Consider the following 113,301-nt stretch of genomic DNA (forward strand, 5'->3'; position numbering starts at 1 on the left):
AGATGGTCCCGTACGCCGGCGTGTCCGGCTGGTAGCGCCAGCTCTCGGCGAGCGTCCCGGCGTCGACCGCGTCGTAGCCGATCCGGTCGAGGAAGGCCGTGGCGTCGGCCTTCGCGCCCGCGTCGTCGCCGGCGATCGGCAGCGCGCTGCGGTCGGCGGCGCCGGCGGGTCGGGCCAGCGCGTGCAGGTGCTTGAAGAAGATGTTGTTGAAGACCTTCACCACCCGCGACCGTGGCAGGTGCCGCTGGAGCAGCTCGCTGCTGGTGGCCGTGCCCGCGTCGAGCTCGGGGATGGTGCCGTCCCGCTCCGGGTAGTAGTTGTTCGTGTCGAGCACGACCTTGCCGGCCAGCGGCTCGACCGGCACGTCGCGGTACGCCCTTAGCGGGATGGTGACGACCACCAGGTCGCCGGCCTCCGCCGCCTCCGCCGGGGTGGCGGCCCGGGCGCGGGGGCCCAGGTCGTCGACGAGGTCCTTGAGCGTCTCGGGGCCCCGCGAGTTGCTCAGCACCACGTCGTAGCCGGCGGCCACCGCCAGTCGGGCCACCGTGCCGCCGATGTGTCCACTACCGATCAGTCCCACAGTCGTCATGTCCGTCCCCAACTCCGTTCGTCGTGGCCGTATTCCCTACCGGCATGGTCGGCAATTCGTGCCGGTGGACCCGCACCGGCCGGTCCCGGCGCGGACGGGCGCGGGCGTCAGGGCCGCCGGGGCGCGGGCACGACCCGGTCGGGGTCGTCGCCGCGCCGGACCGCCACGACCACCCGCTCGACCCGCTCGCCGGTCTCCGGGTCGGCCCAGACGAACACGACCGGCTGCTCCGCCGCGAAGAGTTCCCAGACGAACGGCGGCAGGTCCTCCGGCGGCATCCGGATGTACCCGCTGGCGGCCGCGATCTGACCGAGCAGGTGGTCCAGCACGAAGCGGCGCCGGCCGGCGCCGTCGAGGTGCGTGGGGACCGGCGGCAGGTGCCGCAGCCGGCCGTGGTCGCGCAGCACGTCGTCGGGCACCGCCGCGTCGAGCACGACCCGGCCGGCGTCGAGGGACCGCTGGATGCTGACGTGGTGGCCGGGCGGAACGAGACCCGGCGGAAGCATCCCCTGCACCGCGAAGAACATCGCGCCCCCTCGCCGTAGGCCCACCGCCGGTGTCGCCGATCGTAGTCCGGGGGACACGCAGCGGCACCGGTTCTCGGCGGAGGAGCCTCGCCCCGCGCCGGTGGCGGGTGCGGGGCGGGGCGGCGGTCAGGCCGCCGGGGGCAGCACCTTCTCGATCGCGGCGCGCAGGTCGGCCGAGTCGGGCTGGACGGTCGGCGCGAACCGGGCGGCGACCGTGCCGTCCGGGGCGACCAGGAACTTCTCGAAGTTCCACCGCACGTCGCCGGTGTGGCCCTCGGCGTCGGCGGTGCCGACCAGCGCGGCGTAGAGGGGGTGGCGGCCGGGGCCGTTGACGTCGACCTTCTCCGTCAGCGGGAAGGTCACCCCGTAGTTGACCTGGCAGAAGTCGCTGATCTCGGCGGCGGTGCCCGGCTCCTGGCCGGCGAACTGGTTGCAGGGCACGCCGAGCACCACCAGGCCGCGGTCGGCGTACTCGTCGTGCAGCGCCTGGAGGCCGGCGTACTGCGGGGTGAGGCCGCAGCGGGAGGCCACGTTCACGACCAGCAGCGCGCGTCCCCGGTGCTGCGCGAGGTCCGCCGGGCCGCCGCCCAGGGCGTCGATCTGGATGTCGAAGACGGTCATGGGGCGAGGTTACGCGCCGTCCGCCGGGCGCCCTGCGAGGTCCGGCGGGCGGCCGGCGACGCTCCCGGGAGAAATCGATAGATGCACATCTTGACTAAGTGATGACGGCGTGAGTAGCGTCTCACCATCCTTTTGGAAAGTTTCCTAACTGTTTGGGGAGACGCCACATGAAGAGATCGCTCCGCCGGGCCCTCTGGGTCGGCGCCGTCATGGCCGTGACGGCCGCCACGGTCCCGATGGCCAGCGCGTTCGGCGACGGCAGCGTGACCGCCGCGTTCGCCAAGGCGCAGGACTGGGGGACCGGTCACGAGACGCGGGTCACCATCACCAACGGGTCGAGCGCGTCGGTGAGCACCTGGCGCATCGAGTTCGACCTGCCGTCGGGCACCAGCATCAGCAGCTCGTGGGACGCCGACGTCACGCGCACCGGCGACCACTACGTCGCGGTCAAGAAGAGTTGGGCCGGCCCGCTCGCGCCGGGCGCCACCTTCAGCTGGGGCTACAACGGCACCGGCGCGTACAGGGCGCCGCTGAACTGCACGATCAACGGCGCGCCGTGCGGCGGCGGCAGCACCCCGCCGCCCACCACCACCGCGCCGCCCACCACCACCCCGCCGACCACGGCGCCGCCCACCACGCCGCCGCCGACCACCCCGCCGCCCACCACCAACCCGCCGGACCCGGGCGGCAAGAAGGTCGTCGGCTACTTCGCCCAGTGGGGCGTCTACGCCCGCAACTACCACGTCAAGAACATCCACACCAGTGGCTCGGCCGCGAAGCTGACCCACATCCTGTACGCCTTCGGCAACACCACCGGCGGCCGCTGCACGATCGGTGACAGCTACGCCGACTACGAGAAGGCGTACACCGCGGCGGACAGCGTCGACGGCGTCGCCGACACCTGGGACCAGCCGCTGCGCGGCAGCTTCAACCAGCTGCGCAAGCTCAAGAAGATGTACCCGCACCTGAAGGTGATCTGGTCCTTCGGCGGCTGGACCTGGTCCGGCGGCTTCACCCAGGCCGCGCAGAACCCGGCCGCCTTCGCCGAGAGCTGCCACAACCTGGTCGAGGACCCGCGCTGGGCGGACGTCTTCGACGGCATCGACGTCGACTGGGAGTACCCGAACGCCTGCGGCCTCACCTGCGACTCCAGCGGCCCGAACGCCTTCAAGAACGTGGTGGGCGCGCTGCGCACGAAGTTCGGCTCGTCGGCGCTGGTGACCGCGGCGATCACCGCGGACGGCAGCAACGGCGGCAAGATCGACGCCACGGACTACGCGGGCGCCGCGCCGCACCTCAACTGGATCATGCCGATGACGTACGACTACTTCGGCGCCTTCAACGCGCAGGGCCCCACCGCCCCGCACTCCCCGCTCTACTCCTACCCCGGCATCCCGCAGCAGGGCTTCTGGTCCGACGCGGCGATCCAGAAGCTCAAGAGCAAGGGCATCCCGGCCAACAAGCTGCTGCTCGGCATCGGCTTCTACGGCCGGGGCTGGACCGGGGTGACCCAGGACGCCCCGGGCGGCACCGCCACCGGCGCGGCCCCGGGCACCTACGAGGCGGGCATCGAGGACTACAAGGTCCTCAAGAACACCTGCCCGGCCACCAGCACGGTCGCGGGCACCGCGTACGCCAGGTGCGGCAGCAACTGGTGGAGCTACGACACCCCGTCGACCATCAACGGAAAGATGACGTACGCGAAGAACCAGGGCCTCGGTGGCGCGTTCTTCTGGGAGCTCTCCGGTGACACCGGCAACGGCGAGCTCATCGGCGCCATCAAGGGCGGTCTCGGCTAGGCCGTGGGCCGACGCACCACCCACACGGCGGGGAGGGACCACGCACCGGTCCCTCCCCGCCCGGCCGTGTGCCCGGGCGGCGAGCGTCTTCCTCACCGGCGAAGGCGGGGTGGCCCGGCCCCGGCGGCGGCCCGGCCCGGCGTGGCGGCCCGGCCCGGCGGCGGCCCGGCCCGGCGCGGCGCGGCGGGCCGCCAGGCACATCCGTCGATGTGACAGACTCGCCGCTCAACGGGCTCGATGTCCACGGCGACGGAGGTGTCGATGCGCACGACGCACGCGAGGCTGGCGGTGGGTGCCGGGCTGCTCGGGGCGCTGCCCCTCGCCCTGCTGGGCTGCGGCATCGGCGGGGACGACGACCCGGCGACCAAGCCCGGGCGGGCACCCGCCGAGGAGGCCGCCGCGAAGTCGCGGGAGCGGGTGCAGGCATACCTCGACGCGATGACCGCCAAGGACGTCGCGGCCGGCCGCAGCCAGCTCTGCGCGGTTCTCCAGGAGAGCTTCGACGCCGCCGCCACCGGCCCGAACGGCGACTTCGCCGACCACTTCAAGGTCCCGCAGGCGGAGATCACCGACGTCCGCCCCGGCCCGCGCGGCCAGGAGGTGAGCGCCAGGGTCTCGGTCACCGCCGGCTCCCGCACGACCACCCGGCCGCTGCTGTTCACGGTCACCCGCGACGGCGCCGACTGGTGCATCGCCGCCGAGGCGCCGGGCGGCAACACCCCGGCGCCGACCGCCACGCCCTGACCTGGGCTCCGGTGAGTCATCTCTCACCTGCCGGAACCCGCCCCCTCGCCGGTCGGCCGCCCCGACGGTCGCCGTACGCTTTCTGTCATGCGCCATGAGTGGCATCAGCTGAGCCATCCCGCGGTGGGCAGCCCGGGGCTGCAGACCAGCCGTCCGACCGTCGACTCCGCCGAGGACGCGGCCCTCGGCCTCGACCGCTGGCGGGAGCTGCCGCGCGCGCAGACCCCGCCGTGGCCGGACCCGGCCGGGGTCGCCGAGGTCTGCAAGGTGCTCGACACCGTGCCCTCGGTGGTGGCGCCCTACGAGGTCGACCAGCTCCGCCAGCGGCTGGCGCTGGTCTGCGAGGGCAAGGCATTCCTGCTCCAGGGCGGCGACTGCGCGGAGACCTTCGCCGACAACACCGAGAGCCACCTGCTGGCCAACGCCCGCACGCTGCTCCAGATGGCGATCGTGCTCACCTACGGCGCCTCGCTGCCGGTGGTCAAGGTCGCCCGCGTCGCCGGGCAGTACACCAAGCCCCGGTCGCTGCCCACCGACGCGCGCGGCCTGCCGGCCTATCGCGGCGACATGATCAACTCGCTGGAGGCCACGCCGGAGGCCCGCGCCGCCGACCCGCAGCGCATGATCCGGGCGTACGCGAACTCGGCCGCCGCCATGAACATGCTCCGCGCGTACCTGGCCGGCGGGCTGGCCGACCTGCACGCGGTGCACGACTGGAACAAGGGGTTCGTCAAGAACTCCCCGGCCGGCGAGCGCTACGAGGCGATCGCCCGGGAGATCGACCGGGCGCTGGCCTTCATCCGGGCCTGCGGGATGACCGACGACGAGGCCCTGCGCACCGTCACCCTCTACTGCTCCCACGAGGCCCTCGCCCTCGAGTACGACCGGGCGCTCACCCGGGTCTCCGACAACCGGGCGTACGGGCTGTCCGGGCACTTCCTGTGGATCGGCGAGCGCACCCGCCAGATCGACGGCGCGCACATCGACTTCATCTCCCGCATCGCCAACCCGATCGGCGTCAAGCTCGGCCCCACCACCACGCCGGACGAGGCGATCGAGCTCTGCGAGAAGCTCAACCCGGACAACATCCCCGGCCGGCTCACCCTGATCAGCCGGATGGGCAACCACCGGGTCCGCGACGCCCTGCCGCCCATCGTGGCGAAGGTGACCGCCGCCGGCGCCAAGGTGGTCTGGCAGTGCGACCCGATGCACGGCAACACGCACGAGTCGTCCAACGGCTACAAGACCCGGCACTTCGACCGCATCGTCGACGAGGTGCTCGGCTACTTCGAGGTGCACCGGGCCCTGGAGACCCACCCCGGCGGCCTGCACGTCGAGCTGACCGGCGAGGACGTCACCGAGTGCCTCGGCGGCGCCCAGGGCATCGAGGACCTCGACCTGCCCGACCGGTACGAGACCGCCTGCGACCCGCGACTGAACACCCAGCAGTCGCTGGAGCTGGCCTTCCTGGTGGCGGAGATGCTTCGTGGCTGACCTCCCCGCGAGCGCGGGGAGCGAGCCTGCCGGCCCCGCAGCCGCGAGCGACGACATGATCGTCGACCTGCGTTCGGACACCGTCACCCGGCCGACCCCCGGGATGCGGGAGGCGATGGCCGCCGCCGAGGTCGGCGACGACGTCTACGGCGAGGACCCGACCGTCAACGCGCTGGAGGCCGAGGTCGCCGCGCTGTTCGGGCACGAGGCGGCGCTGTTCGCCCCGACCGGCTCGATGGCCAACCAGATCGCCCTGCAACTGGTGGTGCCGCCGGGCAACGAGCTGCTCTGCGACGCCGACGCGCACGTGGTCACGTACGAGATCGGGGCCGCCGCCGCGTACGGCGGCATCTCCTCGCGGACCTGGCCGGCGGTGGGCGCGGACATCGACCCGGACGCGGTCGCCGCCATGATCCGCCCGGACGGCTACTGGGCGGTGCCCACCCGGGCGATCGCCGTGGAGCAGACCCACAACCGGGGCGGCGGCGGGGTGATCCCGCTGGCCACCCTGCGGGAGCTGCGCCGGGTCGCCGACGACGCGGGGGTCGCGCTGCACTGCGACGGCGCCCGGATCTGGCACGCGCACGTCGCCGACGGCGTGCCGCTGGCCGAGTACGGTGCGCTCTTCGACACCCTGTCGGTCTGCCTCTCCAAGGGGCTCGGCGCGCCGGTCGGCTCGCTGGTCGTCGGCAGCGCCGACCAGATCGAGCGGGCCCGGTTCATCCGCAAGCGGATGGGCGGCGGGATGCGGCAGGCCGGCATCCTCGCCGCGGCCGGCCGCTACGCGCTGGCCCACCACGTCGACCGGCTCGCCGCCGACCACGCGAAGGCCGCCCGGCTCGCCGAGGCGATCGCCCCGTTCGGGGTGCTGGCCAACCCGGTCCGGACCAACCTCGTGCCGCTGGATCTCACCAAGGCGCCGCTGGACGCGCACGCCCTGGCCGCCGCCGCCCGCGCCGAGGGCGTCCTGGTGTCGGTGCTCGGCCCGCGCGTCGCCCGCCTGGTCACCCACATGGACGTCGACGACGCCGCCATCGACCGGGCCATCGAGGTCGTCACCCGCATCCTCCGGGACTGACCGCCCCGTCGCGTCGCCCGTCCGTCGGCGAACCGCCGGACGGGCGACGGCTCAGGGGTGCAGGCGCTTGAGGGTGGCGATGTCGGCGGCGTGGCCGACGTGCTTCTCGGTCGGGGTCTCCACCACGACCGGGATGCCGGCCGTGGCCGGGTGGGCCATCAGCTCGGCGAACGCCGGCTCGCCGATGGTGCCCTTGCCGATGTTCTCGTGCCGGTCCCGGGTGGAGCCGCACAGGTCCTTCGAGTCGTTCGCGTGCACCAGCCGCAACCGGCCGGCCCCGACCGTCGCCACCAGCGTGTCCAGCGTCGCCGTCATGCCGCCCTCGGCGGCCAGGTCGTGGCCGGCGGCCCAGGCGTGGCAGGTGTCGAAGCAGACCCCGAGCCAGGGGTGCCGGTCCACCGCGTCGAGGTACGGCCCGAGCTGTTCCACCCGGGAGGCGAGCGACCGGCCGCCGCCCGCGCTGGGCTCGACCAGCAGCCGCGGGCCGTCCGACGCCGCCGCCTCGTCGAGCAGCGGCAGCAGCGTCTCGCGTACCTGTCGCAGCGCGGCCTCGGCGTGGCCCGCGTCGACCGCGCTGCCGGCGTGGAAGACCACGCCCTCGGCCCCGATCGCCCGCCCCCGGCGCAGCGCGTGGGCCAGCGTCTCCGCGGAGCGTTCCACCGTGTTCGCCGTGGGGGAGCCGAGGTTGACCAGCAGCGACGCGTGGATGAAGACGGGCAGGCCCCGCTCGCCGCAGCCGTCGCGGAACCGCGTGTCCTGGGCCGGGTCGCCGGCCGGCAGCGCCCAGCCCCGCGAGTTGGAGACGTAGACCTGCACGACCTGCGAGCCGGCCGCGTCGGCGTACGGCAGCGCCGCCTTGGCCAGGCCGCCCGAGGTGGGCGTGTGCGAGCCGACCGGCCGGTGCTGCGCCGTCGTCCCGTGCGCGGTCGTGACCGCGTGGTGCCCCGTGATCTCGCGTGCCGTCATCCCTACAGACATCCGATGGTGACCTGGGTGCCCGGCGGCACCTGCGTGTTCTCCGGCGGGTTCTGGAACCGGGCGATGCCGTTCGGGTTGAACTGGATCACCACGGGGAAGCGCTGGCTCTCCAGCACCTGCTTGGCCTGCTGGCACGGCAGGTCGACGACCCGCGGCACGGGGACCAGCGGCGGGCCCTTGCTGAGCTCCAGCGTGACCTTGGCGCCCCGCTCCACCCCGGTGCCGTCCGTCGGGCTCTGCCCGAGGATCTCGTCCCTGGGCTTGTCGGAGTCCTTGTAGGTGGGCGGCTCCACCAGCACCAGGCCCAGCTGGGCGAGGATCGTCCGGGCCTCGGCCAGGCTCTTGCCGACCAGGTTCGGCACGGAGATCGGGGCCTTGCCCTTGCTCAGGACGACGGTGACCTTGTCGCCCGGCTTGACCTCGGTGCCGACCTTCGGGTTCGTGTCCACCACCACGCCCGCGGGCAGGTTGTCGTCGTAGCGGGGGGTGCCCTTCGCCACCACCAGCTTCGCGTCGAGCAGGTCCACCTCGGCCAGCTCGAACTCCTTGCCGACCACGTCGGGCACCGGGAAACGCTCCGGCCCCAGCGAGAGGGTCAGCGTGATCGTGCCGCCCTTGACGATCCGGGTGGCGGAGACCGGATCCTGCGCCAGGACGGCGTCCTTCGGGACCTTCTCGTCGTAGCGCGGCTCGGCGTAGGCGAGGGTGAAGCCGGCGCGGGCGGCCTGCGCCTCCGCGTCGGCCTTGCTCAGGGTCACCAGTTGCGGCGCCACCGTGTAGCGGCCGACCCCGAACCACCAGCCGCCCCCGGCAGCCACCAGGCCCAGCACCACCACGGCGGCGATCACCGCCATCCGGCCCCGCGGATCGCCCATCACCCGGGCGCGCAGCGCGGACAGCCGCGACCAGAGGCTCTCGTCCTCCTCGGGCTCGGCCCGGCGCCGGCCGCCCCGGGGGGCGCCGCCGTCGGGCAGCCGGGCCCACGCCGGCCGCTCGGCCGGCCGGACCGCCGCGACCACCATCGTCGGCTGGGCCACCGCCGGCTCGTCGGTCACCCGGCGCAACACGGCGGTACGCGTGTTCGCGTCGCCGAGGTCGTCCCGGGCGACCTGCACCTCGGCCAGCAGCGCGCCGGCGTCGGTCGGCCGGGCGCCCGGATCGCGTCGGGTGGCCCGGGCGACCAGGTCGTCCAGCGACCTGGGCAGCCCGGGCACCAGCGTCGAGGGCGCCGGGACGTCCCGGTCGACGTGCTGCCAGGCGACGTCGACCGGCCGGTCCCCGTCGTAGGGCACCCGGCCGGTGAGCATCTCGAACAGCACGATGCCGGCGGAGTAGACGTCGGTGCGGGGGTCGGCGTGCCCCTCGGTGACCAGCTCCGGGGCCACGTACGCGACCGTGGCCATCAGCTGGTTGCCGTTCTCGTCGTCGGCGCTCGCCTCGACCGCCCGGGCCAGCCCGAAGTCGGCCACCTTGACCACGCTGTCGACGAGGTTGGCGGCGCCGCCGGTGGGCGCCTCGGCGACCAGCACGTTCTCCGGCTTCACGTCGCGGTGCACGAGGCCGGCCCGGTGCGCGGCGGCGATGGCGGCGAGCATCTGCTCGGCGATGGCCAGCGCCTCGTCCGGGTTGAGTCGGCGCCGCTCGGCGAGCACGTCGCGCAGGGTGCGGCCGCGGACGTACTCCATCACCAGGTAGGGCAGGCCGGCGTGGGTGCCCTGGTCGTAGACCGCGACCACGTTCGGATGGGTCAGTCGGGCGATCGTCTTGGCCTCGTCGGTGAACCGCTCCACGAAGCCCGCCGTCCGGGCCCGGGCCTCGGGCGCCTGGGACGGATGAATGATCTTGACCGCCACGGTGCGCTCGAGGCGCTCGTCGGTGGCGGTGTACACGGTCGCCATGCCGCCACGGGCCACGCGACCGCGGATGCGGTAGCGCCCGTCGATCAGCGAGCCCAGCAACGTGTCGGCGACCTGTGTGTCCATCGGCAGGGAGTCTATGTGTCCGGAGGGTGAAGGTTGAACAGGATGCTACAGCTGGGCTGCGACGACGACCGTCCCGCCGCGCTCGCGCCGCCTGTCCGCCCTGCTCACCCGGCTCATCGGGGTGCCGTTGGCCGGGGTCGGCCGGGGCATGGCAGGGTGGTCGGGTGACCGACTCCGTACCCGCCGACCGGGCCGTGCCCGACCCCGGGGCCGCCGGCCCCGCCGACCCCGCCGACTGGCTGACCCTGCCGGACGTGGCCGAGCGCCTCGACGTGTCGATCAGCAAGGTCCACCAGATGATCCGGGACCGGGAGCTGATCGCGGTGCGCCGCGAGGGCGTCCGCCGGATCCCGACCGATCTGGTGGCCAACAAGACCGTGCTCAAGCACCTGCCCGGCGTGCTGAACCTGCTGGCCGACGCCGGCTACGACGACGAGGCCGCGCTGCGCTGGCTCTACGAGCCGGACGACACCCTCCCCGGCGCCACGCCGGCGAAGGCGCTCGCCGGCGACCAGGCCCGCGAGGTCAAGCGCCGCGCCCAGGCCCTGGGCTTCTGACTTACCCCACCCCCGCCCCCGCGGCCCCCGCCCTCGTCGTCCCCGCGATCTTGCACTTTGTGCCCTGACATACCGGGACACATGTGGCGAAGCGCGGGCCGGAAGTGCAAGATCGCGTGGGCGTGGGCGTGGGCGTGGGCGTGGGCGTGGGCGTGGGCGGGGTCAGTCGGCGCGACGGGTGGCGGCGATGGCCAGGTCGACCAGGGCCTGCCGGGCCTCGGTGTCCAGGTCGACCGTGGCCAGCGCGGCCAGCGCGGTGTCGGTCAGCGTGACGATCCGCTGCTCGGTACGCGCCAGCGCGCCGCTGTCGCTGATCATGTCCCGCAGCCGGGCGACCCCGGCCTCGTCCAGCCCGGGGTCGCCGAGCCCGCCGAGCAGCAGCTCGCGCCCGGCCTCGTCGGTCGCCTCCAGGGCCGCCGCCACCAGGTAGGTCCGCTTGCCCTCGCGCAGGTCGTCGCCGGCCGGCTTGCCGGTCTGCGCCGGGTCGCCGAACACCCCCAGCACGTCGTCGCGGAGCTGGAACGCCTCGCCCAACGGCAGCCCGTACGCGGAGTACGCCGCCCGGACCTCGGCCGGCGCGTCGGCCAGCGCGGCGCCGAGCAGCACCGGCCGCTCGACCGTGTACTTCGCCGACTTGTAGCGGGCGACCTTGCCGGCCCGCTCCAGCGAGGTGTCGCCGGTGGCCTGGGTCAGCACGTCGAGGTACTGGCCGACGGTGACCTCGGTGCGCATCTCGTCGAAGACCGGCCGGGCCCGGGCGACCGTCCGCGGGTCCAGCCCGCAGGAGTGCAGCAACTCGTCCGACCAGACCAGGCAGAGATCGCCCAGCAGGATCGCGGCGGCGTCGCCGAAGCCGTTCGCGTCGCCGCCCCAGCCGGCCGCCCGGTGCCGGGCCGCGAACCGGCGGTGCACCGCCGGCTCCCCGCGCCGGGTGTCGGAGCGGTCCATCAGGTCGTCGTGGATCAGCGCGCTGGCCTGCACGAACTCCAGCGACGCCAGGGCGGTCACCACCTGGTCGGAGTCGACGCCGCCGGCGCCCCGGAAGCCCCAGTAGGCGAACGCCGGCCGCAGCCGTTTGCCGCCGCCCAGCACGAACGCCTCGATCGCCTCGGCGACCGGCACCAGGGCGTCGTCGACACGGGTCATCCAGGTGCGCTGGGTGGCCAGGAACTCGACCAGGGCCTTGTCGATCCGTTGACGCAGCCCGGCACGGTCGACCGGGGAAACGGGAGCAGCGTGGGTCACGCCACGACGCTAGCCGGTCGGGGGTGACCCCGCCGCAGCACCGGGGGCCCGACGCGCCGCGCGGGCCCCCGGAGCCCGTCGGCCGCCCGGGGCGGGCCCCGGGCGGGGCAGGTACGGGCCGGCGGCCGCGACCAGCGCCCGGTACCGCCGGACGGCCGGCCGGTCGCCGTGCCCGGCCAGCCGCCGGCGCACCTCGGCCAGGTGCTCCAGCGCCCGGGGCGACCCGGCGCGGACGGCGTCGAGCAGCGCCTCGCCGGCCACCGCGCAGGCCCGCTCCACCTCGCCGAGCTGGAGGTAGCACCGGGCCAGCCAGCCGCCGTAGATCGCCGAGGTGCGGGGACGGCCGCGCTGCCGGACGGCGTGCAGCGGCGCCTCGGCCGGGCGTGGCCGGCCCAGCGCGACCAGCGCGCGCCCGGTCATCGCCGCCAGCTCCGGCCCGTCGAGCCAGTAGAGCCACGGCGGCTCCCGGCCGGGGTCCGGCACGCCGGTCGCGTGGCGAGCCGCACCGAGCGCCTGCCGGGCCGCCCCGGCCCGACCACCGAGCGCCGCGGCCAGCGCCACCCGGTGCAGCAGCAGGGCGCGCAGGCCGGGGGTGGCCCATCGCCGGGCCCCGGCGTACGCCGTGCGGGCCAGCACCAGCGCGCCCTCCGGGTCGCCGGCACCGGCGAGCAGGTGGCTGGCCGAGCCGAGCACGTGCCCGGCGAACGCCGGGTCACCGGCGGTCGCGGCGGCGCGCAGCGCCAACCGGTAGGCGTCGAGCGCGCCGGCCGCGTCCCCCGCGTCGGCGGCGAGCCAGCCGGCGAGCTGGGCCGACTCGGCCAGCTCGGGCAGCAGCCGGCGGCGCGCGGCCGGCCCGCACCCGGCCAGCGCCCGCACCGCCCGCCCCAGCCGGTACGCCCCCAGCCCGGCCAGGTCGGCCCCGCCGGCGAGGTCGTCCAGCCGGCGCAGCTCCGCCAGCCGCACCGGCCCGGCGGGGTGGGACCCGGGTCGCCCGGCCGCCGGCGCGTCGGCATGCTCGTCGGCCGGTCGGGTGGGCGTGCCCGGCAGCAGCGCGGCGCGCGGGTCGACCAGCCAGCGCTGGGCCAGGGCGAGCAGCGCCGCCCGGGACCGGGATCCGCCGAAGGACGGCGGTGGGCCGAGGCGCCGGGTGCGGGCCGCCGCGTCGGCCAGCAGGTCGGCCGGCACCGCGAGGACGACGGCGAGCCAGCCGAGCCAGAACTCGCCGGGAACGCGCAGCTGTCGCTCCCACCGGGAGACTTCGTGCCGGCTCAGCGTCGGCACCCCGGAGACGTGGCAGAGCTCGGCCGCGAGCCGCAGCTGGCTCCAGCCGCGGACCAGCCGGAGCTGGGCGAGCAGCGGCCCGAGCAGCTGCGGGCCGGGCGGGGGCGGCGTCATCGGTCCTCCGGCGGGCGTCGGCGTGGACGGCGGCGCAGGCCCCGGACGGACCGGTGCGCCACCGTGGATGCTGACCCCCGCGCGTGCCCCCGCCGGGGCCGACCTCCGGCCGGCCCGCCCCGCGCTGCACCATGACTACCCCGGGGGTACGACGCTTTCCGGCCCCGGCCGGCCGGCCCGGCGTACGCCTGGGGCCGGCGACCCGCCCGCGAGCCGGCGCGGGGCCGCCGGGGGGCGCCGTGGGGCGGACGCCGACCGGCGGGCCGGTCGAGTCCCGGCGACCGGCGCGCGGGCCGGCCGCGCGGCCCGTGTCCCCTGCTGTGGGAAGGTCTCCGGCGCGGGGCGCCCCGCCCGCTAGAGTCGTGGGGTGGCGCTCGGTCTTCCCTCGGTCCTCCCCAACCCGCAGCCGGCGATCGGGGAGCTGATCCGTGACCACCAGCCGACCTTCTCGTTCGAGTTCTTCCCGCCCAAGACGGAGCAGGGCGAGCGGCTGCTGTGGCAGGCGATCCGCGAGCTGGAGTCGCTGCGGCCCTCGTTCGTCTCGATCACCTACGGCGCGGGCGGGTCGACCCGCGACACCACGGTCGCGGTCACCGAGCGGATCGCCACCGAGACCACCCTGCTGCCGATGGCCCACCTGACCGCGGTCGACCACTCCGTCGCCGAGCTGCGCCACGTCATCGGCCGGCTCGCCGGGGTCGGGGTGCGCAACGTGCTCGCCGTACGGGGCGACCCGCCGGGCAACCCGGGCGGCGAGTGGGTCCGCCACCCCGAGGGCGTGCTCTACGCGGAGGACCTGGTCCGGCTGGTCCGCGACGCCGGCGACTTCAGCGTCGGGGTGGCGGCGTTTCCGTACAAGCACCCGCGCTCGCCCGACGTGGCCAGCGACACGGAGCACTTCGTGCGCAAGTGCCGGGCCGGCGCCGAGTTCGCGATCACCCAGATGTTCTTCGACGCCGACGACTACCTGCGGCTGCGCGACCGGGTCGCCGCCGCCGGCTGCGACACCCCGATCCTGGCCGGCGTCATGCCGGTGACCCAGATCGGCACGATCGAGCGCTCCGTGCAGCTTTCCGGGGCGCCCTTCCCGCCGGCCCTGGCCGAGCGGTTCTCGAAGATCGCCGACGACCCCGAGGCGGTGCGCCGGCTCGGCGTCGAGCAGGCCAGCGAGATGTGCCGGCGGCTGCTCGACGAGGGCGTGCCCGGCATCCACTTCATCACCCTCAACCGCTCCACCGCCACCCGCGAGGTCTGGCAGAACCTCCAGGTCGGTGCGCGGGTGTGACCGCACGTGCCGCGACACCTGAGCGCCGCCGCAACGGTTGATCCGTGGTGGGCACACAGCTGAACTGGGACGAGTACGCCACGGCGTGGGCGCGCCTGCACGGGGGCTTCGACCCCCGGGCGGCGGCCCCGGTCGTCCGCGCCTGGCTGCGGTTCGCCTACCACGTCGGGTTCGTGCTGGGCCGGCTGCGGGTCGGCCCGACCCCGGTCACCGTGGTCGGCGTGCTGCTCTGCGCCTGCGTGCCGCTGCTCGCCGTACGGCCGCAGGACGGCCCTTTCCTCGGGGCGCTGTTCGTGCTGCTCGCCGCGGTGGCGGACAGCGTCGACGGCGCGGTGGCGGTGGCCACGAACCGGACCACCCGGCTCGGCTACGTCTACGACTCGCTCGCCGACCGGCTCGGCGAGGCCGCCTGGCTGGTCGCGTTCTGGCTGGTCGGGGCGCCCGGGGCGCTCGTCGCGACCGCCGGCGCGCTGTCCTGGCTGCACGAGTACGTCCGCGCCCGGGCGGTCTCGGCCGGCATGCGGGAGATCGGCGCGGTGACCGTGGGGGAGCGCCCCACCCGGGTCTCGGTCGCCCTGGTCGGGCTGCTGCTGGCGGGGCTGACCGGGCTGATCGAGCCGGACCTGGCCGCCGGCACCATCACCATGGCGACCGCCGTCTGGGTGCTGCTGGCCGGCTTCGGGCTGGGCCAGCTCCTCTCCGCCGTCCGCCGCGCCCTGATCGACGCCGGCTGACCGGCCGGCGGGTGTCGCGAAGGCCCCACCCGAGGCGCTGACCGGGTGCCGCACGTCCTACCAGGCGGGGCCGATCTCGTCGGCGACGATCTGGGCGGAGAGCGTCACCATCGGCAGGCCGCCGCCCGGGTGGCTGGAGCCGCCGACCAGCCACAGCCCGTGCGCCGGGCCCCGGTTCGCGGGGCGGAGCAGGCCGCCGGCGGTGCCGTAGATCGACCCGCCGGGCGCGCCGGTCGCGGCGTCCAGGTCGGCGGGGGTGCGGACCTCCCGGAACACCAGCCGGTCCCGCACGTCGACGCCGCGCTCGGCCAGCACGTCGAGGACCCGGTCCGCGTACGCCCCGGCGAGGCCCGGCCGGCGCCAGTCGACCGCGCCGGTGGCGGTGCCGTGCCGGGGGGCGTTGACCAGCACGAACCACGCCTCGTGGCCGGCCGGCCGGACCACCGGGTCGTCGGCCACGGTGACGAAGACGGTGGGGTCCGCCGCCGGGCGGGCCCGCACGCCGCGCCCCGGGCGGCCGAAGACCGCGTCGAACTCGGCGTCGTAGTCGCGGGGGAAGAACACGTTGTGGTGGGCCAACCCGGAGCTCCCGGTGACGCCGAGCAGCAGCACGAAGCCGGCCAGGCTGCGGTCGGTCAGCCCGGTCAGCCGGCGCGGGTCGGGCAGCAGGTCCCGGTAGAGGGTGAGCGCGTCGACGTTGGCCACCACCACGTCGGCGGGGACCGGCGCGGTGACGCCGCGCAGGCGTACGCCGTGCACCCGGCCGCCCGCGGCGTCGATGCGGGTGACCGTGGCGCCGGTCTGCACCACCACGCCGAGGTCCAGGCAGCGGGTCAGCAGCGCGTCGGCGAGCGTGCCCAGCCCGCCGCGCAGGTACCAGCCGCCGAAGGCCAGCTCGGCGTACGGCACGGCGACCAGCGCGGCCGGCGCCCGGCGCGGGTCGGCCCCGGTGTAGGTGGCGTACCGCTCCAGCAGCATCCGCAGCCGGGGGTCGGACAGGTGCCGCCGGCCCAGCCCGCGCAGCGTCCGGCCGGGGCCGATCGCGGCCAGGTCGCCCAGCCGCCAGGCCAGCGCGGCCAGGTCCAGCGGGGAGTCGATCGGGCGGCGCAGGATGTCCCGGTGCGAGGCCTGCCACACCCGCGCGGCCCGGCGCCACAGCCGCTGCCAGTCCGCCGCGGCCCGGTCGCCGAAGGCCGCGCCGATCCGGGCGGCGAACTCGGCCGGGTCGGCGCACGAGTCGAGGGCCGGGCCGCCGCCGGGGAAGACGTGCCGCACGATCGGGTCCACCGGCGCCAGGTCCAGGTACTCGTCGAGCTTCGCGCCGGTCGCCTCGAACAGGTCGTGGAAGACGTCGGGCAGGGTGAGCAGGCTCGGCCCGGTGTCGAAGTGGAACGGGCCGTCGGGGGTGTCGTGGACGTACCGGCCGAGCTTGCCGCCCACCGTGTCCGCCCGTTCGAGCACGGTGACCTGGTGCCCGGTGGCGGCCAGCCGGGCGGCGGTGGCCAGCCCGCCCACCCCGGCGCCGACGACCACGATCCGCGCCATGCCGCGCCTCCCTAGCTGACGGGGCGGCCGCGCCAGGAGAGGCGACGCCGCTTCCGCAGATGGTACGACCGGAGGGTCAGCCAACCGAGGACCACGACCGACACGGGGTGTGCCAGCGCGTCGGGCCACCACCGGCCGCCGGTCGCCCGGGCGCTGACCACCCGTCCGGCGACGCCGAGCAGGTAGGCGGCGAGAGCCGCGGCGGCCACCGGCGGCGCGCCGGCGGCCAGGGCGACGACCGCCAGCAGCGGGGGAGCGGTGTAGAGCACGAGCAACAGGGTCACCACCGCGGCCGCGGCTGCGGGGTGGCCGAAGGTCGCCCAGAGCGACTTCGAGTAGCCGTCGCGCAGCTGCGGCCAGTCCTCGTACATCCGGCAGGCGGCCAGCCGCGAGCCGTCGGCGAGGGCGATCCGGCCGCCGGCCCGCTTGACCGCGCGGGCCAGCTCGATGTCCTCCAGGACCTTCCCGGCCACCGCGGCGTGCCCGCCGGCGGCGTCGTAGCCAACCCGGTCCACCACCAGGAACTGCCCGCCGGCGGCGGCCAGCGACGGCCGCGGCGAGCGCTCCATCGCCCGCAGCGGCAGGAAGGTCAGCCACAGCCACTGCAACAGCGGTTGGACCAGCCGGTCGGCCGCCGTCGCGACCACGATCCGGGGGTACGGCGACAGCAGCGTCACCCGCGCGGCGCGCAGCTCGGTGACCGCCGCCGCGACCGCGTCCGGGGCGAGCACCACGTCGGCGTCGACGAAGACCAGCGCGGTCGCCGCGGGGTCGGCCCGGGTGGCCAACTGCCAGCAGGCGTGCGGCTTGCCCAGCCAGCCCGGCGGCGGGGCGACCCCGTCGAGCAGGGTGACCCGGGGGTCGTCGCCGGCGACCGCGCGGACCACGTCGGCCGTGCCGTCGGTCGACCCGTCGTCGAGCACCACGACCCGCAGCCCCGGCACGCCCCGCTGGGCGAGCAGCGCGCGCAGGCAGGGGGTGACCCGGGTGGCCTCGTCGCGCAGCGGCAGCAGCACCGCCACGGTCTCGGTGACCGGCGCCGGCCGGTCCGCCGGGCGGCGCAGCCGGCGGCCGGCGTTGACCAGGGTGTGCGCGGTCAGCACGGCCACGCCGGCCAGCAGCGCGAGGACGGCGGTCATGCCGCCGCGTCGACGCCGGGGCGCTGCGGCCGGCGCGGCTCGTGCCCCTCGTCGCGGCGGGCGCGGACCAGCGTGACCGCCAGCGGCACGGCGGCCACCGACATGCCGGCGGCCCCCCACAGCGCCGAGGCGGGCAGGTCGAGGAAGACCGCGTGGGCCAGCACGCTGGAGAAGTACGTCCACAGCCAGAGCGCGAACATCGGGCCGTCCCGCTCGTCGGTGCCGCCGACGGCGGGCCCGGCCAGCGGGCGCAGCGCGCCCATCATCAGCACCGCGAAGAGCAGCCAACCCAGGTAGTTGCTCACCGGGATGCCGGGCAGCCCCGGCAGGGCGGGGGTGGCGTCCCGCCAGACCCAGTAGCCCTCGGCGACCATCTGGGGGTCGAGGAAGAGGTCCCAGGCGGCCAGCCCGACGGCGGCCAGCGCGACCCGCCGGCCGGGGAACCGGGTCCCCCGCCGACCACCGGCGTCGCTGCCGACGCCCGGCGCGCTGTCGGGGGTGCCGCCGGCCCCCAGCGGAGCGCCGCCGGTCAGCCGGGTGGCGGCCAGCCAGGCCGGCCAGGCCATCCAGGTCCAGGCCAGCGGGATGATCAGCGGCACCCCGGCCAGCTTCGGTCCCAGTTCGCCCGAGTAGTCGTAGCTGCCGAAGGGGAAGCCGGTGGCCACGCCGAGCGCCTCGATGGCGAACCCGCCGACCGTGGCCACCGCGACCAGCGCCGCCGCCGTACGCGGGCCCCGGCTGAGCAGCGCGTGGCTCACCGAGAGCAGGTAGCCGAGCACGACGGTGGCGACGGTCAGCCGGGCCCGGGTCTGCCCGGTGCTCAGCGGGTAGCAGATCTGCGCCAGCACCAGCACGGCCAGCAGCGTCCAGGACAGCCGTCGGGTCACGGCGCGGCGGCCCGGCCGCGCGGGGCGGACGTCGGCGGCTCCAGCGGCAGGTCCCGGCCGAGCACGCCGAACGGGCGCTCGTCGCCGGGGAAGTGGAAGTGGCGCAGGACGTCGACGAAGCCGAACCGGCGGTACAGCCGCCAGGCCCGGGACCGTTGCTCGTCGGCCTCCGGGGTGGACAGCAGGGTGGTCGTCCCCTCCGCCATGGTGAGCAGGGCCCGTAGCTGCCCCGCGCCCAGGCCGTGCCCCTGCGCGGGCGGCCGGACGTGCAGCTCGACCACCTCGAAGCAGTGGGTCAGCCAGCGCTGCCGGGCGGGCGTGTCCAGCGCCCGCCACACCTGGTCGTGCCACCACTGCCCCGGGGCGCCGAGGTAGCCGTAGCCGAAGCCGGCCAGGTGGCCCTCGCTGGTCAGGCTGGCGACGGCGCGGAAGCCGGGCCGGCGTACGTGGGTGGCGATGTAGCCGCGCCGCGCCTCCAGCAGGTCGGTGCGGTACCCCATCGCCTCGCCGTAGACGGCCACCACGTCGTCCAGCCGTCGGACGAGATCGTCCGGCGTCCACCGCACCAACCTCATGCCCGTGCACCCTCCGCCGTTCCCGGGCCGCCGTCCGCGACCCACCCCAGCACCGCCCGGTCACCGACCACGTCGCGCACCTCGAACCGCGCGAAGAGCTCCTCCGCGTACCACCCCTCCGTGGGGGTCCGCATGATCGCGGCGCGGTGCTCCGGGTGACGGTACGCGAACGCCACGAGGTCCGCCGGGTCACGCCACACGCTCACCGTGCCCTGCCAGCCCAGCGGGGCCTCGCCGACGCCGAACCGGGCCAGCAGACCGGGCGCGGCGCGCAGCGCGGCGGCGACCGGGGGGACCGCCCGCCAGAAGGTGACCGCCCGCCGGGGGCGCAGCCGGGCCCGGGTCAGGGCCAGCACCGGGCCGGTGACCCGGCCGCCGGGCGGCTCGCCGAACGGCCGGCGGCCCGACCACTCGCCCCGGCTGCTCAGCGGGCGCAGGTCGACCCGGACGGCCGCGCGGGCGATCCGCGCCCAGCCGCGCCCCACCGGCGAGTCGTCGAAGCCGGCGGCCGCGGCGGGGGAGTCCCACACGGTCAGCGCCGCCCACCGGGTCAGGTCGGCGTCGCCCGGCCCGAAGCCGGTGCCGGTCCCGGTGCCGAGCAGCTTGCCGAACCGTACGCCGGGCAGCGCCCGCAGCCGGCGGGGGTCGGCCGCCATCCGGGTCAGCGCCCGGGGCAGCGCGGCGCGGGACGTGCGCCACACGTGCAGGGTGACCAGCCCCGGGACGCCGTCGGTCCCGCTCACGCCGCCGCCCCGCCGCCGAGCCCGACGGTCCGCCCGCTCAGCCCGCTCACGCCACGTCGGCCGGGGTGCCGCCGGTGACCCGCAGCAGTTCCCGGTACGTGGTGGGGAAGACCGCCTGCGGCACGCCGCCGGCCGCCCAGATCTCGTCGTACCGCTCGAGGGCGGTGTCGACCAGGGTGCGCAGCGGGCGCGGGTGGCCGACCGGGGCGACCCCGCCGATCACCTGCCCGGTGTGTGCGCGGACGAAGTCGGGGGTGGCCCGGCGCAGCCGGGTGACCCCGATGGACGCGGCCAGGCCGGCGGTGTCCACCCGGTGCGCGCCGGAGGTGAGCACCAGCAGCGGCGCGCCGTCCGCCTCGAAGACGAGCGAGTTGGCGATCTGGCCGACCCCGACGCCGAGCGACTCGGCGGCGGCCGCGGCGGTGTGGACCGCGTCGGGCAGCAGGCGGACGGCGCTCGGCGCGCCGGACCCGTCCCGCGCGCCCGCGGCGTCGAGCACGTCCTGCACCGCCCGTACGTTCGGGTGTGGCTGCATGCCGCCATTCTTCCCGGTGCGCCCGCCGCCGGCCCGCCCGGCCACGCCGACCCCGCCCCGGCCACGTCGACGCCCGCCGACCACGCCGGGCCGCCCGAGGTGCGACCGCTCCGGGTCGGGCCCGGCGCGGCCGGTCGGTTCGGTGCGGGACGGCGACGGCGTGAGCAGGCCGGTGACGGGGCGGGCACCGGGGGCGACGTCCCGCGCGCCACACGTTGCATTTTCGTCGGAGGGAGGGTGTACTGTCAGCAGTGGTTAGAACGAGTGTTCGATTGCGTCGAACGCCCGTTCCAACATCCCGGGCGGTGTTTCGCGGCGCCGGCCCCGGGCGGTGCGGCTCCGCGGGCCGCACCTGGGTCACGGGCAGTCGCGAGCCCGGGCCCGTCAGGCAGGAGCGTCGCCCGCCGCCCACGACCCCCGGGCGGCGGGCGACGAACCCGCCGGTTGTGCCGGCCGGGTGTGGTGTGGGGAAGCGTCCACACCCGGCCGGCCCCCACCCGGTGCGTCTTCCTCCGCACCACTCGACCCGGCGTCCCGCCGGCGGACCAGGTCCGCCCCGGGGGCGGCGCCTCGGCCACGTGGAGGAGACAGTCCCATGCCGACCAACCCGGCTCAGGCACCGACGGTGCCGGCGCACGTGCTGCCGCACCGCACCCCCGCCCAGCTTCTCGCGGTGGCCCGCCACGGCCTGGCCGAGGCCGCCCAGACCCGCCCCGACGGCCTCCGCTACGCGGCCGCCCACCTGGCCGCGCTGCGCGCGGCGGCGGCCCTGCTCGCCGCCCGGGCGCGTCCCGCTCCCGCCCGGCGCAACCGGATCACCAGCGTCTGGGTCCTGCTCTCGGGTGCCGCCCCCGAGCTCGACGAGTGGGCCCGGTTCTTCGCCCTCGGCGCCGGCAAGCGCGCCGCCGCCGAGGCCGGCATCCCGCGGGTCGTGACCGCCCGCGAGGCCGACGACCTGCTGCGCGCCGCCGAACAGTTCGTCACGGTGGTGGAGACCGCGCTCGGCGTGACCCACCAACCGGCGCTCGACGGCCTCGCCGCCTGACCCGTGACGCCCCCGGCCGCCCAGCGGGGGGAGCCGGGCGGCCGGGGCGTCACGCGCACATCCGATCGACAGCACGACGGGGGGTAGGTCCGATGGCGGGCCGGATGGTGGTCGGTTCCGCCGCACTGGCCGCGCTGGTGCGTCCGGCGAGCGCACCGGACCCGGCAGGCGGTCACCGGGTGCTGCCGGTGGCTCCGGAGCTGACCGGGCTGCTGCCCAACCGAGGGTTGCGGCGTGGCAGCACGATCGCGGTCGCCACCGGTCAACCCCGCCGCAGTGGCGGCACGTCGCTGGTCCTGGCGCTGCTCGCCGAGGCGTCCCGGGCCGGCTCGTGGTGCGCCGTGGTGGGGGTGCCGACGTTCGGGGCGGGCGCGGCCGCCGAGCTCGGTATCGCCCTGGACCGGCTCGCCCTGGTGCCCCACCCGGGTCCGGAGTGGGCCACCGTCATCGCCGCGCTGATCGACGGGGTGGACGTCGTGGTCACCGCCGTGCCGGCGACGGTCTCCGCCTCGGTCGCCAACCGGCTGGCGGCCCGCGCCCGGCAGCGGGGCAGCGTCCTCGTCCCGTACGGGCGGTGGGACGGCGCGGACGTGACCCTCCAGGTGGTCCGGGGCGCCTGGGAGGGACTCGGGCCGGGACGGGGCCGGCTGCGCCGCCGCGAGGTCACCGTCTCGGCGCGCGGGCGCGGGGCCGCCGCCCGCCCCAAGGAGATCAAGGTCTGGCTCCCCGGGGACGGGCTCACCCGGGTCATTCCCCGTCCGGCCCCCGGAGCTGTCGCCGGCTCCGTCACCGGCCGGTCGGTCGCCGGCCGGCCCCGCCCGGTTTCCGTGGCCGCCTCCGCGTCCGCCGGCACCTCCCGTCGCGGCGCGCTCACCCTGGTCGGTCCGGCATGACCGGTGCGCCGGTGCGGACCCTGCTGCTCTGGTGCCCGGACTGGCCGGTGCTCGCCGCCGAGATCGTCGACGGGGTGCCCGCCACCGGCCCGGTCGCCGTGCTGCACGCCAACCGGGTGGTCGCCTGTTCGGAGCGGGCCCGCGCCGAGGGGGTGCGCCGGGGGCTGCGCAAGCGGGAGGCGCAGGGGCGCTGCCCGCAGCTCACCGTCGTCGAGTACGACCCGGGACGGGACACCCGGGCGTTCGAGCCGGTGGTCGCCGCGGTCGAGGAACTGGTCGCGGGCGTCGAGGTGGTGCGTCCCGGCGCGTGCGCGGTGGCGGCCCGGGGCCCGAGCCGCTATCTCGGGGGCGAGGAGGCGGCGGCCGAGCGGATCGTCGAGCACGTCGCGCAGGCATGCGCGGTGGAGAGCCAGGTCGGCATCGCCGACGGGGTGTTCGCCGCCGGGTTGGCCGCCCGCGCCGGGCAGGTCGTTCCGCCCGGGGAGACCCCGCGGTTCCTGGCCGACCTGCCGGTCGAGGCGCTCGGCCGGCCGGCCCTGACCGACCTGCTGCGCCGGCTCGGCGTACGCACCCTGGGTGACTTCGCCGCGCTGCCCGCCGGCGACGTGCTGGCCCGGTTCGGGTTCGACGGCGCGCTGGCCCACCGGCTGGCGGCCGGGCGGGACCACCGCCCGCTCGCCGTCCGGCAGCCCCCGGCCGACCTCGCGGTCACCGCCGACCACGACGAGCCGCTCGACCGGGTCGACGCGGCTGCCTTCGCCGCCCGGGCGCTGGCCGAGCGGCTGCACGAGCGGCTCGCGGCGCACGGGCTGGCCTGCACCCGCCTCGGCATCGAGGCGGTCACCGCGCACGGCCAGGAGCTGCACCGGGTCTGGCGGCACGACGGGCTGCTCACCGCGGCAGCCATCGCCGACCGGGTGCGCTGGCAGCTCGACGGCTGGCTGTCCGGCGGCGGCCGGGGTGGCGCCCGCCCGGCCCGCCCGACGGCGGGCATCATCCGGCTGCGGCTGGTGCCCGACGGGGTGCTCGCCCAGGCCGGCCTGCAACCCGGCCTGTGGGGGGAGGCCGGCGAGGAGCGGGAGCGGGCGCACCGGGCGCTGAGCCGGGTGCAGGGCATCCTCGGCCCCGAGGCGGTGGTCACCGCGGTGCTCGGCGGCGGGCGTTCGCCGGCCGACCAGGTGCGCCTGGTGCCGTGGGGGGACGAACGCCTGCCGGCCCGCCCGGGTGAGCCGCCGTGGCCGGGCCGGCTGCCGCCACCGGCGCCGGCCGTGGTGCTGCCCGACCCGCTCGCCGCGACCGTGCACGACGCGGCCGGCGAGCCGGTCGTGGTCAGCGCGCGGCTCCAGGTCAGCGCCGCGCCGGCCCGGCTGACCGTGGGCACCGCCCGGCCGGCCGAGATCGTCGGCTGGGCCGGTCCGTGGCCGGTGGACGAGCGCTGGTGGGCGCCGGCCGAGGCCCGCCGCCGGGCCCGGTTCCAGGTCTGCCTGGCCGACGGCGCGGCCCTGCTGCTCGCGGTCGAGGGCGGCCGGTGGCTGGTGGAGGCGATCTATGACTGACCGCCGCCGGGTGGTGGGCCGGTGAGCTTCCACAACCCGAAGATGCCCTGGTCGGAGCTGGAGCAGGTGCTCTCCGGGCGGTCCGCCGCGGGGCGCCCCAGGGGCGAGCGGCACCTGCACGTGGTGGACCCGCTCGCGGTCGACGCCGACGGCGGCGACTCCCCGGCGTGGAGCCGCAAGCGGCAGGAGTACGCGCCGCCGGAGCTGGCCCGTCCCGACGACGCGGTGCCCTACGCCGAGCTGCACGCGCACACCAACTTCAGCTTCCTCGACGGCGCCAGCCACCCCGAGGAACTGGCGGAGGAGGCCGCCCGGCTGGGCCTGACCGCGCTCGCCGTCACCGACCACGACGGCTTCTACGGGGTGGTGCGCTTCGCCGAGGCGGCCCGCGCGCTGCGCCTGCCGACGATCTTCGGCGCCGAGCTGTCGCTGGGCCTGCCCGGCCCGCAGAACGGCGAGCCCGACCCGCTCGGGCGGCACCTGCTGCTGCTCGCCCACGGCCACGAGGGGTACGCCCGGCTCGCCTCGACCATCGCCCGCGCCCAGTTGCGCGGCGGGGAGAAGGGCCGCCCGGTCTACGGCGAGCTGGAGGAGGTCGCCGCCGAGCTGCGCGACCACGTGCTGGTGCTCACCGGCTGCCGCAAGGGGCACGTGCCGGCGGCGCTGCTCACCGAGGGGGTGGCCGCAGCGGCCCGCGAGCTGGACCGGCTGACCGCCCTGTTCGGCGCGGAGACGGTGGCGGTGGAGCTGACCGACCACGGTCATCCGGTCGACGCCGACCGCAACGACGCGCTCGCCGAGCTGGCCGCGTCCGCCGGGCTGCCCACGGTGGCCACCAACAACGTGCACTACGCCACCCCCGGCCGGCGCCGGCTGGCCACCACGGTCGCCGCCGTACGGGCCCGGCGCAGCCTGGACGAGATCGACGGGTGGCTGCCCGCGGCCGGCACCGCCCACCTGCGCAGCGGTGCCGAGATGGCGGCCCGGTTCGCCGCGTACCCGGGCGCGGTGGCGCGGGCCGCCGAGTTCGGCGCCGAGCTCGCCTTCGACCTCCAGCTCGTCGCGCCGCGGCTGCCGGCGTACCCGGTGCCGCCGGGGCACACCGAGATGAGCTGGCTGCGCCACCTGACCGAGCGGGGCGCGCGGGAGCGCTACGGCCCCCGCGAGGCGCACCCGAGGGCGTACGCGCAGCTCGACCACGAGCTGAACATGATCGAGGAGCTGGGTTTCCCCGGCTACTTCCTGGTGGTCTACGACATCGTCGCGTTCTGCCGCGAGCAGGACATCTACTGCCAGGGCCGGGGCTCGGCGGCCAACTCGGCGGTCTGCTACGCGCTGCGGATCACCAACGTGGACGCGGTCCGGCACCGGCTGCTCTTCGAGCGTTTCCTCGCCCCCGAGCGCGACGGCCCGCCGGACATCGACGTGGACATCGAGTCCGACCGCCGCGAGGAGGTCATCCAGCACGTCTACGCCCGCTACGGCCGGGAGCACACCGCCCAGGTCGCCAACGTCATCTCGTACCGGCCCCGTTCGGCGGTGCGGGACGTGGCCAAGGCGTTCGGGTTCTCGCCCGGCCAGCAGGACGCCTGGAGCAAGCAGATCGACCGCTGGGGCTCGGTCGCCGCGGTCGACGTCGAGGACATCCCCGAGCAGGTGGTCGCGTACGCCGACGAGTTGCAGACCTTCCCCCGGCACCTGGGCATCCACTCCGGCGGCATGGTGATCTGCGACCGGCCGGTGATCGAGGTCTGCCCGGTGGAGTGGGGGCGGATGCCGGGCCGCAGCGTGCTCCAGTGGGACAAGGACGACTGCGCCGCCGTCGGCCTGGTCAAGTTCGACCTGCTCGGGCTCGGCATGCTCTCCGCGCTGCACTACGGCTACGACATGATCGGGATGAGCCTGGACCTCGGCGGCATGACGCTGGACGACCCCGAGGTCTACGACATGCTCTGCCGGGCCGACTCGGTGGGGGTGTTCCAGGTGGAGAGCCGCGCCCAGATGGCGACCCTGCCCCGGCTGAGGCCCCGCGAGTTCTACGACCTGGTGGTCGAGGTGGCGCTGATCCGGCCCGGCCCGATCCAGGGCGGCTCGGTGCACCCGTACATCCGGCGCAAGAACGGCCAGGAGCCGGTGGAGTACGCCCACCCGCTGATGCGCAACGCGCTGGAGAAGACCCTCGGCGTGCCGCTGTTCCAGGAGCAGCTGATGCAGCTCGCCATCGACCTGGCCGGTTTCGACGCCGCGGAGGCCGACCAGCTGCGCCGGGCGATGGGCGCCAAGCGCTCCGCCGAGCGGATGGCCCGCATCGCCGACCGGCTCTACGCCGGGATGGCCGAACGGGGCATCACCGGCGAGCTGGCCGACGACGTCTACCGCAAGCTCTCCGCGTTCGCCAGCTACGGCTTCCCGGAGAGCCACGCGATGAGCTTCGCCTACCTGGTCTACGCCAGCTCCTGGCTCAAGCGCTACCACCCGGGGCCGTTCCTGGCCGCGCTGCTCAACGCCCAGCCGATGGGCTTCTACTCGCCGCAGACGCTGGTCGACGACGCCCGCCGGCACGGGGTGCGGGTGCGCCGGCCGGACGTCAACGCCAGCGGCGCCAAGGCGGTGCTGGAGTCCACCCCGCAGACCCGGTGGGGCAGCGCGCCGGGGGAGCCGCCGCACGCCTGGGGGCTGGGCGGCCCGGCCGTCCGGCTCGGGCTGGCCAGCGTGCGTACCCTCGGCGACGAGGTGGCCGAGCGGATCGAGGCGGAGCGGGCGGCGCACGGGCCGTACCGCGACATGCCGGACCTGGCCCGGCGCGTGGGTCTCACCGCCGCGCAGCTGGAGGCGCTGGCCACCGCGGACGCCTTCGCCTGTTTCGGGCTGTCCCGGCGGCAGGCCCTCTGGGCGGCCGGCGCGGCGGCCCAGGACCGGCCGGGCCGGCTGCCCGGCACGGTGACCGGCACGGCCGCGCCCACCCTGCCCGGCATGGAGGCGGTGGACCGGCTGGTCGCCGACGTGTGGGCGACCGGGCTGTCGCCGGAGAGCCACCCGGCCCGCTTCATCCGCCCGCAGCTCGACGCCCTCGGGGCGGTGCCGATCGCCCGGCTCGGCCGGGTGGAGCCGGGCCGGCGGATCCGGGTCGGCGGGATCGTCACCCACCGGCAGCGCCCCGCGACCGCCGGCGGGGTCACCTTCCTCAACCTGGAGGACGAGACGGGCATGCTCAATGTCACGTGCTCCCCGGGGCTCTGGCAGCGCTACCGTCGAATCGCCCGCACCAGCGCGGCGCTGGTGGTGCGCGGCCGGTTGCAGCGGCACGAGGGAGTCACCAGTCTCACCGCCGACCGGCTGGACGCCATCGACCCGCCGGTCAGCCCGGCATCGCGCGATTTCCGTTGACGGTAGTGATCCACATTACGGTTTTCCGCGCCCGATGGCGGGAGACTCCTGCTCGCGCGGGCAGAGCGGCCCGCGTCAGCACGAGGGGGCGAACCGATGACGGGGAATCACGAGTACAGCGGCGGGGTGGCCAACTCCCGGCGGACCCGGCTCAGCGCCGGATGGACCCCGACGCACCACACCGAGCCTCGCGAGTACGAGATCACCGAGGGCCCGGTGGCCAACGCCCTGCGGTCGCGGGCCGAGGAGGACGGCGCCACCGGCGAGTCCTGAGCGCCGCACCGGACGGTCCCCGTCGGGGGCTGGACCGGGTGACTAGGCTCGACCGGGTGGAGCAGACCCCAGGCCGGCTCGCCGGGCCGCCGCTGACCCCCCGTACCGCCGTGATCTGGTCGGTGCTGCGCGCCGAGCTGGAACGCCGCGGCGACACCGCGCTGACCGTGCTCGACGTCGGCGGCGGCACCGGCGGCTTCGCCGTCCCGCTCGCCCAGGCCGGGCACCGGGTCACCGTGGTCGACGCCAGTCCCGACGCGCTCGCCGCGCTGACCCGCCGGGCCGCGGAGGCCGGGGTCGCCGAGCGGGTCCGGGCCGTGCAGGGCGACGGCGACGCGCTCGCCGGGCTGGTCGAGCCGGGCGACGCGGACCTGGTGCTCTGCCACGCCGTGCTGGAGGTGGTCGACGATCCGGCGCCCGTGGTGGCCGCGCTGGCCGCCGCGCTGCGCCCGGGCGGCGCCGCGAGCGTGCTGGTCGCCGGCCGGGCCGCCGCGGTGCTCGGCCGGGCGATGAACGGGCACCTGGACGTCGCCGCCGCGCTGGCCGCCGACCCGGCGGGCAGCGCGGGGGCCCGGGACACGCTGCGCCGACGCTACGACGCCGAGGGCGCCGCCGCGCTGCTCGGCGCCGCCGGGCTCGTGGTCGAGGAGATCCACGGCGTACGCGTGCTCGCCGACCTCCTTCCCGCGGCCGTGGCCGACGGCCAGCCGGCCGCCCTGGTGGAGCTGGAACGGGCGCTCGCGGCGCGAAGCCCCTGGCGGGACCTCGCGGCCCAGTTGCACCTGTTCGCCCGTCGCCCGTGACCGACCCGCTGGCGGTCGTCGCGCCGCGCTACGGCGACGGCAGCCTCGCCGACGTCCTGCCCAGCGCGCTCGCCGTGCTCGGCGTGCCCGGCGCCACCGACCCGCTCGGGCTGGGCCCCGCGCTGGCCGGGGTGCGCCGGGTGGCGGTGCTGCTCGTGGACGGCCTCGGCTGGCACCAGATCCCGACCGCCGCGCCGCACGCGCCGACCCTGGCGGGGCTCGCCGCGACCGTCGGCCGGCCGCTGACCTGCGGTTTCCCGTCCACCACGCCGACCAGCCTGGTGACGCTGGGCACCGGTGCCGCGTCCGGGGCGCACGGCGTGCTCGGCTTCACCGTGCGGGTGCCCGGAACCGACCGGGTGCTCAACCACATCGAGTGGGCGGCCGACCCGGCGCCGCTGCGCTGGCAGCCGGTCCGTACCCAGTTCGAACGTGCCCGGGCCGCCGGGGTCGCGGTGACGGTGGTGAGCCGACCCGAGTTCGGCGGCAGCGGGCTGACGGTGGCCGCCAACCGGGGCGGCGACTACCGCGGCGCGGCCGGCGTCGACGCGCTCGCCGTACGGATGCTCACCGCCCTGGCCGCCGGGCCGGGGCCCACCCTGGTCTCCGGCTACCACCCCGACCTGGACCGCCACGGCCACCTCACGGGCGTCGACTCGGCGCCCTGGCGGGTCGCCGCGGCCGAGGTGGACCGGCTGCTCACCCGGCTCGTCGACGGGTTGCCGCCCGACGCCGCGCTGCTGGTCACCGCCGACCACGGGCAGCTCGACGTGCCGGCCGCGCACCGCGTCGACCTGGACACCGATCCCCGGCTGCGCGCCGGGGTGGCGGTGGTCGCCGGGGAGCCGCGGGTCCGCTACCTGCACGTCACGCCCGGCGCCCGGGACGACGTGGTGGCCGCCTGGTCGGCGGTGCTCGGCCCCGCGGCCCGGGTCCGCACCCGCGAGGAGGTGGTGGCCTCCGGCTGGTTCGGCCCGGTGCCGGAGGAGCACCTGCTCCGCATCGGCGACGTGGTGGTCGTCTGCAACGCCACGTACGCGGTGACGGCCTCCCGCTCCGAGCCGCCGATCGTGTCGCGGCTGGTCGCGTACCACGGGGCGGACACCGCGGCCGAGATGACCATCCCGCTGCTGGTCGTACGCGGCTGACGACCGGGCGACCGTCCCGCCGGTGTACGCCGCGTCGCGGCGCGGATCGCCTGTCCGGCCGGCGCGGTCAGGCGCGGACCGGCGGTGCCGCCGTCACCGTTCCCGCCCGGCGAGCCCTTCGAGCGCCCGCACGAGGTCGTCGGCGGTGGGCGCGGCCCCGGGGTCGAGCAGCCACTGGAGCATCACACCGTTGATGAGCGCCAGGGCGAGCGAACCGTAGCGGCGGGCCTGCTCCGCCGAGACCTCCGTCGGAGCGATGTCGAGCGTCAGGGCGGCGAGGTCGCGCCGGCTGGCGGCGTAGCCGGCCGCGAGTTGGTCGCGCACCTCGGGCGCGAACTCCGCCTGGGCGTACGCCTGCACGCTCGCCACCAGGACGGCCCGCTGCTCGTGCGCCAGCTCGAACACGCCCTGGAGGAACTGCCGGAGACGTTCCAGCGGCGCTCCGCCGGGCTCGGTCGTGACGGCCGCGGCGATCGCGTCCCCCCAGTCGTCGAAGATCTCCAGGACGGCGGCGTTCAGCAGGGCGTCCTTGCTGCCGAAGTGGTAGCCGATGGAGCCGAGGTGGGCGTTGGTCGCCGCCACGATGTCGCGGGCCGTGGTGTGGGCGTAGCCCTTCTCCACCAGGCATCGCTTCGCCCCCGCCAGGAGTTCCTCTCGCTGTCCCATGACGGCAGTGTAGCCAGGTCTTGAACGTCCGTCTTGTACGTCCGTATTGAACACCCGTATTGTACGCCTGTACAGTCCGGCGCGTGACCACCTCTGTTCCTCCCCGTGCCCGCAGTCGCGAGTGGTTCGGCCTCGCCGCTCTCGTCATTCCCGCCCTCCTCACCTCCATGGACCTCTCGGTCCTGTTCATGGCCGCGCCCTGGATCAGCGCCGAACTCGAACCGAGCACCGGCCAGTACTTGTGGATCATGGACATCTACGGCTTCGTGATGGCCGGTCTGCTGGTGACCATGGGCAGCCTCGGCGACCGCGTCGGACGCCGCCGACTCCTGCTCGTCGGTGCCGCCGCGTTCGGCGCGGCATCCCTCCTGGCCGCGTTCGCCACCAGCCCGGAGCTGCTCATCGCCGCCCGGGCCCTGCTCGGCCTGGGCGGGGCGACCCTCGCGCCGTCGACGCTCTCCCTGATCCGCGGCATGTTCGCCGACGACAACCAGCGGCGCACCGCGGTCGGGATCTGGACGGCCGGCTTCACCGGTGGCATCGCAATCGGCCCCATCGTCGGCGGCTTCCTGCTGGAGCGGTTCTGGTGGGGATCGGTGTTCGTCATCAACGTCCCCGTCATGCTCCTGCTGCTCGCCGTCGGGCCGTTCCTGCTGCGCGAGTCGAGGGATCCGGCCCCGAACCGGTTCGACCCGTTCAGCTCCCTGCTGTCCCTCGCCGCCGTCCTGCCGGTCATCTACGCCGTCAAGCACTTCGCCGAGGAGGGCCCGAACCCGGCGTCGCTGGTGACCCTCCTCGTCGGCCTCGCCGTCGGCGCCCTCTTCGTCCGCCGGCAGCGCCGCAGCGACCGCCCGATGATCGACGTGCGACTCTTCTCGGCGAGTTCCTTCTCCGCCGCCATCGGCGCGAACACGGCGATCGCCTTCGCCAGCGCCGGCATGGGTCTGCTCGCGGTCACGTTCCTGCAGACGGTGCTCGGCCTCAGCCCCTTCGACGCCGCGCTCTGGATGCTCCCGACCATCCTGGGCAGCGTCGTCGGCGTCGCCCTCGCGTCCGCGCTCGCGCCGCGCACCCGGCCCGCGGTACTGGTGGCCGCGGGACTCGTCGTCGCCGCCGTCGGCTTCCTGCTCGTCAGCGCCATGCGGGTCGACGCGCCGGTCTGGTGGCTGATCGCGAGCTACGGGCTGCTCACCGTCGGCGTCGGGATGACCAGCACCCTGGCGACCTCGCTCGTGCTCACCACGGCGCCACCCGAGCGGGCGGGGGCCGCCTCGGCCATCTCCGAGACGAGCACCGAGTTCGGCGGCGCGCTCGGCATCGCCGTGCTGGGCAGCATCTCCGCGGGCATCTACCGGGCCCGGATGGACACCGAGGTGCCGGCGGGGCTCGGCGACGACCTCGCCCACACCGCGACCGACACCGTCGGCGGCGCCCTCGCCGTGGCGGGCCAGGTCCCGGCCGAGGTGGCGGGCGTGCTGCTCGACCGGGCGTTCGCCGCGTTCACCGAGGGCTTCACGGTCACCGCCGTCATCGGGGCGGCGACCCTGCTCGTCGGGGCGCTCGTCAGCGCCGTCGCGCTGCGACGCGTACCCCCGGGAGCGCCGTCCGTCGACCGGGGCTGACGGCGCGCGCCGCCCGGGCGGGACCAGGCGACGCAGCGCGCCGCCGGCCGCCCGGGCGGCATGTCGGGGGTGCCCGCTAACCTGCGGGGATGGGCCGCAGCCAGTCGTTGCCCCGGGGCGGCGATCCCCGGTTCGGGCCGGACGCCGACGACTCCGGCTGCCCGATCCTGCACGTCGACATGGACGCGTTCTTCGCCTCGGTCGAGGTCCGCCACCGCCCGGAGTTGCGCGGCCGGGCCGTCGTGGTCGGCGGGGTCGGTCCGCGTGGAGTGGTGAGCTCCGCCAGCTACGAGGCCCGACGCTACGGCGTGCGCAGCGCCATGCCCACCGCGCGGGCCAGGGCGCTCTGCCCGCACGCGGTCTACCTCCCGCCGGACTTCGCGCGGTATTCGGCGGCCTCCCGCGCGGTCATGCAGATCTTCCGGGACGTCACCCCGCTGGTGGAGCCGCTCTCCCTGGACGAGGCGTTCCTCGACGTGGCGGGCGCCCGGCGGCTCTTCGGCCCTCCGGCCGCCATCGCCCGGCGCATCCGGGAGCGGGTCGCCGCCGAGCAGGGGCTCACCTGTTCGGTCGGGGTCGCGCCGAGCAAGTTCGTGGCGAAGCTCGGCTCGACTCGCGCCAAGCCCGACGGGCTGCTGGTCGTCCCGGCAACCCAGGTGCTCGACTTCCTGCACCCGCTGCCGGTGTCGGCGCTGTGGGGGGTGGGGGAGCGGTCCACCGAGACGCTGCGCCGGCTCGGCCTGGCCACCATCGGCGACCTCGCCGAGGCGCCGGTCGGCATGCTGCGCAAGGCGCTCGGCGAGGCGTCCGCGACCCACCTGCACGAGCTGGCCTGGGGGCGCGACCCGCGCCGGGTCAGCCCCGAGCACGTCGAGAAGTCGATCGGCGCGGAGGTGACCTTCGACGCCGACGTGGCCGATCCGCTGGAGATCCGCCGGGCCCTGCTCGCCCTCTCCGACAAGGTGGGCGCCCGGCTGCGCCGGGCCGGACAGGTCGGGCGGACGGTGTCGCTCAAGGTGCGGCTGGCCGACTTCCGCACCGTCAGCCGGTCGCGCACGTCGGGCGTGCCGACCGACGTCGCCCGGGAGATCTTCGACACCGTCTGGGCGCTCTACACCGCGCTCGACCCGGGAGAGCGCATCCGCCTGGTCGGCGTCCGCGTCGAGGGTCTCGCCGCGGCGCAGGACACCCCGCGGCAGCTCACCCTCGGCGCGCCCGAGCGGGGCTGGCGGGAGGCGGAAGCCGCCGCCGACGCCGCGGCTGCCCGATTCGGGCGGTCCGTCATAGGTCCGGCCAGTCTGCTCGGGGGCCGGGACGGGCGACGAAATGAAAATCCTCCCCGGCCGTAGGTCGTCCCGCTTTCCGACGCGCGAGGGCCCTCGTAGACTTGCGGGTAAGCAGCCGGTTGGCTGCCACGGTCTGTCGGCCCGCCCGGGCCGACCCACGTGACCGGGGAGGAGTGCCGTGCCGCTCTCGGAGCACGAGCAGCGGCTGTTCGAGCAGATCGAGCGGTCGCTTGCCGAGGACCCCAAATTCGCCTCGGCCGTGCGCGCCAGCGATCCGCGTTTCCACGCGCGGCGTCGCCTGCTCGTCGCTGCCGGCGTGATCATCGCTGGGCTGGCCCTGTTGGTCTACGGCGCGGTGATCAAGACTCCGCCGCTGGCAGTGGCGGGTTTTGTCGTCATGCTGGCCTCGGCCGCGTTCGCGGTGCAGTCGCACCGTCGGGCCCAGTCACCCGACCTGCACGTCGTGGGAGGGACGACGAGTCGTCGCCGCCCCCGCGGCCGGACAGGTCGCCGGCCCTCGATCCTCGACCGGATGGAGGACCGGTGGCGGCAGCGCCCGGAGGGACACCGCTGAGCCCGACCCGCCGCTGAGGCGGGCCGCGCCACCGCGACGAACCGCGTCGCCGGAACTGTCCGGCGGCCCCCGACGTTTCCGCGCGCCCCGGGCGCGCCGCACACACTTCTTCTGCGACAGGAGCGCGCGGCATGGCCGCGCGCTCCTGTCGCGTCTGCGGAGTCGGGGCGGGGATGCCCCAGCGACGGAACGGGCCGGGAGCGGCGAGGTCGCCGCTCCCGGCCCGTGGCCGTGGCCGTGCGGTCAGCGGGCCATCCGGTTGGCCAGCAGACGACGCGGGTTCCAGCGCAGCAGCCGGGAGCGGCTGCGCCCCCGCGCCGCCAGCAGCCGGGACGACGCGTCGGCGGTGGCGGTCCGCCAGCGCAGCAGCACCGACGGCGGGAGCGCCGCCGCCACCAGGCGGGTCCGGCGGTCGGCCCGCGCGGCGAGGGCGCCGCGGACGAGGCGCAGGGCCGGCAGGAGTTGCTCGCCGGTGAGCGGATCGCGCGCGTAGCGGGCGCGTTCCTCGGCGCGGCCCAGCAGCCGTACCGCCGTGGTCGCCTCGGCGTCGGCCGTGAGCGTCTCCCGGGACAGCCGGTCGGCGGTGGCCCGCGGCGTCTCCGTCCGGTCCACCCGCACCCGGTAGTCCACCAGCGTGTCGAGCAGCTCGTCCCAGGCGGCGTGCGCGTCCGCCCGGGCTCGGTCGGCGTCCGCGAGGACCACCATGCGCCGCCCGTCGGCCGGCGCGTCGCCGCCCGCACCCACCCGCGCGGCCGCCGGCGCCGGTGCCGCCGCACCGCTGCGCCGCCGGCGCAGGGCCAGTCGGCGCAACGCCGGCAGGGCGAGCAGGCCCAGCAGGAGAAGCACCGCGCCGGCCGCGTACCAGGGCCAGACGGGAGCCTGCTCGGCCGGGGCCGCCGCCCCGACGGCCAGCCCGGAGTCGGGGTCCTCCTCCGGACCCTCCGGACCCGCCGGGCCGGCCGACGGGTCGATGTCGTCGGCCGGGGTCGACGGGCCGGGCGCCGGCGTGTCGTCCTCCGGTGCGTCGACGTCGGGCGCCCAGGCCGACTGGGACCGGGTCGAGCCCTGCACGCCGTACGCCGGGGTGGCGTCGAACGGCACCCAACCGATCTTGTCGAAGTAGACCTCGGTCCAGGCGTGCAGGTTCCGGTTGCTCAGCGTGTACGTGTCACCGCTGGAGTTGCTGCCGTTGGCGAACCCGAACGCCACCCGGGCCGGAATGCCGGCGGCCCGGACCAGCCACGTCATCGCGGCGGCGTACTGCTGGCAGAAGCCGACCTTGTTGTTGAGGAAGTTGACGATCTCCTGCCCGCTGGTGCCACCCTTGGTGCTCAGCGAATAGGTGAAGCCGTTGTCGGCGGAGAAGTGGTCGTAGATCCCGCGGACCTTGTCGTACTCGGTGTTCTTGCCCGCCACCAGCGTGCGGACCAGCGCCTCCACCTCGGGGATCGGCGGCGGCGCGGGATGCCCACGCCGCACCGGGTGGTCCGACGGCAGCGGCCGCGCCTGCCGCAGCGCCTCCGGCGTGTACGTCGAGCGCACGTAGTCGAACGAGTAGCGCTTGCCGCGCGAGTTGTCGCGGTTGGAGAAGATGACCTGGAGGTTCGGGTCGTACGACCAACTGCCGTTGAGGTCCTCCGTGCGCACCGGCTCCGGGTAGACCGGAAGCAGTGGCATGGTGAGGTTCTTCGTCACCTCGACCGTGGCCCGGTACGTCCGCTGCTCGACGCCCCCGCCCGCCGGCGCCGGCAGGTTCCCGACCGACCGCCCGGTGGGGTTGCGCACCGAGAAGCCGTCCTGCTCCAGCCGGTCGGCGACCCCGAAACGCAGGTAGAACGGGTTGGGCTCGTTGGTGGTGACCTTGACCAGGTCGGCGACGTCGGACTGGTTGAGCTGCCCGCTCAGCGCGGCGAACAGGTCGATCCGGCCCGGCGTGCCGCCCTGCCCGGGGCGCCCGGTGCCGTTCCCGGCGCCGGAGCCGGAGGTCAGGCTGTCGAGCAGACCGCCGGTCATGCCCGGCACGGCCAGGGGCAGCACCACGGCCAGCGCCACGCCCACCACGGCGAGCCGTCGGCCGGCGGCGGCCAGCGGCGAGGCCTCCCAGACGTCGACGTCCCGGCCGTCCCCGGTGAAGCGCCGGCCGAACCGGCGGACCCGGTCGACGTTGTCGGTGACCAGCAGCCAGAGGTAGCCGGCGGCGCCGACGACGAACGGCACCGCCGGAACGCTGTCGACGTAGACCGCGACCGGCACCGAGTAGATGGCCAGCATCGGCAGGCCGGCCAGCGCCGGTCGGCGCAGCCCGACGGCGAGCACGTCAACGATCACCGCCACCGCGCCGATCCCGAACACGGTGACGAACAGCAGCGGGTTGGTGTCGGGCACCTTGACGCCGTAGGAGCGCATGTCCTCCAGCGACCCGCCGAACAGCTCGCCGAAGTGCGCGAAGGTCGCGGGGGTGGGCAGGACGGCGAGCAGTTCGCTACCGCTGGGGAAGAGCCAGGTCAGGGCCAGCGTCAGGCCGGCCAGCATGCCGAGCACCTGGCCCCACAGCGGCACCCGCGCCAGCCGGGCGAGCGCGGCCACGGCGGCGACCGCGGCGACCGCGATCGTCGCCTCGATCAGCCACGTCCAGCGTTCGAAGATGGCCGACAGCGGGGCCGCGGCGAGCAGCGTCGCCGCGGCGGCCACGAAGCCCAGGTTCCGGTGGGCGATCATGAGGGGACCCTTCCGTTCATCGCACGCCGCCGGCCACCGTCTCGGCCATCGCCGCCCGCAGGGCGAAGCCCTGCGAACCGCGGGCCGCCTGTGGCCACAACGCCGGCAACCGGGCGCCGTGGTCGACCCCGATGACCCGCCAGCCGCTCTGCAACAGGGCCAGTGCGGCGGCGCCGTGCGCGTGGTCGGCCTCGGCCCGCGCCCTGTCGGGCAGGTTGAGCCAGGTGGAGCTGTCCAGCAGGAAGCCGACGCAGGTCGAGCCGTTGGCCCGCAGCCCGGCCAGCAGCTCGGCCTCGGCGGTGCCCAACGACCCGAACAGGCCGATGACCAGCCCGCCGTCCCCCCGCTGCCGGACCCGCTGGACCAGGGTGGTGAGCTCGACGTTCTTGTCGAGCCGGACCTCGGCGAGGTGGTCGAGGAGCAGCCCGTCGCCGGCCGCCTCGGAGGCGTCGACGTCGGCCCCGGAGCCGGTGACCAGGCGCAGCTTGTAGCCGGCCTGCCGCAGGTGCACCGCGATGCTCGCGGTGGCCGAGACCGCCCACTCGAAGGAGGCGGTCGGCCCGTCGCCCCGGTGACCGTACGCCCGGGTGTCCAGCACGACGGTCGCCCGGCTCTCCCAGGGCTGCTCCTCCCGGCGCACCATCAGCTCGCCGGTGCGCGCGGTCGACTTCCAGTGCACCCGGCGCAGGTCGTCGCCCATCCGGTACTCCCGGGTGGCGGCGTCGTCCTCGCCGTGCACGGCGACCGACCGCGCCCGGCTGTCGCCGCTGCCGGCGTACTCGCCGGGCAGGCGCACCGAGGGCAGCGGGGCGACCTGCGGGATGACGGTCAGGTGGTCGGTGCTCGGGAAGGCGCGGCTGAGCTCGCACAGCCCGAACGGGTCGGTCATCCGGACCACCAGCGGGCCCACCTCGTAGCGCCCGCGCACGTCGGCCCGCACCGTGTAGGCCACCGAGCTGGCCTGGTGCGCGCCGAGCCGCTCCAGCACCACCCGGGGGCGGCTGCCCAGCGCGTACGGCAGCCGGTCCTCCAGCAGCAGGGTGCCGGTGGGCAGCCGGGACAGGTTCTGCAGCCGCAGCACCACCCGGGAACTGGCCCCGACGGGCACCCGGTGCGGATCCAGCGACCGGTTGCAGGCCAGCTTGTAGCGGCTGCGCCCGACGTAGGCCGCGGCCAGCAGCGGCAGGATGGCCAGCAGCACGGCGACCCGGAGCAGGTCCTTCTCGCCGAGTATGCCGGCCGAGACCGCGGCCGCGACCGCCGCCGCGAGGAACGAGCGACCGCGGGTGGTCAGCCCCCGCAGCCCGTCGCGCACGTCACCGCCTCCGCGGCTCGTAGGCGGCTCGACCGTTGCCCTCACCCGTGGGCCGGGTGTCGTACGGGGAGCGCGTGCGGTCGTGCGGCAGCGGCAGCCGGTGCACCAGCTCGGAGACGATGGCGTCGGTGGTGCGCCGGGCCAGCTGGGCGTCGGCCGTCGGGATGATCCGGTGCGCGAGCACCGGCACGGCCAGCGCCTGCAGGTCGTCGGGGAGGACGTAGTCGCGCCCCTCCAGGGCGGCGACCGCGCGGGCGGTGCGCAGCAACTGGAGGGTGGCCCGCGGGCTGGCGCCGAGACGCAGGTCGGGGGCCTCGCGGGTGGCGGTGACCAGGTCGATCGCGTACTGCTTGACGGCGTCGGCGACGTGCACCTGCCGGACGTGGCCGATGAGCTGGCGCACGGTGTTGGCGTCGGAGACCGGCCGCAGCTCGTCGAGCGGGTCGGTGGCGCCGTGCCCGTCGAGCATGGCCAGCTCCGCGTTCGGGTCCGGGTAGCCCATCGCGATGCGGGCGGTGAACCGGTCGCGCTGCGCCTCGGGGAGGGGGTAGGTGCCCTCCATCTCGATCGGGTTCTGGGTGGCGATGACCATGAACGGCGTCTGGAGCTGGTAGGTGACGCCGTCGACGGTCACCTGCCGCTCCTCCATGCACTCCAGCAGCGCGGACTGGGTCTTCGGCGAGGCGCGGTTGATCTCGTCGCCGACGACCAGGTTGGCGAAGACCGCGCCGGGGCGGAACTCGAAGTCGTGCGTCTCCTGGTTGTAGACGCTGACCCCGGTGACGTCGCTGGGCAGCAGGTCCGGCGTGAACTGGATGCGGCGCACCGAGCAGTCGATCGAGCGGGCCATGGCCTTGGCGAGCTTGGTCTTGCCGACGCCCGGCACGTCCTCGATGAGCAGGTGCCCCTCGGCGAGCAGGACCGCCAGGGCGAGCCGCACGGTGGCGGTCTTACCCTCGATGACCTGCTCGATGTTCGAGACGATGGCTTCGCTGGCGGCGCGGAACTCGTCGTGCGGCAGCAGGCCGCCCACCTCGTCCCAGGTCTGTTGTGTCACGGGCCTCCTCCTCGTCGCCGGACGGCAGCTCTGTACAGAGCAGCTGGACCCGCCGTTGGGTTCGCGACGTCGAGCCTCGTCTGCCGCAGGAATCTCACTGGTCTCTCAGGCTAACCATGTTTCTCGCTGTCGCCGACCCCCGCAGGTGGACCGCCGGTTACGCCCCGAATATTCGCCGGGTCGGGGGATCCGCCTGTCGCTCCTGGTGTCAGCCATGATCACGAAGGGGCGACGGGGCGTCCGCCGGGCGGGGCCCGCGTCCCGACCGGTGGTGGCGGGCGAGATGCGGGACCGGACGGCGGGGTACACTCCCGGTCATGGCCGGATTCTTCCTGCTTCTTACCGGGCCGTGCTGATGCGCTGACGCGCGACAGCACGGCGGCCCCTCCTGCGCGAGGGGCTTTTTTGTGCCCTCCGCCGGGCGTCCCGGCGGTCGGCACCGGCGCCGGCGGCACGGCGCCGGCGGCGAGCAGACCCGACCCGTACCGACATGACCGCGCCGAGCGAGGTCAGCATCCAGCCCGGCCGTGGCGCGGCCGGCGGCGACGAGCGAAGCGAGGAGACGCCATGAGTGAGGCAGCACCGGCGGGCGACATTCCCCCGTTCCGGTACACCGCGGCCCTGGCCGAGGAGATCGAGCAGCGCTGGCAGGACACCTGGGAGCGGGAGGGCACCTTCCACGCCCCCAACCCGACCGGTCCGCTGGCCGACCCCGACCACCCCCGCGCCGGCGCCGAGAAGCTGTACGTGATGGACATGTTCCCGTACCCGTCGGGCGCCGGCCTGCACGTCGGGCACCCGCTGGGCTACATCGGCACCGACTGCTTCGCCCGCTACCAGCGGATGGCGGGGCGTAACGTGCTGCACGCGATGGGCTTCGACGCGTTCGGCCTGCCGGCCGAGCAGTACGCGGTGCAGACCGGCACGCACCCGCGGACCACCACCCTGGCCAACATCGAGCGCTACAAGGCGCAGCTGCGCCGGCTGGGCCTGGCCCACGACGGGCGCCGCTCGGTGGCCACCATCGACACGGACTTCTACCGCTGGACCCAGTGGATCTTCCTGCAAATCTTCAACTCCTGGTACGACGCCGAGGCGAAGCGGGCCCGCCCGATCGCCGAGCTGATCGCCGAGTTCGAGGGCGGTAACCGGCCGACCCCCGACGGCCGCCCGTGGGCCGAGCTGTCCGTCGCCGAGCGCCGGGCCGTCGTCGACGACCACCGGCTGGCGTACGTGTCGCAGGCGCCGGTCAACTGGTGCCCCGGGCTGGGCACCGTGCTGGCCAACGAGGAGGTCACCGCCGACGGGCGCTCCGAGCGGGGCAACTTCCCGGTCTTCAAGCGCAACCTGAAGCAGTGGATGATGCGGATCACCGCGTACGGCGACCGGCTGCTGGACGACCTGGACACGCTGGACTGGCCCGAGCCGATCAAGCTGATGCAGCGCAACTGGATCGGCCGCTCGCAGGGCGCGCACATCGACTTCCCCACGGAGCGTGAGCCGATCCGGGTGTTCACGACCCGGCCCGACACGATCTTCGGCGCCACCTACATGGTGCTGGCCCCCGAGCACGAGCTGGTCGACGCGCTGGTGCCGGCCGCCTGGCCGGAGGGGACGCGGGACGCGTGGACCGGCGGGCACGCCAACCCGCGCGCGGCCGTGGAGGCGTACCGCAAGGCGGCGGCGGCCAAGACCGACGTCGAGCGGCAGGCCGACACCAAGGAGAAGACCGGCGTCTTCGTCGGGGCGTACGCCACCAACCCGGTCACCGGCGCGCAGATCCCGATCTTCATCGCCGACTACGTGCTGGCGGGCTACGGCACCGGCGCGATCATGGCGGTCCCCGCCCAGGACGAGCGGGACTGGGCGTTCGCCGAGGTCTTCGAGCTGCCCATCGTGCGCACCGTGCAGCCGCCGGAGGGCTTCGCCGGCAAGGCGTACACCGGGGACGGGCCGGCGGTCAACAGCGCCGCGCCCGAGCGCGGCCTGGACCTGGACGGCCTGGGGGTCGCCGACGCCAAGGCCCGGATCATCGAGTGGCTGGAGGCCAACGGGCACGGCGCCGGCGCGGTGACCTACCGCCTGCGCGACTGGCTGTTCTCCCGGCAGCGTTACTGGGGCGAGCCGTTCCCGATCGTGTACGACGAGACCGGCGCCGCCATCGCGCTGCCGGAGGAGATGCTGCCGGTCGAGCTGCCCGAGGTGGACGACTTCTCGCCGCGCACCTTCGACCCGGAGGACGCCGACAGCGACCCGGAGACCCCGCTGTCGCGCCGGCGCGACTGGGTCGAGGTGGAGCTGGACCTGGGCGACGGCCCGAAGCGCTACACCCGCGAGACCAACGTGATGCCGCAGTGGGCCGGCTCCTGCTGGTACGAGCTGCGCTACCTGGACCCGACCAACCGGGAGCGGTTCGTCGACGCCGAGAACGAGCGCTACTGGATGGGGCCGCGCGGCGAGGGCGACTGCGGGGGCACCGACCTGTACGTCGGCGGCGCCGAGCACGCCGTGCTGCACCTGCTGTACGCCCGGTTCTGGCACAAGGTGCTGTACGACCTGGGCCACGTCTCGTCGTTCGAGCCGTTCCGCAAGCTGTTCAACCAGGGCTACATCCAGGCGTACGCGTACACCGACGCCCGGGGCGCGTACGTGCCCGCCGAGGAGGTGACCGAGCGCGACGGCGGCTTCTACCTGGGCGACACGGCCGTCAAGCGCGAGTACGGCAAGATGGGCAAGTCCCTGAAGAACGTGGTCACCCCGGACGAGATGTGTGCCGCGTACGGCGCCGACACGTTCCGGGTCTACGAGATGTCGATGGGTCCGCTGGAGGTGTCCCGTCCGTGGGAGACCCGGGCGGTCGTCGGGTCGTATCGGTTCCTGCAGCGGGTCTGGCGGGCGGTCGTCGACGAGCAGACCGGCGCGCTGCGGGTCACCGACGCGCCGGCCGACGACGCGACCCGGCGGCTGCTGCACAAGGTGGTCGACGGGGTCCGCGGCGACATGGAGGCGATCCGGTTCAACACCGCGATCGCCAAGCTGATCGAGCTGACCAACGGGCTGACCCGGCTGTCGGAGACCCCGCGCGAGGTGGCCGAGCCGCTGGTGCTGATGCTGGCGCCGTTCGCCCCGCACGTGGCCGAGGAGCTGTGGCGGCGGCTGGGCCACGACACCTCCCTGACGTACGTGGACTTCCCGACCGCCGACCCGGCGCTGCTGGTGGCGGAGACCGTGACCTACCCGGTGCAGATCAACGGCAAGGTGCGGGGCCGGATCGAGGTCCCCGCCGACGCGTCCGAGGAGACCGTCCGCGCGGCGGCCCTGGAGGCGGTCGCGTCGTCCCTGGCCGGCAAGGAGCCCCGCAAGGTCATCGTCGTCAAGGGCCGCATGGTCTCCGTCGTCGCCTGACCAGCGCCGGGCGCGGCGAGCCCCCTCCTGTCGCCCTGCGCGCAGGAGGGGGCACTCTCCCCACACCCGAGCGGGCGGCAGGGCCTGCCGGGCCGGGCGACGCGCGACGTCGCCCGGCCCGGCGGTGCCGACGTCGCCCCGGCCCGGCGGTGCCGGCTACGGGTCGCGGCGGTGGACGACGGTCACGGCGGTCAGCGTCGCGGCGACGGACCAACCGGCGAGGACCAGCCACGAGCCGGCCACCGTGGCCGGGAACGGGTCCGGGTTGATGACGTCCGGATGCACCTCGATCAGCCGCAGCCAGGCGGCCAGCGGCAGGGCGTTGTACAGCTCGGCGATCCACCGGTGCTCGTCGCTGTCCACCACCATCGGCGCCAGCACGAGCACCGACGTGGCCGTGGCCACGGCCCCGGCGGCGTGCCGGGTGAGCGCGCCCAGACCCATCCCGACCAGCGCGCACACGGGCACGAGCACGGCGCTCGCCACGGTGGCGCGCAGCACCCCCGGCTCGCCGATCGACCAGCCGGCGTTCCGGTCGGCGAGGATCGCCTGGGACACCCAGAACGAGGTCGCCGCCGTGACCGTGCCGAGGACGAGCATGACCCCGGCCAGCACGGCGGCCTTCGCCACGACCACCGCCCGGCGGGCGGGGACGGCGGCGAACGTGGCCCGGATCAGCCCGCTCTGGTACTCGCCGACGACGGTCAGGGCGCCGAGGGTGGCCGAGGTGAGGATCAGCAGCAGGTAGCCGGCCTCCGGGAAGGCGTCCCGCACCGGGCCGTACAGGCGGAACATCTCCCGTCGCCCCTCGGGATACGTCGGCCAGTTCCGGTGGTCGGCGAGGCTGGCGTTGACGCTGACCCCCACCACGAACAGGAAGACCAGCGGCAGCGTCCAGCGGGTCGAGCGCAGCGACCACAGCTTGATCCACTCGGCGGCCAGCAGGTCGCGGAACCGGGCCGGCGTCCCGGTCACGGTCGGTCTGCGGGTCGGCTCGGTCACGGCGGTCATCGGGTTCCCTCCCCGGCGAGGTACTCCACGCTGTCGGCGGTGAGTTCCATGAACGCCTCCTCCAGCGAGGCGGCGCGGGTGGTCAGTTCGTGCAGTGCGATGCCGTGGGCGAGCGCGACGTCGCCGATCCGGGCGGCCGGCAGGCCGGTCACGGCGAGCGCCCCGGCGTCGGCCGGTCGCACGTCGGCGCCCTCGGCCGCCAGCGCGGCGGCCAGCCCCGCCGCGTCGGGCGTACGGACGGTCACGCTGGCCCGGGTGCTGCCGGCGGCGAACTCGGCGAGGCTCTGCTCGGCGATCAGCCGACCCCGGCCGATCACCACGAGCCGGTCGACGCAGTTCTGCATCTCGCTCATCAGGTGGCTGGAGACGAAGACCGTGCGCCCCTCCGCCGCCAGCCGCCGGAACAGGTCCCGTACCCAACGCACCCCCTCCGGGTCGAGGCCGTTGAACGGCTCGTCGAACAGGAGCACGGGCGGGTCCCCGAGCAGCGCGGCGGCGATCCCGAGCCGCTGGCGCATGCCGAGCGAGAAGCCGCCGATGCGCCGCCGCGCGACGGCCGACAGCCCCACCTCCCGCAACACCTCGTCGACCCGGGCGCGGGCGGTGCCGTTGCTGCGGGCCAGCGCCGACAGGTGGGCCACGGCGCTGCGCCCACTGTGCACGTCGCCGGCGTCGAGCAGCGCGCCGGCGTGCCGCAGGCCCCGCGGCCGGCCCGCGAACCGGACCCCGTCCACGGTGACGGTGCCGCTGGTCGGCGCGGTGAGCCCGATGATCATCCGCAGCGTGGTGGACTTGCCGGCCCCGTTGGGGCCGAGGAACCCGGTCACGTGACCGGGGCGCACGGTCAGGGTGAGGTCGTCGACGGCCGTCGTGCGGCCGTACCGTCTCGTCAGGGCGTTCAGTTCGATCACGTGGTTCACGGTGCCGGGCGGCGGCCGGCGCGACGTCGCCCCGACGGCCACAACCGGCGGCCGGCGATCGGCCCCGGGGCGTACGCCCGTGGGCCGATGCCGGGACGACGGTGCGCCGGATAGCTTGTCCGCATGGATGCCACCGCGCCGCGCCCGCGTCGCGTCCCGTCGCTGGCGCGGGCGGTGCTGCCCTGGGCCGGCGTCGCGCTGCTGCCGGTCGCCGTGGTTCTGGCGCCGCGGGCGGCGTCGAGCCGCAGCGGCGTGGGGTTCGGCGACTGGTGGCTCCCGGAGCGCTACCTGGTGCCGCTGCTGGCCGTGGGACTGCCCGCCGGGCTGCTGCGGCGCCGGCCGGTGCTGGCCCTGACGCTGATGCTGGTCGCGGCGTGCGCGGTCACCGTGACCGTCCACGCCCCGGATGGCGGCTACCTGACCGACATCTGGTACGCGCAGTTCCTGACGATCGACCTGGTGGTGGGGTTGATCGCGGCGAACCGGCCGCGCCGCGTCTCGGTGCCGGTGGCCGTCGGGACGCTCGCCGTGCAGATCGCCGCGGGCTTCACGCTCATCTCCAGCGACCCCGTCAACCGGGCCACGCTCTCCGTGCTGGCGGTCGTCACCGCGTGGACGGTCGGCAACTCGGTGCGGGCCCGACGCGGCTACGCCGAGGCGCTCCGGTCGCACGCCGCCGCCGAGGCGGTCACCGCCGAGCGACTGCGCATCGCCCGCGAGCTGCACGACATGGTCGCCCACAGCATCGGGGTGATCGCCATCCAGGCCGGCGTGGGGGCCCGGGTCATCGACACCCAACCGGCGCAGGCGCGCGCCGCGCTGGCCACCATCGAGGCGACCAGCCGCGACACCCTGGCCGGCCTGCGGCGTACGCTCGGCGCGCTGCGCCGCCCGGAGTCGGCGCCGGCGTCGCTGGATCCGACGCCCGGACTGGACGACCTCGACCGGCTGGTCACGGCCGCCGCCGACGCCGGGGTCCGGGTGGACCTGCGGCGCGGCGGCGAGCGGCGGCCGGTCCCGGCCGAGGTCGACCTCGCCGCGTTCCGGATCGTGCAGGAGGCGCTCACCAACGTGGTACGACACGCGGGCAGCGACCGCTGCCGGGTCACCGTCACGCACGGCCCCGACGAGGTCGCGGTGGAGGTCGTCGACGACGGCCGGGGCGGCACGGTCGGCGGCGAGGGGCACGGCATCGTCGGCATGCGGGAACGGGTCGCGCTGGCCGGCGGCCGGTTCCACGCCGGGCCGCGCCCCGAGGGCGGCTTCCGGGTCGCGGCGTGGCTGCCGGCGCCACCGACGGCGCGGGAGCCGGTCGGATCGCGGAGCGGGACGGGGGAGCGGTGACCGTCCGGGTGCTGCTCGTCGACGACCAGCCACTGGTCCGCGCCGGCCTGCGGGTGCTCATCGCCGACGCCCCCGACATCGACGTCGTCGGCGAGGCGGGCACCGGCGCCGAGGCGGTGCGGCTGGCCCGCGACCTCGCGCCCGACGTGGTCCTGATGGACCTGCGGATGCCCGGCACGGACGGCATCCAGGCCACCCGCGCGATCACCGCGCACGGCGGGCCGACCCGGGTCCTCGTGCTCACCACCTTCGACGACGACGAGCACGTGCACGCCGCGCTGCGCGCCGGCGCGAGCGGGTTCCTCGTCAAGGACATGGCGCTGGACGACATCCTCGGCGCGGTCCGGGTGGTCGCCGCCGGGGACGCGCTGATCGCCCCGGGCGTCACCCGCCGGCTTATCGCCGAGTTCGCCCGCCGGCCGACCCCCGCCGCCCCGACCAGGGCCCTGGACGGCGTCACCGAGCGGGAGCGCGAGGTGCTTACCCTCGTCGGCCGGGGCCTGTCCAACGGCGAGATCGCCACCGAGCTGACGATCAGCGCCGCCACCGCCAAGGCACACGTGGCCCGGCTGTTCAGCAAGCTGAACGCCCGCGACCGCGTGCACCTCGTCATCGCCGCCTACGAGGCCGGTCTGGTGTCCCCGACGCGGTGACGCGTCGCACCCGACGGGCGCGGGCCGCCGCCGGCGGTGGCCCCGGCCGGTCAGCGCAGGGCGACCGCCACCGCGGCGCGGTGGTCGGTGAGCCAGTCGTGCCAGCCGCGGATCATCGGTGGCACCCCGGCGTCGCGCAGCCGGCGCATGCTCTCCTCGCCCCGCTCGGCGCCGGCCACGATGCCCCGCCAGGTGCCGTCGAGCTGGCCGAGCACGACGTCGACCAGTTCGGCGCGGGGCAGCGCCAGCGGTTCCCCGCCGCCCGCCTCGTAGGCGTCGCAGAGCAGCCGGGCGCGCCGGCCCAGCTCCGCCGGGTCGGCACCCGGCCCCAGCTCCGCCCAGTGCCAGGCGGCGAAGGCCACGTCCTCGACCCGCCGCCCCGGCCCGGCCAGGTCCCAGTCGAGGAACGCCACCGGCAGCAGGCCGGCGGGGGAGTCGCGGTACACCGTGTTCTTCGGGGACAGGTCGCGGTGGCAGACCGTCTCGGCGCCCCCGGCCAGGGCGCTGCCGGCGCACGCGTCGTGCAGTCGCCGGATGAGCTCGGCCAGCTTGGTCAACGCCGGGTCGGCGAAGAACGCCGGGTCCTCCCGGTCGCGCCACGGCACCCGGCCGTCGACGTGGCTGAGCACCTGCCGGCCGTGCCCGTCCGTGCCGAGGTGGCGTGGCGCGACCTCCGCGCCCGCCCGCTCCAGGTGCCGCAGCAGCGCGGCGACGAAGTCGGCGTTCGCCGGCGGGGTACGCCGGACGGTGTCGCCCACCCGGACCACCTCGGCGATGAAACCCCCGGCCAGCCGCTCCTCGGCGATCGCCGGGTCGACGCGGCCGGTGGCCCCGGTCGGCTGCCGCCTGTCGTGACCCGGACCGCTGTCCCCGCCCGGTCCGGGCGACCCGCTGTCCCCGCCCGGTCCGGGCGGCCCGCCGCGCACCGCCGGCCTCAGCTCGGCCCGAGCCGGCGCTGCCGCTCGGCGCGCCACCAGCGGCGGATCAGCACCACGCTGGCGACCAGGCCGAGCGCGGCGGGGGCGGCGGCGAACCAGTTGACGTCCCCCGGGGAGGTGGCCGCCGCGCCCACCGCCGCGTAGCCGAAGGCGGTGGGGGCCGAGGCGAGCACGCTGCCCGCCAGGAACGGCAGCACCCGCGCGCCGGTGGTCCCGTAGCCGTAGCTGACCAGGCCGAAGCCCGCGATCGGCAGCAGCCGTACGGTCACCACGCCGAGGACGCTCTGCCGGGCGAACCAGCCGTCGAGCCGGGCCAGTCGGCCGCGCACCCGCTCGGCGACGAACTCCCGCCCGAGGAGGCGGCCGACCGTGAAGCCCAGCGCCGCCGCCAGCAGCGCGGCGCCCAGCGCGTACGCGGCGCCCTCCAGCGCGCCGAAGATCGCCCCCGAGGCGAGCGTGACGAAGGTCCGGGGGACGAGCGCCACCAGCAGCAGCGCCCCGCCGACGACCGCCGCCACGGGGGCGAGGTCGCCCAGCCGGTCGGCCAGCCGGGGCAACTCCCCGGCCTCGGGCACGGGTACGACGAGCAGCGCCGCCCCGAACGTGGCGAGCAGGAGCAGCAGCAGCCCGAACCGGACGGCCGACGGCTTCCCCAGCCGCCGGACGGCGGGGGTCATGCCCGGGCGGCGGCGGCCACCGCGGCGCGGCGCTCGGCGCGGAGCCGGTCCGACCAGGTGTCGTCCAGCGGCGGGAGCTGGTGCACGCCGGTGGCCCAGCGCAGCAGCAGGTCGGCCAGGGCGGGGTTGCGGGCCAGGGCGGGACCGTGCGAATACGTGCCGAGCAGCTTGCCCCGCCAGGCTCCCTCGGTGGCGCCGTCGTTGCCGACCCCGGCGGTGACCCGGGCCAGCGGGGAGACGCCGGGGCCGAGGTGGGTGCGGCCGCCGTGGTTCTCGAACCCGGTCAGCGCCGGCACGCCCAGCCGCGGGTCGACGTCGCCGGCCAGTTCGCCCACCGCTCGGGTCGGCCCCCGGTCGGAGGAGAGGTCGAGCAGCTCCAGCCCGGCGCACCGGGTGCCCTTGGCGAAGAAGGAGGTGCCGAGGAGCTGGTAGCCGGCGCAGACGCCGAACACCACCGAGCCCTGGGCGACCGCGCGGTGCAGGCCGCCGTCGGCGAGCAGCCGCTGCGCGCCGAGCGCCTGCGGGCCGTCCTCGCCGCCGCCGATGAGGTAGATGTCGGCGGTGGAGGGGAGGCGCTGGTCGGAGCGGACCTCCAGCACCTCGACCGGGAACCCGCGCTGGCGCGCCCGGCGGGCGAGGATCAGGGCGTTGCCCCGGTCGCCGTAGGTGGAGAGCAGGTCGGGGTAGATCCAGACGATGCGCAGGCTCTCAGTTGACACGGTCCAACTCCGCTCGGATGTCCTGGAACGCGGTGTAGTTCGCGATGACCTCCAGGCGGCCCGGAGGCACCGCCCGGACGGCGTCGTGGAACGTCCGCACGTGCTGGAACGGCACGTCGTTGACCTCCAGCCGGACCGCCAGGTCGTACGCGCGGTCGCCGGTGATCAGCACCTGCCGCCCGCGCAGCGGGGCGAAGTCGACGTCGAACAGCCAGGAGGTGTCCAGCCCGTCGGGGTCGCGGGCGTTGATGGAGAGCAGGGTCGGCGCCTCGTCGGCCATGTCGAACGCCTCCAGCCAGCTGGCCGGGTTCTTGGCCAGCAACAGCCGGATGTTGCGCCCGTCCCGGTCGACCTGCGCGTAGCGGCCCGCGACGGAGGTGACGGTGCCGAGCTGGAGCACCGCGTCCACCGGCCGGACGCCGAACTCGGCGGCCACGGCCAGCGCGGTTGCCGCGTTGCCGAGGTTCACCTTGCCGGGGAGCTGGAGCTTGACCTTGTGCCAGGCGCCGGTCGGGTCGACCACGCCGTCGTCCTCCACCGTCCACTGCGGCTCGGGCCGACGCAGCGGGCAGCCGCTGCACCACCACTGGTCGCCGGAGCGCTGGATGGTCGAGCCGCACTCGGGGCAGACCCACGAGTCGTCGTGCCAGCGCTGCCCGGCGCTGAACCAGGTGACCTGCGGCGGGGCGATGCGGTGGTCGTGGTTGGGCGGCGGCGTGGCGGCCCACACCACCATCGGGTCGTCGGCGTTGGCGACGATGCGGACGTCGGTGTGCCGGACCAGCGCGGCGCGCCAGAGCTGCGCCATCATGGCGACCTCCTTGGCGCGGTCGAGCTGGTCGCGGGAGAGGTTGAGCAGCGCCACCACGTGCGGTTCGGTGGCCTCCAGCACCTGGGCGAGGTAGTGCTCGTCCACCTCCAGCACCGCGTAGGGAGTGCTGCCGGCCTTGGCCAGCGCGGAGGTGTGCCCGGTCGGCATGTTGGCGCCGAAGGAGTTGGTGGCGACCCGGCCGAGCACCCCGACGGCGGCGGCGGTGAGCCGGGTGGTGGTCGTCTTGCCGTTGGTGCCGGAAACCAGGGCGATGGCGCGCCCGGCCGACAGGTGGGCCAGCAGGTCGGGATCGATCTTCAGGCCGATCCAGCCGCCGATCACCGAGCCGTCGCCGCGGCCCGCGGCCCGCGACAGCGCCGCGGCGGTCCGCGACACCGAGCTGGCCACCTTTGCCCGCAGGGGCATCTTCGCGTCCGTCACCCGAGCGAGGTTACCGGACCGGCGGCCCCACCAGATCGCCGCCGACGGCGAACCGTTCGGCCGGGGCGTCCCGGCGGGGTGGCCGGATCGCGCTCAGCCGGACGGAGTCGATCTATGTCGGAAAGCGGACGGGCCCTCCGGGGCCCCGCGGCCCTCCACTCCGCTCCACCCCCTCTGACGTGCGGTTTCGCGCGCCGAAAGGACGCGCCACGCGGGCGTTTCTGGTTGCGGGTGGAGGGAAGTGGAGTAGAGTGGGGCGCAATGGTGAGGCCGGGAGGGCCCACCGGCCCGGGGGGTCAGCGGCGCCGCGAACGCCGCTCAAGGGCGAGGGGGTTGGGCCGTGTTCCTCGGCACCCACACCCCGCGCCTGGACGACAAAGGCCGGTTGATCCTTCCGGCGAAGTTCCGGGACGAGCTGGCGGGGGGTGTCGTGATCACCAAAGGGCAGGAGCGCTGCCTCTACGTCTTCCCGATGCCCGAGTTCCAGCGGATCGCGGAGCAGTTGCGCGCGCAGCCGATGACGCACAAGGCGGCCCGGGCCTACAGCCGGGTCTTCTTCGCCAGCGCGCACGACGAGGTGCCCGACAAGCAGGGCCGGGTGACGATCCCGGCCCACCTGCGGGCGTACGCCGCTCTCGACCGGGATCTGGTCGTGATCGGCGCGAGCACCCGGGTGGAGATCTGGGACAAGCTCGCCTGGGAGTCCTACCTCGCGGAGAGCGAAGACGACTTCGCCGACATCGAGGAGGGGGTGCTGCCCGGCGGTCTGTAGGGCGTGACGACGCCCGACGTACTGCGAGATCTCCACCCGCTTTCGAGTTCCTGGCACCCCTTCCCCGGTGCCAGGCGCACGATCCGATGGGAGGGCCGCGGCCTCCGGCGGGCGGGAGCGGATGGGGATCTGGCGGTACGACGGGCACGGCGTCGTCCGACGACAGGCGCAGAAGGACTGAGGTTTCAACCAGTGGGGGTCGACATGGGGGAGCTACGCGGCACGCACGTGCCCGTACTGCTCGAGCGGTGTCTCGAGTTGCTGGCCCCCGCGCTGGGCCGGGGCGGGCGGACGGTCCATGTCGACGCGACGCTGGGCCTGGCCGGGCACGCCGAGGCGGTGCTGGAGGCGCACCCGGAGACGGTGCTCGTCGGGCTGGACCGGGACACCGAGGCGCTCGCCCACGCGCGCGTCCGGTTGGCCCGTTTCGCCGACCGGATCCACCTGGAGCACGCCGTCTACGACGAGTTGCCCGAGGTGCTCGACCGGCTCGGCTACCCGGCGATCGACGGGATCCTGTTCGACCTGGGGGTCTCGTCGCTGCAACTCGACGCACCCGACCGCGGGTTCGCCTACGCGCAGGACGCCCCACTGGACATGCGGATGGACCAGACCCGGGGGGTGACCGCCGAGGAGGTGGTCAACACCTACTCCCACCCGGACCTGGCCCGGGTGCTGCGGGTCTACGGCGAGGAGAAGTTCGCCGGCCGGATCGCCTCGGCGATCATCCGGGAGCGCGAGCGGGCCCGGATCACCTCGTCGGCGCGGCTGGCCGAGCTGGTTCGGGAGTCCATCCCGGCACCAGCCAGACGAACCGGGGGACACCCGGCAAAGAGAACGTTTCAGGCTTTACGGATCGAGGTAAACAAGGAGCTGGCAGCGCTGGAGACGGCGCTGCCGGCCGCGCTCGACAAGCTCAACGTGGGCGGCCGCATGGTGGTCCTGTCCTACCACTCGTTGGAGGACCGGCTCACCAAGGCGGCGCTCGCCGACCGGGTCCGCAGCAAGGGCCCGGTCGACCTCCCGGTCGAGCTGCCCGGGTCGGGTCCGACGTTCCGGCTACTCAGCCGGGGCGCCGAACTGCCCGGGGAGAGGGAGGTCGCCGCGAACCCGCGGGCCGCCTCCGTGCGGCTGCGGGCCGCGGAGCGGCTCGACCCGGACGCGGCGCAGCAGGGGCGTACCGACCGCGAACGGTACCGCCGGCGGGTCAAGGCGATGCACCAACCGGGGGCGGGGTCCACCGGATCCACGACGGATCCGACGGACCCCGGGGGACGGGACAGGGACGGACGTGGAGGGGGAGGGACATGACTAATGACAAGCGCGACCGCCGGAACGTGACCGGCGGCGGGCAGCGCACACCGCGGTCGGGGGGCCGGACCGCGGCGGAGCGGGCCACGCGCACCGGGACCGGCACGCCGCGGGCGGACCGGACGAGCCGGCTGGGGGAGACTCGCGCCCGGGGGGCGCGCGAGTTCCCGACGCAGGGCAGCGCCGCGCTGCGGCCGGCCGAGCGGGGCGACGCCACCGCGGCGCGCCCGCCGCGGCTCCGGGTGGCGCCGCCGCCGCCGGTGAAGGTGCCGCGGGCGCCGTTCGCCGCGCTGGTGGTGGTGCTGGTGGTCGGCGGGGTGCTCGGCATCCTGCTGGTCAACACGAAGATCAACGAGAACGCGTTCCGGCTGGAGAAGCTCCAGGAGCAGCAGGCCAAGCTCGACCTGGAGCAGCAGCAGCTGAACAAGCAGATCGCCGACGCGGAGGCCCCCGGCAACCTGGAGGCCCACGCCCGCCGTCTGGGCCTGGTGGAGGCCGGCGAGCCGGCCTACATCCGGCTGCCCGACGGCAAGGTGATCGGTGTGCCGCAGCCGGCCGACGGCCAGCCGTCGATCACCAGCCAGCAGGGCGCGGGAGGCTGACGACCGTGCCGCCGAGATCGGAGGAACCGCGCCGGGACGCCACGGGCTCCCGGCGCGGTTCGTCCCGCGACGTCGGTGGTCGGGGCGGCGAGCGGCGCTCCGGCGAGCCGGGAACCGGTGGCATCTCCGACGCCCGCGCGTACACCCCGCGAGGGCGCACCGTCCGTGAGCAGCGCGCCGGCGGGCGGGGTGAACGCGACGACGACACCGGCCGCGCCGAGCAGCGCCGGACCCCCCGCAGCACCCGCTCCGGCGACCCGTTCCGTCCCGCCCTCCAGGTGCTCGACGGCGGGCGCGCGGGCGCCGGCCGGACCGGCCGGCGCGAGGCGGCGGGCCGCTCCGGCGTCGTCCGCACCGTCACCCCGCGCACGCCGCGCGGCCCGCGCCACGACGACGAGCCGTCGGCGCCCCGCCGCCGCGCGCCACGCCGGCCGGACCGTCCGGCCGCCCGGCGACCGTCCCGCAAGCCACCGAAGCCGCCGCGGCTGGCCGATCCCCGCCGCCGGCTGCGGCTCGGCACCGTGCTGACCCTGGCGCTGTTCGCCGTCATCGGCATCCGGCTGGTCGTCCTGCAGGCCGTGGAGACCCCGGCGTACGCCGGGGGCGGCGTGGCCGACCGGCTGCGCACCGTCACCCTGCCGGCGGCCCGGGGGGCGATCTACGACCGGTCCGGCGCCCCGCTGGCGCACAGCGTCGAGGCGCGCTACGTCTACGCCGACCCGACGCAGGTGAAGGACATCCAGGCCACCGCGAAGGCGCTCTCCCCGCTGCTCGGCATACCGGCCTCCGAACTGGCCGAGAAGATGAAGCCGCGCAAGCGGGTCAACGGGGTCGACTCGCAGTTCGAATACCTCGCCCGGGGGGTGGACATCGACCGGGCCCGGCAGATCACCGCCCTGGAACTGCCCGGCATCTACACCCACCGCGACGAGCGGCGCGAGGTGCCCGGCGGCGACCTCGCGGCCAACCTGCTCGGCTTCACCAGCCAGGACATGGTCGGCCTGGAGGGGTTGGAGGCCCGCTACGACGACGTGCTGCGCGGTGAGGACGGCAAACGGGTCTACGAGGTCGGCCTCGGTGACCTGGCCGCCCCGATCCCCGGCGGCTACAGCGAGACGACGAAGGCCAAGCCGGGCAGCTCCCTGACGCTCACCATCGACCGCGACCTCCAGTTCATGGTGCAGCGGCTGCTGGCCCGGCACATGGCGCAGAGCAGGGGCAGCACCGGCGCGGCCGTCGTCCTCGAAGTCGGCACCGGCGAGGTGCTGGCCCAGGCCAGCCACCCCACCTACAACGCGGCGAAGCCCGTACCGAGCAACCCGGCCGACCGCGAGGACGCGGCCACCAGTTTCGTGGTCGACCCCGGCTCGGTGCACAAGGCGATCACCTTCGGCGCCGCGCTGCAGGAGCGGGTGATCACGCCGGACACCACGCTGCCGATCGCCAACGCGATCCGCAAGGGCGACACCTGGTTCGCCGACACCCACCCGGCCGACGGCCGGCGGATGAGCCTGCCGGGGATGATGGCGTACTCGTCGAACGTGGGCACCATCGAGATCGCCGACAAGCTCGGCCGGGAACGCCTGATCGACTACCAGAAGCGGTTCGGCCTCGGCCAGCCGACCGGGGTCGGCATGCCCGGCGAGGCCAGTGGCCGGCTGCTGCCGGCCGACGAGTGGAGCGGGTCGTCGTACGGGTCCGTGCCGATCGGGCACAGCGTCGACGCCACGCCGCTGCAGATGGCCGCCGCGTACGCGGCGATCGCCAACGACGGCACGTACGTCCAGCCGCGCCTGGTCAAGGAGGTGATCGGGCCGGACGGGAAGCGCACGCCGACCGACCCCCCGGTCACCCGGTCGGTGCTCAGTCCGGAGAACGCGGCCGCCCTGCGCACCATCCTGGAGGCGGTGACCACCGTCGAGGGGGCCACCGGCAGGGCCGCGGCGATCCCCGAGTGGCGGGTGGCCGGCAAGACCGGCACCGGCTGGCGGCTGGTCGACGGGCGCAAGCAGCCCGGCGAGGTGGCCTCGTTCATCGGCATGGCCCCGGCCGAGAACCCCCGCTACGTGATCGCGGTCTTCGCGCACACGCCCGCCGGCGGCGGCGGCGACATCGCGGCCCCCGCGTTCCGGGACATGATGCAGTTCACGCTGCGTCACCACGGCGTGCCGCCGAGTGGGGAGAAGGCCCCGAAGTTCACGGTCTATCCGCGCTGAGCGGTCACGCCGGGACATCATCGGTGAGTGCGGACGAACCACCGGGGCGGCTGTGCGGCCGGAACCGGACGACCGGGTAGGGTCTGACGCCGTGCCCGGCAATCCTCGTCCCCGTACCGTGATCGGCGCCCGGCTCGGCGACCTCGCCGCCCGGCTCGCCGTCGACCCCCCGGATGGGGCCGCCGAGCTGGTGGCGACGGGGGTGACCCACGCCAGCCAGGAGGTCCGCCCCGGCGACCTGTACGCGGCGCTGCCGGGCGCCCGCCGGCACGGCGCGGAGTTCGCCGCCGGCGCGGCGGCGGCCGGCGCCGTGGCCGTGCTGACCGATCCGGCGGGCGCCCCGGCCGCGGCCGAGGCGGGCCTGCCGGCGCTGGTCGTCGCCGATCCGCGCGCGGTGCTGGGCACCCTCGCCTCGGCCGTCTACGGCGACCCGACCGAGGGGCTGACGGTGATCGGGGTGACCGGCACGGCCGGCAAGACCTCCACCGCCTACCTGGTCGAGTCCGGCCTGCGCGCCGCCGGGCACACCACGGGCCTGATCGGCACCGTGGAGACCCGCCTCGGCGACCTGGTGGTCGACAGCGTGCGCACCACGCCCGAGGCGACCGACCTGCACGCCATGCTGGCCGCCGCCCGCGAGCGCGGCGTCACCGCCGTGGTCATGGAGGTATCCAGCCACGCGCTGGCGATGGGCCGGGTCGGCGGCGTCCGGTTCACCGTCGGCGGCTACACCAACTTCGGCTCCGACCACCTGGACTTCCACGCCGACTCGGCGGACTACTTCGCGGCCAAGGCCCAGCTGTTCGACGGGCGCTGCGCGGTGGAGGTGCTCAACCACGACGACCCGGCGCTGAAGCCGCTGTACAAGCCGGCGACGGTGACCTACTCGGCGGCCGGCGACCAGACGGCCACCTGGTGGGCCGACGAGGTCGGCGGCGAGGGGTACGCGCAGCGCTTCACGGTGCGCGGTCCGGACGGGCTGGCGCTGCCGGCCGGGGTGGCGCTGCCGGGGCGGCACAACGTCGCCAACGCCCTGCTGGCCATCGCCGTGCTGGTCGCCGCCGGGGTGGACCCGAAGACCGCCGCCGCCGGGGTGGCCGCCTGCGGCGGGGTGCCCGGCCGGCTGGAGCTGGTCAGCGCACCGGGGCCGGTGCGTGGCGTCGTCGACTACGCGCACAAGGCGGACGCGATCGTCGCCGCGCTGGCCGCGCTGCGGGAGTACGGCGCCGGTCGACTCATCTGTGTGATCGGTGCCGGTGGCGACCGCGACCGGGGCAAGCGGCCGGTGATGGGCGCCGCCGCGGCGGAGGGAGCGGACGTGGTGCTGGTGACCGACGACAACCCGCGCACGGAGGACCCGGCGGCGATCCGGGCCGAGGTGCTCGCCGGCGCCCGGGGGGCCGGTACGACGGCGCGGATCGAGGAGGTGGCCGGCCGCCGGGCGGCCATCGACGCGGCGGTCCGGCTGGCCGCGCCGGGCGACGTGGTCGCGGTGCTCGGCAAGGGCCACGAACGCGGGCAGGAGATCGGCGGCGAGGTGCACCCGTTCGACGACCGCACCGAGCTGGCCGACGCGCTGCGCGCCCGGTTCGGCGACCCGGCGGGTCAGCGGTGATCGCGCTCAGCCTGGCCGAGGTCGCCTCGGCGGTCGACGGGCGACTCGCCGCCGCCGACCCGGACGCCCGGGTCACCGGCCCCGTCGAGTTCGACTCCCGCAAGGTGCGCGCGGGCGCGCTCTTCGTGGCCTTCCCCGGCGAGAAGGTGGACGGGCACGACTACGCCGCGGCCGCGGTGGAGGCCGGCGCGGTGGCGGTGCTCGGCACGCGGCAGGTGCCCGGCGTGCCGATGGTGCTGGTCGAGGACGCGCTGGCCGCGATGGGCCGGCTGGCCCGCGCGGTGGTCGACCGGCTGCCGGGGCTCACCGTGATCGGACTGACCGGGTCGTCGGGCAAGACCACCACCAAGGACCTGATCGCCCAGCTCGCCGCGCGGCTCGGCCCGACGGTCGCCCCGCCCGGCTCGTTCAACAACGAGCTGGGGCACCCGTACACGGCGTTGCAGGCCGGCCCGGAGACCCGCTACCTGGTGATGGAGAAGGGCGCCCGCGGGGTGGGGCACGTGCGTTACCTGTGCGACGTGGTGCCGCCGCGGATCTCCGTGGTGCTCAACGTCGGGGTCGCGCACATCGGCGAGTTCGGCTCGGTGGAGACCATCGCGCTGGCGAAGGGCGAGCTGGTCGAGGCGCTGCCCGCCGACGGCCTGGCCGTGCTGAACGCCGACGACCCGCTGGTCGACGCGATGGCCTCGCGTACCGTCGCCCGGGTGATCCGCTACGGCGAGGCGGCGCACGCCGACGTGCGGGCCGAGGACGTGACGCTGGACGACCGGGGTCGGGCCGCGTACACCCTCATCACCCCGGAGGGGTCCGCGCCGGTGCGGCTCGGGCTGACCGGCCGACACCAGGTCGGCAACACCCTCGCCGCCGCGGCGGTGGCCCGCGAGCTGGGCATGCCGCTGGCCGAGCTGGCCACCGCGCTGGGCGCGCTGGGGCTGGTCTCGACCCGTCGGATGGACGTCTTCGAACGCGCCGACGGGGTGACCGTGATCGACGACTCGTACAACGCCAACCCCGCGTCGATGGCGGTCGCGCTGCGCGCGCTGGCCGGCATCGGGCGGGAGCGGCGCACCGTCGCGGTGCTCGGCTACATGGCCGAGCTGGGCCCGTTCGAACGCGACGGGCACGCCGAGGTCGGCCGGCTCGCGGCCGAGCTGGGCGTCGACCGGCTGCTCGTGGTGGGCGAGCCGGCCGCGCCGATCCACGAAGGCGCGACATCGGTAGGTGACTGGGGAGGAGAGTCGGTGCTGCTCACCGATCAGGCGGCGGCCGTCGAGGTGCTGCGGAGCGAGTTACGGCCGGGCGACGTCGTCCTGGTGAAGGGCTCCCGGTACCGCACGTGGGAGGTGGCCGACGCGCTGCGCGCCGACGCCGCCGGCAGCGGGGCCAACGGGACGGCGACGGGGGGCGGCACCGCATGAGGGCGGTCATCGTCGCCGTCGGGGTGGCCTTCCTGATCTCGCTCTTCTGCACCCCGATCGCGATCAAGGTGTTCGCCCGGCTGAAGGCCGGCCAGCCGATCCGATCAAACCTCGGGCTCGCCAGCAACGAGGGCAAGAAGGGCACGCCGACGATGGGCGGCGTGGTGTTCATCCTCGCCACGGTCATCGCGTACGTCGCCGGGCACCTGGCCCTGACCACCCTGCCGGACGCGCAGATCGCCCAGGTCGAGCCGACGATCACCGCGCTGGTGCTGCTGGGGCTGATGGTCTTCTCCGGCGCCGTCGGCTTCATCGACGACTTCCTGAAGGTGCGCAAGCGGCACAGCGGCGGGCTCAACAAGCGCGGCAAGCTGCTCGGCCAGATCCTGGTCGGCGCGGTCTTCGGGGTGGTGGCGCTCTACTTCCCGAGCACCATGACCGACGCCTCGGGGGCCGAAACCAACACCGAGACAGTGGGCAGCACGACGCTCAGCTTCATCCGAGACATCCCGGCGCTGGACATCACCAAGGTCGGCGCGGTGGTTCTCTTCATCTTCGTGGTGATGGCCGCGACCAACGGCGTCAACCTCACCGACGGCCTCGACGGCCTGGCCACCGGCGCCTCGGTGATGGTCCTCGCGGCGTACGCGCTGATCGCGTTCTGGCAGTACCGGCACTGGTGCGCCGACCCGGACTACACCCAGGACTACTGCTACACCGTCCGGGACCCGCTGGAGATCGCCCTGATCGCCGGCGCCGCGGCCGGGGCCTGCGTCGGCTTCCTGTGGTGGAACACCTCGCCGGCGCGGATCTTCATGGGGGACACGGGAGCGCTGGGCCTCGGCGGCCTGATCGCCGGCATGGCGATGTCCACCCGGACGATCCTGCTGCTGCCGATCATCGGCGGCCTCTTCGTGATCATCACGATGTCCGTGGTGATCCAGATCATCTCGTTCCGGACCACCGGCAAGCGGGTGTTCCGGATGTCGCCGCTGCAGCACCACTTCGAGCTCGCCGGCTGGAGCGAGGTCAACATCGTGGTCCGGTTCTGGATCATCGCCGGCATCGGCGTGGCCATCGCGCTCGGCCTCTTCTACAGCGAGTTCCTCGCGAACATGACCTGAGCCGACCGGTCCGCCCCGCCGCGGGGCCCGGGCGCGCGCCGCCCGGGCCCCGCGGCGCGTCCGGCGGCGGGACGGAGAACGGCGCCGCGCGCAAGCCCGACACGCCGACCGGCCGGTTGCGCCGGTGGCGACCCCGGGAAACCGCGATGATGGTCCGGTGGGGGAGGCAAGAGGCATCGAGGTCACGACAGAGGCGACGCCCCGGCGGTCGGCCGGGGCCACGCGTACGCGCGACGCGCCCGCCGCCACGCGAGGGCCGGACGAGGCCGGCGGCCGGGCGCCGCGCGGGGTGGACGCCGTGGGCGGGCTGGCCGCGCTGCGCGGCCTGCTGGACCGCCCGCTGGCCTCCTACTACCTGCTGCTGTCCAGCGCCGGGCTGCTGCTGCTGATCGGCCTGACGATGGTCTTCTCCGCGACCAGCGTCCGCGAGTACGCCGAGGGCGGCAACGCCTTCGCCGCGCTCACCAAGCAGGCGATCTTCGCGGTGATCGGCATCGTCGCGTTCTGGGCCTGCCAGCGGCTGCCGGCCAAGACCTACCGGGTGCTGGGCCGGCCGCTGCTGTTCACCGCCGTCGGCCTGCTGCTGGTGCTCAACCTGCTGCTGGCGTACGCCCGGCTGACCGGCCAGGAGTCGGCCCGGATCGGCCCGATCGAGGCCCGGCTGCTGTGGCTCTTCGTCGGCGGCATCCAGCTGCAGCCCTCCGAGCTGGCGAAGTTCGCCCTGGTGCTCTGGGGGGCGCACGTGATCGCCCGCAAGGGCGCCGCGCTGGGCTGGTGGCGCGAGCTGGCCACCCCGCTCTTCCCCGTCGTCGGCCTGCTCTTCGTCCTGGTCGGCTACAACGACCTCGGCACGATGCTCTGCCTGCTCGCGGTGGTGGTGGGGCTGCTCTGGGCGGCCGGGGTGCGGATGCGCGTCTTCGGCACCCTCACCGTGCTCGGGCTGATCGGCGTCGGCCTGCTGATCGCCGTCGCCTCGCTGGGCGCGGGCTCCGGGGAGCGCGGCGAGGAGAACTACCGCTTCGCCCGGCTGATGTCGTTCTTCAACCCGCCGGCGCCGGACGAGTGCAAGCTCGACGGCTGCTTCCAGATCTACCAGGGGCGACTCGCGATCGAGCACGGCGGCTGGTTCGGCGTCGGGCTCGGCAAGTCCAGCCTGAAGTTCGGCTGGCTGCCGGAGGCGCACAACGACTTCATCTTCGCGATCATCGCCGAGGAACTGGGCGTGGTCGGCTGCGTGGTGGTGCTCAGCCTGTTCGCCGTGCTGGCCTACACCGGGCTGCGGATCGCCCGGCGGGTCGAGGACCCGTTCCGCCGGCTCGCCGCCGCGGCGGTGACCACCTGGCTGGTCAGCCAGGCCGTGATCAACATCGGCGGCGTGGTCGGGCTGCTGCCGATCACCGGCCTGCCGCTGCCGTTCATCTCCGACGGCGGCAGCGCCCTGGTCGTCACGCTCGCCGCGATCGGGATGCTGGCCTCGTTCGCCCGCGCGGAACCCGACGCCGCCAGAGCGCTGCATGCCCGTCCGCCGGCCCGATGGGTCCGACTACTCTGGGCCCCGTTGCCGCCGCTTCCCGGGCGGCGTCGCCGCCCGGCGTCGCCCCCGGCTGCCCGTGGGTCCGTGCCCCGGGCGCGGGAGCGGCGGCCCGACGACCAGGCCGCACCGCGCGGGGTCCGGCTCGCCCGGACCCGCCGCGGGTCGGCGGACGAGAGGAGACGTTGATGGGTCCGCTGCGTTCGGTGGTGCTCGCGGGAGGTGGCACCGGGGGGCACATCTACCCGCTGCTCGCCTTCGCCGACTGCCTGCGCCGACACGACCCCGGCGTCCGGATCACCTGCCTGGGCACACCGAAGGGCCTGGAGAACGAGCTGATCCCGCCGCAGGGCTACGACCTGCGGCAGATCCCGGCCTACCAGCTGCCCCGGTCGGTCAACATGAACCTGGTCAAGACCCCGGGCCGGATGTGGACCGCGGCCCGCGCCGCGGGCAAGGTGATCGACGAGGTGCGCGCCGACGTGGTCGTGGGCTTCGGCGGGTACGTCTCGGTGCCGGCCTACCTGGCCGCCTGGCGGCGCGAGCTGCCGATCGTGATCCACGAGGTGAACGTGCCGCCGGGCGTGGCCAACCGACTCGGGATGAAGTTCACCCGGCACGTGGCGGTCGGCTTCCCGCACCAGCCGGCCCAGGCGGAGGCGCTGCGCGACGCCCGGGTGGTCGGCGTGCCGCTGCGCCGGGGCATCGCCGGGCTGGACCGGGTCGCCATGCGCAACGCGGCGCGGGCCCACTTCGGGCTCCGCCCCGACCTGCCGGTGCTCTTCGTCGCCGGGGGCTCGCAGGGCGCCCGCTCGATCAACCTGGCGGTGGCCGGGGCGGCGAAGGAACTCGCCCGCAACGGGGTGCAGGTGCTGCACGTCATCGGCGCCCGCAACGAGCCGGTGCCGGTCCCCACCGACCTGCCGGTCCCGTACGTGACGCTGCCGTACCTGTCCGAGATGGAGGCCGGCTACGCCGCCGCCGACCTGATGCTGGGCCGCGGCGGGGCGATGACCTGCGCCGAGGTGGCCGCGATCGGGCTGCCCACCATCTACGTGCCCTACCCGCACAGCAACCAGGAGCAGAAGCGCAACGCGCTGCCCGTGGTGGAGGCCGGCGGCGGGCTGCTCGTCGACGACGCCGAGCTGACCCCCGACTGGGTCGAGCGGACCGTCATCCCGCTGATCCGCGACCCGCACCGGCTCGCCGCGATGGGCGCCGCCGCGGCCGCGTACGGGCGCCGCGACGGCGACGAGGCCCTGCTCAACTTCGTCTACGAGGCGGTGGCCCGATGAGTGGGCGCACCGCGACGGGAAGGTACTCGGCATGAACACCGCACAGTTCACCCCGGCAGGCACGCTCACCGCGGAGGACCTGGGCACGATCCACCTGATCGGCGTCGGCGGGGTCGGCATGAGCGGGCTGGCCCGGCTCTTCCTGACCCGGGGCCTCCGGGTCTCCGGCAGCGAGCTGCGGGAGTGGCCCTCCCTGGCCGGCATGCGCGCCCTCGGCGGCACGATCCACATGAGCCACGACGCGTCCAACCTCGACGGCGTCGACACGGTCGTCTACTCCTCGGCGATCCCGCAGGACCACCTGGAGATGGTGGAGGCGCGCCGGCGCGGCCTGCGCGTGCTGCACCGCTCGGAGGCCCTGGCCGCGGCGATGACGGGCCGCCGGACGGTCGCGGTCGCCGGCACCCACGGCAAGACCACCACCACCTCGATGGTCACCATGGTGCTCCAGCAGGCCGGGCAGGACCCGTCCTTCGTGATCGGCGGGGAGATCTCCGAGGTCGGCTCGGGCGCCCACCACGGCACGGGCGAGTACTTCGTGGTCGAGGCGGACGAGAGCGACCGCTCCTTCCTCATCTACCGCCCGTACGTCTCGATCATCACCAACGTCGAGGCCGACCACCTCAACACCTACGGCGACCTCGCCAACCTGGAGGCGGCCTTCGCCGAGTTCGCCCGGCTCACCGACCCGGACGGCTTCATCATCACCTGCGCCGACGACGCCGGCGGTCGGCGGCTGGCCGAGACGCTGCGCGCGGAGGGCCGGCGCGTGCACACGTACGGCGAGGCCGCCGACGCCGACCTGCGGCTGACCGAGATCGCGTCCTCGGCCCGCGGGGTCCGCTACCTGGCGAGCATCGACGGCCGGTCGCTGGGCGAGTTCCGCCTCCCCGTGCCGGGGCGGCACATGGGGCTCAACAGCGCCTCGGCGGTGCTCGCCGCGTACCTGCTGGAGCTGCCGCTGGAGGCGGCCGAGGCCGCGCTCGCGGCGTTTCCCGGCGTGCGGCGGCGCTTCGAGCGCAAGGGTGTCGCGGACGACGTGCTCGTCTACGACGAGTACGCCTACCACCCGACCTCGATGACGCTGGCGTTGCAGACGCTGCGCGAGGTGGCCGGCGACGGCCGGCTGATCGTGGTGTTCCAGCCCTACCGGCTCTACCGCACCCGCGACCTGCAGGCGGAGATCGCCGAGGCGCTGGGCATCGCCGACGAGCTGGTGCTGCTGGAGGTCTTCGGCCCGGGTGAGCTGCGCCAGCCCGGCGAGGGCTCGGCGGCGCTCGTCGAGGCGGTGCCGCTGCCGGCGGAGCGCAAGGTCTTCGTGGACTCGTGGGAGGCCGCGCCGGCCGAGGTCGCCCGGCGGGCCCGGCCCGGTGACGTCGTGGTGACCATGGGCGCCCCGCCGATCTCCCTGATGGGGGACCAGCTGCTGGACGCGCTGTCGGCGCGTACCGCCGATCCGGCGGCGCCGGCGGGCACGACGCCCGGCGGTGAGGCCGGCGGGGCGACCACCATCGGCGGCACCGTTCCCGGCGTCGGGACCGTCGGCGGCGCGGTTCCGGACGGCGCGGCGCCCGCGGCCGGATGAGCCCCGGTCCGGCGCGCGGGCGCACCACCGGCGCGGACGGGGCCGGCCGGCGTGGACCGGTGCGCCGATGGCAGCTCGTCCGGGCCGGCAGCGACGCCGTCCCCGCCTCGACCCGGCGGTTCATGGCCCGGGCCCGGCAGCGTCGGATGCGCGCCGCGCTGCCGTGGGCGGTCGCCGCGGGCGTGCTCGGCCTGGCCGGGCTGGTCGCCTGGACGCTGCTCGGCACCGGCCTGTTCGGGGTGCGCGAGGTCCGGGTCGAGGGTGCCGAGCTGGTCAGCGCGGTACAGGTGCGCGACGCGGCCGCGGTGCCCGACGGCGCCCCGCTGGCCCGGGTGGACCTGGCCGCCACGGCGCGGCGGGTCGGCGGGCTGCCGGCGGTGGAGCGGGCGGTGGTGACCCGGGACTGGCCGGACGCGCTGGTGGTCCGGGTGACCGAGCGCACCGGCGTGGCGGCGGTGCCGCGCGGGGAGCAGTTCGTGGTGATCGACCGGGCGGGCGTGGTGTTCCGGACCCTGCCCCGGCAGCCGGACGGCCTGCCGGTGGTCCGGCTCGCCGAGCCGGGGCCGGACGACGGGGCGACGCGGGCCGCCCTGGAGGTCCTCGCCGTGCTCACCCCGCAGTTGCGCGCCGAGCTGGTGGACGTGACCGTCGAGGGGCTGGCCCGGATCAAGCTCCGGCTGCGCGACGACCGGGTGGTGGTCTGGGGCGACGCGACCCGGGGCGCGGACAAGGCGCGGGTCGCCAGCGCCCTGCTCGACCGCGAGGCCGACACCATCGACGTGAGCGCGCCGGACGTCGTGACCCTGCGGTGATCGGTGACCTGGTCCCACCCGCGCGACGTGACCCGTCCCGCTCCGCGGGCGACACGCCGGGCGGGTCCTTGGCCTACGGCGTGGGGGCGCTTACGTTGCCCCGAAGGGGATCAGTGGTTGACATAACTGTAAGCCTCTAGTAGAGGGTGAGGGTTTGATCCTGATCCTCGCTGGTGACAGCTGTCGTCGGCCGCTGGTCTGGCCAAGCCGTACCCGGTCGGCCCATGCCAATCTCGAAGGGAAAGGACCGAGGATGACACCTCCGCACAACTACCTGGCGGTCATCAAGGTCGTCGGCATCGGTGGCGGCGGCGTCAACGCCGTCAACCGGATGATCGAGGTTGGGCTCAAGGGCGTCGAGTTCATCGCGATCAACACCGACGCGCAGGCGCTGCTGATGAGCGACGCCGACGTCAAGCTCGACGTCGGCCGCGAGCTGACCCGCGGGCTCGGCGCGGGCGCCAACCCCGACGTCGGCAAGAACGCCGCCGAGGACCACCGCGACGAGATCGAGGAGGTGCTCAAGGGCGCCGACATGGTCTTCGTGACCTGCGGCGAGGGCGGCGGCACCGGCACCGGCGGCGCGCCCGTGGTGGCGAACATCGCGCGCAAGCTCGGCGCGCTGACCATCGGCGTGGTGACCCGACCGTTCTCCTTCGAGGGCAAGCGCCGTCAGGTGCAGGCCGAGTCCGGGATAGACGAGCTGCGCAACCAGTGCGACACGCTGATCGTCATCCCCAACGACCGGCTGCTGGCGCTGGGCGACCGCAACATCAGCATGATGGACGCGTTCCGCACCGCCGACCAGGTGCTCCTCTCCGGTGTCCAGGGCATCACCGACCTGATCACCACGCCGGGTCTGATCAACCTGGACTTCGCCGACGTCAAGAGCGTCATGAGCGGGGCGGGCAGCGCGCTGATGGGCATCGGCAGCGCCCGGGGCGAGAACCGGGCCGTCGAGGCGGCCGAGGCGGCCATCTCCAGCCCGCTGCTGGAGCAGAGCATGGACGGCGCGCGCGGCGTGCTGCTCTCCATCGCCGGCGGGTCGGACCTGGGCCTGTTCGAGATCAACGACGCGGCCCAGCTCGTCACCGACGCGGCCCACCCGGACGCCAACATCATCTTCGGCGCGGTCATCGACGACGCCCTCGGCGACGAGGTGCGGGTCACCGTCATCGCGGCGGGCTTCGACGGCGGCGCGCCGGCGTACAAGGCGGCCGAGCCGGCGGCCCGCAAGACCAACCAGAACCAGCCGGCGCAGCCCAACCCGCCGGTCGCGCCGCCGGCCACCATGCCGGCCCCGCAGCAGTCGCCCCGCCGGGTGCTCTTCGACGACGTCGACGTGCCCGACTTCCTCAAGAACGGTTCCTGAGCCCCGCCGATGACCGACAGCCCAGCCACGGTACGCCCCGACCGGCGTGCCGAACTCGCGGCCGGCCTGGCCCGCGTACGGTCCCGGATCGCGCAGGCGTGCGCCGACGCCGGACGGGACACCTCCGAGGTCACCATGGTCGCGGTGACCAAGACCTATCCGGCCGGGGACGTGGTGGCCCTGGCCGGGCTCGGCGTGACCGACGTGGGGGAGAACCGCGACCAGGAGGCGGCGCCCAAGGCGGCCGAGGTGGCCGCGGCCGGGGCGACGCCCCGGTGGCACTTCATCGGGCAGTTGCAGCGCAACAAGGCCCGGTCGGTGGTCCGCTACGCCGACGTGGTCCACTCCGTCGACAGCGTACGGCTGGCGCGGGCGCTGGACACGGCGTCGGCCGCCGCGCGGGAGCGGCCGCTGGACGTGCTGGTCCAGGTCAGTATCGACGGCGACGCGGCCCGGGGCGGAGCGCTGCCGGGCTCGGCCGACCCGGACGCCGGGCTCGACCCGGTGGCCGAGGTGGTCGCCGGCGCGGACGCCCTGCGGCTGGTCGGCCTGATGGCGGTGGCGCCGTTGGGCTGGGAGCCGGAGCGGGCGTTCGCCCGGCTGGCCGAGGTGGCCGCCGGGTTCCGGACGGTCCACCCGGGAGCCGTCGCGCTCTCCGCCGGCATGAGCGGCGACCTCGAGATCGCCATCCGGTACGGCGCGACACATGTCCGCGTGGGCAGCGCGTTGCTCGGAATGCGTCCCACGCTGCGGTAGCCTGACCGCGAGAGAAGCAAATTACATCTGTGTTGTTTGGTAGGTGCGGCATCCCGTTGTCGGGGGTCGTGGCGCGCGACGCGAATCGCGCGCCAGGGGATTGCCGTACCGGTCCGGTGGGCAGAAGTGGTCCACTCGCGACAAGCGACACGGCACGGGGGCGCGTGCCGCACGGCGGACGGGAAGGGCGCGGGATGGGTGCACTGCGCAAGGCGGGGGTCTGGCTCGGTCTGGTCGAAGAGGACGACGAGCGGGCCTACGACGACGGTGGCTACGACAAGGGTGGCTACCGCGATTCGCGTTACCGGCAGAGCCGGTACTCGGAGGAGTTCGCGGACGACGACGAGGACGACTCCGAGGAGCCGCCGGCGCCCCGGTCCCGGCTCGGCGACCGTGGTCGGCTCTCCGAGCGGGCCGCCTCCCGCGCGGCGGAGGCCGAGCGGGCCGACGCCGACCGCGCGGAGCGGGCGGAGCGGTCCAGCGTCCGCTCCATCACCCGGCCGACCGCCGGCGAGACCTCCGGGGCGCTGACCTACCACACCCGCGACAACCTGGCCCTGGCGCCGCAGACGCAGCCGCGGGAGCGGGCGGTGGTCGCCGAGGAGGAACAGCGTTACCAGATCACCACGCTGCACCCGACCACCTACCGCGAGGCGCGCACCATCGGCGAGCACTTCCGCGACGGCGTCCCGGTGATCATCAACCTCACCGAGATGGACGAGGCGGACGCGCGTCGACTTGTCGACTTCGCCGCCGGCCTCGCGTTCGGCCTGCGCGGTACGATCGAGCGCGTGACCAATCGGGTGTTCCTGCTCTCACCGGCCAACGTCCAGGTCACCGCGGAGGACAAGGCCAAGATCGCCGAGGGCGGCTTCTTCAGCCTGAGCTAGCCCCGCCCGACCCGAGGGACGTCGCCTGTCGTGTTGTCGATCGTGCTGCAAGTGCTGTATCTGGTGCTCTATGTCTTCCTCATCACCCTGCTCGCCCGCTTCGTCCTGAGCGCCGTCCTGCAGTACGGCCGACGCTGGCAGCCGGGGCGCGGTGCATCGGTGGGGCTGGAAATCGTGTGGAGCGTCACTGATCCCCCCCTCAACGCGTTGAGGCGTGTGATCCCTCCGTTGCGAATTGGTACCGTGAGCATCGACCTGGCCTCACTTGTGCTCCTGGTTATCCTGTTCGTGCTGATGGAGTTCGTGTTGAGGCGGTCGATCATGAGCCTTGTCTGATGACCGACGCGCTTTCGCGGCCGCAACTGACCCGAGGAGTTTCGATGCCGCTGACCCCGGCCGACGTCCACAACGTCGCCTTCAAAAAGCCGCCGATCGGCAAGCGGGGGTATGACGAGGAGGAGGTCGACGCCTTCCTGGACGAGGTCGAGCGCGAGCTTGCCCGTCTCATCGAGGAGAACAACGAGCTGCGCGCCCAGGTGGAGCGCGGCGGCCGTGGTGGCGCCCCCGCCGGCCCCGGCGGCGACGCCCGTCTCGCGGCGGAGCTCAACGACGTCAAGGCCCAGCTCGACCGGGTGCAGCGCGACAAGGCGGCGGCCGAGCAGGCCGCCCGGGCGATGCAGGCGGAGCTGGAGCAGGTCCGTTCGGCCGGTGGGCCGGCGGTCGCCGGTGACGGCGAGCAGCAGGCGCTGCGGGTGCTGATGATGGCCCAGCGGACCGCCGACGACCACGTCTCCGACGCCCGTCGCGAGGCCGACCAGCTGCTCTCCGAGGCCCGTTCCAAGGCCGAGGAGGTCACCCGCGAGGCCCGTGCCAAGGCCGACGCCCTCGAGCGTGACGCGCGCCAGCGGCACCAGGAGGCCATGGGCGGCCTCGACGCCAAGCGCACCGCGCTGCAGAAGCACATCGAGGAGCTCAAGCAGTTCGAGCGCGAGTACCGCACCCGCCTCAAGGCCTACCTGGAGAGCCAGCTGCGCGACCTCGACGGCCGCGGCCAGGGCCTGGAGGCGGAGATCACCCGCGGCGAGGGCAGCCGGGCAACCGGCGGCAACGGCCTCGCCACCGCCGGTCTCGCCGGCTCCTACGGCAGCGGTCGCTCCGGCGCCCTCGAATCCGGTCGCTGATCACCGGTCGGCGGCCGTCCGCACCGTGACGGCCGCCGACCTCCCCTCATCGGTTCGACGCGGCGGGGGTGAGCCGTGATAGTCGCGAGTCTCCTGCTCATCCTCGTCGCGGTGGTGCTGTTGGTGGCCGGCCTTGCCGGCGGCTCCAGCGTTCTTCTCGTCGTGTCCATCGCGGCCAGCCTGCTGGCCGCCGTCGCGTTGGTCGTGGGCGCCCGCCAGGCGGCCGCCGACCGGGTGGCGGCGGAGCAGCCACGGCGGCCGTCGCGCACGGCGGCCCGACCGGCCGACCCGGCCTTCGCGTACGGGTCGCCGGTGGAGCCGGAGATCCCCGTTCAGCACGTTCCTCCGACTGTCGACGCCGGCGGTCCCGGGTGGCGGCAACCACCCGAGCCGCCGGTGGCCGACGTCGGAGCCCGAACCGCCGGGCCCGGGATGGTCGGGGTGCCGGGCGAAGACGAACCGGCCGCGCAGGACGTCACGCCGGCCGAGGCCGCCCGGGTGGCCCGCCTCGACGCGGAGGTGTGGGTGGTGGACGGGCGCCCCCGCTACCACCTCGCCGACTGCGCCCACCTCGTGGGCCGCGAGCACGAGCCGCTGCCGGTCGCCGAGGCCGTCGAGCTGGGCTTCACTCCGTGCGCCCACTGCGCGCCCGACACCGCCCTGCTCGCCGACGCCGGCCGGATCTGAGCGGCCGGTCCCGATGGACGACTCGCTGACCGTGGCGGTGCGGGTGAAGCCCGGCTCCGCCCGCGCCCGCGTCGGGGGCTGCTTCGACGGCCCGCACGGGCCCGCCCTGGTCGTCGCGGTGAACGCGCCGGCCGTCGACGGCCGGGCCACCGAGGCGGCCCGGCGGGCGTTGGCCGGAGCGTTGGGCGTACGACCCGCCGCGGTGTCGCTGCGGGCCGGCGCGGCCAGCCGCGACAAGCTCTTCGCGGTAGACGGTTCCGCCCCGGAGCTGACCGAGGCGCTGCGCCGGCTGCGCGACGGGGCCGCCGGGTGACGCACGCCCGGGCCAGGCGGCCGTGACGCCGGGGCTCGATCTCGCGCTACTGCTCGGCGCGGCGGTACTGCTGGTGGCGGTCGGGGCGGTGCGGCTCTCCACGCGGCTCGGCGTGCCGAGCCTCTTGGTCTACCTGGCGCTCGGGGTGGCGATCGGCGAGGCCGGGCTGGGCATCCGCTTCGACGACGCCGAGCTGACCCGCACCCTCGGCTTCTGCGCGCTCATCGTGATCATCGCCGAGGGCGGGCTGACCGCCCGGTGGAGCACGCTGCGCCCGGTGCTCGGGCTCGCCGCCCTGCTCTCCACGGTCGGCGTGGTGGTCAGCATCCTGGTCGTCGGCCTCGCCGTGCACCTGCTGCTCGGGCTGGACTGGCGGCTGGCCCTGCTCTACGGCGCGGTGCTCTCCTCCACCGACGCCGCGGCGGTCTTCGCCACGCTGCGCCGGCTGCGCCTGCCGCCCCGCCTGGTGGCCACCCTGGAGGCCGAGTCGGGGATGAACGACGCCCCGGTCGTGCTGCTGGTGGTGCTGCTGTCCCGGGAGGGGGTCACCCACCCGTGGTGGTACGAGACCGCCCTGGTCAGCTACGAGCTGGGCGTCGGCGCGGCCGTCGGGTTCGCGGCCGGCGTCGGCGGGCGGTGGGCGCTGCGGCACGCCGCCCTGCCGTCGGCGGGGCTCTACCCGATCGCGGCGGTCGGGCTGACCGTGCTCGCCTACGCCGCGGGCGCGGTGCTGCACGCCTCGGGTTTCCTCGCCGTCTACGTGGCGGGGGTGATCCTCGGCAACGCCCGGCTGCCGCACCGGCAGGCGATCCTGGGCTTCGCCGACGGGCTGGCCTGGCTGGCGCAGATCGGGCTGTTCGTGCTGCTCGGATTGCTCGTCACGCCGAGCCGGCTGGGCTCGGCGGTGCTGCCGGCGGTGGTCGCCGGGCTGGCGCTGGTGCTGCTGGCCCGGCCGCTGTCGGTGGCGGCCTCCGCGCTGCCGTTCCGGTTCGGCCTGCGCGAGCAGGCGTTCCTGTCCTGGGCGGGGCTGCGCGGGGCGGTGCCGATCGTGCTCGCCACCATCCCGCTGTCGGAGCGGGTGCCCGGTGCCGACCGCCTCTTCGACTCGGTCTTCGTCCTTGTGGTGATCTTCACGCTGTTGCAGGCGGGCACCCTCGACCCGGTGGCCCGCTGGCTGCGGGTCACCGCCCCGGCCGAGGCGGCGGAGATCCGGGTGGAGACCGCCCCGCTGGAGCGGATGCGCGCCGACCTGCTCCAGGTCGAGGTGCCGCCCGGTTCGCGGCTGGCCGGGGTGCACGTCGACGAGCTGCGGCTGCCGCTGGGGGCGTCGGTGACGCTGGTGCTGCGGGACGGGGTGGGCGTCGTGCCCGGCCCGGACTTCCGGCTGAAGACCGGCGACAGTTTCCTGATCGTGGCGACCGCCGGGGTGCGCGACGAGGCGGAGCGGCGGCTGCGGGCGGTGAGCCGGCGCGGCCGGCTGGCCCGCTGGTTTGGCGAGTACGGCGAGGATCGCACCGCTTGATCTGCTAGCGTTCCCTTTGTCCCGGTAAGTCATAACTCGGGGCCGAGCGGCGGTGCGTCGGTGCGGCACGTTGTCGGACGCCTGTACGTTCCGTATTCTTGCGAATCTCCGGAGTGCGCGGCCACGTCGCCGCGCGCCCCTTTCGTACCTGGGGTGCCGCCGATGCCGGCGGCCCCTGTCCAGGCGCCGCGGACCCCGCGGCTCCGCGGCCGAGGGAGCGACGATGGCGAAGCCAGCCGAGACCAGGACCGCCGGCCGCAAGCCGGTGGCGAAGGCCACCCGCAGCGCGGCGGAGACCGAGAAGATCCGGGCGGCCCTGGCGGCGCGGCGCGACGAGTTGCGCGCCGAGTACGATCAGACGCTGAGCGAGATCACCGAGCTGCAGCGCGACCGGCTGACCGACTCGGCCGGGGACGACCAGGCCGACACCGGGACCAAGACGTTCGAGCGGGAGCAGGAGATCTCCCTCGCCAACAACATCCTGGAACGGATCACGCAGGTCGAGCGGGCGTTGGAGCGGCTCGACGAGGGTGGATACGGTTGGTGCGCGCGGTGCGGCAACCCGATTCCGGTGGAGCGGCTCGCCGCCTTCCCGTCGGCCACCCTCTGCGTGACGTGCAAGCAGCTGGAGGAGCGGCGCTGAGGCCCACTCCCCGGCGGCCATGGGAGGCGACGCGCCAGCGCCGCCGCGAGCGTCGATGGGGAGCAGATGTCCGAAGCACCGTCCGCCGGGTCCGGCGACGCTGAGCCGGGAGGCGGCACACCGCGCCGCCGGGCCGTCACCATCCTGCTCGGGGTCGCGCTGACCGCCCTGGCGGCCGACCTGGTCACCAAGCACCTCGCCCTGGCCGCCCTGGAGGACCGGGAACCGGTCGAGCTGCTCGGCGGCGCGGTCTACCTCAGCCTCACCCGCAACAGCGGCGCGGCCTGGAGCATCGGCGCCGACCACACCTGGGTCTTCCCGCTGATCACCATCGGCGTGGTCGGCTGGATCCTCTGGATGGCCCTGCGGCTGCGCTCGCTGCCGTGGGCGGTCTCGTTGGGGCTGGTGCTGGGCGGGGCGCTGGGCAACCTCACCGACCGGATCTTCCGCGCCCCGGGCTGGTTCGTCGGGCACGTGGTGGACATGGTCAGCCTCTTCGACCCGTACGGGCGGGTCTGGCCGGTGTTCAACCTGGCCGACAGCGCCCTGGTGTGCGGCGTGGTGCTCGCCGTCGCGCTCGAGCTGACGGGCCGCCAGCGCGACGGCAGCCGGATCGGCAGGGACGAGGCGGCGAAGTCGGCGGCGCAGGCCGGCGCGGGGCAGCGGGGGCGGGCATGACCTCCGCCTTCGCCGCCGGCGACCACCGCTCCCTGCCCGTGCCCGACGGCCTCGACGGCACCCGGCTCGACCAGGCCGTGTCGCGGCTGTTCGGGCTCTCCCGCACCGCCGCCGCGGCTCTGGTCGACGCCGGCGACGCGCTGGTCGACGGGGTCGCCCGGGCCAACTCCTACAAGGTCAAGGCGGGTTCCTGGCTGGAGGTGACCCTGCCCGCGCCGGCCGCCCCGCCCGCGGTGGTGCCGCAGGCGGTGCCCGGGCTGCGGGTGGTGTACGCCGACGACGACATCGTGGTGGTGGACAAGCCGGTCGGGGTCGCCGCCCACCCGAGCCCCGGCTGGACCGGCCCCACCGTGATCGGCGCGCTGGCCGCCGTCGGGCACCGCATCTCCACCAGCGGCGCCGCCGAGCGGCAGGGCGTGGTGCACCGGCTCGACGTGGGCACCACCGGCATCATGGTGGTGGCCAAGAGCGAGCAGGCGTACACCTCGCTGAAGCGGGCGTTCAAGTACCGCGAGGTGGAGAAGCGCTACCACGCCGTGGTGCAGGGGCACCTAGATCCGCTGCGCGGCACCATCGACGCCCCGATCGACCGGCACCCGACCCACGACTACCGCTGGGCGGTGGTCTCCGGTGGCAAGCCGAGCATCACCCACTACGACACGGTGGAGGCGTTCCCGGCGGCGAGCCTGGTCGACGTCCGGCTGGAGACCGGCCGCACCCACCAGATCCGGGTGCACTTCTCCACGCTGCGGCACCCGTGCGTCGGCGACCTGACGTACGGGGCGGACCCCACCCTCTCCGCCCGCCTGGGCCTGACCAGACAGTGGCTGCACGCCCGCTCGTTGAGCTTCCTGCACCCCCGGACGGGGGACGAGGTGCGCTTCGTCAGCGACTACCCTGACGACCTGGGCCGGGCGCTCGAGATCCTCCGCGACTGAGCGTCGTCCCGGCAAGACGATTCGACGAGGAGGGCCGCACCCGTGCGCGCCGGTGACCTGCTGCGGCGGTGGGACGAGCGACTGCCGCCCCGGCTGGCCGGCACCGTGACCCGGCTCGGCGACGGCCCCAGCCGGCCGCGGGTGCTCACCACGGCCGCGCTGCTCTCCTGCGCCGCCGTGCTGCTCGCCGCCGGCTGGGCCGCCGACGACCGGCCGACCGGCGACCGGACGGTCGGCGAGGTGACCCGGGTCGGGGTCGCCGACGGCGACTCGATCCCCGGCTACGTGCGCGCCGCCGCCGTCGACCTGGCCGCGCTGCGGCCCGCCGCCCCGGCCGGCGACGGGACGTACGCCCTGGTGTCCCTCTCGTCCTACCTGACCCCGCAGCGGGCGGCGGCGGTCTTCGGCGACGTGCCGCTCGCCGCCGTGTTCGGGCGGGTGCCGCTCGCCGACCGGCAGACCGAGATCGTCCGCATTCCGGCGCAGCGGGTCCCCGACGACGTCGTCGCCGGGATGGCCGAGCTCGCCGCCCGCAAGGACGGGGAGGCCGCCGACTACCGCGCCCGGGCCGCCGCGCTGGCCGGCGGCGGGCAGGCCGACCGCGAGCTGCGGCGGGTGTACGACAGCGGCGCCGAGGTGGCGGCGGCGGAGGCGGCCGCGTACCGCACCGGCTGCGCCTGCCTCTACGCCGCGGTGGTCCGCGCCGAGCCGGTGGCGCTGCGCGGCGTGGCCGCCCGGCCCGAGGTGCGGGCGGTCGACCCGGCACCCGAGGTCAGCCGGCTCGACCGGACCGTCTTCACGCCGCCACTGCCCGAGCAGCGGGAGGTCGCGCACCCGCCCGCCGACGCCGGTCTCGCCCCGGAACCGACGGCCGGGGGCCCGGACCACGGCACGCCGGGCGCCGCGACGCCGGCCCCGACGGTGGGCGAAACGTCGGAACCCGCACCCCAGGTGACGGATTCGTCACCCGCTCCCGTCCGCCCGGCACCTGGGCGAGTCCCGTCGCAAACCCCGCCGACCTCGGCAGACGCCACCGCCGGCGGTACCGGGGCGCCCGCCGGGTGACGGTGGGCAGGACCGGAGGTGCGCGGACGGGTGTGGTCCGAATAGGGTTTCGTTCGTAGCCTGTCAGGCGGACGTCGATGGCGCTGGGAGGGCGAGCCGTGGAGGGCAGCGAGACCGGCTGGGCACGGCCGGCCGAACCGGCACCGCGGTGGCGGGCGCTGCTCGACCGTGCCCGGCACGGCGGCCGCCCCGCCGAGCCGGCCGAGGCCGACCGGCACGCCCCGCCGCCGCCGGCCCCGCCCGAGCCGCTGCCCCGTCGTTCGTCGGGCAACGGCTACGCCGCGCGGGTGCCGGCCATCGGCCGGGCCCCCGAGCCGCCGTACGCCGCGGAGCCCCGTGGATACGCCGCCGATCCCGGGGGATACCCCCCGGAGCCCGGCCCGCCGAGTTACGGCGCGGAGTACGGCCGCCCGGTCGACCCGGGCTACCGGGCCGAGGCCACCTACCGGGTCGAGCCGGCCTACCGCGCCGACCCTGCCGAGCCGGTCTACCGCGCCGACCCCGCCGAGCCGGTCTACCGCGCCGACCCCGCCGAGCCGGCCTACCGCGCCGACCCCGCCGAGCCGGCCTACCGGTCCGAACCCGCCTACCGGGCCGACCCGGGCTATCCGGCCGAGCCGGACCACCACGCGCCGGCCCACCAGGCCGGGCCCTCCCAGGTCGTGCCGACGCAGCGGCGCGGGCACGAGCCGGTCGAGTCGCGCTACGCGCTGCTGGACAACGGCTACCGGCACGAGCCGCCACCGGTCGAGTCCCGGTACGCCCCCCTGCTAGACGGCGGCTACCGTCCCGAGACCTCCTACCAGCCGCCGCCCCCGACGGCGCCGCCCGCCCCGCCCGTGGTCGCCGAGCCGGGCTACCCGGCCCGGGTCGAGTGGCGCCCGCGGAGCGCGGAGAGCGAGCAGGAGCGCGCCGCCGGCGTGCTCCGCCGCGACCTGGGCACCCCTCGGGTGCTCGCGTTCGCCAATCCCAAGGGCGGCGTGCACAAGACCACCGCCACCGTGCTGGCCGCGGCGACCGTCGGCAGCGTGCGCGGGCGGGGCGTGCTGGCCTGGGACGACAACGAGCTGCGTGGCACCCTCGGGCTGCGCGCCGGCAGCGCCCGGCACGCCCGCACCATCCGGCACCTCGTCAGCGATCTCGCGCACATCGAGATCAAGGAGGGGCCGGAGCTGCTGGAGCACCTGGACGACTACCTGCGGCACGCCTCCGACGGCTCGTACGACGTGCTGGCCGGCGAGGAGAGCCCCCGGTTCGCCCAGCGGCTCGACCAGTTCACCGTCCGGCGGGTGCTGGAGCTGCTGCGCCGCACCCACGACGTGGTCTGCGTGGACACCGGCAACAACGTGGAGAGCGCCAACTGGCGCACGGTCATGCAGGCGGCCGACCAGCTCGTGGTGACCACGGTGCCGCGCGAGGACGCCGCGTTCAGCGCCGACTGGATGCTGGACCTGCTGCACGAGGTGGGCATGGGTGAGCTGGCCGACAACGCGGTCACCCTGATCTCCTGCCCCACGCCGGGCCGCTCGCCGTTGCAGGACGACCTGGAGCGGCACTTCGCCACCCGCACCCGCGCCGTCGCCGTGGTGCCGTACGACCCGGCGCTGGAGACGGGCTCCTCGATCGAGTACCACCAGCTCCAGCCGGAGACCCGACAGGCGTGGCTGAAGGCCGCCGCGGTGATGCTGGAGCCGTTCGCCCGGTGAGCGGGTGTGCCGCCACCGGCCACCCGCGCCGCCGCCCGGCCTGAGAGGATCACCGGGTGAGCGCGGACACCCCCGAACCCGACCGGACCGGCCGCCGACCCGACGAGCCGGGTGCCCCCGCGCCGGCGGCCCCGGCGGAGCCCGTCGCGCCGTCCCCGAGCGCAGCACCCGCCGGCCGGTACGCCACCCCCGAGGCCGGCTCCTACGCCACCCCCGAGGCCGGCCCCGGCGTGCCGTGGCAGGCCGGCGCCGTCAGCCCGTACGGCGAGCCCGGTGGGGTCCCGCACGACCGCCCTGGCCCGGCCTACGGGGTCGGTTACCCGGTCCCGCCGGCCGAGCCGGAGCTGCCCCGCGGCTGGGTGGCGCGGCTGGCGGCGGGCGGGGTGCTCGCGCTGACCGTGCTGGGGGTGCCGCTCGGGCTGCTCTGGGCCGCGCTCGCCCCGGACACCCCCGTGCTCAAGGTCCCCGACGGCGCGATCTACGCCGAGCCGCAGCCGGAGCAGCCGGTCGCCGCCGACGGCTGGTTCAGCCTGCTCGGGCTGGGCTTCGGGGTGCTCGCCGCGCTCGCGCTGTGGTTCCTGCTGCGCCGCGTGCGGGGGCCCGTCGGCCTGCTCACCGCCGTGCTCGGCGCGTTCGGCGCGGCGCTGGTCGCCTGGCAGGTCGGCCGGCGCATCGGGCTGGCCGGATACCAGCGGCTGCTGGAGACCGCCCCGGACGGCCGGGCCTTCGGCAAGCCCGCGGACCTGCGCGCCGGCGGGATCGACATGGTGCTCGGCGTGCTGCCGGTACCGCACGGCACCCTGCTGCTGCCCGCGTTCGGCGCGGCCGTGGCGTACACCCTGCTGGCGGGCTGGTCCCGCTGGCCGTCGCTGCGCCCGGAGCCGGCGCCCGGCGCGGCCGGGCTCAGTTGGGAGTCGGCGGGGACGCCAGCTCCGCCAGCGGCACCGGAACCGCCCGCACCTGGCGAAGCAGCGCCGCCTCGCGGTTGAGCAGCCGCAGCTCGGCCCGGAGCCGGGCGGCGGTGTCGTCGATGGCGAGCAGCCGCTGCCGGTCGGCCACGGTGAGCGCCGCCGTCGCGGCCACCAGGTGCGAGAGCACCGTCGGGTCCTCCGGCAACTGCTCGGACAGCTCCTCCTGGTCGGCCCGGATCAGCCCCAGGTACTGCCGGAACACCGAGATGACCCGGGCGGCGAGCAGGTCGGCGACCTCGTCCGGCCCGCCGGGCTCGGGCAGCCACTCCACCGCCGCGGTGAGGTAGGGGGCCGCGTCGCGGTCGACGTCGGCGATGCGGAACCTGCGCCGGCCGACGGTGACGATGTCGAAGCCGCCGTCGGGACGCTCGGTGACCTGGCGCAGCTCGGCGGTGCAGCCGACCTCGTGCAGGGTGACGTCGCCGCCGCCCGGCAGCGGCCGGCCGTCGGGCGCGGTCGGGGCGACCTCCCAGCCCGCCTGGATGGCCACCACCCCGAACTCGCGCGGCGCGCCCTCGGGGAGCCCGACCAGGTGCCGGACCAGGGCGCGGTAGCGCTCCTCGAATATGTGCAACGGCAGCACCAGACCGGGGAAGAGGACCGTCCCGAGCGGAAACACCGGCAGCCGCGCAGTCACGCGTCGAGCGTAGCCCGATCCCGGCGCGGCGGCGTGTCCCGGCTCACCGTCCCGGCGTACGGGCGGTGGCGGCCGGCGTCCGGGCGGGCCGCCTAGACTCGCAAGGGTGTTGAACCGGATCGACCTGCGCGGCGGTGTCCGTGACCCGCGCCGCCTGCTGCCCCGTGCCCAGCTCGACGTCTCCGTGGCCGTCGAGCGGATCCGCCCGCTCGTGGAGGCGGTCCGGGAGCATGGTTACCCGGCGATCCGGGAGGCGAGCGTCCGGTTCGACGGGGTCTCGCCCGAGGTGCTGCGGGTGCCCGCCGAGGCGATCACCGAGGCGGAGGGGACCCTCGACCCCGCGGTGCGCGCCGCGCTGCTGGAGTCGATCGGGCGGGCCCGGAAGGTGCACGCCGACCAGCGGCGCACCGACCACACCACGCAGGTGGTGCCGGGCGGCACGGTGACCGAGCGCTGGGTGCCGGTCGACCGGGTCGGCCTCTACGTCCCCGGCGGCCTGGCGATGTACCCGTCGACCGTGGTGATGAACGTGGTGCCGGCCCAGGCGGCCGGCGTCCGCTCGCTGGTCGTGGTCAGCCCGCCGCAGAAGGACAACGGTGGCCTGCCCGACGCCCGGGTGCTCGCCGCCTGCGCCCTGCTCGGCGTCGACGAGGTCTACGCCGTCGGCGGCGCCCAGGCCGTCGCGATGCTCGCGTACGGGGCGGCGGTGGACGCCGACGGCGGCGCGCACTGCGACCCCGTCGACATGATCACCGGCCCGGGCAACATCTGGGTGACCGCCGCCAAGCGGCTGCTGCGCGGCGTCGTCGGCATCGACGCCGAGGCCGGTCCCACCGAGATCGCCATCCTGGCCGACGACACCGCCGACCCGGCGCACGTCGCGGCCGACCTGATCAGCCAGGCCGAGCACGACCCCCTCGCGGCCAGCGTGCTGGTCACCCCGTCGGTCGAGCTCGTCGACGCGGTCGAGCGGGAGCTGGCCCGGCAGGTGCCGGCGACCAAGCACGCCGAGCGGGTCACCACCGCGCTGACCGGCGAGCAGAGTGGCGTCGTCCTGGTCGACGACCTCGACGCCGGGCTGCGGGTGGTCGACGCGTACGCGGCCGAGCACCTGGAGATCCAGACCCGGGACGCCCGCGAGTGGGCGCTGCGGGTACGCAACGCCGGGGCGATCTTCGTCGGCGCCTGGTCGCCGGTGTCGCTGGGCGACTACTGCGCCGGCTCCAACCACGTGCTGCCCACCGGCGGCTGCGCCCGGCACTCCTCGGGCCTGTCGGTGCAGTCCTTCCTGCGCGGCATCCACCTGGTCGAATACTCCGAGCAGGCGCTGCGCGAGGTGGCCCCGCACGTGGTCACCCTCGCCGGCGTGGAGGACCTGCCGGCGCACGGGCAGGCGGTCAGCGTGCGTTTCCCCGGGAGCGCGTCGTGAGCGGGCGCGCCGGCACCCTCGGCCCGCGGGCCGGCACCTCGCGCGGCGAGGAGGCGGCATGACCACCCTCGACGACCTGCCGATCCGCGACGACCTGCGCGGGCTGTCACCGTACGGGGCGCCGCAGCTCGACGTGCCCGTGCGGCTGAACACCAACGAGAACTCCCACCCGGTGCCCGAGCCGGTCGTCGAGGCCATCGGCAAGGCCCTCGCGGCGGAGCTGCGCGACCTCAACCGCTACCCGGACCGCGACGCCGTCGCGCTGCGCGCCGACCTGGCGGGCTACCTCGGCCACGGCCTCACCGCCGAGCAGGTGTGGGCGGCCAACGGCTCCAACGAGATCCAGCAGCAGCTGCTCCAGGCGTTCGGCGGGCCGGGGCGCACCGCGCTCGGCTTCACCCCGGCGTACTCGATGCACCCGCTGCTGGCGCTCGGCACCGGCACCCGGTGGGTGCCCGCCCGGCGCGGCGTCGACTTCGGGCTGACCGCCGGGGAGGCGGTCGACCAGGTCCGCGAGCACGCCCCGGACGTGGTCTTCCTCTGCTCGCCGAACAACCCCACCGGCACGGCGCTCGACCCGGCCGTGGTCGCCGCCGTGCTGGACGTCGCGCCCGGCATGGTGGTCGTGGACGAGGCGTACGCCGAGTTCGCCCGCCCCGGCACGGTCAGCGCCCTGGCGGTGCTGCCCGGGCACCCGCGGCTGGTGGTCACCCGGACGATGAGCAAGGCGTTCGGGTTCGCCGGCGGCCGGCTGGGCTACCTGGCCGCCGATCCGACGGTGGTGGCGGCGGTGCAGCTCGTCCGGCTGCCGTACCACCTCTCGGCGCTGACCCAGGCCGCGGCCCGGGCGGCGCTGGCGCACCGCGACGCCCTGCTCGGCACGGTGGCCGCGATCTCGCAGCAGCGCGACCGGATCGTGGCGGAGCTGCGCGGCCGGGGGTTCCGGGTCGCCGACAGCGACGCCAACTTCGCCCTGTTCGAGGTCGGGGGCGACCAGGCCGCCGCGTGGCGCACCCTGCTGGAGCAGGGCGTGCTGGTCCGCGACGTCGGCCTGCCCGGCTGGCTGCGGGTCACCGCCGGCACCCCCGCCGAGACCGACGCGTTCCTCGCCGCGATGGCGAAGCTCCCGAGGGAGCGCGCGGAATGAGCTTGCGATCCCCGCAGTGGCGACCGAAAGGTAAGCGATGAGCCGAACCGCCCGGGTGGAGCGGATCACCAAGGAGACGAAGGTCCTCGTCGAGATCGACCTCGACGGCACGGGCCGTGCCGAGATCGGCACCGGCGTCGGCTTCTACGACCACATGCTGCACCAGATCGCCCGGCACGGCGGCTTCGACCTGACCGTGCGCACCGTGGGCGACCTGGAGATCGACGCCCACCACACGATGGAGGACACCGCGCTCGCCCTGGGCGCCGCGTTCGACCAGGCGCTGGGGGACAAGGCCGGCATCCGGCGGTACGGCTCGGCCACCGTGCCGATGGACGAGGTCCTCGTCCGGGCCGCGGTCGACCTCTCCGGCCGCCCGTACGTCGTGCACGACGAGCCGGCGCTCGCGCCGTACATCGGCCCGGTCTACCCGACGAGCATGACCCGGCACATCTGGGAGTCCTTCGGCCAGGCCGCCCGGATCACGCTGCACGTGGACGTGTTGCGGGCGGCCCGTCCCGGCGGCCACCCGGACGCCCACCACGTGGTGGAGGCGCAGTTCAAGGCCGTCTCCCGCGCGTTGCGCGAGGCCACCGCGATCGACCCGCGTGCCGCGGGCGCGATCCCGAGCACGAAGGGTGCTCTCTGATGGGCGCGAGGAACGCGGCGCGGCGGGCTCCCGCGGTCGCGGACGGAAGGCGGAGCTGATGGGCCAGGTGCTGCCGACGTTGCTGCTGATCCTGGCCGGCGTGCTCGTGGGCGGCACGTGGTCGCTGCACAAGCAGGGCGCGCCGCGCGGCGCGGTGGTCGTCACCGCGCTGCTCGCCGTGCTGGCCACGGCCGGCGGCGTGCTCTGGCTGCTGCCGGGGGAGGGCTCGTGAGCGGGCGGATCGCCGGCCGGACGGGGGTGGCGGCGTGAGCAACGTCGTGGTGCTGGACTACGGATCGGGCAACCTGCGGTCGGCGGAGCGGGCACTGGCCCGGGCCGGCGCGGACGTGACGGTGACCGACGACCTGACCGCCGCCGCCGAGGCGGACGGCCTGGTGGTGCCGGGCGTGGGCGCCTTCGCGGCGTGCATGGCGGGCATCGAGGCGCTCGGCGCCGGGCCGGTGATCGCGGAGCGCGTCGCCGCCGGCCGTCCGGTGCTGGGCATCTGCGTGGGCATGCAGGTGCTCTTCGAGCACGGCGACGAGCACGGCGTGGTGACCAAGGGTCTCGGGCTGCTCCCCGGCGGGGTGACGAAGCTGGCCGCCGCCCGGCTGCCGCACATGGGCTGGAACACCGTGGCGGCGCCGGCCGGGTCGGTGCTCTTCGCCGGGCTGCCCGCCGACAGCCGGTTCTACTTCGTGCACTCCTACGCGGTCGGGGACCCGGGGGCGCTGGCCGCCGCCGGTGCCACGGTCACCACGGCCCGCCACGAGACCGACTTCGTGGCGGCCGTGGAGCGGGGCGCGCTCTGCGCGGCGCAGTTCCACCCCGAGAAGTCCGCCGACACCGGTGCCGCGCTGCTGCGCAACTGGCTCGCCTCGCTGTCCACCGGTGACTGAGCGACCGCCCCGCGCGGCGGGCAGCCCCGTCGCCGGTGACCGCGCCCCCGGCCGCCGGCGGGGCACGCCGTGAGCAAGGAGCGGGCGCGTCGCCGGGCGGCCCGGGAGGCCGAGGCGGCCCGGCAACGCCGCGCCCGGGAGCGGCGGGCGGCCCGGCGGCGGCGCCGGCGGGAGCTGTTCCGCCGGGTCACGCCCGCGCTGCGCCGGCGGCGTACGGGCCGGCTGCCCCGGCACAGCCGCGGCGAGCGGGCCGCGATCGTGCTGCTGACCCTGGCGGCGATGGTCCTGATCTGGTCGTTCGTGGACGACCTGGCGCTGCGGATCGCGCTGGTCGTGCTGTTGCTGCTCGTACTGCCGGCGATCGTGGTGATCGCCCTGGACCGTCGTACCTGAACACGAGGAGAAGAACACCGTGAGCCTCACCCTGTTGCCCGCCGTGGACGTCGCCGACGGCCAGGCCGTCCGCCTCGTGCAGGGCGCCGCCGGCAGCGAGACGACGTACGGCGACCCGCTGGAGGCCGCGCTGGCCTGGCAGCGGGACGGCGCCGAGTGGATCCACCTGGTCGATCTCGACGCGGCGTTCGGTCGGGGCTCCAACGCCCATTTGCTGGCCGAGGTGGTGCGCCAGCTCGACGTCAAGGTGGAGCTCTCGGGCGGCATCCGGGACGACGAGTCGTTGCAGGCGGCGCTCGGCACCGGCGCGGCCCGGGTGAACATCGGCACCGCCGCGCTGGAGGATCCGGTCTGGTGCGACCGGGTCTGCGGCGAGTACGGCGACCGGGTGGCGATCGGGCTGGACGTGCGTGGCCGCACCCTCTCCGCCCGGGGTTGGACCCGCGACGGCGGCGACCTCTACGAGGTGCTGGAGCGGCTGGACAAGGCCGGCGCGACGCGGTATGTCGTCACCGACATCACCAAGGACGGCACGATGCGCGGGCCGAACCTGGACCTGCTGCGCGAGGTCTGCTCCCGCACCGACGCCCCGGTGATCGCCTCCGGCGGCGTCTCCACGCTGGACGACCTGCGGGCGCTGGCGACCCTGGAGCCGATCGGGGTGGAGGGCGTGATCGCCGGCAAGGCGCTGTACGCGGGCGCCTTCTCGGTGGCGCAGGCGCTGGCCACCCTGGCGGCGGCGTGACCGTCACCCGGCTCGGCTCCGGCGGCCCCTGGGAGTCCCTGTACGGCTACTGCCGGGTGGTGCGGGCCGGCGACCTCGCCTGGACCGCCGGCTGCACCTCCACGGTGGACGGGGTGGTGACCCACGTCGGGGACGCGGCGGCGCAGACCGCGCAGGCCCTGCGGATCGGGCTGGACGCGCTCGCCGAGGTGGGCGCGGAACCGGGCGACGTGGTCCGCACCCGGATGTACGTCACCGACCGCACGTACGCCGACGAGGTGGGCCGGGCGCACAACGCGGTCTTCGGCGCCGTCCGCCCGGCCGCCACGATGGTGGTGGTGGCCGGCCTGATCGACCCGGACCACCTGGTCGAGGTGGAGCTGGAGGCGTACCTCGGCGACCGCTGACGGTCCCGGGCGTGGGGACGGACACAGCCCACCCCGATCGGTTGTGCGCAATTGAATTGCGGGCTATGTTTTCGGCGTGACCGATGAACTGGTGCTGCGGCGGCAGGTGTGCTTCGCGCTCTACGCCGCGTCGCGCGCCCTCACCGACGTCTACCGGCCCATCCTCGACGAGTTCGGCCTGACCTACCCGCAGTACCTGGTGCTGCTGGTGCTCTGGGAGCACGGCGACGACGCCCCCACGGTCTCCGAGCTCGGCGCGGCGCTGCGGCTGGACTCCGGCACGCTCTCCCCGCTGCTCAAGCGGCTGGAGGCGGCGGGCCTGGTGGTCCGGACCCGGTCGGCGCGCGACGAGCGGCGGGTGGAGGTGGGCCTGACCGGCGACGGCCGGGCCCTGCGGCAGCGCATGGACGAGGTGCCGCTGCGGGTCGCCCGCGCCACCGGCCTCACCGAGGCCGAGCTGGTCGCCCTGCGCGACACCCTCACCCGGGTCACCGAGACGATCCACCGACAGAAGGAGCAGTGACCACCATGCAGGTGCTCTACACCGCGTCCGCCCGGGCCACCGGCGACGGTCGGGACGGCCGCGTCCGCACCTCCGACGGCACCCTCGACCTGGGCCTGGCCGTGCCGAAGGAGATGGGTGGCGCCGGGGACGCCGCCAACCCCGAGCAGCTCTTCGCCGCCGGCTACGCCGCCTGCTTCCACTCGGCGCTGCGTCTGGTCGCCCGCAAGGCCCGGGCCGACGTCTCCGGCTCGGTCGTCGAGGCCGAGGTGGGCATCGGCCCGAACGGCAGCGGCGGCTTCGGGCTGACCGTCGCCCTCGCGGTCGACCTCCCGGCGGTGGAGCGCGCCGCCGCCGAGCAGCTCGTCGCGCAGGCCCACCAGGTCTGCCCCTACTCGAACGCGACGCGCGGCAACGTCGAGGTCGCCCTCACCGTCCGGGAGGCGCGGTGAGCACCCGCAACCGGGAGATCCACCTGGCCGCCCGCCCGCAGGGCTGGCCGACCGCCGACAACTTCCGCCTCGTCGAGACGGAGGTGCCCACCCCCGGCCCGGGCCAGATCGTGGTCCGCAACCAGTACATGTCGGTCGACCCGTACATGCGGGGGCGGATGAACGACGTCAAGTCGTACCTGCCGCCGTTCGCGCTCGACGCGCCGCTCGACGGCGGGGCGGTCGGTGAGGTCGTGGCCGGCGGGGCCGAGGGCATCCAGCCCGGCGACACCGTGCTGCACGGCCTCGGCTGGCGCGAGTACGCGCTGCTCGACGCGAAGGCCGCCCGTAAGGTCGACCCCGACCTCGCCCCGGTCACCGCCTACCTGAGCGTGCTGGGCATGACCGGCCTGACCGCCTACGCCGGGCTGCTGGAGGTGGCCGGGATGAAGCCGGGGGAGAGCGTCTTCGTCTCCGCCGCCGCCGGTTCGGTGGGCAGCCTGGTTGGGCAGATCGCCAAGCTCCGGGGCGCCGCGCACGTGGTCGGCAGCGCCGGCTCGGCGGCCAAGGTCGAGCGGCTGCGGGCGCTCGGCTTCGACGCGGCGTTCGACTACCACGACGGCCCGGTGCGCGAGTCGCTCAAGGCCGCCGCGCCCGACGGCATCGACGTCTACTTCGACAACGTCGGCGGCGACCACCTGGAGGCGGCGATCTCCGCGATGCGGCTGCACGGGCGCGCCGCGATCTGCGGCATGATCGCGCAGTACAACGACACCGCCCCGCCGGCCGCACCGCGCAACCTGGCGCTGCTGATCGGCAAGCGGATCACCCTGCGCGGCTTCCTGGTCGGCGACCACGGCCACCTGCGCGACGAGTTCGTGCGCGAGATGTCCGGGTGGCTGCGGGACGGGAAGATCTCGTACGACGAGACGGTCGTCGACGGAATCGAGAACGCCCCGGAGGCGTTCCTCGGCCTGCTGCGCGGCGAGAACCTGGGCAAGATGCTCGTCCGGCTGTGAGCGCCGACGCCTCCGGTGCGGCAGCGCTTCTCGGCGACGCCGGTGGTCGGCCTCACAGGGCCGGCCGCCGGCGTCGCCGGGGAGGATAGGCTCGCGGCATGACGGTGGCGGTACGGGTGATCCCCTGTCTGGACGTGGACGCCGGGCGGGTGGTCAAGGGGGTCAACTTCCTCGACCTGCGCGACGCCGGCGACCCGGTGGAGCTGGCCGCGGCGTACGACCGGGCCGGCGCGGACGAGCTGACCTTCCTCGACGTCACCGCCTCCTCCAGCGACCGGGGCACCATGCTCGACGTGGTCCGCCGCACGGCGGAGTCGGTCTTCATCCCGCTGACCGTCGGCGGCGGCATCCGGCAGGTGGCCGACGTCGACACCCTGCTGCGGGCGGGCGCGGACAAGGTCGGGGTGAACACCGCCGCGATCGCCCGCCCCGAGCTGATCGCCGAGATCGCCGACCGGTTCGGCCGGCAGGTGCTGGTGCTCTCGCTCGACGTGCGGCGCGCGCCGGTCGGCGGCACGCCCAGCGGCTTCGAGGTGACCACCCACGGCGGTCGGCGCGGCACCGGGCTGGACGCGGTCGAGTGGGCGCGTCGCGGCGCCGAGCTGGGCGCGGGGGAGATCCTGCTCAACTCCATGGACGCCGACGGCACCAAGGCCGGTTTCGACCTGGAACTCATCGGCGCGGTGCGCCGGGTGGTCGACGTGCCCGTGGTGGCCAGCGGCGGCGCGGGCGAGGTCGGGCACTTCGCGCCGGCGGTCGGCGCCGGCGCGGACGCGGTGCTCGCCGCCAGCGTCTTCCACTTCGGCGAGCTGACCGTCGCCGAGGTCAAGGACGCGCTGCGCGGGGCGGGCCACCCGGTCCGCTGACCGCCCCTTCTCGGCCGGCGGGTCAGTCCGGGCGGGGCCGGTTCTCCGGGGAGCGCCGGGGTGCCGGGATCGACCGCACCACGTATTCCTGGACGGCCGCGGCGTGCTCCTCCTCGTCGAGGTGCCACTCCGCGCTGCCCGGGGTGTGCCGCCGGCTGAGCACGCCCTGCACCGTGTCCACCGTGGTGGCCAGCCCGGCGCTCGGCCGGGTGCGCCAGAGGCGCTCACCGTCGGCGGTGATCCGGAACCAGCCGTCGCTGACGCTGACCAGCCCGGCCCCGACGAGGCGGCGGACCGCCGCCTCCACCTCGTGCCGTTCGGGGATCGCCTGGTTGAGGTGGTCGGCGGTGGAGAGCACGTCGGCCAGGCGCACGCCTTCGGGCCGCCGGCTGGACGCCGCCCGGCGGTGCCGTCCGGCACCGCTGGCGATCACCAGCGAGACGAAGATCCAGGCGTCGCTCCGGCGCCAACCGTTCTCCCCCATGCCAGGATTCTGCCGGGCGTCGCGGCCGAAGGGAACACCGACGCCGGGCCGACGTCCACGAACAGGGGGCGGGCGGCCCGACCCGGCGCGGGTGGACCGGGCTCGCGGGCGGTGCCTCCTGCCGGCTCCGCGCGGGCGGGGCAGGCCGTCGGAAGCGGCCGCGCCCCGCCGGGACCGGTCAGGTCGCGGGGAGCGGCTCGACCGGGCCCCGGGCCGTCTCCGCCGGTTGGGCGACGGTGAACAGCGGCAGGAAGACCTGGGTCAGCGGGCCGATGGCGAGCGCGTAGGCGATCGTGCCGACGCCGACCGTGCCGCCGAGCAGCCAGCCCAGCGCCAGCACGGTCACCTCGATGACGGTGCGGACCAGCCGGATCGACCGCCCGGGACGCCGGGCGACGTAGCCGGTCATCAGGCCGTCGCGGGGGCCGGGGCCGAGGCGGGCGCCGATGTAGAGGCCGGTCGCCGCGCCGTTGGCCACGATGCCGGCGACCAGCAGCCCGATCCGCACGCCGAGCGGCCCGCCGGCCGGCAGCAGGGCCAGGGTGGCGTCCACCACCAGCCCGATCACCAGGACGTTGCTGACCGTGCCGAGCCCCGGACGCTGCCGCAGCGGGATCCAGAGCAGCAGCACCAGCGCACCCACCGCGATGGTCACCGTGCCGAAGGAGAGGCCGGTCCGCTCGGACAGGCCCTGGTGGAACACGTCCCACGGGTCGAGCCCCAACCCTGACCTGATCATCAGACCCATGCTCAGGCCGTAGAGGACCAGCCCCGCGTAGAGCTGGGTCAGCCGCCGCACGGGACGATGCCGGAGATTGCCAATTACTGTCACTCATGCCACCCTAGAGGCCAATTGGCGGCCTTGAAGAGCCAATATCCGAGGAGTGGCCATGACGAGTCAGGTTCGGGGTGTCCAATTGGCGCGGCTCCTCGGGCAGTGGCACGCGCTCCCGGGCCGCCGCCGCAGTCCCGACTACGCCGCCTTGGCCGGCGCCGTCCGCGGCCTGCTCGCCGACGGCCGGCTGCCGCTGGGCGTACGCCTGCCGGCCGAACGGGAGCTCGCCGAGGCCCTGAAGATCAGCCGGACGACGGTCACCGCCGCGTACCGCGAGCTGCGGGAGAGCGGCCACCTGGCCAGCCGGCGCGGCGCCGGTAGCTGGACCATGCTCCCGGGCACCCACCGGGTGGCGAGCACGGGCCTGTGGACCCCGCTGGACGACCGGGACATGATCGATCTCGGGGTGGCCGCGCTCGCCGCCCCGCCGGAGCTGCTGCCGGCCGCCCGGGCCGCGGCCGAGGATCTGCCGCGCTACCTGGGCGGCGCCGGCTACCACCCGACCGGCGTCATCGAGCTGCGCGAGGCGGTGGCCCGCGCGTACACCGAGCGTGGCCTGCCGACCTCGCCCGACCAGATCATGGTCACCAACGGCACCCAGCACGCCCTGGACCTGGTGCTCCGCCTGGCCCTCGCGCCCGGCGGCAACGTGCTGGTGGAGTCGCCCAGCTACCCGAACGCGCTGGCCGCGCTGGCCGCCCGGCGGGCCCGGATCACCACCCACGGTCTGGCCGTCGAGGAGCCCGGGTGGGACGCCGACCTGCTGCTCGGCAGCCTCCGGCAGGCCCGCCCCAAGCTGGCGTACCTGATCCCGGACTTCCAGAACCCGACCGGCCACCTGATGCCGGCCCCGCTGCGCGAACGGGTGGTCGCCACCGCGCACGCCGTCGGCACCGATCTGGTCGTCGACGAGTCCTTCGTCGACCTGCCCCTGGACGGGACGGTGCTGCCCCCGCCGACCGCCAGCTTCGACCGGCACTCCCGGGTGATCACCATCGGCGGGATGAGCAAGCCGTTCTGGGGCGGCCTGCGGATCGGCTGGGTGCGTGCCTCGGCCCCGCAGGTGCAGCGGCTGGCCGCCGCCCGGGTCGGGGTCGACATGGCCAGCCCGGTGCTGGACCAGTTGGTCGCGGTCCACCTGCTCGCCGACGCCCCGGCCATCGTCGCCGCGCGCCGGGCGCAGCTCACCGCCCAGCGCGACGCGCTGCTGGCCGAGCTCGCGCGGCGCCTGCCCGAGTGGCGGGTCACCGTGCCGCACGGCGGCGTGACGCTGTGGGCCGAGCTCGACGGGCCGATCTCCAGCGCGCTCGCCCGGGCCACCGAGGAGGTCGGCGTACGGCTGGCACCCGGCCCCCGGTTCGGCCTGGACGGCACGCTGGAGCGCTTCCTGCGGCTGCCGTTCACCCTGCCCGTCGCGGACCTGGTGGAGGCGGTCGGCCGGATCGCCGCCGTTCGGTACGACCTGGACCGCGGCGGCCGGCCGCAGTGGCGGGAACCGGCCGTCATCGCCTGACCCCGGGACGGGCCCGCCCGGGACGCCGGACGCCGTCGTCGGCTGCCAGACTGTGCGCCGTGGCAATCGGCGGTACGACGCGGCGCTCGCCGCGCATTCGGGTCATGACGGAGGGGTCCACCGTGACCCCGCTCGAGCTCTTCTTCGATCTGGTCTTCGTCTACGCGCTCACCCAGGTGACCGCGCTGATGGCCGACGACCTCACCGGGCGCGGGCTGCTGCGGGGCCTGCTGCTGCTGGCCCTGCTGTGGTGGTGCTGGTGCTGCTACGCGTGGCTCGGCAACACCGTACGGGCCGACGAGGGCGTCGTCCGGGTCGCCCTGTTCGCGGTCATGGCCGCCATGTTCGTGGTGGCGGTGACCATTCCGGAGGCCTTCGACGACCTGCCCGGCGGGCTCTCCGGGCCGGTGGTCTTCGCCGCGTGCTACCTCGTCGTGCGGGTGCTGCACCTGGTCGTCTACTGGCACGCCGCGCGCGGCGACGCCGGCCTGCGCCGACAGCTGCTGCGGGCGGCGCTGCCCATGCTGGGCGGGGCGCTGCTGCTCTTCTCCGCCGCGTTGCTGCCGCAGCAGCTCGCCGACGACCCGGCCCGGGTCTCCACCATCCGGACGGCACTGTGGGTGCTCGCGCTGGTGGTGGACTACGCCGGCATCATGCTCATCGGCGCGGACGGCTGGCGGATCTTCTCGGCGGCGCACTGGGCCGAGCGGCACGGCCTGATCATCATCGTGGCGCTGGGGGAGTCGCTGGTCGCCATCGGCGTCGGCGTCACGCAGCTGCCGATCTCCTGGCCGATCATCGTCGCGTCCGCGTTGGCCATCACCGTGACCGCCGCGCTGTGGTGGGCGTACTTCGACGTGGTCGCCATCGCGGCGGAGCGGGTGCTGCACCGCGCCGAGGGCGCGGCCCGCGCCGCGCTGGCGCGGGACTCGTACACCTACCTGCACCTGCCGATGGTGATCGGCATCATCCTGCTCGCGCTCGGCTTCAAGAAGGTGCTGTCGTACGTCGGCGACGGCGCCGAGCACGACCTCACCGACCCGCTGCACGGTCTGGGCCTCTACGCCCTCTACGGCGGGGTGGTGCTCTACCTGCTCGGGCATCTCGGTTTCCGGCTGCGCAACATGGGCTCGGTCAACTGGCCCCGGGCGGCGGCCGTGCTGCTGCTGGTCGGCCTCGTGCCGCTGGCCGACCGCCTGCCGGCGCTGGCCGCGCTCGCGATGCTCGCCGTCGTCTGCGTCGGCATGGTGGTGGCCGAGACGCTGCTCTTCGGCGAGGCGAGGCGCGCCCTGCGGGAGGCGGCGCTGACCTCGCACGGCGCCGGGGCCGAACCCGACCACTGACCGGCCCTGGGCGCGGCCGGGCCGCCGACCCCGGCCAGGCCACCGACCTGGCTGGTCACCGACGCGGCGCGGTCACCGAGGTGCCGGCCCGGCACCTCGGTGACCGCGCCGGACGGGCTCCGCCGATCCGGTCCCCGGGCGCCGCGTCGGCTGAAACACTGCCCTGGTGGAGAGCACGGGCGGCGTCCGGTGGCCGCGGGGGATCCGGCCGAGCGCGCCGGGTTCCCGCACCACCCGGCTCGAACTCTTCTACGACCTCGTCTTCGTCTTCGCCTTCCTCAACGTCACCACCGCGACCGCCGGCAACCCGACCGTCCGCGGGCTGGTCCAGTGCCTGGTGGTGCTCGCCCTGCTCTGGTGGTGTTGGAGCGGCTTCGCGGCCCTGGGCAACGTGGTCCGCACCGACCAGGGGGTCGCGCCGCTGGTCGGCTTCGCCGCCTCGGCCGCCGTCTTCGTGCTCGCGCTGACCCTGCCGAAGGCCTTCGTCGACCGGCCCGGCGGGCTGTCCGGCCCGGTGGTCTTCGCCCTCTGCTACTTCCTGGTCCGCGCGTCCGAGGTGACGATCTTCCTGTGGCTGGCCCGCGCCGACCGGGAGGTGCGCCGGCGGACGCTGCCGTTCGCGCTGCCGGTGCCGGTGGCGACGGCGCTTCTCCTCACCGCCGCGCTCCTGCCGCAGCGGCTCCTCGACGGCACGGCCGAGCAGCTGTTCCGGCTGGCGTTGTGGCTCGCCGCCCTCGGCGTCGAGTACGGCGCCGGCGCGGCCCTGCACGGCGCCGGGTGGACGGTGCTCTCGGCGGGGCACTGGGCGGAACGGCACGCCCTGATCATCATGGTGGCGCTCGGCGAGTCGATCATCGCGCTCGGCCTCGGGCCCGGTACCACCGCCGGGCTCCCGCTGACCTGGCCGGTGATCATCGCGGCGGTCCTCGGCGTGGCGGTGGTCGCCGCGCTGTGGTGGGCGTACTTCGACACCCTCGCCCTCGCCATGGAGCAGGCGCTGCACCGCACCCGGGAGCCCCGTGCCCGCGCCGCGTTGGCCCGGGACGCCTACACGTTCCTGCACCTGCCGCTGATCGCGGGCGTGATCCTCTTCGCCCTGGGGCTCAAGGGGCTGATCTACGAGGGAGCCGACCCGACGACCCCGAGCTGGGGGGTGCCGCTGCCCGGGTTCGACCTGCTGGCCCTCTACGGCGGGGTCGCGCTCTACCTGGTCACGTTGATCCTGCTCGGGCGGCGGGTGCTGGGCGCGCCCCGGTGGCCGTCGGCCGCCGGGGCGGTGCTCCTCCTCGCGCTGGTCCCGGTCGCCGGTCGACTGCCGGAGCTGGTGGCGCTGGCCGTGCTGGCGGTGGCCATCGTGGCGGCGGTCGCGGCGCAGACGGCCGTCGACACCCCGCGCCGGCGGCACGTGCGCCAGGTGGCGCTGGAGGAGCAGGTCGCCTCCGAAACCGAGCAGACGAGGTGGCGGGGACAGCACCTGTGACGGCCGGTGGCCCGTGCCCGACCGGGCACGGGCCACCGGCGCGCCGTGCTCAGAGTTCGGCGAGCGTGCCGGCGTACATCTTCTCGATCTCGGCGGCGAAGTTGCTCTCCACGCCGCGGCGCTTGATCTTCAGCGACGGGGTGATCTCGCCGTCCTCGATGGTCAGGTCGCGCGGCAGGATCGCGACCTTCTTGATCGTCTCCCAGCGGTTGAGCTTGGCGTTGAGCTCGGCCACGTACTCCTCGACCATGGCCTGCGCCTCCGGCGAGGCGACGATGTCGGCGTAGTCGCGGCCCTCCAGCGGGGTGCCGGCGGCCCAGCCCCTGATCGCGTCCGGGTCCAGCGTGACCAGCATGGTGCAGTAGTTGCGGGCCTGGCCGATCACCACGGCCTGCGACGTGTACGGGCAGGTCGCCTTGAACATCCCCTCGATGTGCGAGGGCGCGATGTACTTACCGCCCGAGGTCTTGACCAGGTCCTTCTTCCGGTCGGTGATCTTCAGGTAGCCGTCGGCGTCCAGGGTGCCGATGTCACCGGTGCGGAAGAAGCCGCCCTCGGTGAACGCGGCCGCGGTCTCCTCGGGCAGGTTGTGGTAGCCGCGCATCACCGGCCGGCCGCGGACCAGGATCTCGCCGTCGGTGTCGATCCGGCACTCCAGGTCGCCCATCGCCTTGCCGACGGTGCCGATCCGCAGCCCGTCCGGTGGGTTGACGAAGTTGCCGGCGCTGGTCTCGGTGAGGCCGTAGCCCTCGGAGATCGGCAGGTTCGCGGCGGCGAAGAAGGTGGCGATCTCCGGGCTGAGCGGGGCGGCGCCGGAGACGAGCACCCGGATCCGGCCGCCGAGACGGGCCTGCAGCTTGCTGAAGACCAGCTTCTCGGCCACCGCGTACCTGAGCCGCAGCCCCGCCGGGACCGGCTTGCCGGCCTGCTCCAGGGCGACCTTCTCCTTGCCGACCCGCACGCCCCAGGCGAAGATCTTCGCCTTCGCGCCGCCGCCGGCCTGCGCGGTGGTCACCGCCTTGTTGTAGACCTTCTCGAACACCCGGGGGGCGCCGCACATCAGCGTCGGCCTGATCACCGCGAGCAGCTCGACCAGCTTGTCCACCCGACCGTCGACGTACGTCGGCAGGCCCACGTGGATCGCCCCGCAGAGCAGCGTCTTGCCGAACGAGTGGGACAGCGGGAGCCAGAGGTACTGCAGGTCGTCGTCGCGGAGGAGCCCGAGCTCGGCCTGCGCCACGCCCTCCCAGCACCAGCCGCCGTGCAGCAGCTCCACGCCCTTCGGCCGCCCGGTGGTGCCCGAGGTGTAGATCAGGGTGGCCAGGTGGTCGGGGCCGATCCCGGCGACCAGCATCTCGATCAGGTCGGGCTCGGCGGCCAACGCCCGCGCGCCCCGCTCCTCCAGCTCGGCGAGGGTGAGCTGCGGAACGGCGGCGGACGGGTCGGCGGCGCCGTCGAAGAGCACCACGTGGGTCAGGGCCGGCAGGTCCGCCCCGGCGAGCTTGGCGGCCTGGGCCGGATTCTCGGCGAACACCACGCGGGAGCCCGAGTCGGCGATGATGTAGGTCGCGTCCTCCGGCTCGGTGGTGGGGTAGACGGTGGTGGTCGCCCCGCCGGCACACATGATGCCGAGGTCGGCGAGCACCCATTCGAGCCGGGTGTTGGCGAGGATCGCCACCGGATGCTCCTGGCCGACCCCGAGCCCGTGCAGCCCGGCGGCGATCGCCTTGGCACGACGGGCCACCTGGTCCCAGGTCAGCCAGACCGGCCCGGAGTCGTCGGGGGCCGGGTGGGCGAAGGCGTCGCGGTCGGGGGAGGCCGCCACGCGCTTGAGGAACATGTCAGGGATGGAGCGGTACGGTACATCGAGAGCCATCGCTGTAGCCGCCTTCGGGGGTGGAGGCGTGACGGTCGTCACGTCGGTGTTCGTTACCGAAGAGTATTGCCTGCGCCGGGGCGTCGGCCAGCCCCCGGCGATCACGGCTGGGCCACGTCCCGTGACGTGGAACGCCGTCAGGCGTACCGGGCGGCCCGCAGCGACCAGTCGTAGGTGGCCCGGATCCAGTGGCGCCGCGCGGTCACCGCCGGCCGCAGGCTGTCGTCGCCGGTCGCCAGCAGCGCCGACTCCGTCGCCAGGTACGCCGCCAGGGCGTCGTTGAAGCGGTCGGCCGCGGCCCGCAGGGCCGACGACTCGTCGCCGCCGGTGCTCCCGGCCGCGATGACGGCCACCAGGTTGTGCCCGTCCGGCTGGGCGGCGGCCTCCTTGCCGTACGAGAAGACGTCGTTGCACCAGCAGACCAGGTCGGCGGCGAGCAGGTCGAGCGCGACCAGCGCGGGGGCGGCGCGGTCGGCCGCCCCCGGCTGCCCCCCGGAGGCCAGTTCGGTGAGGGTGAAGCTGGGGCGCACCGCGCCGGTGTGCCGGCGCATCTGGACGTACTCGGCCAGCTCCGGCACCCGGTCGTGCTCCCGGTTCGCGGCCTCCCAGAGCAGCGCCAGCAGGTACTCCCGCACCTCGCTGACGAAGCGCAGCAGCGCTGCGGGCGTCCCGGCGGCGCGGACCCGCCGGCACAGGTCGGCCAGCGCCTCGCCGAGCGGCCCCGCGGCGGCGGGCCCCCCGGCCGGTGCGCCGTGCCGGTCCAGGACGTCCAGCAGGGCCGCGACCGTCGGCGCCAGCCGGGTGGGGGCGTCGCCCAGGCCGTCCTCGTCGCACGCGTCGTCCATCACGAACAGCCAGGAGACGAGGTCGGTGAGCAGGCGCAGCCGGTCGACCGGCCCTTCGGGGCAGGCCCGCCCCGCCAGCCCGGCGGCGTCGGCCCGGCGCAGCCGGCGCAGTCGGTGCCCGTTAGTGATCAGACCGTGCCCGAGCGCCCAGTCGGTGCTCTCCTGCGCCACCCGATCGGTGGCGTCGTGCCGGCGCGCGGGGAAAGGGGGTTCCCGCAGCGCCGAGACCGCAAAGGTCCGCATGGTTTCCCCTGTCACCCGTCCCGGGCGGGACGGCGCGGGACAGCGTACGGGAGCGGGGATCGGTGGCGATCGTTGGGGGAGTGGCCGTTCAGATCTGTCTGTGACCGCTTCCGTGCAGTCCGTCACATGCCCAGGTGGGCGTTGCGGAGCCGGTCGGCCAACGCCGCCGGCCCGTCGATCTGCACCCGGGCCACCCGCTGGCGGCCGGAGAGGAACAGGACCAGCTCGCCGGGCGCGCCGACCACCCGCACCGGCTCGCCGCCCCGGCCGACGGAGAGCTCGCCGTAGCCCGGCGCCTGCACGAAGACGTCGGCCGGGAACCGGCGCAGCGCCAGCCGGGCCAGCCCGGCGGCACGCCGCCACAGCGCCGCCTGGAGCCGGGCCGCCAGGTCGCGCGGGAGCCAGCCCGGGCGGGCGCGGCGCACGTCCTCGTGGTGGATGAAGAACTCCATCGTGTTGGTCAGCTCGTCGGTCACCGGGTTGCTGACCGGGCTCCACACCGGTGGCCGGCGCACCTGCTCGACGAGGCGGGGCCAGGGGCGCGTCGCGATGCGCCGACGCACCCGCTCGGCGTAGCCGCGCAGGGGCGGCAGCAGGATGCCGCCGGCGGCGTCGGGGCGGCGTTCCCGCAGCACCAGGTGGGCGGCGAGGTCGCGGGTCGTCCACCCCTCGTTGACCGTCGGCGCGTCCGGTCCCAGCGAGAGCATCAGGTCGGCGAGCGCCTCGCGCTCCGATCGGGCGTACCGCGGCATGTCACCGATCGTAGGCGTGGAGGCACCCGTCGGCGCGCCCGGCGCGGGCGGTCCGCGTCCGTGACGGCGGACATACCGGCCCGGGGCGGCGGAGCTGGCCCCGACCGGTAAGGATGAGGGAGATAATTGCGGCTTACGGCGGGGGAGAGTGTGACGAGCAAGGCAGGTCGGGACGTGCTCTGGCGGGGGCTGGCCGTCCTCGGGAGGGCGATCCGGGAACAACCGCGGATCTTCGCGGTCGCGGTGACCGGCAGCGTGCTCTTCGGCGCCATGACGGTGGCCAGCGCCTTCGTGGTGGGCGCGGTGGTCGGTGACGTGGTGGTCCCGGCGATCGAACGGGGCTCGGTCGGGGTCGGTGCGCTCGCCCTGGCCGCCGCCGCGCTGTTCGGCATCAGCGTGCTGCGGGTGGCCGGCATCTTCGGCCGCCGGCTGGGCGCGGGTTACATGCAGTACCGTCTCCAGGCCGCCTACCGGCGCCGGGTCACGCGGCGTTACCTGGAGCTGCCGCTGGCCTGGCACCACCGCAACGCCACCGGCACGCTGCTGTCGAACGCCAACTCCGACGTCGAGGCGGCCTGGCACCCGATCGCGCCGCTGCCGTTCGCGGTCGGCACCCTGGTGATGCTGGTCGGCGCGGTGGCCTCGCTCTTCGTCACCGACTGGGCGCTGGCCCTCGTCGGGCTGGCCGTCTTCCCGGCGCTCTTCGCGCTCAACGTCGCCTACTCCCGCCGGATGGCCCCCCGCCAGGCCCGGGCCCAGCGGCTGCGCGCCGAGGTCAGCGGCATCGCCCACGAGAGCTTCGACGGCGCCCTGGTGGTCAAGACGATGGGCCGCGAGGCCCAGGAGACCGACCGGTTCGCCGCCCGGGCCGGCGAGCTGCGCGACGCGCTGGTGTCGGTCGGCCGGCTGCGCGGCGTCTTCGACCCGGTGCTGGAGACGCTGCCCAGCCTCGGCACCCTCGCCGTGCTGGTGGTGGGCACCTTCCGGCTGCGGCAGGGCGCGATCAGCGTCGCCGAGCTGATCAGCGTCGCCTTCCTCTTCACCGTGCTGGCCTTCCCCGTCCGGGCCATCGGCTGGGTGCTGGCCGAGCTGCCGCGCAGCGTCGCCGGCTGGGACCGGGTCCGCCGGGTGCTCGACGCCACCGGCGAGATGGCGTACGGCGACACGACGCTCGACCCGGCCGACCCCCGTCCGGCCACCCTCACCTTCGCCGGCGTCCGGTTCGGCTACGAGCCCGCCGAGGCGCACCTGCCCGGCACCGAGGTGCTCGGCGAGGTCTCGTTCACCGTGCCCGCCGGCAAGACCGTCGCCCTGGTCGGGCCGACCGGCGCCGGCAAGTCCACGATCGCCGCGCTGGCCGTGCGGCTGGTCGACCCCCGCGCCGGCACGGTGTGCCTGGACGGGGTCGACGTCCGCCGGCTCACCGCCGCGTCGCTGACCGGCACCGCCGCGCTCGTCGCGCAGGTGCCGTTCGTCTTCGACGACACGGTGCGGGCCAACATCACCCTGGACCGGCCGGGCATCGGCGACGACGACGTCTGGGCCGCGCTGCGGCTGGCCGAGGCGGACGGCTTCGTCGCCGCCCTGCCCGACGGTCTCGACACGAAGGTCGGCGAGCGGGGCACCTCGCTCTCCGGCGGCCAGCGGCAGCGGCTCACCCTGGCCCGCGCGCTCGCCGGCCGGCCCCGCCTGCTGGTCCTCGACGACGCGACCAGCGCCGTCGACCCGCGGGTGGAGGCCGCCATCCTGGCCGGGCTGCGCTCCTCCGCCGGCGAGCCCGGCGCGCCCGCCGCGTCGATCCTGGTGGTCGCCTACCGGCAGGCCACCATCGCGCTGGCGGACGAGGTGGTCTACCTGGAGCAGGGGCGGGTGGTCGCCCGCGGCACGCACGCCGAGCTGCTCGCCACCGTGCCCGGCTACGCCGACCTGGTCACGGCCTACGAGCAGGCCGAGGTCGACCCCGCCGGGGACGAGACGTACGACGAGGTCGCCCCGCTGAGCTCGGGCCTGGAGATCGAGGTGGACCGGTGAGCGCGAGGAGCGCAGCGGAGCGGAGCCCCGCAGTCGTGAACGAGAGGCGGGCCGGGTGAGCGCGAGGAGTGCAGCGGAGCGGAGCCCCGCAGTCGTGAACGAGAGGCGGGCCCGGTGAGCGTGACCACGACCACGAGCAAGGCGGCGTCGGCCGAGACGGCCGAGGAGACCGAGACGACCTGGCAGACGCTGCGGCGGGGGCTGGCGCTCTCCCCGGAGCTGCGGGTCGGCCTCGCCGGCACGCTGGGCCTGGCCCTGGTCTACATGGTCGGCCGGGCGGCCGTGCCGGTGGCCGTGCAGCAGGGCATCGACAACGGCATCGTCGGCGGCCTCGACCTGACCGTGGTCTGGACGGTGGTCGCCGCCACCGCCGCGGTGCTGGTGGTGACCACCGTCTGCGGTTACCTGATGATGCGCCGGCTCTTCACGGTCAGCGAGACCGCGCTGGCCAACGTGCGGGTGCGGGCGTTCCGGCACGTGCACGACCTGTCCATGCTCCACCAGCAGTCCGAGCGGCGCGGTTCGCTGGTGTCGCGGGTGACCAGCGACGTCGACCAGATCACCCAGTTCCTCCAGTGGGGCGGCGTGATCCTGGTGATCAACCTTGGCCAGCTGGTGGTCACCACGCTGGTCATGCTGGCGTACTCCTGGCAGCTGACCCTGGTCGTCTACGCCGCCTTCCTGCCCGCCGTGCTGGTGATCCGGCTGTTGCAGCGCCGCCTCGCCGGTGCGTACGGGGTGGTCCGGCAGCGCACCGGGGCGCTGCTCGGCGCGATCGGGGAGAGCGTGGTCGGCGCGCCGGTGATCCGGGCGTACGGAATCGCCGGGCGGACCGCCCGCCGGCTCGACGAGGCGATCGACGGACAGCGGCGGGCCCAGCAGCGGGCGATCAGGATCAGCATCATGGGCAGCTCGGTCGGCGAGCTGGCCGCCGGGCTGGCCCTGGCCGGCGTGGTGGTGCTGGGGGTGGTCCTCGGCGCCGACCGCACCCTGAGCGTCGGCGAGGTGACCGCCTTCCTCTTCCTGGTCACGCTCTTCATCCAGCCGGTGCAGATCGCCACCGAGGTGCTCAACGAGGCGCAGAACGCCATCGCCGGCTGGCGCCGGGTGCTGGACGTGCTGGACGTCGCGCCGGACGTCGCCGATCCGGGCGAGCAGGGGCGCGAGCTGCCGGCCGGCCCGCTGGACATCCGCTTCGCCGGGGTGGGCTTCGCCTACCCGGGCGGCCCGCCCGTGCTGCACGACATCGACGTGGAGATCCCGGCGAAGAGCCGGGTGGCGGTGGTCGGCGAGACCGGCAGCGGCAAGACCACGTTCGCCAAGCTGCTCACCCGGCTGATGGACCCGACGGCCGGCCAGGTGCTGCTCTCCGGGGTGCCGCTGGAGCAGGTCCGGTTCGCCTCGCTGCGCTCCCGGGTGGTGATGGTGCCGCAGGACGGCTTCCTCTTCGACGCCACGGTGGCGGAGAACGTCCGCTTCGCCCGTCCCGAGCTGACCGACGAGCAGCTCGCCGCGGCCTTCACCGAGCTGGGGCTGGCGGACTGGCTGGAAGGGCTGCCGTCGGGCCTGCACACCCCGGTGGGGGAGCGGGGCGAGGCGCTGAGCGTGGGGGAGCGGCAGCTGGTCGCGCTGGCCCGCGCGTACGTGGCCGACCCGGATCTGCTGGTGCTGGACGAGGCGACCAGCGCTGTCGACCCGGCCACCGAGGTGCGGCTGCAACGCACCCTGGACGCGGTGACCCGGGGGCGCACCACCCTCGCGATCGCGCACCGGCTCTCCACCGCGCAGTCCGCCGACGAGGTGATCGTGGTGGACCGGGGCCGGATCGTGCAGCGCGGCCCGCACGACGAGCTGGTCCGCGACCCGGAGTCCGTCTACGGCCTGCTCTACGCCTCCTGGCTGGAGCAGACCCGCTGAGCGGACCCGGCCGGGCCCGGCCGGCGCGCCGTGAGGCGCCCGCCGCGGCCCGGCCGGGGGTGTCGGCCCGTCAGCGGGAGTAGAACTCCACCACGAGCTGCTCGTCGCAGAGCACCGGGACCTCGTGCCGGGCGGGCTCGCGCAGCAGCGTGGCGCGCAGCTCGGGCAGCTCCACCGACAGGTACGGCCGGGCCGGGTCCTCGGCCGCGTTCGCGCCGGCCGCGGCGAGCTGGAACGGCGCCGACGCGCGGCTGCGCTCGCGCACGGCCACCACCTGTCCCGGCCGCAGCCGGTACGACGGGCGGTCGACCTTGCGCCCGTCGACGGTGAAGTGGCCGTGCGCGACCAGTTGCCGGGCCTGGTAGATGCTGCGGGCCAGCCCGGCCCGGTGCACCACCGCGTCGAGCCGCCGCTCCAGGAGGGCGACCAGGCTCTCGCCGGTCTTGCCCGCGCCCCGGGCGGCCTCGTCGAACGCGCGGCGCAGCTGGGTCTCGCTGACGTTGTACTGGTGGCGCAGGCGCTGCTTCTCCAGCAGCCGCACCTGGTAGTCCGAGGTCTTGCGGCGCTGCCGCCCGTGCACGCCGGGTGGGAAGGGGCGCCGTTCGAGGTACCGCACGCACTTGCGGGTGAGCGGGATGCCGAGGGCGCGGGAGAGCCGGGCCTTGGGCCTGGGGTGGTTCACGCTGGACGTCTCCGATCCGGTGCTCTAGTCTCCGAGTTAGGTAAGCCTAACCTACTAAGGAGGTCGTGCCATGCGGCCCAGCCCGGCGGAGATCGTCCGTACCCTCGTCGCCGGCCGGTTGCCCGGCCTCGCCCACGTCGCGCACCGGCCCGGCCCGCACCAGGTGCGGCACGTGACCGACCCGGACGGGCGGGTGCTGCTGCTGGTGCCGGTGGTCAGCGACCTCGCCGCCGCCCTGCGGCCCGCCGACGGCGAGTGCGACATCGCGCTGGTGCTGGACGTGCTCGACCTGCCACCCGCCGCCGGCGCCCCGAGCCTCGGCCGGGCCTGGGTCTCCGGCTGGGCGGCCCGCCTGGACGGCGCGGAGGAGCGTCGCGCCGCGCTGGACTTCGCGGCGGTGGAGCCGACCGGCGACCTGCTCGACGTCGGCACCCGGTTCCGGCTGCACCGCTTCGAGGTGGTCGAGGCCCGCTGGGAACGCGGGGACGCCGTCCGCCGGATCGACCCCACGGCGTACGCCGAGGCCGAGCCGGACCCCCTGCACCCGGTCGAGGCGGGGCTGCTGGCCGACCTCGCCGAGCACCACGCCACCGAGGTGGCCGGCTACCTGCGCCGGCAGCTCGGCCTGCCCGAGACCGGCCCGGACAGCGCGCCCCGGGTGGTCCGGATCGACCGGTACGGCCTGCTGGTCGTCCACGGCCGGCCCGGCGCGCGCCGCCGCGCCCGCCTGGCCTTCCCGCGCCCGCTGACCGGCCGGGAGGAACTGGCCCGCCTCCTGCACCCGCTGCTCTGCCGTCACGCCGCCGCCCGGCACGCCGACCACGCCTGACCCCGGCGGGCCCTGGGGAAGGCGCCGGTCAGCCGGGGAAGACGTCGGCGAGGTCGCCGGTCAGGTAGCGCTGCACCGTCGGGCCGACCGCCGCGACGAGCGTCTCCGGGGCGGCCGAGGCGACCGGCTCCAGCCGGACCACGTGCCGCATCATGGCCAGCCCGATCATCTGGCTGGCCACCAGCGAGCCCCGCAGCGGCAGCTCGGCCGGGTCGACGTCGAGCTGGTCGAGGACCTTGCGGAGCACCTGGCTGACCAGGAACTCCCGCAGCAGCCGGGCGGTCCACTCGTTGCTCAACGCGGAGCGCAGCAGCGCCACGCCGGCCGTGCCGGCCGGGGAGTCCCAGACGCCGAGGAAGGTGCGCACCAGCCGTTCCCCGATGCCCTCCCGGTCTCCGGCGAGCACGTTGGGCAGCAACTCGCCCGGGTCGACCGGCGCCTGCATCGCGGCCAGGAAGAGCTGGTCCTTGCTGCCGAAGTAGTGGTGCACCAGGGCCGGGTCCACCCGCGCGGCGGCGGCGATGGCGCGGATCGAGGCCGCGTCGAACCCGCGCTCGGCGAAGGCGGCGCGGGCCGCGCCGAGGATCGCCTGCCGGGTGTCCGGGTTGCCGGGTCGCCGTCCGGTCCGCCGTGCCATCGCCGCCCTTCGCTCCGTCGTCTCCGGCGCCGTCAGCCGCTGCGCCGCCGCAGGGTGGCCGCCGCGAGCACCAGCGCCAGGACCGCCGCGCCGGCGACCACTGCCACGTCCCGCCACATGGTGCCGGTCGGCTCGGCGTTGGCGCCCACCTCCTGCAGCGCCTCGACGGCGTACGACAGGGGGAGCGCGTCGCTGACCGCCTGCAACCAGCCGGCCATCTCGCCCCGGGGCACGAACAGCCCGCAGAGCAGGAACTGGGGCACCACCACGACCGGCATGAACTGTACGGCCTGGAACTCGGTGCGGGCGAAGGCGCTGCACAGGAGCCCGAGCGCGACCGCGAGCACCGCGTTCAGCGCGGCGATCATGATCACCAGGCCGCTGCTGCCGGCCGTGTCCAGGTCGAAGACCCCGTACGCCACGGCGGCCGCGATGACGGCCTGGACGACCGCCGCCAGCCCGAACGCGATGCCGTAGCCGAAGAGCAGGTCGAGCTTGCCGAGCGGGGTGGTGAGCAGCCGCTCCAGCGTCCCGGTGGTGCGCTCGCGCAGCATCGCGATGCTGGTCACCAGGAACATGATCACGAAGGGGAAGAAGCCGAGCATCACCAGGGCGACCCGGTCGAACACCGAGGGCTGCCCCGGCGGGGCGGGCTGGTCGACGTACATGAAGTAGACCAGGGCGAGCAGCGCCGACGGCACCGCCACCAGCAGTGCCACGGTGCGTCGGTCGTGCCGCAGCTGGCGCAGGATGCGGCCGGTGGTGGCGGCGAGGATCCGGGGGTTCACGACGCCTCCCGTCCGGCGGTGTCCGCCTCGCTCGCCCTGATCAGCCGCAGGAACGCCTCGTCCAAATCGTCGACGCCGGCGGCGGCGCGGACCGCGTCGGGGGTGTCGTCGGCGATAAGCCGCCCCTCCCGGATCAGCAGCAGCCGGTCGCAGCGGGCCGCCTCGTCCATCACGTGGCTGGAGACCAGCAGGGTGGTGCCGGCGGCGGCCATGGCGTGGAACCGGGCCCAGAGGTCGGCCCGCAGGACCGGGTCCTGGCCGACGGTCGGCTCGTCGAGGACGACCAGTTCCGGCTCGCCGACCAGCGCGCAGGCCAGGGAGGCGCGGCTGCGCTGCCCGCCGGAGAGGGTGCCGACCAGCTGGCCGGCCGCCCCGGCGAGCCCGACGTCGGCGACCGCGCGGTCGGCGTCGGCCCGGCCCCGGCCGTGCAGGGCGGCGAAGTAGCGCGCGTTCTCCCGCACCGTCAGGTCGGCGTAGACGCTGGGCGCCTGGGTGAGGTAGCCGACCCGGCGGCGCAGCTCCGGCGCCCCGGCGGGCCGCCCCAGCACGGTGACGGAGCCGGCGCCGATGACCTGCACCCCGACGACCGCGCGCATCAGGGTGGTCTTGCCGCTGCCGCTCGGCCCGAGCAACCCGGTGACCTCGCCGCGCGGCACGGTCGCGGTGACGCCGTGCAGCACCCGCCGCCCGCCCCGGTCGACGACCAGGTCCCGGACGGCGATCGCCTCTTTCATGGCCCACCTCCCCGCGAAACTCAACACCCGATGAACTCAACGCTAGATGGGATGTTCCGCGGTGCGCAACGGTTGACTTCGCGTGTACTCGAACTGGAAGTCTGGATGGCGTGGACATCAGCACACTGGAGACGACCCTCACCGTCGGCGAGGCGGCCGAGCGGGTCGGCCTGACCACCTACACGCTGCGGTGGTACGAGCAGGAAGGGCTGGTCGCCCCGGTCGGGCGCGACTCCGCGGGGCGCCGCCGCTACACCGAGCGGGACGTCGACTGGCTGTTCCTGCTCACCCGGCTGCGCCGCACCGGCATGCCGGTGCGGGACATGCGCCGTTACGCCGAGCTGGCCCGGCAGGGCGACGGCACCCTGGCGGCCCGGCGGGCGCTCTTCGAGGCGCACCGCGCCCGCGTGCTGAACCGGATGGCCGAGTTGGAGGAGGACCTGAAGGTGCTGGACTACAAGATCGACCACTACCGCCGCGCGGAGCGGTGCTCATGATCCGCCGGCGACTGGGCGCGACCGGGCCGGAGGTCTCGGCGATCGGGCTGGGCTGCATGGGGATGAGCTTCGCCTACGGCGCGGCCGACGACGCCGAGTCGACCCGGACCCTGCACCGGGCGCTCGACATCGGCGTGAACCACCTGGACACCGCCGACATGTACGGCTGGGGCCGCAACGAGGAGCTGCTCTCGCCGGTGGTGACGGCGCGCCGCGACGAGGTCTTCCTGGCCACCAAGTTCGGCAACCGGACGCGCGGCGACGGCACGGGTGGCACCGCCGGCCCCGGCGCGTACGTGGACAGCAGCCCCGCCTGGGCGCGCGAGGCGTGCGACGCCTCCCTGCGCCGGCTCGGGGTGGACGTCATCGACCTGTGGTACCTGCACCGGCGCGACCCCGGCACCCCGATCGAGGACACCGTCGGCGCGATGGCCGAGCAGGTCGCCGCCGGCAAGGTGCGCCACATCGGCCTGTCCGAGGTCAGCCCGGCGACCCTGCGCGCGGCACACGCGGTGCACCCGGTGACCGCGGTGCAGATGGAGTACTCGCTGTTCAGCCGGGACGTCGAGGCCGAGATGCTGGCCACCTGCCGGGAGCTGGGGGTGGCGCTGGTCGCGTACTCGCCGGTGGGGCGAGGGCTGCTGACCGGGACGATCACGAGTCGGGAGCAGCTCGCCGCCGGCGACTGGCGCGCCGCGGCGCCGCGCTTCGCCGAGGCCAACCTCGACGCCAACCTGAAGCTGGTCGACGAGGTGCGCGCGGTGGCCGACGAGATCGGGTGCACGCCGGCCCAGGCCGCCCTGGCCTGGCTGCTCGCCCAGGGTGACGACGTCTTCCCGATCCCCGGCACCCGGCGGGCGCACCGGCTGGAGGAGAACGCGGCGGCGGCCGACATCCGGCTCACCGCCGAGCAGCGGTCCCGGCTGGGCGGGGCGGTGCCGCCGGGCGCGGTGGCGGGCGAACGGTACCCCGAGGCGTCGATGAGGTTCGTCGGGCATTAGCCTTCGGACCGGACACCAGGTCCGCCAACGGGCATTGCGCGCCGATCGGGCGTACGGCACGATGGCGCCGTGGGTCACGCTCCGTCACCGGACGAGGGGTTCCTCCGCGCATGGACCGCCCGGCTGCGGGCCGGCGCCGAGCAGCCCGTGGTCGGCATCATGCTGCGTGGCAGCCACGCCAGGCGCGCCGCCACCCCACACAGCGACGTCGACGTCGACGTGCTGCTCGGCGGCGCCCCGTACGCCGCCCGCCACGCCTACCTCACGGAGCACGCCGGGCGGCTGACCCACGTCTCGGTGGCCGCCCGCGACGTGCGCTCCTGGCTGACCCGGCTCGGCGAGCCGGCGGACTGGGCGTTCGGGCTGCCGGTGACCGCGCCGGCCCGGCTGCTCTGGGCGGACCCGCACTGGCGGGTCCGGATCGACCTGCCGGTGCTGTGCCAGCCGGCCGGCGAGCCGCGGCTGGAGGAGCTGATCGCCACCCTCGGCAAGGTGGCCGGCGCCCGGGACGCCGACGACCACCTCGGCGTCCGGCTGGCCGCCGCCGACCTGGCCCGGCTCTGCCCGTCCGTGTTGCGGCCGGCCAACCCGACGGTGCGGGTGGTGTCCCGCCGGGCGGCCTTCGCCGCCGCCCTCGACCTGCCGGTGGCGCCGCCGAACTACCGGGAGGACATGCTGCTCTGCCTCGGGCTGCGCCCCGGCTCCGTCGGGCAGGTCTGCGCGGCGGCGGCCCGCCTGGTCGCCGGCGCCCTGCCCCTGATCCGCCCGTACGCCGCCGAGATCGCCGCGACCGCCGGCGCGGAGCTGGCCGACGCCCTGGTCGACGGCCGGCTGGACCGCTACGTCGACCAGTTGACCCGGCCCGCCGGCGCGCCGCCGCGCCCCCGGCGGGAGCCGTCGCCGGTGCCCGCCCCGCGTGCGGGACAATGGGTCACTGTGCCCGTACCTGACGCGCCGGTGACCGGCGCCCACCCCAGCCCGCAGGAGCCCGCGGCCGGCCCGGCCCGTGCGTCCCGGCTCGACCCGGCCATCGCCGCCCGGCTGCGCCGCACCCCCGACGGCCTGGTGGCCGCGGTGGTCCGCCAGCACGACTCCGGCGAGGTGCTGATGGTCGCCTGGATGGACGACGAGGCGCTGCACCGCACCCTGACCACCGGGCGGGCCACCTACTGGTCGCGCAGCCGCCGCGAGTACTGGGTCAAGGGCGCCACCTCCGGGCACCACCAGTACGTCCGCTCCGTCGCCCTGGACTGCGACGGCGACGCGCTGCTGGTCGACGTCGACCAGGTCGGCGCGGCGTGCCACACCGGGCACCGCACCTGCTTCTTCACCGAGCTGCCGGTCACCGGGGAAGGGGCACAGGCCCGGTGAGCGCGCAGCGCGCGGCGTCGCCGGGCACCGCGACCGGATCCCGGTCCGACGGCGCGGTCAGCCCGGACGTCGCCACCTTCACCGAGCTGGCCGCCCGCTGGCGGGTCGTCCCGGTGACCCGGCGGCTGCTCGCCGACGCGGAGACGCCGGTCGGCGTCTACCGCAAGCTCGCCGGCGGACCGGGGACCTTCCTGCTGGAGTCCGCCGAGCAGGGGGTCGGCTCGGCCGGGCTGGCCTGGTCGCGGTACTCGTTCATCGGCGTGCGCAGCAGCGCCACGCTGACCGAGCGGGACGGCGCCGCGGTGTGGACGGGCCAGCCGCCGGCCGGCCTGCCCACCTCCGGCGACCCGGTCCGGGTGCTGCGCGAGACCGTCGACGCGCTCGCCGGCCCGGCCTGGGACGCGGCCAGCGGGATGCCGCCGCTGACCGGGGGCATGGTCGGCTACCTCGGCTACGAGCTGATCCGCCGGTTCGAGCGGCTGCCCGAGCTGACCGAGGACGACCTGGGCCTGCCCGAGCTGGGCATGATGCTCGCCGTCGACCTGGTGGTGCTGGACCACTACGACGGCTCGGCGATCCTGGTCGCCAACGCGATCCTGCCACCGTTGGGCGAGCCCGACCGCGAGGCCCGGGTCGCCGCCGCGTACCACCACGCGGTCGGCCGGCTCGACGCGATGACCACCGCGCTGTCCCGGCCCATCCCGCCGATGGTCTCCACGGTCGACCGACCGCCGGCCGGGGAGGTGCGCAGCCGCACCCCCGAGGGCGGCTACCCGAAGGCCGTGGAGGCGGCCAAGGAGGCGATCCGGGCCGGTGAGTGCTTCCAGATCGTGCTCGCCCAGCGGTTCGAGCGGGACACGCACGCCGACCCGCTGGACGTCTACCGGGTGCTGCGCACGACGAACCCCAGCCCGTACATGTACCTGCTGCGCTTCGACGGTTTCGACATCGTCGGCTCCTCGCCGGAGGCGCACCTGAAGGTGACCACCGACGCCGAGGGGCGGCGGCGCGCGCTGCTGCACCCGATCGCCGGTACCCGGCCGCGCGGCGGCACCCCGGAGGCGGACGCCCGGCTCGCCGCGGAGCTGCTCACCGACCCGAAGGAGCGGGCCGAGCACGTGATGCTGGTCGACCTGGGCCGCAACGACCTGGGCCGGGTGTGCCGCCCGGGCACGGTGGAGGTGCCGGAGTTCGCCACCATCGAGCGCTACAGCCACGTCATGCACATCGTCTCGACCGTGGTCGGCACCCTGCGCGAGGACCGCACGGCCTTCGACGCGCTCGCCGCGACCTTTCCGGCCGGCACGCTCTCCGGCGCCCCGAAGGTGCGCGCCATGGAGATCATCGAGGAGCTGGAGCCGGTCCGCCGTGGTCTCTACGGCGGCACCGTGGGCTACTTCGGCTTCGGCGGCGACCTGGACATGGCGATCGCCATCCGGACCGCGCTGATGCGCGACGGGCGGGCCTACGTGCAGGCCGGGGCGGGGGTGGTGGCCGACTCCGACCCGGCCGCCGAGGACCAGGAGACCCGGAACAAGGCCGCCGCCGTGCTCGCGGCCATCGCCGCCGCCGAGACCCTGCGGCCCGCCCGATGACGGCCGCGGCGCCGCGCGGCGGCGAGCCGGTGACGGCCGCGGCGGCCGAGGCCGAGGAGCGCGCCCGGACGGTCGCGGGCCGGCGCGAGCTGACGTACGCGGTGCTGCTCTGCGTGGTCGGCGCGGGCCTGGCCCTGTGGGCGTCGACGCGCACCTGGGCGGTCGAGCTGACCGCCCGGCCCACCCCGCTGCCGCCGCTGCGCGACACGCGCACGGGCACCGACCTGCTGCCCTGGCTGCCGGCGCTGGCCCTGGTCGGGCTGGCCGGCGGCGGCGCGGTGCTCGCCACCCGGGGCCGGGCGCGGCGACTGCTGGGCGGGCTGCTCGCCGCGCTCGGCGCGGCGGGGGCGGCCGGCGGCGGCTACGGCCTGGTCGCCGCGTTCGACGGTGAACTCAGCCGGCAGTGGCCGGCGCTGTGCCTGGTGGGCGGGGTGCTCGCCGTGACGGGCGGGCTGCTGACGGCGCTGCGGGGCCGGCGCTGGCCGGCGATGGGCGCCCGCTACGAACGGCCGGCCCGGGGCGCCGGCGCGCCGGTCGCCCGGGACGCGGACGGTCGGGTCACCGGCCGGCGCACCAGCGAGGCGTGGGACGCGCTGGACCGCGGCGAGGACCCGACGGTCAGCTGACGGGTTGGCGGGCCCGAGCGGCGGCGCGGGCCGCCGCCAGCTCCGCCACCAGGCGGTCGAGTTCGGCCCGCTGCTCGGCCCGGGCCCGGTCGGCGCAGACGGCCTCCCAGGCGTTGCCGCGCGCGGTCCGCATCCGCGCCTCGCCGACGACCGCGCGCTCGAGGGTGTGCACCACGCCGACGGCGAGCGACGCGACGGTACGCGAGAGGGTCGTCAGTCCGATGGTCTGGTGGGGCTCGACAGTGCTCATGATCGCCTCGCACGGAGATCGTCGGTGTCGGTCGGGTCGGGCGCGACATCGAGTCTGCCCGAGGAAGATGCTGGCTGGCTCACGTTTCGCCGTGGTGACCGACACGTCAACTCTGCTTCCGGGGCCGCCACCAGGGAAAGGGCCGTTCGTCCTTGAGCTAGGTCACAGGGAGCGGCCGGGTTCCCGCCGCCGCGCGGAGCCGGGCGGCGGCGGATAGGATCAGATCGATGTCCGGAGGGGGTGGGGGGTGGCGCGTTCGGGTGGCGAGCGTCGATGGGGGCGGTCGCCCTGCGTGACACCCCGTTCACCGGAAGTCGGCCATTATGCCGCAGCCCATCTCGTGAGGCACGCCATACCCCCGGCACCCGTCGCCAGGTGGCGCCCCCTAGCATCGGCCCATGACACCCGGAGAGGGGAGTCCGTTGGTGACTGCTGAGCATGCGCACGCGGAGGGGGACGAGGCCGGTCCGGCGGCGGCGTCCGTAGGCGTGCTCGACGAGATCCTGGCCGGCGTGCGCGAGGACGTCGCGCGGCGACAGGAGCAGGTTCCGCTGGAGCGGATCCGCGAACTGGCCGCCGCCGCGCCGCCGCCGCTGGACGCGTACGCGGCCCTGCGCAAGCCGGGCGTCGCGGTGATCGCCGAGGTGAAGCGCTCCTCGCCGTCCAAGGGCCGGCTGGCCGAGATCGCCGACCCGGCCGACCTGGCCGGCGACTACGCGGCCGGCGGCGCGCGGGCGATCAGCGTGCTCACCGAGGGGCGGTGGTTCGGCGGCTCGCTCGACGACCTGGCCGCCGTCCGCGCCGCCGTGAACATCCCGGTGCTGCGCAAGGACTTCGTCGTCTCCAGCTACCAGGTGCACGAGGCCCGCGCGCACGGCGCCGACCTGGTGCTGCTGATCGTCGCCGCCCTGGAGCAGAACGCGCTCGTCGGCCTGCTGGAGCGGATCGAGTCCCTCGGCATGACCGCGCTGGTCGAGGTGCACGACGAGGAGGAGGCCGACCGGGCCCTGGAGGCCGGGGCCCAGGTGATCGGGGTCAACGCCCGCAACCTGCGTACCCTTGAGGTCGACCGCTCGGTGTTCGAGCGGATCGCGCCCGGCCTGCCCAGCAGCGTCGTCAAGATCGCCGAGTCGGGGGTGCGCGGCCCGCACGACCTCATCCGGTACGCCTCGGCGGGCGCCGACGCGGTCCTGGTCGGCGAGGGCCTGGTCACTAAGAAGAGCCCCCGCGAGGCGGTGGCCGAGCTGGTCAACGCCGGCAACCACCCGGCCACGCCCCGCCCGGTGCGCTGATCCGCGCCGGTCTCGTCAGCACCGAGAGGACGATCCGATGAGTGAGCGCAGCGAGCGAGTCACCAGGCTCAGCGCGGTGGTGCCTCATGGCGGCACGGAGCGAGACGGAGTGCCGGCATGAGCGCCGACGCGCTGGCCGCCCCGGCCGGTCCGCAGCCCGACTCCGCCGGCCACTTCGGCCGCTTCGGCGGTCGGTTCGTACCGGAGGCGCTGGTCGCGGCGCTGGACGAGCTGGACGCCGCGCACCGCGCGGCGATGGCGGACGAGTCGTTCCGGGCCGAGTTCGCCGCCCTGCTGCGCGACTACGCCGGCACCCCCTCGCTGCTCTACGCGGCCCAGCGGTTCTCCGCCAAGGTCGGCGCGCGCGTGCTGCTCAAGCGGGAGGACCTCAACCACACGGGGGCGCACAAGGTGCGCAACGTGCTCGGCCAGGCCCTGCTGACCCGGCGGATGGGCAAGCGTCGGGTGATCGCGGAGACCGGCGCCGGCCAGCACGGCGTCGCGACCGCCACCGCCGCCGCGCTCTTCGACCTCGACTGCGTGGTCTACATGGGCCAGGTCGACACCGAGCGGCAGGCGCTCAACGTGGCCCGGATGCGGATGCTCGGCGCCACCGTCGTGCCGGTCACCACCGGGTCGCGCACCCTCAAGGACGCGATGAACGAGGCGATGCGGGACTGGGTCGCCAACGTCGACGACACGCACTACCTCATCGGCACCGCCGCCGGCCCGCACCCGTTCCCGGCGATGGTCCGCGACTTCGTCCGGGGCATCGGCGACGAGGCGCGCCAGCAGTGCCTCGACCGCACGGGCGCGCTGCCGGACGCGGTGACCGCCTGCGTCGGCGGCGGCTCCAACGCGCTGGGCATCTTCCACGCGTTCGTCGGCGACGCCGACGTGCGGCTGTACGGCTTCGAGGCCGGCGGCGACGGGGTGGAGACGGGTCGGCACGCGGCCAGCATCACCGGCGGCTCCGCCGGCGTGCTGCACGGCACCCGCACCTACGTCCTACAGGACTCCGACGGGCAGACCTGCGAGTCGCACTCGATCTCCGCCGGGCTGGACTACCCCGGCGTCGGGCCGGAGCACGCCTGGCTGCACGACACCGGGCGGGCCACCTATCTGCCGGTCAACGACGACGAGGCGATGGCCGCGTTCGAGCTGCTCTGCCGCACCGAGGGCATCATCCCGGCGATCGAGAGCGCGCACGCGCTCGCCGGCACCATCAAGATCGCCCCGAAGCTCGCCGCCGAACTGGGCCGGGAGCCCACCATCGTGGTCAACCTCTCCGGCCGGGGCGACAAGGACGTGCACACCGCCGGCGACTACTTCGGCATCCTCGACAGGGAGCAGTGAGAACGTGAGCCGGATCGGGGTGGCGTTCGACAAGGCGCGGGCCGACGGACGGGCGGTGCTGGTCGGCTGCATGCCGGCCGGGTTCCCGACCGTCGAGGGCAGCATCGCCGCGATGACCGCGATGGTCGAGGCCGGCGTGGACGTGATCGAGGTGGAGATCCCGTACTCCGACCCGGTGATGGACGGCCCGGTGATCCAGCGGGCCAGCGACATCGCCCTCGCCGGCGGCGTACGTACCGCCGACACGTTGCGCATCATCGAGGCGGTCGCCGCCACGGGGGCGCCCGTGGTCACCATGACCTACTGGAACCCGGTGGAGCGCTACGGGGTGGACGCCTTCGCCCGGGACCTCGCCTCGGCCGGGGGCACCGGCCTGATCACGCCGGACCTGATCCCGGAGGAGGCCGGCGAGTGGCTCGCCGCCTCCGACGCGTACGGGCTGGACCGCACCTTCCTGGTCTCGCCGTCCTCCACCGACGCGCGGCTGGCGATGACCACGGCCCACTGCCGGGGCTTCGTCTACGCCACCGCGATCATGGGCGTCACCGGCGCCCGGGCGCGGACCTCCGACGCGGCCCCGATCCTGGTCAACCGGGTGCGGGAGGTCACCGACCTGCCGGTCGGCGTCGGGCTGGGCGTCGGCACGGGCGCGCAGGCCGGCACGGTCGCCGGGTACGCCGACGGCGTCATCGTCGGCAGCGCGCTGATCCGGTGCCTGCTCGACGCGCCGGACGAGGCGTCCGGGCTGGCCGCCCTGCGCGCGCTCAGCACCGAACTCGCCGAGGGCGTCCGCACCCCCACCCGCTGACCCAACCCCACCTCTTCCCCTCCCTCCCTCCCGTTCCGTGCGCGATCTTGCAGTTGTTGCCCCCGTGATGCGTCGAATGACCCGGTTTGTCCGGGCAGGAAGTGCAAGATCGGCGGGCTGGGGACGGGGGCCGGGACGGGGGTCGCGTCGGGCGCGGTCCGGTGTGGTGCGCCTCGTGGGGGGTGGGACGGTACGGGTGGTCAGGGGTGGGCCACGCGGTCGGTGGGCGGTTCGACGCGCTGGCCCGGCGGGTGTCCCGTCGGCGCGGTCCAGAGTGGCGCGTCCGTGCCCGGGGTGGGCCTGGGTGGCGCGTCCGTGTCCGGGGTGGGCGTGGGCGGTGCCGGCGTGGTGCCCGCAGGGCTGGTCGGGGCGGTCTCGGCCCGGGCGGCGTGGCGCAGGACGCCGGAGCGGCCCGCCAGCGCGTCGGCTAGCGCGGCCCGGGTGGTCGGCGTGAGCGCCTCCGGCAGTGCCGCGGGGTCGTGCCAGGACACCCGGCAGCCGCCCACCGGGCCGCCGCTGGGCCCCGGCCCCCGGACCACGGCCCGGAACACGTGCACGAGGACGTCGGGCGGCAGCGACGGCGGGTGGCCCGTCGGTGACGGAGCGCACGGTGCGACGAGATGGTAGAGGCCGACCAGGTCCACCACCTCGACCTCCCAGCCGGTCTCGGCCCGGATGTCGCGTACCACGGCGTGGGCCGGACTCTCCGCCGGACGTAGCCGGCCGCCCGGCAGCGCGTGACGTCGCTCGCCCCGGCCCTGCCGGCAGAGCAGCACCCGACCGGCGTCGTCGGTGACGACCGCCGCGACCGCCCAGGTGAGCGCGCTCATGGACAAAGAGCCTACGGCGGCGCAAACCAGAAGTCACCGGGATCGGGCGACGGCGGACCGGGGTGCCGCCGGAGGGGCCCGCGGCGGTAGCGTGTGCATCCGTGACTCTCGCCTCGCTGACCCCCCAGGCGGCCCTGCCCAGCCCCAGCACCGCCGTATGGCAGCTCGGACCGGTGCCGGTCCGGGCGTACGCGCTGTGCATCATCGTCGGCATCGTGGTGGCCTGCTGGGTCACCGAGCGGCGGCTGCGCCAGCGCGGCGTCGCTCCCGGGGCGGTCCTCGACATCGCGGTCTGGGCGGTGCCGGCCGGCATCATCGGCGCCCGGATCTACCACGTGATCACCTCGCCGGAGAAGTACTTCGGCACGGGCGGCGACCCGATGAAGGCGTTCGCCATCTGGGAGGGCGGCCTCGGCATCTGGGGCGCGGTGGCGGGCGGCGCGGTGGGCGCCTGGATCGCCGCCCGGCAGCTCGGCATCCCGTTCGCGGTGGTTGCCGACGCGCTGGCCCCGGGCCTGCCGCTGGCCCAGGCGATCGGGCGGCTCGGCAACTGGTTCAACAACGAGCTCTACGGCGGCCGGACCAGCCTGCCCTGGGGGCTGGAGATCCACCGGATGGACCCGGACAACCCCGGCCAGGCGCTGCGGGACGACGCCGGCAACCCCATCCTCGAACCGGGGCTCTACCACCCCACCTTCGCCTACGAGGCGCTGTGGAACCTCGGCGTCGCCGCGCTGGTCTTCGCCCTCGACCGCAGGCTGCGCCTCGGCCGGGGGCGGGCGTTCGCGCTCTACGTGATGGGCTACACCGCGGGGCGCTTCTGGATCGAGCTGATGCGCACCGACGAGGCGAACACCATCCTC

General features: G+C 75.3%; 106 protein-coding genes and 2 pseudogenes (2 of these 108 only partly in view). 73 read left to right on the forward strand and 35 right to left on the reverse strand.

Annotation, left to right across the window (positions count from 1 at the left end; all coding sequences use genetic code 11):
- From ACGF7U_RS05950 to ACGF7U_RS05960, 3 genes are all read right to left on the reverse strand, one after another.
- Positions 1-589: the 5' portion of an NADPH-dependent F420 reductase gene (locus ACGF7U_RS05950; RefSeq protein ID WP_393103405.1), read on the reverse strand. The gene continues 86 nt to the left of window position 1, outside the view; only the first 589 of its 675 coding nucleotides appear in the window; the start codon lies at positions 587-589; its stop codon lies beyond the left edge, outside the window.
- Between the two features lie 107 nt (positions 590-696).
- Positions 697-1,116 (reverse strand): hypothetical protein, encoded by a 420-nt coding sequence (locus tag ACGF7U_RS05955; protein WP_393103407.1) that lies wholly within the window; start codon positions 1,114-1,116, stop codon positions 697-699.
- 126 nt (positions 1,117-1,242) lie between these two features.
- A complete protein-coding gene (locus ACGF7U_RS05960; protein WP_393103409.1) occupies positions 1,243-1,737 on the reverse strand; it encodes a glutathione peroxidase in 495 nt (164 codons plus the stop codon).
- Between the two features lie 167 nt (positions 1,738-1,904).
- Between ACGF7U_RS05960 and ACGF7U_RS05965 the strand changes: the two genes are divergently transcribed.
- The 4 genes from ACGF7U_RS05965 to ACGF7U_RS05980 all read left to right on the forward strand — a co-directional run bounded on the left by ACGF7U_RS05965 (position 1,905) and on the right by ACGF7U_RS05980 (position 6,852).
- The gene (locus ACGF7U_RS05965; RefSeq protein WP_393103412.1) at positions 1,905-3,536 is read left to right on the forward strand and encodes a glycosyl hydrolase family 18 protein; all 1,632 of its coding nucleotides are present in this window, start codon (positions 1,905-1,907) and stop codon (positions 3,534-3,536) included.
- A 261-nt stretch (positions 3,537-3,797) separates the two neighbouring features.
- Complete coding sequence (locus ACGF7U_RS05970; RefSeq protein WP_393103414.1) at positions 3,798-4,280, forward strand: hypothetical protein; 483 nt, start codon at positions 3,798-3,800, stop codon at positions 4,278-4,280.
- 87 nt (positions 4,281-4,367) lie between these two features.
- The gene (locus ACGF7U_RS05975) at positions 4,368-5,774 is read left to right on the forward strand and encodes a class II 3-deoxy-7-phosphoheptulonate synthase (RefSeq protein ID WP_393103416.1); all 1,407 of its coding nucleotides are present in this window, start codon (positions 4,368-4,370) and stop codon (positions 5,772-5,774) included.
- A gap of 55 nt (positions 5,775-5,829) precedes the next feature.
- Positions 5,830-6,852 carry a threonine aldolase family protein gene (locus ACGF7U_RS05980; RefSeq protein WP_393104133.1) on the forward strand — a complete coding sequence of 341 codons (1,023 nt, stop codon included), beginning with the start codon at positions 5,830-5,832 and terminating at the stop codon, positions 6,850-6,852.
- 51 nt (positions 6,853-6,903) lie between these two features.
- On the opposite strand, the gene ACGF7U_RS05985 is transcribed toward ACGF7U_RS05980, so the two are convergent.
- The gene (locus tag ACGF7U_RS05985; RefSeq protein WP_393103418.1) at positions 6,904-7,818 is read right to left on the reverse strand and encodes a deoxyribonuclease IV; all 915 of its coding nucleotides are present in this window, start codon (positions 7,816-7,818) and stop codon (positions 6,904-6,906) included.
- 2 nt (positions 7,819-7,820) lie between these two features.
- Entirely contained in the window at positions 7,821-9,812 is a 1,992-nt protein-coding gene (pknB, locus tag ACGF7U_RS05990) for a Stk1 family PASTA domain-containing Ser/Thr kinase (protein WP_393103420.1), read from the reverse strand.
- Positions 9,813-9,976: 164 nt separating this feature from the next.
- Here pknB and ACGF7U_RS05995 point away from each other — a divergent pair, with 164 nt between their 5' ends.
- Positions 9,977-10,369: an Rv2175c family DNA-binding protein gene (locus ACGF7U_RS05995; RefSeq protein ID WP_393103422.1), complete on the forward strand. Its 393-nt coding sequence runs from the start codon at positions 9,977-9,979 to the stop codon at positions 10,367-10,369.
- A gap of 162 nt (positions 10,370-10,531) precedes the next feature.
- Here the strand turns inward: ACGF7U_RS05995 and ACGF7U_RS06000 are convergent, their stop codons facing one another.
- Both ACGF7U_RS06000 and ACGF7U_RS06005 read right to left on the reverse strand, forming a co-directional pair.
- Entirely contained in the window at positions 10,532-11,614 is a 1,083-nt protein-coding gene (locus ACGF7U_RS06000) for a polyprenyl synthetase family protein (RefSeq protein ID WP_393103424.1), read from the reverse strand.
- Between the two features lie 9 nt (positions 11,615-11,623).
- On the reverse strand, positions 11,624-13,009 hold the full coding sequence (locus tag ACGF7U_RS06005; protein ID WP_393103426.1) for a transcriptional regulator: 1,386 nt from the start codon (positions 13,007-13,009) through the stop codon (positions 11,624-11,626).
- Between the two features lie 367 nt (positions 13,010-13,376).
- On the opposite strand from ACGF7U_RS06005, the gene metF reads away from it, so the two are divergent.
- Both metF and ACGF7U_RS06015 read left to right on the forward strand, forming a co-directional pair.
- Positions 13,377-14,294, forward strand: coding sequence for a methylenetetrahydrofolate reductase [NAD(P)H] (metF, locus tag ACGF7U_RS06010; RefSeq protein WP_393103428.1), 918 nt, complete (start codon positions 13,377-13,379; stop codon positions 14,292-14,294).
- 44 nt (positions 14,295-14,338) lie between these two features.
- Positions 14,339-15,028 carry a CDP-alcohol phosphatidyltransferase family protein gene (locus ACGF7U_RS06015; RefSeq protein WP_393103430.1) on the forward strand — a complete coding sequence of 230 codons (690 nt, stop codon included), beginning with the start codon at positions 14,339-14,341 and terminating at the stop codon, positions 15,026-15,028.
- Between the two features lie 57 nt (positions 15,029-15,085).
- Here ACGF7U_RS06015 and ACGF7U_RS06020 read toward each other — a convergent pair whose 3' ends face one another.
- Genes ACGF7U_RS06020 through ACGF7U_RS06045 form a run of 6 tightly spaced genes read right to left on the reverse strand, consistent with a single transcriptional unit; the run spans position 15,086 to position 20,452 of the window.
- Positions 15,086-16,573, reverse strand: a complete 1,488-nt coding sequence (locus ACGF7U_RS06020) for a phytoene desaturase family protein (RefSeq protein ID WP_393103432.1) — start codon at positions 16,571-16,573, stop codon at positions 15,086-15,088.
- 11 nt (positions 16,574-16,584) lie between these two features.
- Positions 16,585-17,712, reverse strand: a complete 1,128-nt coding sequence (locus tag ACGF7U_RS06025; RefSeq protein ID WP_393103434.1) for a glycosyltransferase — start codon at positions 17,710-17,712, stop codon at positions 16,585-16,587.
- On the reverse strand, positions 17,709-18,599 hold the full coding sequence (locus tag ACGF7U_RS06030) for a carotenoid biosynthesis protein (protein WP_393103436.1): 891 nt from the start codon (positions 18,597-18,599) through the stop codon (positions 17,709-17,711). Before ACGF7U_RS06030 ends, ACGF7U_RS06025 begins: the two co-directional genes overlap by 4 nt.
- Positions 18,596-19,174 (reverse strand): GNAT family N-acetyltransferase, encoded by a 579-nt coding sequence (locus ACGF7U_RS06035; RefSeq protein WP_393103438.1) that lies wholly within the window; start codon positions 19,172-19,174, stop codon positions 18,596-18,598. Before ACGF7U_RS06035 ends, ACGF7U_RS06030 begins: the two co-directional genes overlap by 4 nt.
- Positions 19,171-19,917, reverse strand: coding sequence for a monooxygenase (locus tag ACGF7U_RS06040; protein WP_393103440.1), 747 nt, complete (start codon positions 19,915-19,917; stop codon positions 19,171-19,173). The genes ACGF7U_RS06035 and ACGF7U_RS06040 overlap by 4 nt, the downstream gene beginning before the upstream one ends.
- Positions 19,918-19,963: 46 nt before the next feature.
- A complete protein-coding gene (locus tag ACGF7U_RS06045) occupies positions 19,964-20,452 on the reverse strand; it encodes a YbaK/EbsC family protein (protein ID WP_393103442.1) in 489 nt (162 codons plus the stop codon).
- Between the two features lie 595 nt (positions 20,453-21,047).
- On the opposite strand from ACGF7U_RS06045, the gene ACGF7U_RS06050 reads away from it, so the two are divergent.
- The 7 genes from ACGF7U_RS06050 to ACGF7U_RS06080 all read left to right on the forward strand — a co-directional run bounded on the left by ACGF7U_RS06050 (position 21,048) and on the right by ACGF7U_RS06080 (position 29,557).
- Positions 21,048-21,497 (forward strand): SAV_6107 family HEPN domain-containing protein, encoded by a 450-nt coding sequence (locus ACGF7U_RS06050; RefSeq protein WP_393103444.1) that lies wholly within the window; start codon positions 21,048-21,050, stop codon positions 21,495-21,497.
- A gap of 92 nt (positions 21,498-21,589) precedes the next feature.
- Positions 21,590-22,390, forward strand: coding sequence for a hypothetical protein (locus ACGF7U_RS06055; protein WP_393103446.1), 801 nt, complete (start codon positions 21,590-21,592; stop codon positions 22,388-22,390).
- Positions 22,387-23,946, forward strand: a complete 1,560-nt coding sequence (locus tag ACGF7U_RS06060; protein ID WP_393103448.1) for a DNA polymerase Y family protein — start codon at positions 22,387-22,389, stop codon at positions 23,944-23,946. The genes ACGF7U_RS06055 and ACGF7U_RS06060 overlap by 4 nt, the downstream gene beginning before the upstream one ends.
- 21 nt (positions 23,947-23,967) lie before the next feature.
- Positions 23,968-27,333 (forward strand): error-prone DNA polymerase, encoded by a 3,366-nt coding sequence (locus ACGF7U_RS06065; protein ID WP_393103450.1) that lies wholly within the window; start codon positions 23,968-23,970, stop codon positions 27,331-27,333.
- Positions 27,334-27,429: 96 nt separating this feature from the next.
- Positions 27,430-27,606, forward strand: coding sequence for a hypothetical protein (locus ACGF7U_RS06070; protein WP_393103452.1), 177 nt, complete (start codon positions 27,430-27,432; stop codon positions 27,604-27,606).
- A 38-nt stretch (positions 27,607-27,644) separates the two neighbouring features.
- Positions 27,645-28,409, forward strand: a complete 765-nt coding sequence (locus ACGF7U_RS06075) for a methyltransferase domain-containing protein (RefSeq protein ID WP_393103454.1) — start codon at positions 27,645-27,647, stop codon at positions 28,407-28,409.
- Positions 28,406-29,557 carry an alkaline phosphatase family protein gene (locus tag ACGF7U_RS06080; RefSeq protein WP_393103456.1) on the forward strand — a complete coding sequence of 384 codons (1,152 nt, stop codon included), beginning with the start codon at positions 28,406-28,408 and terminating at the stop codon, positions 29,555-29,557. The genes ACGF7U_RS06075 and ACGF7U_RS06080 overlap by 4 nt, the downstream gene beginning before the upstream one ends.
- Positions 29,558-29,650: 93 nt before the next feature.
- Here the strand turns inward: ACGF7U_RS06080 and ACGF7U_RS06085 are convergent, their stop codons facing one another.
- Positions 29,651-30,223 carry a TetR/AcrR family transcriptional regulator gene (locus ACGF7U_RS06085; protein ID WP_393103458.1) on the reverse strand — a complete coding sequence of 191 codons (573 nt, stop codon included), beginning with the start codon at positions 30,221-30,223 and terminating at the stop codon, positions 29,651-29,653.
- 83 nt (positions 30,224-30,306) lie between these two features.
- Between ACGF7U_RS06085 and ACGF7U_RS06090 the strand changes: the two genes are divergently transcribed.
- From ACGF7U_RS06090 to ACGF7U_RS06100, 3 genes are all read left to right on the forward strand, one after another.
- Positions 30,307-31,845, forward strand: a complete 1,539-nt coding sequence (locus tag ACGF7U_RS06090; protein WP_393103460.1) for an MFS transporter — start codon at positions 30,307-30,309, stop codon at positions 31,843-31,845.
- Positions 31,846-31,934: 89 nt separating this feature from the next.
- The gene (locus tag ACGF7U_RS06095; protein ID WP_393103462.1) at positions 31,935-33,194 is read left to right on the forward strand and encodes a DNA polymerase IV; all 1,260 of its coding nucleotides are present in this window, start codon (positions 31,935-31,937) and stop codon (positions 33,192-33,194) included.
- Between the two features lie 115 nt (positions 33,195-33,309).
- Complete coding sequence (locus tag ACGF7U_RS06100; RefSeq protein WP_350685819.1) at positions 33,310-33,705, forward strand: DUF3040 domain-containing protein; 396 nt, start codon at positions 33,310-33,312, stop codon at positions 33,703-33,705.
- Between the two features lie 243 nt (positions 33,706-33,948).
- Here ACGF7U_RS06100 and ACGF7U_RS06105 read toward each other — a convergent pair whose 3' ends face one another.
- Genes ACGF7U_RS06105 through ACGF7U_RS06115 form a run of 3 tightly spaced genes read right to left on the reverse strand, consistent with a single transcriptional unit; the run spans position 33,949 to position 38,795 of the window.
- Complete coding sequence (locus ACGF7U_RS06105; RefSeq protein ID WP_393103464.1) at positions 33,949-36,423, reverse strand: DUF3488 and DUF4129 domain-containing transglutaminase family protein; 2,475 nt, start codon at positions 36,421-36,423, stop codon at positions 33,949-33,951.
- Between the two features lie 16 nt (positions 36,424-36,439).
- Positions 36,440-37,738, reverse strand: a complete 1,299-nt coding sequence (locus ACGF7U_RS06110; protein WP_393103466.1) for a DUF58 domain-containing protein — start codon at positions 37,736-37,738, stop codon at positions 36,440-36,442.
- Between the two features lies 1 nt (position 37,739).
- The gene (locus ACGF7U_RS06115; protein WP_393103468.1) at positions 37,740-38,795 is read right to left on the reverse strand and encodes an AAA family ATPase; all 1,056 of its coding nucleotides are present in this window, start codon (positions 38,793-38,795) and stop codon (positions 37,740-37,742) included.
- A gap of 567 nt (positions 38,796-39,362) precedes the next feature.
- Here ACGF7U_RS06115 and leuS point away from each other — a divergent pair.
- Complete coding sequence (gene leuS, locus ACGF7U_RS06120; RefSeq protein ID WP_393103470.1) at positions 39,363-42,200, forward strand: leucine--tRNA ligase; 2,838 nt, start codon at positions 39,363-39,365, stop codon at positions 42,198-42,200.
- A gap of 156 nt (positions 42,201-42,356) precedes the next feature.
- On the opposite strand, the gene ACGF7U_RS06125 is transcribed toward leuS, so the two are convergent.
- Positions 42,357-43,211, reverse strand: coding sequence for an ABC transporter permease (locus ACGF7U_RS06125; protein WP_393103472.1), 855 nt, complete (start codon positions 43,209-43,211; stop codon positions 42,357-42,359).
- Complete coding sequence (locus tag ACGF7U_RS06130; protein WP_393103474.1) at positions 43,208-44,122, reverse strand: ATP-binding cassette domain-containing protein; 915 nt, start codon at positions 44,120-44,122, stop codon at positions 43,208-43,210. Before ACGF7U_RS06130 ends, ACGF7U_RS06125 begins: the two co-directional genes overlap by 4 nt.
- 132 nt (positions 44,123-44,254) lie before the next feature.
- On the opposite strand from ACGF7U_RS06130, the gene ACGF7U_RS06135 reads away from it, so the two are divergent.
- A complete protein-coding gene (locus tag ACGF7U_RS06135) occupies positions 44,255-45,475 on the forward strand; it encodes a sensor histidine kinase (RefSeq protein ID WP_393103476.1) in 1,221 nt (406 codons plus the stop codon).
- The gene (locus ACGF7U_RS06140; protein WP_393103478.1) at positions 45,472-46,128 is read left to right on the forward strand and encodes a response regulator; all 657 of its coding nucleotides are present in this window, start codon (positions 45,472-45,474) and stop codon (positions 46,126-46,128) included. The genes ACGF7U_RS06135 and ACGF7U_RS06140 overlap by 4 nt, the downstream gene beginning before the upstream one ends.
- A 50-nt stretch (positions 46,129-46,178) precedes the next feature.
- Here the strand turns inward: ACGF7U_RS06140 and ACGF7U_RS06145 are convergent, their stop codons facing one another.
- The 4 genes from ACGF7U_RS06145 to ACGF7U_RS06160 all read right to left on the reverse strand — a co-directional run bounded on the left by ACGF7U_RS06145 (position 46,179) and on the right by ACGF7U_RS06160 (position 49,699).
- Positions 46,179-46,886 carry a phosphotransferase gene (locus ACGF7U_RS06145; RefSeq protein WP_393103480.1) on the reverse strand — a complete coding sequence of 236 codons (708 nt, stop codon included), beginning with the start codon at positions 46,884-46,886 and terminating at the stop codon, positions 46,179-46,181.
- A gap of 176 nt (positions 46,887-47,062) precedes the next feature.
- Complete coding sequence (locus ACGF7U_RS06150) at positions 47,063-47,743, reverse strand: TVP38/TMEM64 family protein (protein WP_393103482.1); 681 nt, start codon at positions 47,741-47,743, stop codon at positions 47,063-47,065.
- Positions 47,740-48,462, reverse strand: coding sequence for a type 1 glutamine amidotransferase (locus ACGF7U_RS06155; RefSeq protein ID WP_393103484.1), 723 nt, complete (start codon positions 48,460-48,462; stop codon positions 47,740-47,742). Before ACGF7U_RS06155 ends, ACGF7U_RS06150 begins: the two co-directional genes overlap by 4 nt.
- Positions 48,452-49,699, reverse strand: a complete 1,248-nt coding sequence (locus ACGF7U_RS06160; protein WP_393104135.1) for a MurT ligase domain-containing protein — start codon at positions 49,697-49,699, stop codon at positions 48,452-48,454. Before ACGF7U_RS06160 ends, ACGF7U_RS06155 begins: the two co-directional genes overlap by 11 nt.
- A gap of 355 nt (positions 49,700-50,054) precedes the next feature.
- Here ACGF7U_RS06160 and mraZ point away from each other — a divergent pair, with 355 nt between their 5' ends.
- From mraZ to ACGF7U_RS06285, 25 genes and pseudogenes are all read left to right on the forward strand, one after another.
- Positions 50,055-50,486, forward strand: a complete 432-nt coding sequence (mraZ, locus tag ACGF7U_RS06165) for a division/cell wall cluster transcriptional repressor MraZ (protein ID WP_393103486.1) — start codon at positions 50,055-50,057, stop codon at positions 50,484-50,486.
- Between the two features lie 204 nt (positions 50,487-50,690).
- Positions 50,691-51,801, forward strand: a pseudogene (gene rsmH, locus ACGF7U_RS06170) (16S rRNA (cytosine(1402)-N(4))-methyltransferase RsmH).
- Positions 51,794-52,399, forward strand: a complete 606-nt coding sequence (locus ACGF7U_RS06175; RefSeq protein ID WP_393103488.1) for a septum formation initiator family protein — start codon at positions 51,794-51,796, stop codon at positions 52,397-52,399. Before rsmH ends, ACGF7U_RS06175 begins: the two are co-directional and overlap by 8 nt.
- Before the next feature lie 5 nt (positions 52,400-52,404).
- Positions 52,405-54,615 carry a peptidoglycan D,D-transpeptidase FtsI family protein gene (locus ACGF7U_RS06180; protein WP_393103490.1) on the forward strand — a complete coding sequence of 737 codons (2,211 nt, stop codon included), beginning with the start codon at positions 52,405-52,407 and terminating at the stop codon, positions 54,613-54,615.
- Positions 54,616-54,667: 52 nt separating this feature from the next.
- Positions 54,668-56,230 (forward strand): UDP-N-acetylmuramoyl-L-alanyl-D-glutamate--2,6-diaminopimelate ligase, encoded by a 1,563-nt coding sequence (locus ACGF7U_RS06185; protein WP_393103492.1) that lies wholly within the window; start codon positions 54,668-54,670, stop codon positions 56,228-56,230.
- Positions 56,227-57,651: a UDP-N-acetylmuramoyl-tripeptide--D-alanyl-D-alanine ligase gene (murF, locus tag ACGF7U_RS06190; protein ID WP_393103494.1), complete on the forward strand. Its 1,425-nt coding sequence runs from the start codon at positions 56,227-56,229 to the stop codon at positions 57,649-57,651. The genes ACGF7U_RS06185 and murF overlap by 4 nt, the downstream gene beginning before the upstream one ends.
- Positions 57,648-58,775 carry a phospho-N-acetylmuramoyl-pentapeptide-transferase gene (gene mraY / locus ACGF7U_RS06195; RefSeq protein WP_393103496.1) on the forward strand — a complete coding sequence of 376 codons (1,128 nt, stop codon included), beginning with the start codon at positions 57,648-57,650 and terminating at the stop codon, positions 58,773-58,775. The genes murF and mraY overlap by 4 nt, the downstream gene beginning before the upstream one ends.
- 307 nt (positions 58,776-59,082) lie before the next feature.
- On the forward strand, positions 59,083-60,495 hold the full coding sequence (locus ACGF7U_RS06200) for an FtsW/RodA/SpoVE family cell cycle protein (protein ID WP_393104137.1): 1,413 nt from the start codon (positions 59,083-59,085) through the stop codon (positions 60,493-60,495).
- On the forward strand, positions 60,495-61,601 hold the full coding sequence (murG, locus tag ACGF7U_RS06205) for an undecaprenyldiphospho-muramoylpentapeptide beta-N-acetylglucosaminyltransferase (protein WP_393103498.1): 1,107 nt from the start codon (positions 60,495-60,497) through the stop codon (positions 61,599-61,601). The genes ACGF7U_RS06200 and murG overlap by 1 nt, the downstream gene beginning before the upstream one ends.
- Positions 61,602-61,632: 31 nt before the next feature.
- A complete protein-coding gene (murC, locus tag ACGF7U_RS06210) occupies positions 61,633-63,186 on the forward strand; it encodes a UDP-N-acetylmuramate--L-alanine ligase (RefSeq protein ID WP_393103500.1) in 1,554 nt (517 codons plus the stop codon).
- Positions 63,183-63,998: a cell division protein FtsQ/DivIB gene (locus ACGF7U_RS06215; protein ID WP_393103502.1), complete on the forward strand. Its 816-nt coding sequence runs from the start codon at positions 63,183-63,185 to the stop codon at positions 63,996-63,998. The genes murC and ACGF7U_RS06215 overlap by 4 nt, the downstream gene beginning before the upstream one ends.
- A 253-nt stretch (positions 63,999-64,251) precedes the next feature.
- Positions 64,252-65,370, forward strand: coding sequence for a cell division protein FtsZ (ftsZ, locus tag ACGF7U_RS06220; protein WP_393103504.1), 1,119 nt, complete (start codon positions 64,252-64,254; stop codon positions 65,368-65,370).
- A 9-nt stretch (positions 65,371-65,379) separates the two neighbouring features.
- Positions 65,380-66,126: a YggS family pyridoxal phosphate-dependent enzyme gene (locus ACGF7U_RS06225; RefSeq protein ID WP_393103506.1), complete on the forward strand. Its 747-nt coding sequence runs from the start codon at positions 65,380-65,382 to the stop codon at positions 66,124-66,126.
- A gap of 194 nt (positions 66,127-66,320) precedes the next feature.
- A complete protein-coding gene (locus tag ACGF7U_RS06230; protein WP_393103508.1) occupies positions 66,321-67,016 on the forward strand; it encodes a cell division protein SepF in 696 nt (231 codons plus the stop codon).
- Positions 67,017-67,046: 30 nt separating this feature from the next.
- Positions 67,047-67,352: a YggT family protein gene (locus tag ACGF7U_RS06235; RefSeq protein WP_393103510.1), complete on the forward strand. Its 306-nt coding sequence runs from the start codon at positions 67,047-67,049 to the stop codon at positions 67,350-67,352.
- Positions 67,353-67,396: 44 nt separating this feature from the next.
- On the forward strand, positions 67,397-68,197 hold the full coding sequence (locus tag ACGF7U_RS06240; protein ID WP_393103512.1) for a DivIVA domain-containing protein: 801 nt from the start codon (positions 67,397-67,399) through the stop codon (positions 68,195-68,197).
- A 75-nt stretch (positions 68,198-68,272) separates the two neighbouring features.
- Entirely contained in the window at positions 68,273-68,884 is a 612-nt protein-coding gene (locus ACGF7U_RS06245; RefSeq protein ID WP_393103514.1) for a hypothetical protein, read from the forward strand.
- A gap of 13 nt (positions 68,885-68,897) precedes the next feature.
- On the forward strand, positions 68,898-69,197 hold the full coding sequence (locus ACGF7U_RS06250; RefSeq protein WP_393103516.1) for a DUF167 domain-containing protein: 300 nt from the start codon (positions 68,898-68,900) through the stop codon (positions 69,195-69,197).
- Between the two features lie 22 nt (positions 69,198-69,219).
- The gene (locus ACGF7U_RS06255; protein WP_393103518.1) at positions 69,220-70,719 is read left to right on the forward strand and encodes a potassium/proton antiporter; all 1,500 of its coding nucleotides are present in this window, start codon (positions 69,220-69,222) and stop codon (positions 70,717-70,719) included.
- 223 nt (positions 70,720-70,942) lie between these two features.
- Positions 70,943-71,362, forward strand: a complete 420-nt coding sequence (locus ACGF7U_RS06260) for a TraR/DksA family transcriptional regulator (protein WP_393103520.1) — start codon at positions 70,943-70,945, stop codon at positions 71,360-71,362.
- A gap of 66 nt (positions 71,363-71,428) precedes the next feature.
- The gene (lspA, locus tag ACGF7U_RS06265; protein ID WP_393103522.1) at positions 71,429-72,040 is read left to right on the forward strand and encodes a signal peptidase II; all 612 of its coding nucleotides are present in this window, start codon (positions 71,429-71,431) and stop codon (positions 72,038-72,040) included.
- Positions 72,037-72,978: an RluA family pseudouridine synthase gene (locus ACGF7U_RS06270; protein WP_393103524.1), complete on the forward strand. Its 942-nt coding sequence runs from the start codon at positions 72,037-72,039 to the stop codon at positions 72,976-72,978. The genes lspA and ACGF7U_RS06270 overlap by 4 nt, the downstream gene beginning before the upstream one ends.
- A gap of 42 nt (positions 72,979-73,020) precedes the next feature.
- On the forward strand, positions 73,021-74,043 hold the full coding sequence (locus tag ACGF7U_RS06275) for a hypothetical protein (protein ID WP_393103526.1): 1,023 nt from the start codon (positions 73,021-73,023) through the stop codon (positions 74,041-74,043).
- Positions 74,044-74,120: 77 nt separating this feature from the next.
- Positions 74,121-75,749 carry an AAA family ATPase gene (locus ACGF7U_RS06280; RefSeq protein ID WP_393103528.1) on the forward strand — a complete coding sequence of 543 codons (1,629 nt, stop codon included), beginning with the start codon at positions 74,121-74,123 and terminating at the stop codon, positions 75,747-75,749.
- 56 nt (positions 75,750-75,805) lie between these two features.
- Positions 75,806-76,738 carry a DUF2567 domain-containing protein gene (locus ACGF7U_RS06285; protein WP_393103530.1) on the forward strand — a complete coding sequence of 311 codons (933 nt, stop codon included), beginning with the start codon at positions 75,806-75,808 and terminating at the stop codon, positions 76,736-76,738.
- Here the strand turns inward: ACGF7U_RS06285 and ACGF7U_RS06290 are convergent.
- Positions 76,653-77,357 carry an LON peptidase substrate-binding domain-containing protein gene (locus ACGF7U_RS06290; RefSeq protein WP_393103532.1) on the reverse strand — a complete coding sequence of 235 codons (705 nt, stop codon included), beginning with the start codon at positions 77,355-77,357 and terminating at the stop codon, positions 76,653-76,655. The genes ACGF7U_RS06285 and ACGF7U_RS06290 overlap by 86 nt on opposite strands.
- Positions 77,358-77,463: 106 nt before the next feature.
- Between ACGF7U_RS06290 and hisD the strand changes: the two genes are divergently transcribed.
- The 12 genes from hisD (at position 77,464) to hisF (ending at position 85,823) form a co-directional block, all read left to right on the forward strand.
- Entirely contained in the window at positions 77,464-78,786 is a 1,323-nt protein-coding gene (gene hisD / locus ACGF7U_RS06295; protein WP_393103534.1) for a histidinol dehydrogenase, read from the forward strand.
- Positions 78,787-78,844: 58 nt separating this feature from the next.
- Positions 78,845-79,933, forward strand: coding sequence for a histidinol-phosphate transaminase (locus tag ACGF7U_RS06300; RefSeq protein ID WP_393103536.1), 1,089 nt, complete (start codon positions 78,845-78,847; stop codon positions 79,931-79,933).
- Positions 79,934-79,970: 37 nt separating this feature from the next.
- Positions 79,971-80,582, forward strand: coding sequence for an imidazoleglycerol-phosphate dehydratase HisB (hisB, locus tag ACGF7U_RS06305; protein ID WP_088999256.1), 612 nt, complete (start codon positions 79,971-79,973; stop codon positions 80,580-80,582).
- Between the two features lie 58 nt (positions 80,583-80,640).
- Positions 80,641-80,814: a hypothetical protein gene (locus ACGF7U_RS06310; RefSeq protein ID WP_393103538.1), complete on the forward strand. Its 174-nt coding sequence runs from the start codon at positions 80,641-80,643 to the stop codon at positions 80,812-80,814.
- Between the two features lie 34 nt (positions 80,815-80,848).
- Positions 80,849-81,481, forward strand: a complete 633-nt coding sequence (hisH, locus tag ACGF7U_RS06315) for an imidazole glycerol phosphate synthase subunit HisH (protein ID WP_393103540.1) — start codon at positions 80,849-80,851, stop codon at positions 81,479-81,481.
- A 69-nt stretch (positions 81,482-81,550) separates the two neighbouring features.
- Positions 81,551-81,874 (forward strand): hypothetical protein, encoded by a 324-nt coding sequence (locus tag ACGF7U_RS06320; RefSeq protein ID WP_393103542.1) that lies wholly within the window; start codon positions 81,551-81,553, stop codon positions 81,872-81,874.
- A gap of 19 nt (positions 81,875-81,893) precedes the next feature.
- The gene (gene priA / locus ACGF7U_RS06325; protein ID WP_393103544.1) at positions 81,894-82,619 is read left to right on the forward strand and encodes a bifunctional 1-(5-phosphoribosyl)-5-((5-phosphoribosylamino)methylideneamino)imidazole-4-carboxamide isomerase/phosphoribosylanthranilate isomerase PriA; all 726 of its coding nucleotides are present in this window, start codon (positions 81,894-81,896) and stop codon (positions 82,617-82,619) included.
- On the forward strand, positions 82,616-83,005 hold the full coding sequence (locus ACGF7U_RS06330; protein WP_393103546.1) for a RidA family protein: 390 nt from the start codon (positions 82,616-82,618) through the stop codon (positions 83,003-83,005). Before priA ends, ACGF7U_RS06330 begins: the two co-directional genes overlap by 4 nt.
- Before the next feature lie 76 nt (positions 83,006-83,081).
- Positions 83,082-83,528, forward strand: coding sequence for a MarR family winged helix-turn-helix transcriptional regulator (locus tag ACGF7U_RS06335; protein WP_393103548.1), 447 nt, complete (start codon positions 83,082-83,084; stop codon positions 83,526-83,528).
- Positions 83,529-83,533: 5 nt separating this feature from the next.
- Entirely contained in the window at positions 83,534-83,959 is a 426-nt protein-coding gene (locus ACGF7U_RS06340; protein ID WP_393104139.1) for an organic hydroperoxide resistance protein, read from the forward strand.
- On the forward strand, positions 83,956-84,957 hold the full coding sequence (locus ACGF7U_RS06345; protein WP_393103550.1) for an NADP-dependent oxidoreductase: 1,002 nt from the start codon (positions 83,956-83,958) through the stop codon (positions 84,955-84,957). The genes ACGF7U_RS06340 and ACGF7U_RS06345 overlap by 4 nt, the downstream gene beginning before the upstream one ends.
- 98 nt (positions 84,958-85,055) lie before the next feature.
- Positions 85,056-85,823, forward strand: coding sequence for an imidazole glycerol phosphate synthase subunit HisF (hisF, locus tag ACGF7U_RS06350; protein ID WP_393103552.1), 768 nt, complete (start codon positions 85,056-85,058; stop codon positions 85,821-85,823).
- Positions 85,824-85,845: 22 nt separating this feature from the next.
- Here hisF and ACGF7U_RS06355 read toward each other — a convergent pair whose 3' ends face one another.
- Together ACGF7U_RS06355 and ACGF7U_RS06360 are read right to left on the reverse strand one after the other, a co-directional pair.
- On the reverse strand, positions 85,846-86,307 hold the full coding sequence (locus ACGF7U_RS06355; protein ID WP_393103553.1) for a hypothetical protein: 462 nt from the start codon (positions 86,305-86,307) through the stop codon (positions 85,846-85,848).
- 178 nt (positions 86,308-86,485) lie between these two features.
- A complete protein-coding gene (locus ACGF7U_RS06360; protein WP_393103555.1) occupies positions 86,486-87,139 on the reverse strand; it encodes a YitT family protein in 654 nt (217 codons plus the stop codon).
- Positions 87,140-87,197: 58 nt separating this feature from the next.
- Here ACGF7U_RS06360 and ACGF7U_RS06365 point away from each other — a divergent pair, with 58 nt between their 5' ends.
- From ACGF7U_RS06365 to ACGF7U_RS06375, 3 genes are all read left to right on the forward strand, one after another.
- Positions 87,198-88,655 carry a PLP-dependent aminotransferase family protein gene (locus ACGF7U_RS06365; protein ID WP_393103557.1) on the forward strand — a complete coding sequence of 486 codons (1,458 nt, stop codon included), beginning with the start codon at positions 87,198-87,200 and terminating at the stop codon, positions 88,653-88,655.
- 122 nt (positions 88,656-88,777) lie between these two features.
- On the forward strand, positions 88,778-89,998 hold the full coding sequence (locus ACGF7U_RS06370; protein WP_393103559.1) for a low temperature requirement protein A: 1,221 nt from the start codon (positions 88,778-88,780) through the stop codon (positions 89,996-89,998).
- 166 nt (positions 89,999-90,164) lie between these two features.
- Entirely contained in the window at positions 90,165-91,478 is a 1,314-nt protein-coding gene (locus tag ACGF7U_RS06375; protein ID WP_393103561.1) for a low temperature requirement protein A, read from the forward strand.
- A 49-nt stretch (positions 91,479-91,527) separates the two neighbouring features.
- On the opposite strand, the gene ACGF7U_RS06380 is transcribed toward ACGF7U_RS06375, so the two are convergent.
- From ACGF7U_RS06380 to ACGF7U_RS06390, 3 genes are all read right to left on the reverse strand, one after another.
- Positions 91,528-93,354 carry an AMP-dependent synthetase/ligase gene (locus ACGF7U_RS06380; RefSeq protein ID WP_393103563.1) on the reverse strand — a complete coding sequence of 609 codons (1,827 nt, stop codon included), beginning with the start codon at positions 93,352-93,354 and terminating at the stop codon, positions 91,528-91,530.
- A gap of 137 nt (positions 93,355-93,491) precedes the next feature.
- Entirely contained in the window at positions 93,492-94,442 is a 951-nt protein-coding gene (locus ACGF7U_RS06385) for a terpene synthase (protein ID WP_393103565.1), read from the reverse strand.
- 122 nt (positions 94,443-94,564) lie between these two features.
- Positions 94,565-95,194, reverse strand: coding sequence for a TIGR03085 family metal-binding protein (locus ACGF7U_RS06390; protein ID WP_393103567.1), 630 nt, complete (start codon positions 95,192-95,194; stop codon positions 94,565-94,567).
- 174 nt (positions 95,195-95,368) lie between these two features.
- Between ACGF7U_RS06390 and ACGF7U_RS06395 the strand changes: the two genes are divergently transcribed.
- Together ACGF7U_RS06395 and ACGF7U_RS06400 are read left to right on the forward strand one after the other, a co-directional pair.
- The gene (locus tag ACGF7U_RS06395; protein WP_393104141.1) at positions 95,369-97,225 is read left to right on the forward strand and encodes an ABC transporter ATP-binding protein; all 1,857 of its coding nucleotides are present in this window, start codon (positions 95,369-95,371) and stop codon (positions 97,223-97,225) included.
- A 120-nt stretch (positions 97,226-97,345) separates the two neighbouring features.
- Complete coding sequence (locus tag ACGF7U_RS06400; RefSeq protein WP_393104143.1) at positions 97,346-99,142, forward strand: ABC transporter ATP-binding protein; 1,797 nt, start codon at positions 97,346-97,348, stop codon at positions 99,140-99,142.
- Positions 99,143-99,212: 70 nt separating this feature from the next.
- Here ACGF7U_RS06400 and rpsD read toward each other — a convergent pair whose 3' ends face one another.
- Positions 99,213-99,824: a 30S ribosomal protein S4 gene (gene rpsD / locus ACGF7U_RS06405; protein ID WP_393103569.1), complete on the reverse strand. Its 612-nt coding sequence runs from the start codon at positions 99,822-99,824 to the stop codon at positions 99,213-99,215.
- Positions 99,825-99,894: 70 nt separating this feature from the next.
- On the opposite strand from rpsD, the gene ACGF7U_RS06410 reads away from it, so the two are divergent.
- Positions 99,895-100,653: a DUF2470 domain-containing protein gene (locus ACGF7U_RS06410; RefSeq protein ID WP_393103571.1), complete on the forward strand. Its 759-nt coding sequence runs from the start codon at positions 99,895-99,897 to the stop codon at positions 100,651-100,653.
- Between the two features lie 28 nt (positions 100,654-100,681).
- Here ACGF7U_RS06410 and ACGF7U_RS06415 read toward each other — a convergent pair whose 3' ends face one another.
- From ACGF7U_RS06415 to ACGF7U_RS06425, 3 genes are read right to left on the reverse strand one after another with little or no spacing between them, the layout of a single operon-like run.
- Positions 100,682-101,290, reverse strand: coding sequence for a TetR family transcriptional regulator (locus ACGF7U_RS06415; protein ID WP_393103573.1), 609 nt, complete (start codon positions 101,288-101,290; stop codon positions 100,682-100,684).
- 32 nt (positions 101,291-101,322) lie between these two features.
- Entirely contained in the window at positions 101,323-102,078 is a 756-nt protein-coding gene (locus tag ACGF7U_RS06420; RefSeq protein WP_393103575.1) for an ABC transporter permease, read from the reverse strand.
- Positions 102,075-102,812: an ABC transporter ATP-binding protein gene (locus tag ACGF7U_RS06425; RefSeq protein ID WP_393103577.1), complete on the reverse strand. Its 738-nt coding sequence runs from the start codon at positions 102,810-102,812 to the stop codon at positions 102,075-102,077. Before ACGF7U_RS06425 ends, ACGF7U_RS06420 begins: the two co-directional genes overlap by 4 nt.
- Positions 102,813-102,922: 110 nt before the next feature.
- Between ACGF7U_RS06425 and ACGF7U_RS06430 the strand changes: the two genes are divergently transcribed.
- The 6 genes and pseudogenes from ACGF7U_RS06430 (at position 102,923) to ACGF7U_RS06455 (ending at position 107,902) form a co-directional block, all read left to right on the forward strand.
- Positions 102,923-103,309 carry a MerR family transcriptional regulator gene (locus ACGF7U_RS06430; RefSeq protein WP_393103579.1) on the forward strand — a complete coding sequence of 129 codons (387 nt, stop codon included), beginning with the start codon at positions 102,923-102,925 and terminating at the stop codon, positions 103,307-103,309.
- Entirely contained in the window at positions 103,306-104,310 is a 1,005-nt protein-coding gene (locus ACGF7U_RS06435) for an aldo/keto reductase (RefSeq protein WP_393103581.1), read from the forward strand. Before ACGF7U_RS06430 ends, ACGF7U_RS06435 begins: the two co-directional genes overlap by 4 nt.
- A gap of 159 nt (positions 104,311-104,469) precedes the next feature.
- A pseudogene (locus ACGF7U_RS06440) lies at positions 104,470-105,066 on the forward strand (phosphoribosyl-AMP cyclohydrolase); the annotation flags it as partial.
- 180 nt (positions 105,067-105,246) lie between these two features.
- Complete coding sequence (gene hisI / locus ACGF7U_RS06445) at positions 105,247-105,681, forward strand: phosphoribosyl-AMP cyclohydrolase (RefSeq protein ID WP_393104145.1); 435 nt, start codon at positions 105,247-105,249, stop codon at positions 105,679-105,681.
- Positions 105,678-107,276, forward strand: a complete 1,599-nt coding sequence (locus ACGF7U_RS06450) for an anthranilate synthase component I (protein ID WP_393103583.1) — start codon at positions 105,678-105,680, stop codon at positions 107,274-107,276. Before hisI ends, ACGF7U_RS06450 begins: the two co-directional genes overlap by 4 nt.
- Positions 107,273-107,902 (forward strand): Trp biosynthesis-associated membrane protein, encoded by a 630-nt coding sequence (locus ACGF7U_RS06455; RefSeq protein WP_393103585.1) that lies wholly within the window; start codon positions 107,273-107,275, stop codon positions 107,900-107,902. Before ACGF7U_RS06450 ends, ACGF7U_RS06455 begins: the two co-directional genes overlap by 4 nt.
- On the opposite strand, the gene ACGF7U_RS06460 is transcribed toward ACGF7U_RS06455, so the two are convergent.
- The gene (locus ACGF7U_RS06460) at positions 107,895-108,152 is read right to left on the reverse strand and encodes a hypothetical protein (protein WP_393103587.1); all 258 of its coding nucleotides are present in this window, start codon (positions 108,150-108,152) and stop codon (positions 107,895-107,897) included. The two genes, ACGF7U_RS06455 and ACGF7U_RS06460, sit on opposite strands and share 8 nt — an antisense overlap.
- A 488-nt stretch (positions 108,153-108,640) precedes the next feature.
- On the opposite strand from ACGF7U_RS06460, the gene trpC reads away from it, so the two are divergent.
- The 3 genes from trpC (at position 108,641) to trpA (ending at position 111,608) form a co-directional block, all read left to right on the forward strand.
- A complete protein-coding gene (gene trpC / locus ACGF7U_RS06465; protein WP_393104147.1) occupies positions 108,641-109,444 on the forward strand; it encodes an indole-3-glycerol phosphate synthase TrpC in 804 nt (267 codons plus the stop codon).
- A 117-nt stretch (positions 109,445-109,561) separates the two neighbouring features.
- Positions 109,562-110,800 (forward strand): tryptophan synthase subunit beta, encoded by a 1,239-nt coding sequence (gene trpB / locus ACGF7U_RS06470; protein ID WP_393103589.1) that lies wholly within the window; start codon positions 109,562-109,564, stop codon positions 110,798-110,800.
- 4 nt (positions 110,801-110,804) lie between these two features.
- Positions 110,805-111,608, forward strand: coding sequence for a tryptophan synthase subunit alpha (trpA, locus tag ACGF7U_RS06475; protein ID WP_393103591.1), 804 nt, complete (start codon positions 110,805-110,807; stop codon positions 111,606-111,608).
- A gap of 200 nt (positions 111,609-111,808) precedes the next feature.
- Here trpA and ACGF7U_RS06480 read toward each other — a convergent pair whose 3' ends face one another.
- A complete protein-coding gene (locus tag ACGF7U_RS06480) occupies positions 111,809-112,438 on the reverse strand; it encodes an NUDIX hydrolase (RefSeq protein ID WP_393103593.1) in 630 nt (209 codons plus the stop codon).
- A 101-nt stretch (positions 112,439-112,539) separates the two neighbouring features.
- Here ACGF7U_RS06480 and lgt point away from each other — a divergent pair, with 101 nt between their 5' ends.
- A protein-coding gene (gene lgt / locus ACGF7U_RS06485) for a prolipoprotein diacylglyceryl transferase (RefSeq protein WP_393103595.1) crosses the window boundary here: on the forward strand, positions 112,540-113,301 show its 5' portion. Its footprint extends 396 nt past the window's final position; 762 of the gene's 1,158 nt are visible here — the first part of the coding sequence; its start codon is at positions 112,540-112,542; its stop codon lies off the right edge, out of view.

Source organism: Micromonospora sp. NPDC047670, from assembly GCF_043204915.1.
Lineage (GTDB): Bacteria > Actinomycetota > Actinomycetes > Mycobacteriales > Micromonosporaceae > Micromonospora.

Coding starts and splice junctions, on each gene's coding strand:
- ACGF7U_RS06480 (WP_393103593.1), bottom strand. CDS start 112,438: ATGAGCGCGCTCACCTGGGCGGTCGCGGCGGTCGTCACCGACGACGCC.
- ACGF7U_RS06085 (WP_393103458.1), bottom strand. CDS start 30,223: ATGGGACAGCGAGAGGAACTCCTGGCGGGGGCGAAGCGATGCCTGGTG.
- ACGF7U_RS06055 (WP_393103446.1), top strand. CDS start 21,590: ATGGCGGGCCGGATGGTGGTCGGTTCCGCCGCACTGGCCGCGCTGGTG.
- ACGF7U_RS06150 (WP_393103482.1), bottom strand. CDS start 47,743: ATGACCCCCGCCGTCCGGCGGCTGGGGAAGCCGTCGGCCGTCCGGTTC.
- pknB (WP_393103420.1), bottom strand. CDS start 9,812: ATGGACACACAGGTCGCCGACACGTTGCTGGGCTCGCTGATCGACGGG.
- ACGF7U_RS06425 (WP_393103577.1), bottom strand. CDS start 102,812: ATGAAAGAGGCGATCGCCGTCCGGGACCTGGTCGTCGACCGGGGCGGG.
- ACGF7U_RS06160 (WP_393104135.1), bottom strand. CDS start 49,699: ATGCCCCTGCGGGCAAAGGTGGCCAGCTCGGTGTCGCGGACCGCCGCG.
- murC (WP_393103500.1), top strand. CDS start 61,633: ATGAACACCGCACAGTTCACCCCGGCAGGCACGCTCACCGCGGAGGAC.
- ACGF7U_RS05965 (WP_393103412.1), top strand. CDS start 1,905: ATGAAGAGATCGCTCCGCCGGGCCCTCTGGGTCGGCGCCGTCATGGCC.
- ACGF7U_RS06435 (WP_393103581.1), top strand. CDS start 103,306: ATGATCCGCCGGCGACTGGGCGCGACCGGGCCGGAGGTCTCGGCGATC.
- leuS (WP_393103470.1), top strand. CDS start 39,363: ATGAGTGAGGCAGCACCGGCGGGCGACATTCCCCCGTTCCGGTACACC.
- ACGF7U_RS05985 (WP_393103418.1), bottom strand. CDS start 7,818: ATGACGGCACGCGAGATCACGGGGCACCACGCGGTCACGACCGCGCAC.
- ACGF7U_RS06270 (WP_393103524.1), top strand. CDS start 72,037: ATGACCTCCGCCTTCGCCGCCGGCGACCACCGCTCCCTGCCCGTGCCC.
- ACGF7U_RS06415 (WP_393103573.1), bottom strand. CDS start 101,290: ATGGCACGGCGGACCGGACGGCGACCCGGCAACCCGGACACCCGGCAG.
- ACGF7U_RS06105 (WP_393103464.1), bottom strand. CDS start 36,423: ATGATCGCCCACCGGAACCTGGGCTTCGTGGCCGCCGCGGCGACGCTG.
- ACGF7U_RS06045 (WP_393103442.1), bottom strand. CDS start 20,452: ATGCAGCCACACCCGAACGTACGGGCGGTGCAGGACGTGCTCGACGCC.
- ACGF7U_RS06460 (WP_393103587.1), bottom strand. CDS start 108,152: ATGAGCACTGTCGAGCCCCACCAGACCATCGGACTGACGACCCTCTCG.
- ACGF7U_RS06125 (WP_393103472.1), bottom strand. CDS start 43,211: ATGACCGCCGTGACCGAGCCGACCCGCAGACCGACCGTGACCGGGACG.
- ACGF7U_RS06005 (WP_393103426.1), bottom strand. CDS start 13,009: ATGACGCCGCCCCCGCCCGGCCCGCAGCTGCTCGGGCCGCTGCTCGCC.
- ACGF7U_RS06455 (WP_393103585.1), top strand. CDS start 107,273: ATGACGGCCGCGGCGCCGCGCGGCGGCGAGCCGGTGACGGCCGCGGCG.
- ACGF7U_RS05980 (WP_393104133.1), top strand. CDS start 5,830: ATGATCGTCGACCTGCGTTCGGACACCGTCACCCGGCCGACCCCCGGG.
- mraY (WP_393103496.1), top strand. CDS start 57,648: ATGAGGGCGGTCATCGTCGCCGTCGGGGTGGCCTTCCTGATCTCGCTC.
- ACGF7U_RS06260 (WP_393103520.1), top strand. CDS start 70,943: ATGGCGAAGCCAGCCGAGACCAGGACCGCCGGCCGCAAGCCGGTGGCG.
- ACGF7U_RS05960 (WP_393103409.1), bottom strand. CDS start 1,737: ATGACCGTCTTCGACATCCAGATCGACGCCCTGGGCGGCGGCCCGGCG.
- ACGF7U_RS05970 (WP_393103414.1), top strand. CDS start 3,798: ATGCGCACGACGCACGCGAGGCTGGCGGTGGGTGCCGGGCTGCTCGGG.
- ACGF7U_RS06230 (WP_393103508.1), top strand. CDS start 66,321: ATGGGTGCACTGCGCAAGGCGGGGGTCTGGCTCGGTCTGGTCGAAGAG.
- trpB (WP_393103589.1), top strand. CDS start 109,562: ATGAGCGCCGACGCGCTGGCCGCCCCGGCCGGTCCGCAGCCCGACTCC.
- ACGF7U_RS06380 (WP_393103563.1), bottom strand. CDS start 93,354: ATGGCTCTCGATGTACCGTACCGCTCCATCCCTGACATGTTCCTCAAG.
- hisB (WP_088999256.1), top strand. CDS start 79,971: ATGAGCCGAACCGCCCGGGTGGAGCGGATCACCAAGGAGACGAAGGTC.
- ACGF7U_RS06095 (WP_393103462.1), top strand. CDS start 31,935: ATGGGCCGCAGCCAGTCGTTGCCCCGGGGCGGCGATCCCCGGTTCGGG.
- ACGF7U_RS06340 (WP_393104139.1), top strand. CDS start 83,534: ATGCAGGTGCTCTACACCGCGTCCGCCCGGGCCACCGGCGACGGTCGG.
- ACGF7U_RS06070 (WP_393103452.1), top strand. CDS start 27,430: ATGACGGGGAATCACGAGTACAGCGGCGGGGTGGCCAACTCCCGGCGG.
- ACGF7U_RS06365 (WP_393103557.1), top strand. CDS start 87,198: ATGACGAGTCAGGTTCGGGGTGTCCAATTGGCGCGGCTCCTCGGGCAG.
- ACGF7U_RS06390 (WP_393103567.1), bottom strand. CDS start 95,194: ATGCCGCGGTACGCCCGATCGGAGCGCGAGGCGCTCGCCGACCTGATG.
- ACGF7U_RS06300 (WP_393103536.1), top strand. CDS start 78,845: ATGACCACCCTCGACGACCTGCCGATCCGCGACGACCTGCGCGGGCTG.
- ACGF7U_RS06280 (WP_393103528.1), top strand. CDS start 74,121: ATGGCGCTGGGAGGGCGAGCCGTGGAGGGCAGCGAGACCGGCTGGGCA.
- ACGF7U_RS06215 (WP_393103502.1), top strand. CDS start 63,183: ATGAGCCCCGGTCCGGCGCGCGGGCGCACCACCGGCGCGGACGGGGCC.
- ACGF7U_RS06050 (WP_393103444.1), top strand. CDS start 21,048: ATGCCGACCAACCCGGCTCAGGCACCGACGGTGCCGGCGCACGTGCTG.
- ACGF7U_RS06385 (WP_393103565.1), bottom strand. CDS start 94,442: ATGCGGACCTTTGCGGTCTCGGCGCTGCGGGAACCCCCTTTCCCCGCG.
- murG (WP_393103498.1), top strand. CDS start 60,495: ATGGGTCCGCTGCGTTCGGTGGTGCTCGCGGGAGGTGGCACCGGGGGG.
- ACGF7U_RS06250 (WP_393103516.1), top strand. CDS start 68,898: ATGGACGACTCGCTGACCGTGGCGGTGCGGGTGAAGCCCGGCTCCGCC.
- ACGF7U_RS06025 (WP_393103434.1), bottom strand. CDS start 17,712: ATGACCGCCGTCCTCGCGCTGCTGGCCGGCGTGGCCGTGCTGACCGCG.
- ACGF7U_RS06060 (WP_393103448.1), top strand. CDS start 22,387: ATGACCGGTGCGCCGGTGCGGACCCTGCTGCTCTGGTGCCCGGACTGG.
- ACGF7U_RS06035 (WP_393103438.1), bottom strand. CDS start 19,174: ATGAGGTTGGTGCGGTGGACGCCGGACGATCTCGTCCGACGGCTGGAC.
- ACGF7U_RS06225 (WP_393103506.1), top strand. CDS start 65,380: ATGACCGACAGCCCAGCCACGGTACGCCCCGACCGGCGTGCCGAACTC.
- hisF (WP_393103552.1), top strand. CDS start 85,056: ATGACGGTGGCGGTACGGGTGATCCCCTGTCTGGACGTGGACGCCGGG.
- ACGF7U_RS06175 (WP_393103488.1), top strand. CDS start 51,794: ATGACTAATGACAAGCGCGACCGCCGGAACGTGACCGGCGGCGGGCAG.
- ACGF7U_RS06310 (WP_393103538.1), top strand. CDS start 80,641: ATGGGCCAGGTGCTGCCGACGTTGCTGCTGATCCTGGCCGGCGTGCTC.
- ACGF7U_RS06135 (WP_393103476.1), top strand. CDS start 44,255: ATGGATGCCACCGCGCCGCGCCCGCGTCGCGTCCCGTCGCTGGCGCGG.
- ACGF7U_RS06240 (WP_393103512.1), top strand. CDS start 67,397: ATGCCGCTGACCCCGGCCGACGTCCACAACGTCGCCTTCAAAAAGCCG.
- ACGF7U_RS06410 (WP_393103571.1), top strand. CDS start 99,895: ATGCGGCCCAGCCCGGCGGAGATCGTCCGTACCCTCGTCGCCGGCCGG.
- ACGF7U_RS05975 (WP_393103416.1), top strand. CDS start 4,368: ATGCGCCATGAGTGGCATCAGCTGAGCCATCCCGCGGTGGGCAGCCCG.
- ACGF7U_RS05955 (WP_393103407.1), bottom strand. CDS start 1,116: ATGTTCTTCGCGGTGCAGGGGATGCTTCCGCCGGGTCTCGTTCCGCCC.
- lspA (WP_393103522.1), top strand. CDS start 71,429: ATGTCCGAAGCACCGTCCGCCGGGTCCGGCGACGCTGAGCCGGGAGGC.
- ACGF7U_RS06020 (WP_393103432.1), bottom strand. CDS start 16,573: ATGGCGCGGATCGTGGTCGTCGGCGCCGGGGTGGGCGGGCTGGCCACC.
- ftsZ (WP_393103504.1), top strand. CDS start 64,252: ATGACACCTCCGCACAACTACCTGGCGGTCATCAAGGTCGTCGGCATC.
- ACGF7U_RS06355 (WP_393103553.1), bottom strand. CDS start 86,307: ATGGGGGAGAACGGTTGGCGCCGGAGCGACGCCTGGATCTTCGTCTCG.